Source organism: uncultured Sulfitobacter sp. (assembly GCF_947500075.1).
Taxonomy (GTDB): Bacteria; Pseudomonadota; Alphaproteobacteria; order Rhodobacterales; family Rhodobacteraceae; genus Sulfitobacter.
In genome coordinates this window covers 106,742-215,012 of the sequence record NZ_CANMQS010000003.1, presented here as the reverse complement: position 1 = coordinate 215,012, position 108,271 = coordinate 106,742, and the positions used below count along the sequence as shown (strand labels likewise).

At 61.4% G+C, this 108,271-nt stretch carries 114 protein-coding genes and 1 tRNA gene (2 of these 115 cut by a window edge); 63 read left to right on the top strand and 52 right to left on the bottom strand.

Annotated features, from left to right (window positions below):
• On the top strand, positions 1-1,076 hold the 3' portion of the coding sequence (locus tag Q1A91_RS10920) for a transglycosylase domain-containing protein (protein WP_299876688.1). The gene continues 1,150 nt to the left of window position 1, outside the view; the window shows 1,076 of its 2,226 coding nt (coding positions 1,151-2,226); the start codon falls outside the window, past its left edge; it ends in the stop codon at positions 1,074-1,076.
• Here Q1A91_RS10920 and Q1A91_RS10915 read toward each other — a convergent pair.
• Complete coding sequence (locus Q1A91_RS10915; protein ID WP_299876685.1) at positions 1,073-1,717, bottom strand: VacJ family lipoprotein; 645 nt, start codon at positions 1,715-1,717, stop codon at positions 1,073-1,075. The two genes, Q1A91_RS10920 and Q1A91_RS10915, sit on opposite strands and share 4 nt — an antisense overlap.
• A 171-nt stretch (positions 1,718-1,888) precedes the next feature.
• Here Q1A91_RS10915 and Q1A91_RS10910 point away from each other — a divergent pair, with 171 nt between their 5' ends.
• From Q1A91_RS10910 to Q1A91_RS10885, 6 genes are all read left to right on the top strand, one after another.
• Positions 1,889-3,625 (top strand): type I secretion system permease/ATPase, encoded by a 1,737-nt coding sequence (locus Q1A91_RS10910; protein WP_299876682.1) that lies wholly within the window; start codon positions 1,889-1,891, stop codon positions 3,623-3,625.
• Positions 3,622-4,932, top strand: a complete 1,311-nt coding sequence (locus Q1A91_RS10905; RefSeq protein WP_299876680.1) for an HlyD family type I secretion periplasmic adaptor subunit — start codon at positions 3,622-3,624, stop codon at positions 4,930-4,932. Before Q1A91_RS10910 ends, Q1A91_RS10905 begins: the two co-directional genes overlap by 4 nt.
• Positions 4,933-5,107: 175 nt before the next feature.
• Positions 5,108-5,566 carry a RidA family protein gene (locus tag Q1A91_RS10900; RefSeq protein WP_299876677.1) on the top strand — a complete coding sequence of 153 codons (459 nt, stop codon included), beginning with the start codon at positions 5,108-5,110 and terminating at the stop codon, positions 5,564-5,566.
• A complete protein-coding gene (locus Q1A91_RS10895; protein ID WP_299876674.1) occupies positions 5,566-6,324 on the top strand; it encodes a glycerophosphodiester phosphodiesterase family protein in 759 nt (252 codons plus the stop codon). The genes Q1A91_RS10900 and Q1A91_RS10895 overlap by 1 nt, the downstream gene beginning before the upstream one ends.
• Before the next feature lie 49 nt (positions 6,325-6,373).
• Positions 6,374-7,561 (top strand): GNAT family N-acetyltransferase, encoded by a 1,188-nt coding sequence (locus Q1A91_RS10890; RefSeq protein WP_299876671.1) that lies wholly within the window; start codon positions 6,374-6,376, stop codon positions 7,559-7,561.
• A complete protein-coding gene (locus tag Q1A91_RS10885) occupies positions 7,558-7,857 on the top strand; it encodes a 4a-hydroxytetrahydrobiopterin dehydratase (RefSeq protein ID WP_299876668.1) in 300 nt (99 codons plus the stop codon). Before Q1A91_RS10890 ends, Q1A91_RS10885 begins: the two co-directional genes overlap by 4 nt.
• Positions 7,858-8,002: 145 nt before the next feature.
• Here Q1A91_RS10885 and Q1A91_RS10880 read toward each other — a convergent pair whose 3' ends face one another.
• Positions 8,003-8,491, bottom strand: coding sequence for a peroxiredoxin (locus tag Q1A91_RS10880; protein ID WP_299876665.1), 489 nt, complete (start codon positions 8,489-8,491; stop codon positions 8,003-8,005).
• A gap of 88 nt (positions 8,492-8,579) precedes the next feature.
• Here Q1A91_RS10880 and Q1A91_RS10875 point away from each other — a divergent pair, with 88 nt between their 5' ends.
• The gene (locus Q1A91_RS10875) at positions 8,580-9,788 is read left to right on the top strand and encodes an FAD/NAD(P)-binding oxidoreductase (protein ID WP_299876662.1); all 1,209 of its coding nucleotides are present in this window, start codon (positions 8,580-8,582) and stop codon (positions 9,786-9,788) included.
• Positions 9,785-10,336 carry a 16S rRNA (guanine(966)-N(2))-methyltransferase RsmD gene (rsmD, locus tag Q1A91_RS10870; RefSeq protein ID WP_299876660.1) on the top strand — a complete coding sequence of 184 codons (552 nt, stop codon included), beginning with the start codon at positions 9,785-9,787 and terminating at the stop codon, positions 10,334-10,336. The genes Q1A91_RS10875 and rsmD overlap by 4 nt, the downstream gene beginning before the upstream one ends.
• Here the strand turns inward: rsmD and Q1A91_RS10865 are convergent.
• The 3 genes from Q1A91_RS10865 to Q1A91_RS10855 all read right to left on the bottom strand — a co-directional run bounded on the left by Q1A91_RS10865 (position 10,333) and on the right by Q1A91_RS10855 (position 12,489).
• A complete protein-coding gene (locus tag Q1A91_RS10865) occupies positions 10,333-11,541 on the bottom strand; it encodes a PLP-dependent aminotransferase family protein (RefSeq protein ID WP_299876658.1) in 1,209 nt (402 codons plus the stop codon). The two genes, rsmD and Q1A91_RS10865, sit on opposite strands and share 4 nt — an antisense overlap.
• Positions 11,542-11,644: 103 nt before the next feature.
• The gene (locus tag Q1A91_RS10860) at positions 11,645-12,160 is read right to left on the bottom strand and encodes an SRPBCC domain-containing protein (RefSeq protein WP_299876655.1); all 516 of its coding nucleotides are present in this window, start codon (positions 12,158-12,160) and stop codon (positions 11,645-11,647) included.
• Positions 12,160-12,489, bottom strand: a complete 330-nt coding sequence (locus Q1A91_RS10855; protein WP_299876652.1) for a helix-turn-helix transcriptional regulator — start codon at positions 12,487-12,489, stop codon at positions 12,160-12,162. Before Q1A91_RS10855 ends, Q1A91_RS10860 begins: the two co-directional genes overlap by 1 nt.
• A gap of 92 nt (positions 12,490-12,581) precedes the next feature.
• On the opposite strand from Q1A91_RS10855, the gene Q1A91_RS10850 reads away from it, so the two are divergent.
• On the top strand, positions 12,582-12,785 hold the full coding sequence (locus Q1A91_RS10850; RefSeq protein ID WP_299876650.1) for a hypothetical protein: 204 nt from the start codon (positions 12,582-12,584) through the stop codon (positions 12,783-12,785).
• On the opposite strand, the gene map is transcribed toward Q1A91_RS10850, so the two are convergent.
• Together map and sfsA are read right to left on the bottom strand one after the other, a co-directional pair.
• Positions 12,773-13,588: a type I methionyl aminopeptidase gene (map, locus tag Q1A91_RS10845; RefSeq protein ID WP_299876647.1), complete on the bottom strand. Its 816-nt coding sequence runs from the start codon at positions 13,586-13,588 to the stop codon at positions 12,773-12,775. The two genes, Q1A91_RS10850 and map, sit on opposite strands and share 13 nt — an antisense overlap.
• Positions 13,589-13,616: 28 nt before the next feature.
• Positions 13,617-14,330 (bottom strand): DNA/RNA nuclease SfsA, encoded by a 714-nt coding sequence (gene sfsA, locus Q1A91_RS10840; protein WP_299876645.1) that lies wholly within the window; start codon positions 14,328-14,330, stop codon positions 13,617-13,619.
• Positions 14,331-14,376: 46 nt separating this feature from the next.
• On the opposite strand from sfsA, the gene Q1A91_RS10835 reads away from it, so the two are divergent.
• Genes Q1A91_RS10835 through Q1A91_RS10820 form a run of 4 tightly spaced genes read left to right on the top strand, consistent with a single transcriptional unit; the run spans position 14,377 to position 17,315 of the window.
• Positions 14,377-15,096 (top strand): molybdopterin-binding protein, encoded by a 720-nt coding sequence (locus Q1A91_RS10835; RefSeq protein ID WP_299876644.1) that lies wholly within the window; start codon positions 14,377-14,379, stop codon positions 15,094-15,096.
• Entirely contained in the window at positions 15,093-15,809 is a 717-nt protein-coding gene (locus Q1A91_RS10830) for a GNAT family N-acetyltransferase (RefSeq protein ID WP_299876642.1), read from the top strand. Before Q1A91_RS10835 ends, Q1A91_RS10830 begins: the two co-directional genes overlap by 4 nt.
• A gap of 10 nt (positions 15,810-15,819) precedes the next feature.
• Entirely contained in the window at positions 15,820-16,389 is a 570-nt protein-coding gene (locus Q1A91_RS10825) for a peroxidase-related enzyme (protein ID WP_299876640.1), read from the top strand.
• Positions 16,386-17,315, top strand: coding sequence for an OmpA family protein (locus Q1A91_RS10820; protein ID WP_299876638.1), 930 nt, complete (start codon positions 16,386-16,388; stop codon positions 17,313-17,315). Before Q1A91_RS10825 ends, Q1A91_RS10820 begins: the two co-directional genes overlap by 4 nt.
• A gap of 76 nt (positions 17,316-17,391) precedes the next feature.
• On the opposite strand, the gene Q1A91_RS10815 is transcribed toward Q1A91_RS10820, so the two are convergent.
• On the bottom strand, positions 17,392-18,297 hold the full coding sequence (locus tag Q1A91_RS10815) for a LysR family transcriptional regulator (RefSeq protein WP_299876636.1): 906 nt from the start codon (positions 18,295-18,297) through the stop codon (positions 17,392-17,394).
• A gap of 294 nt (positions 18,298-18,591) precedes the next feature.
• Positions 18,592-20,619: an NADPH-dependent 2,4-dienoyl-CoA reductase gene (locus Q1A91_RS10810; protein WP_299876634.1), complete on the bottom strand. Its 2,028-nt coding sequence runs from the start codon at positions 20,617-20,619 to the stop codon at positions 18,592-18,594.
• A gap of 186 nt (positions 20,620-20,805) precedes the next feature.
• Here Q1A91_RS10810 and Q1A91_RS10805 point away from each other — a divergent pair, with 186 nt between their 5' ends.
• Positions 20,806-21,291, top strand: coding sequence for an RNA pyrophosphohydrolase (locus Q1A91_RS10805; RefSeq protein ID WP_299876633.1), 486 nt, complete (start codon positions 20,806-20,808; stop codon positions 21,289-21,291).
• Here the strand turns inward: Q1A91_RS10805 and Q1A91_RS10800 are convergent.
• Genes Q1A91_RS10800 through nth form a run of 3 tightly spaced genes read right to left on the bottom strand, consistent with a single transcriptional unit; the run spans position 21,288 to position 23,518 of the window.
• Positions 21,288-21,881: an N-acetyltransferase gene (locus Q1A91_RS10800; protein ID WP_299876631.1), complete on the bottom strand. Its 594-nt coding sequence runs from the start codon at positions 21,879-21,881 to the stop codon at positions 21,288-21,290. The genes Q1A91_RS10805 and Q1A91_RS10800 overlap by 4 nt on opposite strands.
• Before the next feature lie 3 nt (positions 21,882-21,884).
• Positions 21,885-22,877 (bottom strand): adenosine kinase, encoded by a 993-nt coding sequence (locus Q1A91_RS10795; protein WP_299876629.1) that lies wholly within the window; start codon positions 22,875-22,877, stop codon positions 21,885-21,887.
• Positions 22,877-23,518 carry an endonuclease III gene (nth, locus tag Q1A91_RS10790; RefSeq protein ID WP_299876627.1) on the bottom strand — a complete coding sequence of 214 codons (642 nt, stop codon included), beginning with the start codon at positions 23,516-23,518 and terminating at the stop codon, positions 22,877-22,879. The genes Q1A91_RS10795 and nth overlap by 1 nt, the downstream gene beginning before the upstream one ends.
• Positions 23,519-23,768: 250 nt before the next feature.
• On the opposite strand from nth, the gene Q1A91_RS10785 reads away from it, so the two are divergent.
• The 3 genes from Q1A91_RS10785 to Q1A91_RS10775 all read left to right on the top strand — a co-directional run bounded on the left by Q1A91_RS10785 (position 23,769) and on the right by Q1A91_RS10775 (position 26,071).
• On the top strand, positions 23,769-24,629 hold the full coding sequence (locus tag Q1A91_RS10785) for a bifunctional helix-turn-helix domain-containing protein/methylated-DNA--[protein]-cysteine S-methyltransferase (RefSeq protein WP_299876624.1): 861 nt from the start codon (positions 23,769-23,771) through the stop codon (positions 24,627-24,629).
• Between the two features lie 121 nt (positions 24,630-24,750).
• On the top strand, positions 24,751-25,422 hold the full coding sequence (locus Q1A91_RS10780) for an OmpA family protein (protein WP_299876622.1): 672 nt from the start codon (positions 24,751-24,753) through the stop codon (positions 25,420-25,422).
• Between the two features lie 112 nt (positions 25,423-25,534).
• A complete protein-coding gene (locus Q1A91_RS10775; protein WP_299876620.1) occupies positions 25,535-26,071 on the top strand; it encodes an NADPH-dependent FMN reductase in 537 nt (178 codons plus the stop codon).
• Here Q1A91_RS10775 and Q1A91_RS10770 read toward each other — a convergent pair.
• Positions 26,068-26,481: a VOC family protein gene (locus tag Q1A91_RS10770; RefSeq protein ID WP_299876618.1), complete on the bottom strand. Its 414-nt coding sequence runs from the start codon at positions 26,479-26,481 to the stop codon at positions 26,068-26,070. The genes Q1A91_RS10775 and Q1A91_RS10770 overlap by 4 nt on opposite strands.
• Positions 26,482-26,508: 27 nt before the next feature.
• On the opposite strand from Q1A91_RS10770, the gene Q1A91_RS10765 reads away from it, so the two are divergent.
• Positions 26,509-27,315 (top strand): acyl dehydratase, encoded by an 807-nt coding sequence (locus tag Q1A91_RS10765; RefSeq protein ID WP_299876616.1) that lies wholly within the window; start codon positions 26,509-26,511, stop codon positions 27,313-27,315.
• A gap of 10 nt (positions 27,316-27,325) precedes the next feature.
• Here the strand turns inward: Q1A91_RS10765 and Q1A91_RS10760 are convergent, their stop codons facing one another.
• Entirely contained in the window at positions 27,326-28,357 is a 1,032-nt protein-coding gene (locus Q1A91_RS10760) for an FAD-binding oxidoreductase (RefSeq protein ID WP_299876614.1), read from the bottom strand.
• 55 nt (positions 28,358-28,412) lie between these two features.
• On the opposite strand from Q1A91_RS10760, the gene mnmD reads away from it, so the two are divergent.
• Both mnmD and Q1A91_RS10750 read left to right on the top strand, forming a co-directional pair.
• Positions 28,413-29,087, top strand: coding sequence for a tRNA (5-methylaminomethyl-2-thiouridine)(34)-methyltransferase MnmD (gene mnmD / locus Q1A91_RS10755; RefSeq protein WP_299876612.1), 675 nt, complete (start codon positions 28,413-28,415; stop codon positions 29,085-29,087).
• Complete coding sequence (locus Q1A91_RS10750; protein ID WP_299876610.1) at positions 29,084-29,962, top strand: DMT family transporter; 879 nt, start codon at positions 29,084-29,086, stop codon at positions 29,960-29,962. The genes mnmD and Q1A91_RS10750 overlap by 4 nt, the downstream gene beginning before the upstream one ends.
• Here Q1A91_RS10750 and Q1A91_RS10745 read toward each other — a convergent pair.
• Positions 29,918-31,891 (bottom strand): transglycosylase SLT domain-containing protein, encoded by a 1,974-nt coding sequence (locus Q1A91_RS10745; protein WP_299876608.1) that lies wholly within the window; start codon positions 31,889-31,891, stop codon positions 29,918-29,920. The genes Q1A91_RS10750 and Q1A91_RS10745 overlap by 45 nt on opposite strands.
• A 125-nt stretch (positions 31,892-32,016) precedes the next feature.
• Between Q1A91_RS10745 and dapA the strand changes: the two genes are divergently transcribed.
• Positions 32,017-32,892, top strand: coding sequence for a 4-hydroxy-tetrahydrodipicolinate synthase (dapA, locus tag Q1A91_RS10740; protein ID WP_299876606.1), 876 nt, complete (start codon positions 32,017-32,019; stop codon positions 32,890-32,892).
• 77 nt (positions 32,893-32,969) lie between these two features.
• Positions 32,970-34,139, top strand: coding sequence for a M20 aminoacylase family protein (locus Q1A91_RS10735; RefSeq protein ID WP_299876604.1), 1,170 nt, complete (start codon positions 32,970-32,972; stop codon positions 34,137-34,139).
• On the opposite strand, the gene Q1A91_RS10730 is transcribed toward Q1A91_RS10735, so the two are convergent.
• The 8 genes from Q1A91_RS10730 to Q1A91_RS10695 all read right to left on the bottom strand — a co-directional run bounded on the left by Q1A91_RS10730 (position 34,128) and on the right by Q1A91_RS10695 (position 44,256).
• Positions 34,128-34,571: a GNAT family N-acetyltransferase gene (locus Q1A91_RS10730; RefSeq protein WP_299876601.1), complete on the bottom strand. Its 444-nt coding sequence runs from the start codon at positions 34,569-34,571 to the stop codon at positions 34,128-34,130. The genes Q1A91_RS10735 and Q1A91_RS10730 overlap by 12 nt on opposite strands.
• On the bottom strand, positions 34,568-35,440 hold the full coding sequence (locus Q1A91_RS10725) for a DmsC/YnfH family molybdoenzyme membrane anchor subunit (RefSeq protein ID WP_299876599.1): 873 nt from the start codon (positions 35,438-35,440) through the stop codon (positions 34,568-34,570). The genes Q1A91_RS10730 and Q1A91_RS10725 overlap by 4 nt, the downstream gene beginning before the upstream one ends.
• Positions 35,440-36,186 (bottom strand): 4Fe-4S dicluster domain-containing protein, encoded by a 747-nt coding sequence (locus Q1A91_RS10720; protein WP_299876597.1) that lies wholly within the window; start codon positions 36,184-36,186, stop codon positions 35,440-35,442. Before Q1A91_RS10720 ends, Q1A91_RS10725 begins: the two co-directional genes overlap by 1 nt.
• Before the next feature lie 76 nt (positions 36,187-36,262).
• Positions 36,263-39,097 carry a molybdopterin oxidoreductase family protein gene (locus Q1A91_RS10715; protein ID WP_299876595.1) on the bottom strand — a complete coding sequence of 945 codons (2,835 nt, stop codon included), beginning with the start codon at positions 39,095-39,097 and terminating at the stop codon, positions 36,263-36,265.
• Positions 39,098-39,123: 26 nt separating this feature from the next.
• Positions 39,124-39,888: a sulfite exporter TauE/SafE family protein gene (locus tag Q1A91_RS10710; protein WP_299876593.1), complete on the bottom strand. Its 765-nt coding sequence runs from the start codon at positions 39,886-39,888 to the stop codon at positions 39,124-39,126.
• Positions 39,881-40,876: a phosphate acetyltransferase gene (gene pta / locus Q1A91_RS10705; protein ID WP_299876591.1), complete on the bottom strand. Its 996-nt coding sequence runs from the start codon at positions 40,874-40,876 to the stop codon at positions 39,881-39,883. The genes Q1A91_RS10710 and pta overlap by 8 nt, the downstream gene beginning before the upstream one ends.
• Before the next feature lie 20 nt (positions 40,877-40,896).
• On the bottom strand, positions 40,897-42,678 hold the full coding sequence (gene xsc / locus Q1A91_RS10700; RefSeq protein WP_299876589.1) for a sulfoacetaldehyde acetyltransferase: 1,782 nt from the start codon (positions 42,676-42,678) through the stop codon (positions 40,897-40,899).
• Between the two features lie 114 nt (positions 42,679-42,792).
• Positions 42,793-44,256, bottom strand: a complete 1,464-nt coding sequence (locus Q1A91_RS10695) for a PLP-dependent aminotransferase family protein (protein WP_299876587.1) — start codon at positions 44,254-44,256, stop codon at positions 42,793-42,795.
• 256 nt (positions 44,257-44,512) lie between these two features.
• On the opposite strand from Q1A91_RS10695, the gene Q1A91_RS10690 reads away from it, so the two are divergent.
• Positions 44,513-44,881: a BrnA antitoxin family protein gene (locus Q1A91_RS10690; RefSeq protein WP_299876585.1), complete on the top strand. Its 369-nt coding sequence runs from the start codon at positions 44,513-44,515 to the stop codon at positions 44,879-44,881.
• 78 nt (positions 44,882-44,959) lie between these two features.
• The gene (locus tag Q1A91_RS10685; RefSeq protein ID WP_299876583.1) at positions 44,960-45,790 is read left to right on the top strand and encodes a GNAT family N-acetyltransferase; all 831 of its coding nucleotides are present in this window, start codon (positions 44,960-44,962) and stop codon (positions 45,788-45,790) included.
• 47 nt (positions 45,791-45,837) lie between these two features.
• On the opposite strand, the gene Q1A91_RS10680 is transcribed toward Q1A91_RS10685, so the two are convergent.
• The 3 genes from Q1A91_RS10680 to Q1A91_RS10670 all read right to left on the bottom strand — a co-directional run bounded on the left by Q1A91_RS10680 (position 45,838) and on the right by Q1A91_RS10670 (position 48,367).
• On the bottom strand, positions 45,838-46,101 hold the full coding sequence (locus Q1A91_RS10680) for a glycine zipper 2TM domain-containing protein (protein ID WP_299876581.1): 264 nt from the start codon (positions 46,099-46,101) through the stop codon (positions 45,838-45,840).
• A gap of 222 nt (positions 46,102-46,323) precedes the next feature.
• Positions 46,324-46,833, bottom strand: a complete 510-nt coding sequence (locus Q1A91_RS10675) for a GNAT family N-acetyltransferase (RefSeq protein ID WP_299876579.1) — start codon at positions 46,831-46,833, stop codon at positions 46,324-46,326.
• A 124-nt stretch (positions 46,834-46,957) separates the two neighbouring features.
• On the bottom strand, positions 46,958-48,367 hold the full coding sequence (locus tag Q1A91_RS10670; RefSeq protein WP_299877727.1) for an aminotransferase class III-fold pyridoxal phosphate-dependent enzyme: 1,410 nt from the start codon (positions 48,365-48,367) through the stop codon (positions 46,958-46,960).
• 573 nt (positions 48,368-48,940) lie between these two features.
• On the opposite strand from Q1A91_RS10670, the gene Q1A91_RS10665 reads away from it, so the two are divergent.
• The 4 genes from Q1A91_RS10665 (at position 48,941) to Q1A91_RS10650 (ending at position 52,813) form a co-directional block, all read left to right on the top strand.
• The gene (locus Q1A91_RS10665) at positions 48,941-49,942 is read left to right on the top strand and encodes an ABC transporter substrate-binding protein (protein ID WP_299876577.1); all 1,002 of its coding nucleotides are present in this window, start codon (positions 48,941-48,943) and stop codon (positions 49,940-49,942) included.
• 116 nt (positions 49,943-50,058) lie between these two features.
• On the top strand, positions 50,059-50,865 hold the full coding sequence (locus Q1A91_RS10660) for a taurine ABC transporter ATP-binding protein (RefSeq protein WP_299876575.1): 807 nt from the start codon (positions 50,059-50,061) through the stop codon (positions 50,863-50,865).
• On the top strand, positions 50,862-52,127 hold the full coding sequence (locus Q1A91_RS10655; protein ID WP_299876573.1) for an ABC transporter permease: 1,266 nt from the start codon (positions 50,862-50,864) through the stop codon (positions 52,125-52,127). Before Q1A91_RS10660 ends, Q1A91_RS10655 begins: the two co-directional genes overlap by 4 nt.
• A 155-nt stretch (positions 52,128-52,282) precedes the next feature.
• Entirely contained in the window at positions 52,283-52,813 is a 531-nt protein-coding gene (locus tag Q1A91_RS10650) for a MarR family transcriptional regulator (protein WP_299876571.1), read from the top strand.
• Positions 52,814-52,820: 7 nt separating this feature from the next.
• On the opposite strand, the gene Q1A91_RS10645 is transcribed toward Q1A91_RS10650, so the two are convergent.
• Positions 52,821-54,398 carry a gamma-glutamyltransferase gene (locus tag Q1A91_RS10645; protein ID WP_299876569.1) on the bottom strand — a complete coding sequence of 526 codons (1,578 nt, stop codon included), beginning with the start codon at positions 54,396-54,398 and terminating at the stop codon, positions 52,821-52,823.
• 124 nt (positions 54,399-54,522) lie between these two features.
• Here Q1A91_RS10645 and Q1A91_RS10640 point away from each other — a divergent pair, with 124 nt between their 5' ends.
• The 4 genes from Q1A91_RS10640 to selD all read left to right on the top strand — a co-directional run bounded on the left by Q1A91_RS10640 (position 54,523) and on the right by selD (position 62,425).
• Positions 54,523-55,251: a hypothetical protein gene (locus tag Q1A91_RS10640; RefSeq protein ID WP_299876567.1), complete on the top strand. Its 729-nt coding sequence runs from the start codon at positions 54,523-54,525 to the stop codon at positions 55,249-55,251.
• Entirely contained in the window at positions 55,139-56,686 is a 1,548-nt protein-coding gene (locus Q1A91_RS10635) for a DNA polymerase Y family protein (protein ID WP_299876565.1), read from the top strand. Before Q1A91_RS10640 ends, Q1A91_RS10635 begins: the two co-directional genes overlap by 113 nt.
• Positions 56,687-56,837: 151 nt before the next feature.
• Complete coding sequence (locus Q1A91_RS10630) at positions 56,838-60,149, top strand: error-prone DNA polymerase (RefSeq protein ID WP_299876563.1); 3,312 nt, start codon at positions 56,838-56,840, stop codon at positions 60,147-60,149.
• Positions 60,150-60,265: 116 nt separating this feature from the next.
• Positions 60,266-62,425: a selenide, water dikinase SelD gene (selD, locus tag Q1A91_RS10625; RefSeq protein ID WP_367278666.1), complete on the top strand. Its 2,160-nt coding sequence runs from the start codon at positions 60,266-60,268 to the stop codon at positions 62,423-62,425.
• On the opposite strand, the gene mnmH is transcribed toward selD, so the two are convergent.
• Positions 62,403-63,455, bottom strand: coding sequence for a tRNA 2-selenouridine(34) synthase MnmH (mnmH, locus tag Q1A91_RS10620; protein WP_299876561.1), 1,053 nt, complete (start codon positions 63,453-63,455; stop codon positions 62,403-62,405). The genes selD and mnmH overlap by 23 nt on opposite strands.
• Before the next feature lie 9 nt (positions 63,456-63,464).
• Positions 63,465-63,896, bottom strand: coding sequence for a RidA family protein (locus Q1A91_RS10615; protein ID WP_299876559.1), 432 nt, complete (start codon positions 63,894-63,896; stop codon positions 63,465-63,467).
• A 61-nt stretch (positions 63,897-63,957) separates the two neighbouring features.
• On the opposite strand from Q1A91_RS10615, the gene Q1A91_RS10610 reads away from it, so the two are divergent.
• The gene (locus Q1A91_RS10610; RefSeq protein ID WP_299876556.1) at positions 63,958-64,944 is read left to right on the top strand and encodes a GlxA family transcriptional regulator; all 987 of its coding nucleotides are present in this window, start codon (positions 63,958-63,960) and stop codon (positions 64,942-64,944) included.
• 23 nt (positions 64,945-64,967) lie between these two features.
• Here Q1A91_RS10610 and Q1A91_RS10605 read toward each other — a convergent pair whose 3' ends face one another.
• The 3 genes from Q1A91_RS10605 to Q1A91_RS10595 form a co-directional block, all read right to left on the bottom strand.
• Positions 64,968-65,528 (bottom strand): GNAT family N-acetyltransferase, encoded by a 561-nt coding sequence (locus Q1A91_RS10605; protein WP_299876555.1) that lies wholly within the window; start codon positions 65,526-65,528, stop codon positions 64,968-64,970.
• A 74-nt stretch (positions 65,529-65,602) separates the two neighbouring features.
• Positions 65,603-65,678, bottom strand: a tRNA-Ala gene (locus Q1A91_RS10600).
• A 94-nt stretch (positions 65,679-65,772) separates the two neighbouring features.
• On the bottom strand, positions 65,773-66,105 hold the full coding sequence (locus Q1A91_RS10595) for a TIGR02300 family protein (protein WP_299876553.1): 333 nt from the start codon (positions 66,103-66,105) through the stop codon (positions 65,773-65,775).
• Positions 66,106-66,217: 112 nt separating this feature from the next.
• On the opposite strand from Q1A91_RS10595, the gene Q1A91_RS10590 reads away from it, so the two are divergent.
• The 3 genes from Q1A91_RS10590 to Q1A91_RS10580 all read left to right on the top strand — a co-directional run bounded on the left by Q1A91_RS10590 (position 66,218) and on the right by Q1A91_RS10580 (position 68,237).
• Positions 66,218-66,907, top strand: a complete 690-nt coding sequence (locus tag Q1A91_RS10590; RefSeq protein ID WP_299876551.1) for a M48 family metallopeptidase — start codon at positions 66,218-66,220, stop codon at positions 66,905-66,907.
• A 44-nt stretch (positions 66,908-66,951) separates the two neighbouring features.
• On the top strand, positions 66,952-67,602 hold the full coding sequence (locus tag Q1A91_RS10585) for a GntR family transcriptional regulator (protein ID WP_299876549.1): 651 nt from the start codon (positions 66,952-66,954) through the stop codon (positions 67,600-67,602).
• A gap of 173 nt (positions 67,603-67,775) precedes the next feature.
• On the top strand, positions 67,776-68,237 hold the full coding sequence (locus tag Q1A91_RS10580; protein ID WP_299876547.1) for a GNAT family N-acetyltransferase: 462 nt from the start codon (positions 67,776-67,778) through the stop codon (positions 68,235-68,237).
• Here Q1A91_RS10580 and Q1A91_RS10575 read toward each other — a convergent pair.
• Complete coding sequence (locus Q1A91_RS10575; RefSeq protein ID WP_299877721.1) at positions 68,234-69,196, bottom strand: acetyl-CoA carboxylase carboxyltransferase subunit alpha; 963 nt, start codon at positions 69,194-69,196, stop codon at positions 68,234-68,236. The two genes, Q1A91_RS10580 and Q1A91_RS10575, sit on opposite strands and share 4 nt — an antisense overlap.
• A gap of 148 nt (positions 69,197-69,344) precedes the next feature.
• On the opposite strand from Q1A91_RS10575, the gene Q1A91_RS10570 reads away from it, so the two are divergent.
• The gene (locus Q1A91_RS10570; RefSeq protein ID WP_299876545.1) at positions 69,345-69,746 is read left to right on the top strand and encodes a hypothetical protein; all 402 of its coding nucleotides are present in this window, start codon (positions 69,345-69,347) and stop codon (positions 69,744-69,746) included.
• Here the strand turns inward: Q1A91_RS10570 and Q1A91_RS10565 are convergent.
• Positions 69,740-70,339 carry a LysE family translocator gene (locus tag Q1A91_RS10565; protein ID WP_299876543.1) on the bottom strand — a complete coding sequence of 200 codons (600 nt, stop codon included), beginning with the start codon at positions 70,337-70,339 and terminating at the stop codon, positions 69,740-69,742. The two genes, Q1A91_RS10570 and Q1A91_RS10565, sit on opposite strands and share 7 nt — an antisense overlap.
• A gap of 73 nt (positions 70,340-70,412) precedes the next feature.
• On the opposite strand from Q1A91_RS10565, the gene Q1A91_RS10560 reads away from it, so the two are divergent.
• A complete protein-coding gene (locus Q1A91_RS10560) occupies positions 70,413-70,865 on the top strand; it encodes an Lrp/AsnC family transcriptional regulator (RefSeq protein WP_299876541.1) in 453 nt (150 codons plus the stop codon).
• Between the two features lie 122 nt (positions 70,866-70,987).
• Here the strand turns inward: Q1A91_RS10560 and Q1A91_RS10555 are convergent, their stop codons facing one another.
• Entirely contained in the window at positions 70,988-71,944 is a 957-nt protein-coding gene (locus tag Q1A91_RS10555) for an L-malyl-CoA/beta-methylmalyl-CoA lyase (RefSeq protein WP_299876539.1), read from the bottom strand.
• A 249-nt stretch (positions 71,945-72,193) separates the two neighbouring features.
• Between Q1A91_RS10555 and dgcN the strand changes: the two genes are divergently transcribed.
• From dgcN to Q1A91_RS10540, 3 genes are read left to right on the top strand one after another with little or no spacing between them, the layout of a single operon-like run.
• Positions 72,194-73,195, top strand: a complete 1,002-nt coding sequence (gene dgcN / locus Q1A91_RS10550; RefSeq protein WP_299876537.1) for an N-acetyltransferase DgcN — start codon at positions 72,194-72,196, stop codon at positions 73,193-73,195.
• A 57-nt stretch (positions 73,196-73,252) separates the two neighbouring features.
• A complete protein-coding gene (dgcA, locus tag Q1A91_RS10545; protein WP_299876535.1) occupies positions 73,253-74,218 on the top strand; it encodes an N-acetyl-D-Glu racemase DgcA in 966 nt (321 codons plus the stop codon).
• A gap of 2 nt (positions 74,219-74,220) precedes the next feature.
• Positions 74,221-75,081 (top strand): D-amino-acid transaminase, encoded by an 861-nt coding sequence (locus Q1A91_RS10540; protein WP_299876533.1) that lies wholly within the window; start codon positions 74,221-74,223, stop codon positions 75,079-75,081.
• A gap of 79 nt (positions 75,082-75,160) precedes the next feature.
• On the opposite strand, the gene Q1A91_RS10535 is transcribed toward Q1A91_RS10540, so the two are convergent.
• Both Q1A91_RS10535 and Q1A91_RS10530 read right to left on the bottom strand, forming a co-directional pair.
• Positions 75,161-76,045, bottom strand: a complete 885-nt coding sequence (locus Q1A91_RS10535) for a hypothetical protein (RefSeq protein ID WP_299876531.1) — start codon at positions 76,043-76,045, stop codon at positions 75,161-75,163.
• Positions 76,046-76,200: 155 nt separating this feature from the next.
• Entirely contained in the window at positions 76,201-76,527 is a 327-nt protein-coding gene (locus tag Q1A91_RS10530) for a DUF1244 domain-containing protein (protein ID WP_299876529.1), read from the bottom strand.
• A 190-nt stretch (positions 76,528-76,717) separates the two neighbouring features.
• Here Q1A91_RS10530 and pyk point away from each other — a divergent pair, with 190 nt between their 5' ends.
• The 4 genes from pyk to rplT all read left to right on the top strand — a co-directional run bounded on the left by pyk (position 76,718) and on the right by rplT (position 79,138).
• The gene (gene pyk / locus Q1A91_RS10525; RefSeq protein ID WP_299876527.1) at positions 76,718-78,163 is read left to right on the top strand and encodes a pyruvate kinase; all 1,446 of its coding nucleotides are present in this window, start codon (positions 76,718-76,720) and stop codon (positions 78,161-78,163) included.
• A gap of 31 nt (positions 78,164-78,194) precedes the next feature.
• Positions 78,195-78,419 carry a hypothetical protein gene (locus Q1A91_RS10520; protein ID WP_299876525.1) on the top strand — a complete coding sequence of 75 codons (225 nt, stop codon included), beginning with the start codon at positions 78,195-78,197 and terminating at the stop codon, positions 78,417-78,419.
• A gap of 137 nt (positions 78,420-78,556) precedes the next feature.
• Positions 78,557-78,757 (top strand): 50S ribosomal protein L35, encoded by a 201-nt coding sequence (rpmI, locus tag Q1A91_RS10515; protein ID WP_025059312.1) that lies wholly within the window; start codon positions 78,557-78,559, stop codon positions 78,755-78,757.
• 15 nt (positions 78,758-78,772) lie between these two features.
• Positions 78,773-79,138 (top strand): 50S ribosomal protein L20, encoded by a 366-nt coding sequence (gene rplT, locus Q1A91_RS10510; protein WP_299876522.1) that lies wholly within the window; start codon positions 78,773-78,775, stop codon positions 79,136-79,138.
• 352 nt (positions 79,139-79,490) lie between these two features.
• On the opposite strand, the gene Q1A91_RS10505 is transcribed toward rplT, so the two are convergent.
• Positions 79,491-80,216, bottom strand: coding sequence for a VPLPA-CTERM sorting domain-containing protein (locus Q1A91_RS10505; protein WP_299876520.1), 726 nt, complete (start codon positions 80,214-80,216; stop codon positions 79,491-79,493).
• A gap of 340 nt (positions 80,217-80,556) precedes the next feature.
• Complete coding sequence (locus Q1A91_RS10500; protein WP_299876519.1) at positions 80,557-81,675, bottom strand: serine hydrolase; 1,119 nt, start codon at positions 81,673-81,675, stop codon at positions 80,557-80,559.
• A gap of 163 nt (positions 81,676-81,838) precedes the next feature.
• Here Q1A91_RS10500 and pheS point away from each other — a divergent pair, with 163 nt between their 5' ends.
• The 3 genes from pheS (at position 81,839) to pheT (ending at position 86,718) form a co-directional block, all read left to right on the top strand.
• Positions 81,839-82,912: a phenylalanine--tRNA ligase subunit alpha gene (gene pheS, locus Q1A91_RS10495; protein WP_299876517.1), complete on the top strand. Its 1,074-nt coding sequence runs from the start codon at positions 81,839-81,841 to the stop codon at positions 82,910-82,912.
• Positions 82,913-83,460: 548 nt separating this feature from the next.
• Positions 83,461-84,252 carry a PHB depolymerase family esterase gene (locus tag Q1A91_RS10490; RefSeq protein WP_299876515.1) on the top strand — a complete coding sequence of 264 codons (792 nt, stop codon included), beginning with the start codon at positions 83,461-83,463 and terminating at the stop codon, positions 84,250-84,252.
• A gap of 66 nt (positions 84,253-84,318) precedes the next feature.
• Positions 84,319-86,718: a phenylalanine--tRNA ligase subunit beta gene (gene pheT, locus Q1A91_RS10485; RefSeq protein WP_299876514.1), complete on the top strand. Its 2,400-nt coding sequence runs from the start codon at positions 84,319-84,321 to the stop codon at positions 86,716-86,718.
• Here the strand turns inward: pheT and Q1A91_RS10480 are convergent.
• A complete protein-coding gene (locus Q1A91_RS10480; RefSeq protein ID WP_299876512.1) occupies positions 86,715-87,599 on the bottom strand; it encodes a LysR family transcriptional regulator in 885 nt (294 codons plus the stop codon). The genes pheT and Q1A91_RS10480 overlap by 4 nt on opposite strands.
• Before the next feature lie 84 nt (positions 87,600-87,683).
• On the opposite strand from Q1A91_RS10480, the gene Q1A91_RS10475 reads away from it, so the two are divergent.
• From Q1A91_RS10475 to Q1A91_RS10465, 3 genes are all read left to right on the top strand, one after another.
• On the top strand, positions 87,684-88,319 hold the full coding sequence (locus Q1A91_RS10475; RefSeq protein ID WP_299876510.1) for a bifunctional 2-polyprenyl-6-hydroxyphenol methylase/3-demethylubiquinol 3-O-methyltransferase UbiG: 636 nt from the start codon (positions 87,684-87,686) through the stop codon (positions 88,317-88,319).
• Positions 88,320-88,493: 174 nt separating this feature from the next.
• Entirely contained in the window at positions 88,494-88,943 is a 450-nt protein-coding gene (locus tag Q1A91_RS10470) for a YtoQ family protein (RefSeq protein WP_299876508.1), read from the top strand.
• 60 nt (positions 88,944-89,003) lie between these two features.
• A complete protein-coding gene (locus tag Q1A91_RS10465; protein ID WP_299876506.1) occupies positions 89,004-90,605 on the top strand; it encodes a GMC family oxidoreductase in 1,602 nt (533 codons plus the stop codon).
• A gap of 19 nt (positions 90,606-90,624) precedes the next feature.
• On the opposite strand, the gene Q1A91_RS10460 is transcribed toward Q1A91_RS10465, so the two are convergent.
• On the bottom strand, positions 90,625-91,323 hold the full coding sequence (locus tag Q1A91_RS10460) for a glutathione S-transferase N-terminal domain-containing protein (protein ID WP_299876504.1): 699 nt from the start codon (positions 91,321-91,323) through the stop codon (positions 90,625-90,627).
• 149 nt (positions 91,324-91,472) lie between these two features.
• Here Q1A91_RS10460 and mscL point away from each other — a divergent pair, with 149 nt between their 5' ends.
• The 3 genes from mscL (at position 91,473) to Q1A91_RS10445 (ending at position 93,083) form a co-directional block, all read left to right on the top strand.
• Positions 91,473-91,904: a large conductance mechanosensitive channel protein MscL gene (gene mscL, locus Q1A91_RS10455; RefSeq protein ID WP_299876502.1), complete on the top strand. Its 432-nt coding sequence runs from the start codon at positions 91,473-91,475 to the stop codon at positions 91,902-91,904.
• A gap of 241 nt (positions 91,905-92,145) precedes the next feature.
• On the top strand, positions 92,146-92,691 hold the full coding sequence (locus Q1A91_RS10450; protein WP_299876500.1) for a DUF2087 domain-containing protein: 546 nt from the start codon (positions 92,146-92,148) through the stop codon (positions 92,689-92,691).
• Positions 92,688-93,083, top strand: a complete 396-nt coding sequence (locus Q1A91_RS10445) for a GFA family protein (protein ID WP_299876498.1) — start codon at positions 92,688-92,690, stop codon at positions 93,081-93,083. The genes Q1A91_RS10450 and Q1A91_RS10445 overlap by 4 nt, the downstream gene beginning before the upstream one ends.
• Before the next feature lie 37 nt (positions 93,084-93,120).
• On the opposite strand, the gene ald is transcribed toward Q1A91_RS10445, so the two are convergent.
• On the bottom strand, positions 93,121-94,239 hold the full coding sequence (gene ald / locus Q1A91_RS10440; protein WP_299876496.1) for an alanine dehydrogenase: 1,119 nt from the start codon (positions 94,237-94,239) through the stop codon (positions 93,121-93,123).
• Positions 94,240-94,378: 139 nt separating this feature from the next.
• Between ald and Q1A91_RS10435 the strand changes: the two genes are divergently transcribed.
• Complete coding sequence (locus Q1A91_RS10435; protein ID WP_299876495.1) at positions 94,379-94,837, top strand: Lrp/AsnC family transcriptional regulator; 459 nt, start codon at positions 94,379-94,381, stop codon at positions 94,835-94,837.
• An 85-nt stretch (positions 94,838-94,922) separates the two neighbouring features.
• On the opposite strand, the gene Q1A91_RS10430 is transcribed toward Q1A91_RS10435, so the two are convergent.
• The gene (locus Q1A91_RS10430) at positions 94,923-95,915 is read right to left on the bottom strand and encodes a CAP domain-containing protein (RefSeq protein ID WP_299877718.1); all 993 of its coding nucleotides are present in this window, start codon (positions 95,913-95,915) and stop codon (positions 94,923-94,925) included.
• A gap of 305 nt (positions 95,916-96,220) precedes the next feature.
• Entirely contained in the window at positions 96,221-96,427 is a 207-nt protein-coding gene (gene rpsU, locus Q1A91_RS10425) for a 30S ribosomal protein S21 (protein WP_007118112.1), read from the bottom strand.
• Between the two features lie 113 nt (positions 96,428-96,540).
• Between rpsU and Q1A91_RS10420 the strand changes: the two genes are divergently transcribed.
• From Q1A91_RS10420 to Q1A91_RS10405, 4 genes are all read left to right on the top strand, one after another.
• The gene (locus Q1A91_RS10420) at positions 96,541-97,227 is read left to right on the top strand and encodes a COQ9 family protein (protein WP_299876493.1); all 687 of its coding nucleotides are present in this window, start codon (positions 96,541-96,543) and stop codon (positions 97,225-97,227) included.
• A gap of 117 nt (positions 97,228-97,344) precedes the next feature.
• Positions 97,345-98,040 (top strand): energy-coupling factor ABC transporter ATP-binding protein, encoded by a 696-nt coding sequence (locus Q1A91_RS10415; protein ID WP_299876490.1) that lies wholly within the window; start codon positions 97,345-97,347, stop codon positions 98,038-98,040.
• Positions 98,015-98,611, top strand: a complete 597-nt coding sequence (locus tag Q1A91_RS10410) for an energy-coupling factor transporter transmembrane protein EcfT (RefSeq protein WP_299876488.1) — start codon at positions 98,015-98,017, stop codon at positions 98,609-98,611. Before Q1A91_RS10415 ends, Q1A91_RS10410 begins: the two co-directional genes overlap by 26 nt.
• A gap of 52 nt (positions 98,612-98,663) precedes the next feature.
• Positions 98,664-99,209: a biotin transporter BioY gene (locus Q1A91_RS10405; protein WP_299876486.1), complete on the top strand. Its 546-nt coding sequence runs from the start codon at positions 98,664-98,666 to the stop codon at positions 99,207-99,209.
• On the opposite strand, the gene Q1A91_RS10400 is transcribed toward Q1A91_RS10405, so the two are convergent.
• Both Q1A91_RS10400 and Q1A91_RS10395 read right to left on the bottom strand, forming a co-directional pair.
• A complete protein-coding gene (locus tag Q1A91_RS10400; protein WP_299876484.1) occupies positions 99,198-100,292 on the bottom strand; it encodes a thiolase family protein in 1,095 nt (364 codons plus the stop codon). The genes Q1A91_RS10405 and Q1A91_RS10400 overlap by 12 nt on opposite strands.
• On the bottom strand, positions 100,289-101,494 hold the full coding sequence (locus Q1A91_RS10395) for an AMP-binding protein (RefSeq protein WP_299876482.1): 1,206 nt from the start codon (positions 101,492-101,494) through the stop codon (positions 100,289-100,291). Before Q1A91_RS10395 ends, Q1A91_RS10400 begins: the two co-directional genes overlap by 4 nt.
• Before the next feature lie 106 nt (positions 101,495-101,600).
• On the opposite strand from Q1A91_RS10395, the gene Q1A91_RS10390 reads away from it, so the two are divergent.
• Positions 101,601-102,587 carry an NAD(P)H-quinone oxidoreductase gene (locus Q1A91_RS10390; RefSeq protein ID WP_299876480.1) on the top strand — a complete coding sequence of 329 codons (987 nt, stop codon included), beginning with the start codon at positions 101,601-101,603 and terminating at the stop codon, positions 102,585-102,587.
• Between the two features lie 312 nt (positions 102,588-102,899).
• Here Q1A91_RS10390 and Q1A91_RS10385 read toward each other — a convergent pair whose 3' ends face one another.
• Complete coding sequence (locus Q1A91_RS10385; protein ID WP_299876479.1) at positions 102,900-103,538, bottom strand: ribonuclease T2; 639 nt, start codon at positions 103,536-103,538, stop codon at positions 102,900-102,902.
• 126 nt (positions 103,539-103,664) lie between these two features.
• Here Q1A91_RS10385 and Q1A91_RS10380 point away from each other — a divergent pair, with 126 nt between their 5' ends.
• Positions 103,665-104,438 (top strand): DUF1013 domain-containing protein, encoded by a 774-nt coding sequence (locus tag Q1A91_RS10380; protein WP_299876477.1) that lies wholly within the window; start codon positions 103,665-103,667, stop codon positions 104,436-104,438.
• A gap of 135 nt (positions 104,439-104,573) precedes the next feature.
• On the opposite strand, the gene recR is transcribed toward Q1A91_RS10380, so the two are convergent.
• The 5 genes from recR to Q1A91_RS10355 form a co-directional block, all read right to left on the bottom strand.
• Complete coding sequence (gene recR, locus Q1A91_RS10375) at positions 104,574-105,167, bottom strand: recombination mediator RecR (protein WP_299876475.1); 594 nt, start codon at positions 105,165-105,167, stop codon at positions 104,574-104,576.
• 75 nt (positions 105,168-105,242) lie between these two features.
• Positions 105,243-105,587: a YbaB/EbfC family nucleoid-associated protein gene (locus tag Q1A91_RS10370; RefSeq protein WP_299876473.1), complete on the bottom strand. Its 345-nt coding sequence runs from the start codon at positions 105,585-105,587 to the stop codon at positions 105,243-105,245.
• Positions 105,588-105,602: 15 nt separating this feature from the next.
• A complete protein-coding gene (locus tag Q1A91_RS10365; RefSeq protein ID WP_299876471.1) occupies positions 105,603-105,962 on the bottom strand; it encodes a hypothetical protein in 360 nt (119 codons plus the stop codon).
• A gap of 14 nt (positions 105,963-105,976) precedes the next feature.
• Positions 105,977-107,725 carry a DNA polymerase III subunit gamma/tau gene (locus Q1A91_RS10360; protein WP_299876469.1) on the bottom strand — a complete coding sequence of 583 codons (1,749 nt, stop codon included), beginning with the start codon at positions 107,723-107,725 and terminating at the stop codon, positions 105,977-105,979.
• A gap of 65 nt (positions 107,726-107,790) precedes the next feature.
• Entirely contained in the window at positions 107,791-108,153 is a 363-nt protein-coding gene (locus tag Q1A91_RS10355; RefSeq protein ID WP_299876467.1) for a DUF202 domain-containing protein, read from the bottom strand.
• 67 nt (positions 108,154-108,220) lie between these two features.
• On the opposite strand from Q1A91_RS10355, the gene Q1A91_RS10350 reads away from it, so the two are divergent.
• Positions 108,221-108,271: the beginning of a neutral zinc metallopeptidase gene (locus Q1A91_RS10350; RefSeq protein ID WP_299876465.1), read on the top strand. Its footprint extends 804 nt past the window's final position; only the first 51 of its 855 coding nucleotides appear in the window; its start codon is at positions 108,221-108,223; its stop codon lies beyond the right edge, outside the window.

The window sequence follows — 108,271 nt, the reverse complement described above, 5'->3', positions numbered from 1 at the left end:
GGGTCTTTGACAACAAGGTCCGCGAAGGGTCAGAGGCGCAGGCGGCGATCATCGTAATGTCTGCGGACGGCGCTGTACGCGCCATGGTTGGCGGTCGCAAGACCAAGGTGGCGGGCGCGTTCAACCGCGCGACACAGGCACTGCGGCAGACGGGCTCCGCCTTCAAGCCGTTCGTCTTCGCGGCGGCACTTGAGCTGGGCTATTCGCCCAATGACCTGATCGAGGATTCGCCATACTGCCTGAACATCCCCGGATCGGGAGAGTGGTGCCCCAAGAACTACACCAACTCTTTCAAGGGGATGGTCACGCTGACAACCGCATTGGCGCAATCGCTGAACATCCCGGCGGTGAAAGTGTCTGAAAGCGTGGGGCGCGCGGCCGTTAATCAGGTGGCAACGCAGTTTGGCATCAAGAATGATCTGGCTGCGGGACCGGCGTTGGCGCTGGGCGCCTCCGAAAGCACGTTGATCGAGATGACGGGCGCCTATGCGGGCATCCTGAACGGCGGATCGTCGGTGACGCCCTACGGATTAATTGATCTGCGGCTGTTGGGCGACGATCAGCCGTTGATGGGCACCGGCGGCGGGATTGGCGAACGGGTCATTCAGGAAGGGGCCGCGCGGCAGCTTGTCTATATGATGGAGAAGGTGATCTCCGAAGGGACAGGCGCGCGGGGGCAGTTTGGCGGGCGACAGTTGGCCGGCAAGACCGGCACAACGTCAGCGGCCAAGGACGCATGGTTCATCGGGTTCTCTGCTGATTATGTGGCCGGGGTCTGGATGGGGTACGATGACAACACCCCGCTGCGTGGCGTGACGGGGGGTGGGTTGCCCACAGATATCTGGCGCGAAACCATGAGCCGCGTGCACGAAGGGTTGCCCCTGCGCGACTTGCCGATGGATGTGCCTGCACCGCCAAGCGGTTTGGGAGAGGAAAACGATCAGGGTATCCCCATTCCGGTGGACGGAGAGATCGCCAACGGCAGTGGCAATATCATTGATCAGGTGCTGAACGAGATCTTTGGTGGCGGCGGCAGTGGCGGCAGCGGTCCCGGCAACAGCGGTGGGGACCGTTAACGTCGGCGGCTGCTGACTTCGTCGCGACGGCGCTGCAGGTATTCGGCGCGGGCGGCCTCATAGGTTGCCGGTTTTACCTTTTTGCTGCCCTGCACCACGTTGTCCGCCAGACCGATGCCGGTGACCCAATACCGCTCCCGTTCGGGCAGGCGGTAGGACAGCGGATCGGTAAAGAGGTCAACAACACGACCCGCAATGTCGCGCTGGGTTGTTGGGCCGAGGAGGGGCAGCATCACAAACGCGCCTTCCCCGACACCCCAGACATGCAGGGTTTCGCCAAAGTCCGTGTCATGTTCCGGCACACCAAATTCACTGGCCGCGTCAACAAGTCCCCCGATCCCCACAACTGAATTCACGGAGAAACGGTGCAAGGCAAGCCCGGTGCCGCGCAGATCACCTTGCAGCAGGCTGTTCACGGCGACCTGGGGCATTGAGAGGTTTTCCGAAAAGTTATGCAGCAGATCCTGAAATTCGACCGGGATCGCCGAAGCCACACCGCCGCCTGAGCGGCCAGACGTCAGCTTCTGGTTCACCGCAAAGGTCTTGCGGTTCTGCGCCTCATAGGGATCATAGGCCGCTTCGGGCCCTTTCAAGGGGTGGCTTTGCTGGGCGCAGGCCCCCAGAATGCAAAGGCCAAGCATGGCAGAAATGGCGCGTAGGCGGACAGGTGCGTCAAGAAAAACAGACAATGGCAATTCCTTGTAAAACTGGCTATGGCATGATCCGAAATTGGCCCGCAGCAGGCCGGGGTCAAGCGCCTCGTTGTCAGTTGATTGCAGGGCTCTACCAAGAGGCATAGCAGAAAGAACGCCATGCGCAACGATGTGACCACCCGTGGATTTCAGGAACTGCGCGATGTGCGCAAGCGAAGCCGTGGCCTGTATTGGGCTGTGGCATTGTTCAGCCTGTTCGCCAATCTGCTGATGCTGACCGGGCCGATGTACATGCTACAGGTCTATGACCGGGTGCTGGGGTCAGGGTCAGAGGAGACGCTGATCGCGCTCTCGCTGCTGGTGGTGTTCCTTTATGCCACAATGGGCATTCTGGATTACACGCGCGGGCGGATCATGGCGCGGGTGGGCGCGCGGTTTCAGGCCGATCTGGACAGGCGTGTGTTTGATGCCGTGGTGCGCAAATCCTCCGTTCTGCCGGACACCAAGACCAATGGCAGCCTTGCCGATCTTGAGGCGGTGCAGCGGTTGATGACTTCACCGGTGCTGATGGCCGGTTTCGATATTCCCTGGACGCCAATTTTCTTTGCCGCGATCTTCCTGTTTCACCCTTGGCTGGGTTGGTTGGCGGTTGGCGGTGCAGCGGTTTTGATCGCGATCACTGTGGCGAACCAGCTGTTGTCCCGGCATGCGCAGGCCCGCGCCAGCGTCACCGGGCAGACTGCCACCGCGATCTCTGACCAGATCCGGACAGAGGCGGAGATGGTGCAGGCGATGGGCATGCGGGATGCCGCCTTTGGCCGCTGGCAGAATGCCCGCGGTGCGGCACTGACCTCGCAACTGCGCGCGACGGATGTGGGTGGCACATTCACCTCGTTGACCAAGACGCTGCGGCTGTTTTTGCAATCCGCCATGCTGGGGCTGGGCGCCTATCTGGTGCTGCAAAACCAGATGACAGCCGGTGCGATGATTGCCGGGTCGATCCTGCTGGGCCGGGCGCTGGCGCCGGTTGAGATGGCATTGAACCAGTGGCCGATCGTCCAGCGTGGCCGCACGGGCTGGGTTAATCTGGCAGAGTTGCTGGGTGCTGTGAGTGTGGAGCCACCGCATACCGCACTGCCTCAGCCTGCGGCGAAACTGGTTGCCAAGGGGCTGACTGTCGTACCTCCGGGCGACAAACAGGCAGCCCTCAAATCCGTGAATTTCGTGGTGGAGCCGGGACAGGCCGTGGGTGTGATTGGCCCGTCCGGTGCCGGTAAATCGACACTGGCGCGCACGCTGACCGGTGTCTGGCCGCCCGCAGGCGGCTCGATCCGGCTGGATGGCGCGGCATTGGAGCACTATGGCACCGAAACGCTGGGCCGGCACATCGGTTATCTGCCGCAGCGGGTGCAACTGTTTGACGGCACGATTGCAGAGAACATCGCGCGTCTCAGTCAGTCGCCGGACGACGCCAAGGTGGTGGCCGCCGCACAGAAAGCTGCCGCGCATGAGATGATTCTGGAACTGCCCGATGGCTATGACACGCGGATTTCCACCGGGCAGGTGCGCCTGTCAGGCGGGCAGATGCAGCGCATTGGTCTGGCCCGCGCGCTCTATGATGATCCGGTGATCGTGGTGCTGGATGAGCCGAATTCGAACCTCGACAATGTGGGTTCGCAAGCGCTGAACCAGGCCATCCGCAACATGAAGAGCGAGGGACGGTCAGTGATGATCATGGCGCACCGGCCCAACGCCATTCAGGAATGCGACACATTGCTGGTGCTGGATGGCGGCATGCGCATGGCCTTTGGCCCCAAGGATGAGGTGTTGGCCGGCATGGTCAAGAACGCCCGCGAAATTCAGTCAGCGCCCAGCAACTCCGGAGGTGTGACATGACACCAGACGACACCAACAAATGGTCCGCCAAACGCCCGGTGATCATTGGCTTCATCGGTCTGTTGATCCTGTTCGGCGGGTTCGGGTTCTGGGCCGTGACCAGCAATATCGCCGGCGCGGTGATCTCCTCTGGCCGGATCGAAGTCGACCGCAACCGACAGATCGTGCAGCACCAGACCGGCGGGGTGGTTGCGAAAATTCTGGTGGACGAAGGCGATACCGTTGCGGCAGGGGATCTGTTGTTTCAACTCGATCCGCGCTCGCTTGTGTCGCAATTGGCGATTGTCGAAGGGCAGCTGTTTGAACTGATGGCCCGGCGCGGCAGGCTGGAAGCGGAACGGGATGAGACAGAAGTTGCGACCTTTGAGGACGAGCTGGTTGAGATCGCGGCGCAGAACCCTGATCTGAACGAATTGATGGAAGGCCAGAAGCGTCTGTTTGAAGCGCGCCGTGCCTCGGTCGTGAAAGAGATTGAGCAGCTGACCAAGCGTCGCAACCAGATCGGTGCGCAGATCGGCGGCGTGGAGGCGCAGGAGGAGTCCCTGTCCCGGCAATTGGCGCTGATTGAGGAAGAACTGGGGAACCAGCAGTCCTTGCTGGAACGCGGCTTGGCGCAGGCCACGACGGTGCTGACGCTGCAACGCGAACAGGCGCGGTTGCAGGGGCAGATTGGCGAACTCACCGCCTCCAAAGCGCAGGCGGCAGAGCGGGTGACGGAGATTGACATCGAGATCCTGAAGCTGGGCACAGCGGGGCGGGAAGAAGCGATTACGCGGTTGCGTGACCTGCGCTACCGCGAGTTGGAACTGGCCGAACAGCGCCGTGCCCTTCGGGATGAAATGGAAAGCCTGGACATCCGCGCGCCGGTGTCGGGGATCGTCTATAACCTGCAAGTGCAAACGCCCCGATCCGTGGTGCGCCCGGCAGAGCCGCTGCTGTTCCTCATCCCGCAGGACCGCCCGCTGGTCATCGCGGCACAGGTGGAACCCATCCACATTGATCAGGTGATCGTCGGTCAGTTGGTGAACCTGCGCATGTCCGCGCTGGATCAACGCACCACGCCGGAACTGATCGGACGTGTGATGCAAATCTCTGCCGATGCGATTGAGAATGAAGCGACGGGTGCGCCGTTTTTCCGGGCAGAGATTGCCCTGAACCCCGGCGAGATGGAGAAACTGCCCGAAGGCACGATCCTGCTGCCCGGTATGCCGGTTGAGGCGTTCATCCGCACCGGGGATCGCTCTCCGATGGCGTATTTGATCAAGCCGATGGCAGATTATTTCGCCCGCGCCTTCCGCGAAAGCTAGAGCACGTTGCGTTTGATCGGAAACAGAAAAAGCTGCCTCTTGCTATGCTCTAACGCGTTTTCTGTTGCTGGATTGAATTTGATAAACGCAACATGCTGTAATGGGGGGTTTCGGCGGGCCCTGATCCCCGCTAGCGTCGCGCGCAAATGCAACAGCCGCGCAAAGGAACCGCATCATGAGCATTACCGCACGTTTGTCTGAACTGGGCGTCACCCTGCCCGACGCCCCGGCCCCGGCGGCGAATTATGTGCCCTTTGTCCAGACCGGGAACACGGTCTACGTCTCTGGTCAGGTTCCGATGAACGCGGATGGTTTCATTGTTGGCAAACTGGGTGCGGACATGGATGTGGAGGCAGGTGCGGCTGCGGCAAAGGCCTGCGCGATTGGCCTTTTGGCACAGCTGAAAGCGGCCTGTGACGGCGACATTGAGCGGCTGGTACGGGTGGTCAAGCTGGTGGGTTTCGTGAATTCAACGGCTGATTTCGCCGATCAGTCCAAGGTGATCAACGGCGCGTCCGACTTTCTGGTTGAAGCGCTGGGCGACAAGGGCCGCCACGCGCGGTCTGCTGTCTCTGCCGCGTCATTGCCGTTTGGTGTTGCGGTGGAAATCGAAGGCATCTTCGAGATCAGCTGATGCTGCCGGAGTGTTTTGCCAGCCTGCCCTTTGCCCATCGCGCCTTGCATGATGTGGCGAGGGGACTGCCCGAGAACAGCCGCGCCGCCATCGAGGCGGCAATCGCGGCAGGCTACGGTATTGAGATTGATGTACAGCTCAGCGCAGATGGCGCGGCGATGGTGTTCCATGACTATGCGCTGGACCGGTTGACCGGCGCCAAGGGCGCTGTGCGGCTGTGTGATCAGGCCACGCTGGAAGGGACGGCATTGACGGGCAGTGCGGAGGGCATTCCGGGCCTGCCGGAGGTCTTGGCCCTCGTTGCCGGCCGTGTGCCGCTGCTGGTGGAGATCAAGGATCAGGACGGTGGCATGGGGCCGCGCATCGGCCCGTTGGAAGAAGCCGTGGCGCGGGACATTGAAGGCTATGCAGGCCCGCTGGCGGTGATGTCCTTCAACCCCCATGCGGTGGCAAAAATGCAGGACCTGTGCCCCGATGTTCCGCGCGGTCTGGTGACAAGCGCGTACCGCAAGGAAGATTGGCCGCTGTCTCAGGCCACCTGCGACCATCTGCGGGGCATCCCCGATTATGACCGGGTTGGTGCCAGCTTTCTCAGCCATGAGGTCGATGATCTGGACCGTCCCCGTGTGGCAGCGCTGAAAGCGCAAGGCGCGATGATCTGCTGCTGGACGGTCCGATCTGCGCAGCAGGAAGCGCAAGCGCGCGCGATTGCCGATAATATCACCTTCGAAGGCTATATGGCCGAACTGCCGGCTTGATCCGCCCTCGCCGTGCCACACATTACCCGTAGGGCCAGACGAGCGAGTGATGAGCGAACATTCCGTTGAAATCAGAGTGGTGTCCCGGCTGGCCGACATTGGTCAGGCCGCGTGGGATGCCTGCGCGTGTCCCGAGGTGGAAGCCGACGTGCCTGCGACCGATCCGTTCACCACGTATCGTTTCATGTCCGCTCTGGAAGAGAGCGGCAGCATCGGCCCCGGCACCGGGTGGCAGCCGCAGTATCTGACGGCAACGCTGGCCGGGCAGGTGATCGCGGTGGCCCCGATGTATGCCAAATCCCATTCGCAGGGCGAATACGTGTTCGACCACAGCTGGGCCCATGCCTTGGAGCGTGCAGGCGGGCGGTACTATCCCAAATTGCAGATCGCCGTGCCGCATACACCCGCCACAGGGCGGCGGTTCCTGATCCGTCCGGGGTTTGAGGATGCCGGGTTTTCGGCACTGGTGCAGGGGGCGGTACAGCTCACGCAGAACAACCAGCTGTCGTCGCTGCACATCACCTTCTGCACCGAAGAGGAGGCAGAACGGGGACGACAGGTGGGTTTGCTGGTGCGCAAGGCGCAGCAATTTCACTGGTGCAACAATGGCTATGGCAACTTCGACGATTTCCTGGCCAGTCTGAACTCCCGCAAGCGCAAGAACCTGCGGAAGGAACGGGCCCAGGCCCAGAGCTTTGGCGGCACGATCCACACCTTCACGGGCGATGACCTGCGGCCCGAACACTGGGATGCCTTCTGGACCTTTTACCAGGACACGGGCGCGCGCAAATGGGGCACGCCCTATCTGACGCGGGCGTTTTTCGACATCGCACAGGAAACGCTGCGCGACGACATGGCGCTGGTGCTGGCCGCGCGCGATGGGCGTTGGGTGGCAGGGGCGCTGAACTTCATTGGCGCGGACGCGCTCTATGGCCGCTATTGGGGCTGTGTGGAACACCACCCCTGCCTGCATTTCGAACTGTGCTATTATCAGGCCATTGATCTGGCTATCGCGCGCGGGTTGTCCACGGTCGAGGCCGGGGCGCAGGGCGAGCACAAGCTGGCGCGCGGGTATCTGCCGACGGCGACATGGTCCCTGCATTATATGCGCGACGCCGGGTTCGCGGATGCGGTAGAGGAATACCTGAACGCCGAACGCGATGCGGTGGATCAGGAGATCGAGATTCTGACAGACTACGGACCTTTCAAACGGGTCCAGGTGGAGGAACAGGAATGAATGAGAAACTGAGCGATGAAGCCCGCAAGACCGTTCTGGCGCCGCTGTTCGACAGCGGCTGGGAAATGGTCGATGGGCGCGATGCGATCCACAAGACGTTTGTCTTTGCGGATTTCGTGGAAGCCTTCGGCTGGATGACCCGCGCGGCGATCTTTGCGGAGAAGTGGAACCATCATCCGGAGTGGGACAATGTCTACAAGACCGTGAATGTCACCCTGACGACCCATGATGTGGATGGGTTGAGCGCGCTGGATGCGAAGCTGGCGCGGAAGATGGATGGATTGTTTTCTGCGTGAGAGAGGGTCGCTTTCTTTGAAAGAGTTTCAAGGATCAGGAAAGGCCCCAGTGGGGCGTTTCCCCGCAGAAACGGTCGGAAATTTTGAAAATTTCCGAGACTAGGCTGATGGGCTGAGCCTTCGATGAAAGCTCAGCCCTATTTACTTAAAGGTTTTCCAACAGCGCTTCACCGCCGGATGTCTCACACACACCGGGGTTCTCTTCGGCCTGCAGAACAGACACCTTGCCGTCATCCACAATCATCGCATACCGCTTGGACCGCGCGACCAGACCCGCGGGCGGTGCGTCAAAATCCATGCCGATGGCCTTGGTGAACTCCGATGACGCATCTGCCAGCATGGTGATGCCCGCAGCCTCCGCCCCGGTTGCTTCGCCCCATGCTTTCATCACAAACGGGTCGTTGCAGGACACGCAGATGATCTCATCCACGCCCTTGTTCATGAACTGATCCTTGGTGCGCACGAAACTGGGTACATGGGCGGAGTGGCATGTCGGTGTGAACGCGCCGGGCACGGCGAAAACCACCACTTTGCGGCCTTTGAGCTTGTCCGCCATCTGCACGGGCGCGGGGCCTTCGGCACCCATCTGGACCAGTGTTGCGTCGGGCAGAGTGTCGCCTTGGGAAATTGTCATATCATGCGCCTTTCATGTGATTGCGTTTGCCGTTGGCCACCATATAGGGTCGCCTTCAGGTCAAGACCAGTGAATAGGGGATCGGCATATGGTGCATGTGGTTGTGATTGGCGCAGGGCAGGCGGGATCATCCTGCGTCGCGCGGTTGCGCAACACCGGATTTGAAGGCCCGGTCACGCTGATCGGCGCGGAACCGCAGCCGCCCTACCAGCGCCCCCCCCTGAGCAAAGCCTACCTTATGGGCGACATGGCGCTGGAGCGGCTCTACCTGCGGCCTGAGAGTTTTTATGCCGAGCATGATATTGATCTGCGGCTGGGCACGCAGGTGCACGCCATTGATACCGCTGCACAGACCGTTGATCTGGGGGGCGAGGTGCTGAGCTATGACGATCTGGTGCTGACCACCGGGTCGGAGCCAAACCGCTTGCCAGCCGCGATTGGCGGGGCGTTGGACGGCGTGCACGTGGTGCGTGATCTGGCGGATGTGGACGCGATGTCCCCACGCTTTACCGAAGGCGCACGGGTGCTGATTGTCGGGGGCGGCTACATCGGGCTGGAAGCGGCGGCGGTGGCGTCAAAGCTGGGGTTGAACGTGACGCTGGTGGAGATGTCAGAGCGCATCCTGCAACGTGTCGCAGCGCCGGAGACGAGCGACTTTTTCCGCGCCCTGCACAAGGCGCATGGCGTCGACATCCGCGAAGGCGTGGGGCTGGAGACGCTGTTGGGTGAGGGGGCTGTCACCGGGGCCCGGCTCAGCGACGGGTCCGAAGTGGCCGTTGATTTCGTCATCGTCGGCGTGGGCATCCGTCCCGGCACCGCACTGGCAGAGGCCGCGGGGATCACTCTGGAAAATGGCATCAGGGTCGATGCGCAGGGCCGCACCAATGCGCCGCATGTCTGGGCGGCGGGGGATTGTGCCTCTTTCCCCTATCGCGGCACGCGCATCCGGCTGGAATCCGTGCCGAATGCCATTGATCAGGCGGAATGTGTGGCGGACAATATCATGGGCGCGGGGACCGACTACGTGGCCAAGCCGTGGTTCTGGTCGGATCAATATGACGTCAAACTGCAAATCGCGGGGTTGAACACCGGGTATGACCGCGTGGTCACACGGCAGGTCGACGCAGATTCCGTTGGGTTCTGGTACTACCAGGGTGACACGCTTCTGGCTGTGGACGCGATGAACGACCCGCGCGGCTACATGGTCGGCAAACGCCTGATCGAGGGCGGTAAGTCACCGGATCCCGCGCTGATCGCCGATCCCGAAACCGACCTCAAAGCGCTGCTGCGCGGGTGAGGATCATCGCGGGCACCCACCGCGGCACGGCGCTGGCATCCGTGGGCAAAGGCGATGCCGGCGCGCATCTTCGGCCCACGTCAGATCGGGTGCGCGAGAGCCTGTTTTCGATGCTGACCCACCGTGATGTCATCGACGGGGCGCGGGTGCTTGATCTGTTTGCCGGCACCGGTGCGCTGGGGCTTGAGGCCCTGTCGCGCGGCGCGGTGGAGGCGTTGTTTGTTGAGAGCGGGCGCGTGGGCCAACGGCTGCTGGCAGAGAACATCGCCAAGCTGCGGATGGAGGACCGCGCCAAGGTGATGCGCAATGACGCAACGCGGCTGGGGGCCTGGCCGATGGCCCCCTTTGATCTGGTGTTTCTCGATCCACCTTATGGCAAGGGGATGGGGGAGAAGGCGCTCTTGGCGGCCTTGGACGGCGGCTGGATTGCGGAAGACGCGCTGATTGTCTGGGAGGAAAACGCGCCGCAACAGGCCCCTGAGGGGTTCGCCCGTGTGGATGCGCGCAAATACGGCGACACCCATGTGACGCTGCTGGAGCGGTGTTAAACCGCCCGGATCGCAGCACCCAGACGTTTGATGCCTTCGGCAATCTGTGCGTCATCTGCCAGTGAAAAACTCAACCGCAGCGCATTTGCCCCGGACCGATCCGCAAAGAACGCCTGACCGGGAACAAAGGCGACGCGCTGGTGTTTGACCGCTTGCTCCAGCAAGGTCGCGCCATCCATATCGCGCGGCAGGGTCAGCCAGATGAACATGCCCCCTTCGGGTTTTGTCCATGTCACCCCTTCGGGCATATACGTTTCAAGCGCGGCCAGCATCGCATCACGGCGCGCGGCATAAACCTCACGCAGGTTGGCGGTATGGGCATCAAAACCCTGTGCAGCGACCTCTGCCACGGCGATCTGGTTCAGCGTGGCGGTATGCAGGTCTGACGCCTGTTTCATCAGCACCAGCCGCCCGATCACGTCTTGCGCCGCACAGACCCAGCCCAACCGCAAGCCTGGCGCAAGCGTCTTGGAGAAACTGCCGCAATAGAGCGTACGGCAGTCTTCGATGCTGCCCTTGCGGGCAATCTCCAGCGCCAGCATCGGCGGGATCGGATCGCCGTCATAGCGCAACGCCTGATAGGCGGCATCTTCGATCACCGCGATGTCGAGCCTGTCGGCCAGATCAAGGATGTTCTCGCGTGCTGTCCGGTCCAGCGTGCGCCCCGTCGGGTTGGCAAAATCAACGGAGGCATAGGCGAATTTCACCCGGCCGCCGTTTGCCTTGGCGGTCTGGGCATAATCCTCAGCAGTGCGGTTGCTGCCGGGATCAAGGCGGTCAAAGTTGGGTTCATAGGCGTTGAACGCGCCAAGCGCGCCCAGATATGTCGGCCATCCCACCAAAGCTGTGTCATTGGGGGAAAGCATCAATTTACCCAGATAATCCAGCGCCTGTTGGGAGCCGGAGGTGATCAGGATGTTGTCACGGTCACAGGGCACGCCGATTTTGGCCATCTGGCCCGCGATCCAGTCCCGCAGCGGTGCGTAACCTTCGGAGACGGAATATTGCAATGCCGTCGCCTGCCGCTCCGGCGACAGCGCGTCGGACATTGCATCCCGGAACGCCTGTGCGGGAAACAACGCAGGATCTGGGATGCCGCCGGCAAAGGAAATGATATCGGGCTGCTCCAGCAGCTTCAAAAGCTCGCGAATCTCGCTCGCTTTCATCCGGTCCATGCGGGTTGCGAAAATATCGTGCCAATCCATAGGTCAACCTCCCTGACGTATTAGGGAAAACACGATTCGCAAATTATGGCAAACATTCTTACCTATTCAGGGTGAAAAAATTCAGAATGTTACAGGCGGCGCTTCAAAGTGGCCAATGCTCAATCCGCTGTTTGGACTTGGACATCAGCGCAATCACCGGCGACATCAGGGTCACCATCCGCCCGCTGAACGCAGGCTTGCCCGTCTCGGCCACCGCTTTGATGTTCTTGGCGATATAGCCCTGCGCGCCCACCATTTCCTTGTGCAACTTGCTGCCCGCAACCGCATCGCCGATGATCAGGCTGAATTCCGTGCCGCCGTCTTTCTCCACCAGTTCATAGGTCACAACGCAGGGCGGTTCATCAATGTTGGTCATCTGAAACGTATGCGCGTAGCGGTGGGGCGGTTCAAAGGTCAGGACCTCCCCCACGACCATGGCGATCTTGCCGTTGGGGTGGACCATGCGCATTTTGGCGCCGGGTTTCAGGCCATCGGTCGTATCACAGACCGCGCCAAAGAAGAACGGCAGCGGTTTGTCGGTGGCCACCAGTGTGGCCCAGACGGTTTCGATGGGAGCTTCGATAAAGGTGCGCTGGATGGATTTTGGGGCAGGTGTCATCAGGTCTTTCCGCTTTTTTGAGCGACCGCTTCCGCGGTCTGTTTGATCAGGCTCATCCGGTCGAGCCAATGGGCGGAGTAGCTGTCAATCCACCGCTCATAGATCAGCTGAAGGGGCATGGCATTGAGGTACAGCCGCCGCGTGCGCCCGTCTTTCTGGCTGGTGATCAGGCCCGCGTTTGTCAGCACCGTCAGGTGGTTCATCACTGCAATGCGCGTGACGTCAAAGCTGGCCGCCAATTCACCCACCGCCAGCCCCGGCTTGTCGCGCAACCGGTCAAGGATCGCACGCCGGGTTTCATGGGCGAGGGCCTGAAATACCGAATCCATATCTTCATTGGTAAACATGTAATTACATTATTACATAATGAACGCCTGTCAATGTGTTTTGTAAAATCGCCAGCGGGGTATATCACTTGGGCATGACCGATGCCTCTTACATCGCCATTCCGCGCATTGCGCGCAGCCGCCCCGCGCCGTCGGTGCCATTGCCCAAACCGCAGCCCTTTGGCGCGCCGGTTTTGATCTCCGACTGCGTCACCCCGTTGGGCGGTGAGACGGTCTTGTCACTGCTGATGAAACGGATGATGCAAGCGGCACCGAAAGAGGGTGATCAGCTGCCGTAGGTCGGGTGGAACTTGCCCGCGGGCGACAGCGTGAAAATCTCCACCCCGTCTTCGGTCACGCCGACGGAATGCTCATACTGGGCGGACAGGGATTTGTCGCGGGTCACGGCGGTCCAGTCGTCAGACAGGGTTTTCGTCTCAGCCCGACCAAGGTTCACCATGGGCTCAATCGTGAAAAACATCCCCGGTTCCAACACCGCGCCCACACCCGGTTTGCCGTAGTGCAGTACGTTGGGTGGTGCGTGGAACACGCGGCCCAGACCATGCCCGCAGAAGTCGGTGACGACTGACATGCGGTGGCTTTCCACAAAGCTCTGGATGGCGTGCCCGATGTCGCCAAAGGTATTGCCGGGTTTCACCGCTGCAATCCCGCGCATCAGGCTGTCGTGGGTCACCTCAATCAACCGCTCCGCCTTGCGGGCGAGCTTGCCTGCGACATACATCCGCGAGGTATCGCCGTACCAGCCATCGACGATCACGGTCACGTCGATATTCAGGATGTCCCCATCCTTGAGTTTCTTGTCGCTGGGAATGCCGTGGCAGACCACGTGGTTCACGGAAATACAGGAGGCATGTTTGTACCCCTTGTACCCGATGGTGGCCGACTTTGCGCCAGCGGCGTTCACCTGATCTTCGATCATCTGGTCAAGCGCGCCGGTGGTCACGCCGGGCACCACATGAGGCGCGACCTCATCGAGGATGGTCGCGGCAAGCCGACCGGCGGCGTGCATCCCGGCAAAATCAGCCGGGTCATAAATGCGGATACCATCCTTCGTGGTGCGGGCGGGGTGCAGATCGTTCACCGGGTTCTCCATCGTTCGTTGGCCTTCTTTACCGCGCCGGGCGCCCAAGGGCCAGTGGGGCTGCAATGCGTATCTCCTGCGGGGTGATCGTCGTGCCAAGGCACAATGTCTCCACGCCCGCTGCGGTCGCAGCGTCATGCGCGTCAGCATAGGCGGGGTCGATGTCGCGCGCCATCACCACATGGGTACAATCTGTCCGCTGTACAAGATAAAGCAGCACCGCGCGGTGCCCTGCCTGAGCCATCTGCGCCAATGCGCCCAGATGTTTCGCCCCCCGGGCCGTGACACTGTCGGGGAATTCGGCCAGACCGGGCTGGCGTGACAGCGTGACGCTTTTGACCTCAACATAGGCGTCCGGCTGGCCGTCCGCGCTCAGCAGAAAGTCGATGCGCGAGGTCTCGGCATATTTTACCTCTGCCCGCACCTGATCATAGGCGGCCAGCAAATCAATCTGCCGCGCTTCAAGCGCGGCCCGGACGGCCCGGTTCGGCAATGCCGTATCAACGCCGGTGAAATGCCCGTTCTCATGGTCCACCAACCGCCAGCCGTATTTCAGCTTTTTCTTCGGATCATCATTCGGCTCCAGCCAGATCTTGCTGCCTTCCAGAGCCAGCCCCATCATCGAACCGGGATTGGCGCAATGGGCAACCACTTCCCGGCCATCCTCCAGCGTGCAATCGGCCAGAAAGCGTTTGTAGCGGCGGATCAGGCGGGCGGGCACAAGTTCGGTTTGAAAGCGCATGGGTCCCGGCCTATACCCAAGACTGCCCGTGCTCAAGGAGAGACCCATGCCAAATCCCACTGCCGCCATGCTTGTGATCGGGGATGAGATCCTGTCAGGGCGCACGCGGGATTCCAACACCAACCATCTGGCCAAATCCCTGACGGCTGCCGGGATTGATCTGAAAGAAGCGCGTGTGGTGGGGGACGAGAAGGCGACGATCATCGCTGCGGTGCAGGCGCTGGCAAAGGCCTATGACAATGTGTTCACCAGCGGCGGCATTGGCCCGACACATGATGACATCACCGCCGATTGCATTGCTGCGGCCTTTGGGCGGTCCATTGACGTGCGCGAAGACGCCCGCGCCATTCTGGCTGCGCATTACGACAAAGCCGGGACCGAGCTGAACGCGGCGCGTCTTCGCATGGCGCGGATCCCCGATGGTGCCGCATTGATCGACAATCCGGTTTCCGCAGCACCGGGCTTCACCCTGGACAACGTGCATGTCATGGCAGGCGTGCCTGCGGTATTTGAGGCGATGGTTGCGTCCATCCTGCCGACGCTTACCGGGGGCGATCCCCTGATCAGCGACACCCTGCGCGTTGAACGCGGCGAGGGCGATCTGGCCGGACCGCTGGGCGTGGTCGCAGAGCGGTATCCGCTGCTGTCGCTGGGGTCCTATCCCTTTCAGAAAGACGGCATCTACGGCGCCAATCTGGTGGTGCGCGGTCAGGACGCGGGAATGGTCGAAGCGGCCATGGCCGATCTGCGGGCGTCATTCGCGTGACCCCAGATCGCATCCTGCGCGCGATGGAGGCAACATGGCCCCCGGCGTCGGCCCGCGATGCAGACGGTTTCCGGCTGCGCGAAGGGCAGGGCGGAGGGCAACGGGTATCCTCGGCCACCGCGCTTGGCCCGGTAACACAGGCGCAGATCGACGCGGCCGAGCAGGCGATGCGTCACATGGATCAGACGCCCTTGTTTCAGCTGCGTCCCGGTGATGATGCGTTCGACGCGATGCTGGAGGCCCGCGGCTACATCCGGCGGGATGAAACGGTGATGTATCATCTGCCGATCGCCGCATTGACGGACAAACCTATCCCCAGCGTCACGGCCTTCACCATCTGGGAGCCGCTGGCGATCATGAACGATATCTGGGCCACCGATGGGATCGGTCCAGGCCGCCACGCGGTGATGGCGCGGGCCCATATCAAGGTCGGTGTCTTTGGCCGCTGGAATGACAAGCCCGCCGGCGCCGCCTTTGCGGCTGTCGATCAGGAAGTCTGCATGGTGCATGGTCTTGTGGTCCTGCCGGATCAACGGCGGCAGGGTGTCGCGGAGTGGATCATGCGCCGCGCGGCGTTCTGGGCACAGGAACAGGGTGCCACGGTGATGACCGTTCTGTGTGTGGCGGACAACGCGCCTGCCAATGCCCTCTATCGCGCGCTGGGCTTTGCCGAAGTCGGACGGTATCATTACCGGGCGTTAACCCAAACTTGAGGAAGCCCTGATGGCCCATGACATGCCTACCGCCTTGAACTTGCCACAGGTAGATCCACTGCCTGAAGCGACGCAGAAGTATTTTGACGTCTGTCAGGACAAGCTGGGCATGATCCCCAATGTGCTGCGCGCCTATGCGTTTGATGTTGAAAAGCTGAACGCCTTCACCGCGATGTATAACGACCTGATGCTGAGCGACAGCGCGCTGACCAAGCTGGAGCGGGAGATGATCGCCGTCGCGGTGTCGTCGCACAACAAGTGTTACTACTGCCTTGTTGCCCATGGTGCGGCGGTCCGGCAACTCTCAGGCAACCCGGCGTTGGGGGAGGCGCTGGTGATGAATTACAAAGTTGCGCCCATCGACGCGCGCCAGATGGCGATGCTGGACTATGCGCTGAAGCTGACCCGCGAAAGCGCCAGCGTGGTGGAAGCGGACCGCGAAGTGTTGCGCGCGCATGGGTTCAGTGACCGTGACATCTGGGACATTGCCAGTGTGACGGGATTTTTCAACATGACCAACCGGGTGGCCAGCGGCACTGACATGCGGCCCAACCCTGAATACCACGCACAGGCGCGATGATCCGCGCGGGTGCCGCGCTTGGAGTGTTGATGGCTGCCACACCGCTGGCTGCACTTGAACTGTCGTTGCCTGCCCCGGCTCTGCTGTTGGCGGAGCGCAACACCGATCTGGACCGCTACGCCGCGCCGGTCAGCCCCTTTGCAGAAGGCGCTGTGGAGACGTTGAGCGTTGAAGGCGCAGTGCGCCGGGCCGCATGGCGGCTGGATGCGCCGGGACAAACCCCGCTGCAAGTGCTCGCCCCGCTGCGGGAGCAATTGCAGGCTGCCGGGTTCGAAGTGCTGCTGGATTGCACCGCAGACGCCTGCGGCGGGTTTGATTTTCGCTTCGCGACCGAGGTGCTGCCCGCACCGAATATGTATGTCAATATCCGCGCCTACCACGTCATCACGGCCCGGCAGGGTGTGGGGGATGTGGTCAGCATCATTGCCAGCACATCTGCCGGGGTGGCCTATGTGCAGATCATTCATGCGGGGGCTGATGGTAACGGCGCGGCCACAACGGTCACGGCCTCCCCGACCACACCTTCCGGCGCGCCACTGTCCTCAGGCAATCTGGGGCAGACGCTGCTGGCGCGGGGCCATGTGGTGCTGGAGGCGCTGGATTTCGAAACCGGTGCTGCCGCATTGGGGCAGGGACCGTTTGAGACGCTGGACCGCCTGTCTGATTTCCTCAAGTCCCGTCCGGACCTGACCGTTGCGCTGGTAGGGCACACCGACAGCGTTGGCAGTCTTGAGGGCAACATCAGCCTGTCCCGTCGACGCGCGCAGGCCGTGCGGCAGCATCTGATTGAAGTCTATGGCGTCCCGCCCGCACAGATGGAAGCCGAAGGTATGGGGTATCTTGCCCCCCTTGCCAGTAATCTGGACGCCGCAGGCCGCGATGCCAACCGCCGGGTTGAGGTCGTCATTCTCCGCACCACTGAATAAAAAGTGCCCGACATCTGGGGGGATGCCGGGCAAGCGGGTCAAGAACAATGACCCGGACCATGGGGGAATACACTCGTTACCAGTCGCTGGGTCCCTTGTCCGCAAAGGCGTGGACCAGAAAGTCGATAAAGGCGCGTACCTTGGGCTGGGTGAACCGGCCCGGTGGATAGACGGCATAGATGCCTTGGGTCTCAAGCGGCAGATCGGGGATCGCATCCTCGACAAGCCCGTTTTCCATTGCTTCGGCGTAGAGGAAGCTGGGCAGGTAAGCGATGCCAAGGCCAGAGATGGCCGCGTTCAGCAAAGATTGCCCGTCATTCACGGAAAGCCAACCGGCGGTACGGACCTGACGTTTCTCACCCGAGGGTGCCGTCAGTTTCCACACGTTGCCGCTGGATTGGTTGGAATAGTGCAGAAGTTTGTGATCGTTCAGATCGTCGATCTTCTCAGGCCGACCGTATTCTTCGAAATACTTCGGGCTGGCGATCATGCGTTTGGTTGTCTCAGTCAGCTTACGGGCGCGCAGGGTGCTGTCTTCCAGCTCCCCGATGCGCACAGCCATGTCAAACCCTTCCGAGATCAATTCAACATAGCGGTTGTTCAGGACCATGTTGACGGTGATGTCGGGGAAGTCGCTCAGGAAGTCTGACAGCGCGGGGGACAGGTGGTTGACCCCGAAATCCGTCGCCACAGAGATGCGCAGCAACCCTGACGGGGCTGATTGCATCGACGTGACCAGCGCATCGGCTTCGCCTGCGTCATTCAACACACGGCGAGCGCGGTCGTAATAGGCCAGACCAATCTCTGTCGGAGACACCCGGCGGGTGGTCCGGTTCAGCAGGCGCGCACCAAGACGGGCTTCGAGCGACGACACGTGCTTGGACACGGCAGATTTCGAGATACCCATCTTCTTGGCGGCATCCGTAAACCCACCCTGATCCACCACAGTGGCGAATGCTTCCATTTCCGTAAGGCGGTCCATACTTGGTCCCTTCACAACTTTGTTCGAGGATCGGTATCGCGGCCAAATCAGGCAGGAAGGGGGCACGTCTAAGACAGTTGCAAGGTAATTACGGGGATCGTTCATGGCATGGAAACATGGGAACGGTGTGTTTCCATGGGTTTAGCGGGCCTCACCCTTTCGGACATGCACCAACGTCCCCGGCAACGCGGTTTTGTTGCCGGGTTGAGAACACCGGTTTGCCATTACGGCAGAAAATTGCGGCAGATGGTGCGGCAAGATGCGGCCCGCCTCAGGGGCAGCCCGCAGGGTTTGTTACAGCGTTGCCGCCAGCCGTGTGCCCTGATCAATCGCGCGTTTGGCGTCCAGCTCGGCTGCCACATCGGCACCGCCGATCACATGGCAGGTCTTGCCCTTGGCTTCCAGCGCATCGGCGAGCGAACGGTCAGAGAGTTGGCCAGCGCAGAGCACAATCGTGTCCGCTTCGATCAGCGTGGGGTTCTCTTTCGTGTCCCCAAAGGAGATGTGCAGCCCCTCTGCGTCGATCTTCTCATAGTTCACGCCCGCGATCATCTTGACGTTCTTCATCGTCAGCGACGCGCGGTGAATCCAGCCGGTTGTCTTGCCCAGCCCCTTGCCGACCTTGGAGGTCTTGCGCTGCAACATCGTGATCTCACGCGCAGGCGCATGGGGTTGCGGCCCTTCGGGGGCCAGACCCGCGCGGTGTTCCTCCGGATCAGAAACGCCCCATTCCTTCATCCACTCGGGCAGGTTCAACGTGGTGCTGTCGCCGTCATGGACCAGATGTTCGGACACATCAAAACCAATGCCGCCCGCGCCGATGACCGCCACACGCTGGCCTACGTCAGCCGTGCCATTGAGCACATCAATATAGCTGACGACGTTGCCCGTGTTCTGACCGGGTATCTGCGGATCACGGGGCACAACGCCGGTGGCAATGATCACCTCGTCAAAGCCATCCAGATCATTGGCTGACACTTCGGTGTTCAGCTTCACGGTCACACCCATTTCCGCGACCATGGTGCGATACCAATCGACAAAGCCCCAGAATTCTTCCTTGCCCGCAACCTGTTTGGCGAGGTTCAGCTGACCGCCAATCTCTGACGCGCGGTCAAAGACGGTGACGGTATGGCCCCGCTCCGCAGCGGCCAAAGCCATGGACAGCCCCGCAGGGCCCGCACCGACAACCGCAATTGTTTTGGCCACTGCCACAGGCTCCAGCGTCAGCTCTGTTTCATAACAGGCACGCGGGTTCACCAGGCAACTAGAGATCTTGCCCCCAAATGTATGATCAAGACAGGCCTGATTGCAGGCAATACAGGGCGCGATCTGCTTGGACTTGCCTTCCATCGCCTTCTTGACGAAATCCGCATCCGCCAACATGGGCCGGGCAAGGCTGACCATATCGGCGCAGCCATCGGCCAATACTTCTTCTGCCACTTCGGGTGTATTGATCCGGTTCGAGGTGATCAGCGGAATGCCCACCTTGCCCATCAGCTTCTTGGTGACCCAGCTAAACGCCGCGCGCGGCACGGAAGTCGCAATCGTCGGAATGCGCGCCTCATGCCAGCCAATGCCGGTGTTGATGATCGTGGCCCCTGCCTTTTCAATCTCCACCGCCAGTTGCGCGACCTCGTCATAGGTCGACCCATTGGGCACCAGATCAATCATCGACAAACGGTAGATGATGATGAAATCTTCGCCCACGGCCGCGCGCACACGTTTGACGATCTCAATCGGCAGGCGCATCCGGTTCTCATAAGACCCGCCCCAGCGATCGGTGCGTTTGTTGGTATGGGTGACAAGGAACTGATTGATGAAATACCCTTCCGACCCCATCACCTCGACCCCGTCATAGCCCGCCTGCTTGGCGCGGCTGGCACAGGCAACGATATCCGTGATCTGCTTTTCGATGCCTTCTTCGTCCAGTTCCTTGGGGGCAAACATCGAGATGGGCGATTTGATCGCAGAGGGCGCGACGCACTCAGGCGAAAACGCATAGCGGCCCGCATGCAGGATCTGCATCGCGATCTTGCCGCCCGCTTCATGCACACGGGATGTGATGACCGCATGGTTCTCCACATCCGTGTCGCTGACCATCATCGCGGCCCCATGCGCCACCGACCCTTCCGGGTTCGGCCCGATGCCACCCGTGACCATCAAACCGACTTCGCCCCGCGCTCGGGTCGCATAAAATTCTGCCACCCGGTTCCAGTCCTGTGTTTCTTCCAGCCCGGTGTGCATCGACCCCATCAACACACGGTTCTTCAATGTGGTGAAGCCCAGATCCAGCGGGGCGAGCATATGGGGATAGGTGGACATGATGGGGTTTCCTTGTCTGCCGAAAATCAGTTGCGGGACCACACCGCAGGTCGCAGGGTAAGTCACGCGAAACGCCGCGTCACCTCGGTTCTGAGCGCCAAGATAACGCGCCCCCGGCGCACGACCACCTTTTGAGCGGCAGGCTTTCGTGCTAGGGCGCTCCAGCCGCAGCAAAGGAGCCGCCTCATGACCCCCGAAGAGATCGCCAAACTCCCCTACCGCCCCTGCGTTGGCGTGATGGTGCTGAACGCCGAAGGCGAGGTCTTTGTCGGTCAGCGGACCGATCGCAACTACGACGCCTGGCAGATGCCGCAGGGCGGTGTTGATCCCGGTGAAACGCCTGTGCAGGCCGCCCTGCGGGAGTTGGGAGAGGAAACCGGCATCAGCCCCGATCTGGTAGAAGTCGTGGCCGAGACCGAGCAATGGCTGCCCTATGATCTGCCGCATGATCTGGTGGCCAAGTTGTGGAAAGGCCGCTTCCGCGGGCAGGAGCAGAAATGGTTCCTGCTGCGCTTCAACGGGACCGACGATCAGGTCAATATCGAAACCGAGCATCAGGAGTTCTCCACCTGGCGCTGGATGCCGGTGTATGAGCTGGTTGAGAACATCGTCCCCTTCAAGCGCGACGTCTATGTCGCGGTGCTCAAGGCTTTCGAGGAAGAACTGGCCTAACCTTCAAGCAGTGGGATATGGGATCCCACATCACGGGGCAGCACGCCCGTCAGGCGCGGATCGTCTTCGATCTCAACCTGTTGTTTGTAGGGGGTGAAGCCGCTGCGGATGTAGAAGGCCAGCGCCTGCTGACTGTCGAAGGTGCAGGTGTGCACATGAAAGCGGGTGATGTCCTGCGCCCAGGCCAGCCTGATCGCGTGATCCATCAGATATCGCCCCGCGCCCGTCCCGATCAGCGCAGGGGTCAGGCCGAAATAGGCAAGCTCGCATTCACCGCTCTGGCGGAAATCAAGTTCCAGCAGCGCCTCGTCCCGCCCGTCCATGCGCAGCGTATAGAGGGCCACCCGGGGATCGGACAGGATCGCCAGCAAATCCCCGTCCGACAGCACCCGCCGCCCGAACCACATCCAGGGCCGGCCCACGCGGTCAAAAACATCGCGGTACCATGAGACATCCCGCGCCCCGTCCTCAAATGTGATCCCGTCAGGGGCGGGATGGCCGCGCGTTGGCGCCGGAGCCGTCATCTCAAGATGCGTCACGATTGTGGGCACTTTGCCTTTGGGCAGGTCATGCAGGCCGTTGGTCAGCATCGGCTAGATCAGGCCTTCGGCCTTGAACGCCGCCAGCATGTTCTTCTTTGGCCGCGGCCCGATATGGCCAATGACTTCGCCTGCGCACAGATTGCCCATCCGCCCGCAGGTCTCCAGATCCGCACCGTGCGACAAACCATAGAGGAAACCGGCGGCGAATTGATCCCCTGCGCCGGTGGCATCCACCGGCGTGACCGGGGTCACCGGCACATGAACACGTGCGCCATCGCGGATCAGGATCACCCCGTCGCCAGAGCGGGTGCAGACCACGATAGGACAGATGTCCGCCGTCCTCGACAACGCGGCCTCAAGATCGTCAGTCTCGAACAGCGATTTCACCTCCGCCTCGTTCCCGATGACATAGCCAAGGTCGTTCTTGATCAGCGACAGGAAATCATCCCGGTGCCGCTCCACACAAAATGGATCGGAAATGGCAATGCCGGCAATGCCTCCCCCCGCCGTCGCCGCCCGCGCGGCTTCCCGAAACGCGGTTTTGCCTGCGTCCTGATCAAACAGATATCCTTCAAGGAACATCAGCTTGGCATTGGAAGCCACTTCCTGCGACACATCCGCAGAGCTCAGTCCCGTCGACACCCCCAGATAGGTGTTCATCGACCGCTCCCCATCGGGAGTGACAAAGATCATACTGCGCGAAGTCGGCAAATCCGCCTCCGCGACAGGCGCGTTCGGAAAGCCAATGCCATGATCCGTCATCGCATCCGCGTAAAACCGCCCCAGTGCATCATCGCGCACCCGCCCAATGAACGCCGCTTCCATCCCCAGGGCGCCTGCCCCCGCAATGGTATTGGCCACAGCCCCGCCCGGCGTCTGCACCCGGTCGTTCATTGCGGCATAAAGCGTCTCACCCCGATCCTGCTCGATCAGCTGCATGATGCCTTTCTCGATCCCCATCAGATCCAGGAAACTGTCGTCACACTGGGTAATCACATCGACAACAGCGTTGCCGATGCCAACAAGGTCATAGGTTTTGGTCATTAGGTCTTTTCCTCAAAAGGGCAGAGATCGTTTATAATGCAAGTCTTGCACAAAGGTTTGCGCGCCTTGCAGTGATAGCGGCCGTGCAGGATCAGCCAGTGATGCGCATGCAGCTGGAAATCGGCCGGAATGTTGTCCTCAATGGCCCGCTCCACGGCGTCCACGGTCTTGCCGGGGGCAATCCCCGTCCGGTTGCCGACACGGAAGATATGCGTGTCCACCGCCTGCGCCGGCTGCTGCCACCACATGTTCAACACCACGTTGGCCGTCTTGCGCCCCACACCGGGCAGCGATTGCAAGGCCGCCCGCGAGTTGGGCACAACCCCGCCATAGTCATCCACCAGAATCTGGCTCAACTTCATCACGTTCTTGGCCTTTTGACGGAAGAGACCAATCGTCTTGATATGCTCCGTCAGCCCTTCAAGTCCCAGATCGAGCATCTTCTGTGGTGTATCGGCCACCTGAAACAACGCCCGCGTGGCCTTGTTCACCCCTGCGTCCGTCGCCTGCGCACTCAGGGCAACAGCAACAACCAGCGTATACACATTCACATGTTCCAATTCTCCCTTCGGTTCAGGGTCCGCCGCATGAAACCGGGTAAAGATCTCTCGAATGGTATGATAATCGCGTTGCTTTGCCATGATCCGGGTATGCGCAACTTGGCCCCAAGGGGCAAGACCCCCTCCGCCGCATGCCCAAACCGTCACAACAAAACACCGCCCCTCACAATCCCCTTCCAAATGGGTCTAAAAACCTCGGGAGTATGAGGGCAGACAGCCCTCATCCCGCCGCCCCCCGTGGCGGCGGCTTCGCCTGCCACACACACTAACCCAAAACAAAAGGCGCAAGTTTCGGGTCGCCTGCCCCCCCTTGGCTGCCTAGATTGCCCCCATGACACACAACGCTCCCATCCCCGAAAGCGACGGCTATCACTACGCCGTCATGCGCCGCGCGATTGACCTGCTGGACCATGCCGAAGACCCCATGACGCTGGAGGACATCGCCCGGCACATGGACATGTCGCCTGCGCATTTCCAACGCCTGTTCAGCCGCTGGGTCGGCGTTTCTCCCAAACGCTACCAGCAGTATCTGATGCTGGGGCAGGCCAAGGACATGCTGTCCAAAAGCGCCACAACGCTGGAAGCCGCCCACGAAGTGGGGCTGTCAGGCACCGGCCGCCTGCATGATCTTTTCCTGCGGTGGGAAGCGATGAGCCCCGGCAGTTACGCCCAGAAAGGCGCCGGGCTGACGATCTACTGGGGCTGGTTTGAAAGCCCCTTTGGACCTGCATTGGTGATGGGCACCGAAAAAGGCATCTGCGGCCTGGCTTTGGCCGCTGAAACGGGCGAAGACGCCGCGATGGCGGATTTGCACAATCGCTGGCCGGAGGCAGACTACGTCGAAGACCCGATGATGCTGCGCCCCTGGGTGCTGACCGCTTTTGGCGCGCAGGACGGCGCGCTGGACAAGGCACCTCTCTACCTGATTGGGGCGCCGTTCCAGATCAAGGTCTGGGAAGCGCTTTTGCGCATCCCGTCAGGGCAGGTGACCACCTATTCCGACATCGCCACCGCCATCGGCAGCCCCAAGGCCGTGCGGGCCGTGGGCACCGCTGTGGGCCGCAACCCGGTCAGCTGGCTGATCCCCTGCCACCGCGCCTTGCGCAAGTCAGGCGCTTTGGGAGGCTATCACTGGGGTCTGCCCGTCAAACGCGCGATGCTCGCGTTCGAGGCCGCCCGCGCCGAGGCCTGACAGAAACAGGCAAGATGTTGCCGATGTGATTTTCCCCGTGAAACTTCCGGACGCGTGCATATATACGTCTGTGCAGTAAGACGCCTCGCCCGAACGGGGCCACATCCATGAAGGCAGAGCTATGATTTCTTCCAAACTGACACTGGCGGTTCTGACCGCTGGCGCGCTGAGCCTCAGCGCATGCACCGATCCCGGCCAGCTGGTCGCACAGCCCGGTGATCCGAACCAGAAAACCAAGAACGGCGCGTTGATTGGCGCGGGTGCGGGTGCGCTGTTGGGCGCGCTGACCTCCAGCGATGGCGACCGGGGCGATGGCGCTTTGAAAGGTGCTGTGCTCGGGGGCGCATTGGGTGCCGGCGTTGGCTATTCGCTGGACCGGCAGGAAGCCGATCTGCGTCGCCAGCTCGACAGTGACGTCACGATCACCAACACCGGCGACCGTCTGATTGTCAGCCTGCCGCAGAACATCACCTTTGCCACCGACAGCACCACCGTGCAGCCCAGCATCCGTGACGATTTGCAGGCGCTGGCAAACAACGTGCAGGTCTACGCCAATTCCACGTTGCAGATCGTCGGCCACACCGACAGCGACGGTGATGCGGCCTATAACCAGCAGTTGTCCGAAGAGCGCGCCTTTGTCGTCTCAAATATCCTGGTTGCCAACGGCGTGCCCCAAAGCCGCCTGCAAGCCATCGGCCGCGGTGAAAGCCAGCCTGTTGCAACCAACCTGACGCCGGAAGGCAAGGCGCAGAACCGGCGTGTGGATATCGTGATCCTGCCCAACGCAGCCTGATCCGAGCCGGACAATCCCTTGAAGAAGCCCCTGCCAATCGGTGGGGGTTTCTTGCTTTTTGACCAATGCGACCGACTTTATGGGCAGATCAACCAAGGATGGACCCCCAGACATGAGCACTCCCAAACTCGTCGGTATCTCCGGCTCCCTGCGCAGCGGCGCAACCAATACGATGCTGCTGGCAGAGGCAGCGCGGCTTTTCGGTGACTGCGACTACACCCTCGCGGACATCAATTTCCCGCTCTACAACGGCGACGATGAAGCGGTCTCTGGCGTGCCTGCTGCGGTGACAGCGGCCGCGCAACTGATCGCGGATGCGGATGCGGTGATCATCTCCACCCCGGAGTACAACAAAGGCCCGTCTGGGGCTTTGAAAAACGCGCTCGACTGGATCAGCAGGGCGGATGTGAAACCCTGGGGCGGCAAGCCTGTTGCCGTAATGTCCGCCGCCGCAGGCCGGGCAGGAGGGGAGCGCGCGCAGATGGTGCTGCGCGGTTTCATGGTGCCGTTTCGCCCGGTGATCCTGCAAGGGCCCGAGATCCATCTGGCGGGCAGCGGCAGCGCCTTTGATGACAACGGCCATCTCACGGGTGAGATCTACGTCAAGGAACTTACCGCATTGATGCAGGATCTGCGAGGGCTGATCTAACCGGCGATACTGATTTCGATCAGATTCTGATCCGGGTCGCGGATGTAGAGAGACATCAGCGGTCCGGAGGCACCCGTTCGCAGAACCGGGCCTTCCTCGATGGCGACGTTGAAAGAGGCCAGCTTTTTCTCCCATTTGTTCAATGGTGACCGCGTCAGAAAACACAAATCCGCGCTGCCAGGTGTGGGATGGGCCGCCTTGGGCTCAAATTCCCGACCCTGCTGGTGCAGGTTGATCTTGGAGTGTCCAAACCGCAGGGCTTGCCGTATTTCACCCGTTGCGGTGGTGAAGGCTTCGGGCTGCAAGCCGAGGATATTCTCATAGAATTGTACGGTGGTCGGAATATCCGCCACGGTCAGTACAAAATGGTCAAGTGCGAACACCGCAGGCACAGAGATATCTTGCGGCATCTGTCTCTCCTCCGTTATCTCAACGCTATGGACAATGCCGCCCCCGTTGAAGAGTGTCAAAGCGACCCCCTTGATGTCGCCCGCGCCAATGCGCTGTTGGTCAGTCTGGGGCGCCCGCCCACCCTGACAGAGGGCAGTACGCTGCCGCCTTTCTTCCACCACCTCTTTTTCTGGACACCGCATCCGCCTGACAAACTGGGACGTGATGGCCACCCCAAGGTCGGCGGGTTGATCCCCGATCTGGGATTGCCCCGGCGCATGTGGGCAGGTGGGCGGCTTGCCTTTCATGCACCGTTGCGCGCAGGTACACCGGCGATCAAACGCAGCATTTGCGCGCGCCACATCCGCAAGGAGGGCCGCACCGGCCCGCTGGCGTTTGTCACCCTGCGCCACCACATCACGCAAGGCGACACCCTGTGCCTGACGGAGCATCAGGATCTTGTCTACCGCGCTGACCCGGACGTGGATGCGCCCCGTCCCATTGCGCCAAAGGTCACCCTCGACGCCAGAGAACGGCGCGAAATGCGGTTCAACCAGACCTTGCTGTTTCGGTATTCCGCGCTGACCTTCAATGGGCACCGCATTCATTATGATGAAGCCTACGCCCGCGATGTTGAAGGCTACAACGGGCTGATCGTGCATGGGCCGCTGCTGGCGCAATGGTTGATGATCATGGCAACCGAAAACCTCGGAACACTCAGTGCTTTCAGCTTTCGGGCGACGGCACCCGTGATGCACCATGAAACCGTCTGGCTGTGTCAGGACGGCACTGATCTGTGGGTCGAAGGGCCGGAGGAGCGGCTGTGCATGACGGCAACGGCGGAGGTGATGTAAGGCCCTGAGGCTAGACGTTGTCCTCGACCTGAAACCCATTCGGGATGGCATCGCGCCCCTCCAGCATCAGGTCTGCCATCACCTGTGCCACCTTGGGTGCCATGCCAAAGCCGATCTTGAAGCCCCCGTTGGCAATGAAATGATCGGGCCGGTCCGGCCATGCACCCAGCATCGGGGCACGGCTACGCGCGCGGGGGCGCACGCCTGCCCAGCGGGCAAGGACGGGCGCACCCCTTAGTGCGGGCACAGCGGCGCAGGCTTTCGCAATCACATCGTCAAGCTGGGCGTCGGTGGTATCTGGTGCGTCAAAGTCCCGTTCTGATGTGGAGCCGACGCCGACCGTGCCATCCAGATGCGGGATGATGTGCACGCCACCTGCAAAAATCTGCGCCGCACCGGCTGCATCAAACTGCAACAAAGCCGCTTGGCCCTTGACCCCGTTTCCCATGCTACGGTGGTGATTGGCGCTCAACGCGGTCAGACCTGCCACACCCGTTGCCCAAAGCGTCCTGCCCCGTTCAGGGGCATCCGGCACCACCTCAATACCCTGTGCAGCCAAGGCGCGCACCAGCGCGTCGCAGGCCTGACGGGGGTGGATCAACGCGCTGAGCGTATCGCGGATCAGCATCCCTGTGGGAGAGGGCGGTTGCCATGGGGAATTGTCGGCGGGAACCACTTCCCAGATCGCAGGGGCGGCCCAAAGGGCCTGCGCGGTATCTTCCCGGCCCCGCGCCAGTCCCAATGCCGCTTCATCGGCAATCGGCTGCAAACGACCGCTGCGCATGTAGCCGCTGCGCCCCCCGCCTGCGGCTTCGACATCACGCCAGAACCCTTCGGCCATCAGCAGGCTGTCCAGTTGAAAGGCCTTCTTGGCGTTCCAGTTCTCCGGCACATGCGGGGCCAGCGCGCCGACGACGCCGCCGCTGCTGCCTGCTGCTGGACCGTGTGGATCCACCACCTGCACAGCCGCCCCGCGCTGCGCGCAGGCCCAGGCGACCGACAGCCCGAATATCCCCGCCCCGCGCACTGTGATTTCGACCATTGCCAAGCGCCTTTCCATTGCGCAGTTTGTGCCAACTTCCCTACAAGGTGCGCCGGTGCAGGACCAGACAGAACAGATCGAATGGCGGGCCGGTGATGTGCCCGTCTCCACTCGGTTTGATGACCCGTTTTTCAGCCTCGATAACGGCGTGGCTGAGACGGAGCATGTGTTTCTGGCGGGCAATGACCTGCCCGCCCGGTTTGCACCGGGGTTTCACATTGCAGAGCTGGGGTTTGGCACCGGGTTGAACCTGTTGGTGGTCTGGGATGCGTGGATGCAGGCCGGGATCACGGGGCCGCTGCGCTTCACCTCGTTCGAAGCCTTTCCGCTGAGCAGGGCCGAGATGGCCCGCGCCCATCAGGCTTTTCCAGCCTTCGAAGGACGCCGGGATCTGCTGGGGGCCGCATGGAGCCCCGAAGGTGGCCGGATCAGCCTGCCGGGGGTGGAGATCGAGGTGATCATCGGCGATGCCCGTCAGACCCTTCCCGCCTGGCAGGGCGGTGCCGATGCGTGGTTTCTGGATGGATTTGCCCCGGCCAAGAACCCCGAACTGTGGTCGCCAGACCTGATGGCGCAGGTCGGCAGCCATACTGCCCCCGATGGCACCGTCGCGACCTACACGGCGGCGGGTGATGTGCGGCGCGGTCTGGCTGCTGCCGGGTTCGAGGTCACCCGCATCCCCGGCTATGGCCGCAAACGCCACATGACCCGTGCAGTGCGCACCCCATGAACCAATCCAACAACATCCCGCTGGGCATCCTGTTGATGGTGCTGACGACCTTTGTATTCGCGGTGCAGGACGGGTTGTCGCGCCATCTGGCGGGCGAATACAACGTGCTGATGGTGGTGATGATCCGCTATTGGTTCTTTGCGGCATTTGTGATCGCGCTGGCACGCAGGCATGCAGGCGGCATCCGCGCAGCGGCCCGCACCAACCAACCTGTCCTGCAAGCGTTTCGCGGATTGCTGCTGGCGGCGGAGATCTGCGTGATGGTCGCTGCATTCACCCTTCTGGGGCTGGTTGAGAGCCACGCGGTCTTTACCTGCTACCCGCTACTGGTTGCCGCCCTGTCCGGCCCGGTATTGGGCGAACGTGTCGGCTGGCGACGCTGGGCGGCGATTGGTGTGGGGTTCATCGGCGTGCTGGTGATCCTGCAACCGGGGCTTGCCGTCTTTGATCCCGCAGCGGCGATCCCGCTGTTGGCGGCCGCGATGTTTGCCGTCTATGGCCTGCTGACCCGCTTTGTCGCCCGTCAGGACACCACCGCCACCAGCTTCTTCTGGACCGGCACGATGGGCGCTGTCGCCATGACCGCAACCGGCCTGTGGTTCTGGGAGCCGATGAGCGGGGCAGACTGGATCTACATGGCCTGCCTCTGCGTGACAGGTGTCACGGGGCACTGGCTGCTGATCCGTTGTTACGAGGTGGCCGAAGCCAGCGCGGTTCAGCCCTTTGCGTATCTGCAACTGGTCTTTGCCGCGATCATCGGGATGAGCATCTTTGGCGAGACGATCCAGACCAATGTGGCGATCGGCGCTGCCATGATCGTCGCGGCGGGACTATTCACCTTTTGGCGCGAACGCCTTCAGCGTGTCGCCGACTAGCTCTTCGCTGAAGGGGATTGGCAGCGGGTCCTTGCCCAGCCGCGCGCGGTAGACGGGCAGGCTTTCGGTCACCCGCATGACGTAGTTCTGGGTCTCCCGGAAGGGGATCATCTCTATCCAGTCCACAATGTCGATGTCGCCTGCACGCGGATCGCCATAGGTTTCCATCCAGCGAATGGGGCGGCTTGGACCGGCGTTGTAGGCCGCCGCCATCATGGAAACATTGCCCCTGAACCGCGCGGCCATCTGCGACAGATACGCTGCCCCAAGCTGCGCGTTATATTCCGGGTCTGCCGTCAGCCGCGCGTCGCTGTGCAAGGGACGCACGCCCAGATCGCTGGCCATATCCCGCGCTGTGCCGGGCATGAGCTGCATCAGCCCCAATGCCCCGGCACCACTGCGCACCACCGGGTCGAATTCGCTTTCCCGCCGTGCGATGGAAAGGTTCATCTCGGGCGCCATGGGCAGATCAGCTTCCGCAAGCGGGTGCAGCGCATAGTAAGGTGCGGCAATCGTCAGCCCCCGGCGCGCGGCGCGTTTGCCGATCATCACCGCCAGATGGGGCTGGCCTGCATCAATTGCAGCCTGCCCCAGCAGGGCCAGATCGTCTGATACCAGTTGGTCGGCCAGATGAGTCCAGAACCGTTCGGCCAAAGACAGCTCACCCGAGGCCTGCAACAACATGCCCGCCTCAAACAGCGGCGCCATGGCCAAGGGGGAGAACCGCCAGTCCTGTTCCGGCACGTTCCCGGCAAGGGAGGCATCGAACGGCAGACCCGCGCGTTCAGCGGCCAGCAGACCATAGAACGACGTCTGGTATCCCGCTCCCATCGCGTAAGCCTTTGCCGCCTCGTCCTCGTTCCCCATCGCCTCCAGCGCACGGCCCTGCCAATATCCGGCGCGCCCTTGAGAGATCGGCGATTGCACCGCGCTGTCATGGTTCAAAAAGTGCTGATACGCCGCCTTGGGGTCCTTGAGAAAGCGCAGCGCGATATAGCCCGACAGCCATTCCAGATCCGCGTAATGCGACCCGCCCTCCAGAAAGTGCTGCGAAGCCATCTGATAGGCGCGTTCCTTGTTGCCGGACCGCATCTCTCCCCGTGCCAGCCCGCGCCTTCGGTTGGCCCAGGCCTCTGGTCGGCCAAGGGCTTCGGCAGACAGCGAACGGTCAAGAAGCAGGGTCTTGGCGTCAGCCACAAGGTTGCTGCGAATGCGCCATTCAAAGCGGTCATGCTGCAAGCCGGGGCTGGCGGCTTTGGCGGCGGGCAGTGCTTTGATCAGAGCGTTCACGTTGCCTGCACGGCGTTGCAGGGCGATCCGCGCCTCGGCCAGCTGGATCTCATCCTTGTCCACCAGCGCGAACATCTGCTGCGCCGCGCTGTGCGCGCGTTCCCACAACATCGCATCCAGCCGGGCGACATGATGCGGTTTCAGCAGATCACCATGTTCTGCCAGAAACAGCGCCTGCATCGTCTCGTCCATCGGCTCTGTCCGCCAGAAAAGCACGACATTCGCCTGCGCTTCACCCGCCTCACCGGCGCGGGTCAGGGCGGCGGCATGGGCCAGCACCCCGCGCGGGGTCTGCGGGTCCATCTGCGCAAAGAAGGTAAGGATGTCAGTGTCATCTTGGGTGATCACCAGCTCTTCGGCCTGTTTGCGCAGGTAGGCCTCTCCCGGCCAATCCTGTCGACGGTCCAGAAAGGCACGCACATCGGCAAATGTCCCACGGCCCGCCCGTAACCGGTGCCATTCGATCACATCGGCGGCGACCGGTCCGTCCCGCTCAGCAATGCGTGCGGCACTTGCCCAGTTTCCGGCCCGCATCGCGTCCAGCGCCCAGCCCAGCGGGCGCGGCCGTTCCGCCGACGCAGGCAGGGCCAGTGCAAAAACCACAACCAGCGCGGTCAGAATCCGTGTGATCGCTTGCATTTCCCATCCCTCAGAGGCTAGAGCCTCTCAACATACGGCGCATGGATGGGGATTCAATTCACAACTGCGCGCCGCAGTCTCACAGTCCGGCATTCCGCCGGCCAGCACAATAAAGGAGCGTGCATATGTTCAATGGCTCGATGCCTGCACTCGTCACGCCGTTTCAGGGCGGCGAGCTGGATCTGGAGACACTGAAAAAACTTGTCGAATGGCATATTGGCGAAGGCAGCAATGGCTTTGTCCCCGTGGGGACAACGGGCGAATCTCCAACCCTCACCCACCGCGAACATGAGATCGTGGTTGAGGAAGTGGTCAAGGCAGCCGCAGGCCGGGTGCCTGTTATCGCCGGTGCCGGATCCAACAACACCGTTGAGGCAATCCGCCTTGCGCGCCACGCCGAAAAAGTGGGCGCAGATGCGATTTTGGTCGTCACGCCGTATTACAACAAACCCACACAACGTGGGATGATCGCACATTTCACGGCCGTTCATGACGCCTGTGACCTGCCGATCGTCATCTACAACATCCCGCCCCGGTCCGTCGTCGACATGACGCCGGAAACCATGGGCGAACTGGCCAAACTGCCCCGGATTGTCGGTGTCAAGGATGCCACCGCTGACCTCAGCCGCGTCTCCGCACAGCGGATCACCTGTGGCAAGGACTTCATCCAACTCTCTGGCGAAGACCCGACGGCCCATGGCTTCAACGCGCAGGGGGGTGTCGGCTGTATCTCTGTCACGGCGAATGTCGCGCCGAAGCTGCTGAGCCAGATGCAGGCCCATTGTGGGGCCGGCGATTATGCCGCCGCGCTGGAGATTCAGGACCGTCTGATGCCGCTGCACCGCGCGATCTTTACCGAACCCGGTCTGGTGGGGGTCAAATACGCGATGTCCCGGCTTGACCTGTGCTCGGACGAGGTGCGGCTGCCGTTGTCGGGGCTGTCTGATGCCACCAAGGCGCTGGTGGATGATGGCCTGCGCCATGCCGGTCTGCTGAACTGATACGCTTCGGTTTCTGCTTGCGGTAAGGTGGGGTTCGCCCCACCTTACGCGCAACGCACAAAACCGGAGACCACCCCATGAACATCCTGCCCACCATCGCCGAAAGCAAAGATGAGCTTGAGGCGATCTTTCGTGATCTGCATGCCCATCCGGAGATCGGTTTCACCGAAACCCGCACCAGCGGCATCGTTGCCGAGAAGCTGCGCGAATACGGCGTGGATGAGGTCCATACAGGGCTGGGCAGAACCGGCGTTGTTGCGCTGATCAAGGGCAAGGGTCAGGGCAACCGCCGCGTGGGGCTGCGCGCCGATATGGACGCGCTGCCCATCGCTGAGGCTACGGGGCTCGACTATGCCTCCACCAATCCCGGCGTGATGCACGCCTGTGGGCATGACAGCCACACCACCATGCTGCTGGGGGCTGCGAAACATCTGGCCGCCACCCGCGATTTCGATGGCACTGCGGTGATCGTTTTCCAACCTGCCGAAGAAGGGCTGGGCGGCGCACGCCAGATGCTGGAAGACGGGTTGTTCCAGCAGTTCCCCTGTGATGAGATTTTCGGCATGCACAACATGCCCAACGGCAAACCCGGCACGGTCGCCATCTGCAAGGGACCGGCCATGGCGGGGGCGGCGTTCTTTGACATCCACGTCAAAGGGCGGGGCAGCCACGCCGCGCGCCCCTCTGACAGCAAGGATGCGCTGATCATCGCCTCATCGCTTGCGACCGAATTGCAGACGATCCTCAGCCGCAACATTCCCGCGCAGGACGTGCTGGTGCTGTCGGTGACGCAGATCCACGCCGGTTCGGCCTACAACGTGGTGCCGGAGACGGCGCATCTGGCGGGTACGGTGCGATATTTTAGTGATGACATGTACAAGCTGGCTGCTGAACGCATGCAGGCCATTTGCGATGGCATGGCGATGATGCACGGGGTGGAGGTCACGCTGGACCTGCGCAACGTCTTTGACGTGCTGGTCAATGATGATGAACTGTCGGATGCCTATATGCAGGCGGCGGGAGATATCGTCGGGCAGGAGAACCTTGATCCTGACGCACAGGCGGTCACCGGGTCAGAGGATTTTGCCGACATGCTGCGGGTTGTACCCGGTGCCTATTGCACCGTAGGACATGGGGGCACGATGCCGCTGCACAATCCTGAATACACGCTGGATCCGTCGATCCTGCCAGTCGGGGCGTCTGTGATGGCGCGGGTGGTCGAACGGCGGCTGCCGCTAGAGGGTTAGGGCCATCTGCGGCAACACCCTTCCGGGGATCGAACCGGAGGGCGCTTCGCCCACAACTTCGAACCCCATCGCGCGGTAGAATGGCACGGCTGCGGGGTCTGCCTCGAGGGTCAGACGAGCGATCCCCTCGGTCTTTGCTGTCTTCAACAGGTGCGTCCACAACAGGCGGCCAATGCCCCGGCGTTTGTGATCGGGGTGGATGAAGAAAGCCTCGATCGCTCCGGTTGAGGTCAGGCAGGCGCAGCCCCGCGGCACGCCGGGTGTGTCTTCGGCCAGCAGGAAATCGGTTTGCGCGATCCTGTCCGCCGTCACCCGAAGCTCATCCGCGCAGGCAGCCATAAAGGCATCGTCATAGCCGTTGGATTGCTTGGAGAGGTAGACAAGTGCGGTGAGCGCGGGCGCGTCTTCGCCCCGCGCGCGCCGGACGATCATCGTTTGCCGTAATAGAGGCCCACCACATGTTCTGCCTGCGCAAAGAACAGCCAGCGGGTGCAGATCACCCCGGCGATATGGGCAATCACGGCAATCACCGCGACCCAATGGGCAAAGGGCAGCATCAGCAGAATCACAGGCAGGGCGGTCATCAGACCCAGCGCGATCATGCGCAGCTTGTCGGCATGTTTGCGGCCCACCACATGGACAAATTCGCGCAGCAGATAGTTGGTCCCGGTATGGGGTGGCTCAAAGGCGCGGACCTGCCCGATGCCGCCCAATTGGGTGGCGCTGGCCATGTCTGTGCCGCTTTCCGCCAGCCGGCTGTCGCCGACTTTCCAGGTGAAGAACTGGATCACCCCGGCGATCAGCAACAGGATCACGGCAGTGCCCACCTGCCCGGCCAGCAGTGCCCCGCCCGCAATGCTGAGCGACAGGAAGTTGGCGGGCGTCAATGGCATGTTCCAGCGCGGAATGGTCTTGAGCTGGGTGTAGATCATCGAGGTGGTGAACACCGTGGCAAGGCTGAAGAGCGCGCCCAGAATGCCCAGAATGCTCCAGCGTGTTTCAAGAAACACAAGGCCCGCTCCGTAGAGCGCCATCAGGATCAAGGCGACAACCGCGCAGATCCCTTCCCGGCTGAGCCAGCTGGAACGCCATTGCCTGAACGCCTTCATCGCCCGTTCGGGATGGCCGAGGTGGAAGGTGGAGGCAATCAGCCCGCCCACCGCCATCACGTAAGCGATGGTGAAAAAGGCAAAGGCCGTCCAGCCGGTGACCGCCGGAAGGCCAAACCCGAGCCAGACCAGCAGGCCAAAACCCAGCCCACTGAAGGTTGTGAAGATGATAACAGAAGGAGCGGGATGCATCAGAGTTTCTCCAGCGCTTTGTCGAGCCAGCTGATGAAGCCTTTCGGCTCCGCCACCACGGGCTCAAGATAGGGGGCCAGCACGTCAATCTCAGGCATGGCGTCTTTGGGACGGGGCGGCAGGTATTTGTTCACCGGCTTGGTGCCCTGTTCGGGCATCAGATCGACGCCACCACGTTCAGCGGTCAGTCTGGACACATTGCTGTCGGGATCAGCGAAGTCACCAAAGTGGCGCGCACCCGCAGGACAGGTGCGCACGCAGGCGGGTTCGCGGTCTTCTTCGGGCAGGTTCTCGTTATAGATCCGGTCGACGCAGAGGGTGCATTTCTTCATCACCTTCTCTTCGGCGTCCATCTCCCGCGCGCCGTAGGGGCAGGCCCAGGCGCAGAGCCCGCAGCCGATACAGTCGCTTTCATTCACCAAGACGATGCCGTCTTCGACCCGCTTGTAGCTGGCACCTGTCGGGCAGACAGTCACACAAGGCGCGTCCTCGCAGTGCAGGCAGGATTTGGGGAAGTGGATGAGCTGGGCCGCCCCTTCGGCGGGTTGCACTTCGTAGGAGTGGACGCGGTTGAGGAAGGTGCCGGAGGGGTTCGCGCCATAGGCGTCCTGATCTGACAAAGGCGCGCCGTAGTTTTCGGTGTTCCAGCCTTTGCAGGAGATCACGCAGGCATGGCAGCCGACACAGGTGTCCAGGTCGATGACCAGGCCGAGTTTCTTTTGGGTTGATGTGGGTAGCGTAGTCATACGTTGGCGCTCCTTGTGAGTGCCGGACTGGGGCGCTGCCCCAGACCCCGGGATATTTTTGGAGAAAAGATGGGGGTCATTTGCCCACCTTCCATGCAAGGTCTTTTGGGCCCTGTGGGACAGGGGTTTTGAGGGGCGGCATGGCAGGTTGGGATTCCGCGGGGGCGGTTGCCTTTTCGATTTTGACTTTCAGGTCGAACCAAGCGGCTTGGCCGGTGATCGGATCGGAATTGGCCCAGCGCATGCCGTCGCCTTTGGGCGGCATCAATTCGTGGATGAGGTGGTTCAAGAGGAAGCCTTGCGTGGCCTCCGGCGCGTCCTTGTCCAGCGCCCATGCGCCTTTGCGTTTGCCGATGGCGTTCCATGTCCAGACCGTGTTGTGGTTCAGGGCGGCCATCTCCATCACGGGAACAGTGATTTCGCCATGGGGGGAACTGACCCGCGCCCAATTGCCGTCGCTGAGGTCATGTTCGCGCATGAGTTTCGTGGGCAGGTAAAGGGGGTTGCGCCCGTGCAATTGACGCAGCCATGCGTTCTGGCTGCCCCAGGAGTGGTACATGGCCATCGGGCGCTGGGTGAGGGCGTTGACGGTATAGCCTTCGTTGCCTTGCTGATCGGTCTCGTACCAGATCGGCAGGGGTGACATCGTGTGTTTGATCCGGTCACGCAGATGGTCTGGCGGCTGGCGGTCGCCGTGGCCTTCGGCGGCGAGTTGGAATTTGCGCATGGGTTCGACGTAGAGCGAGAACAGATAGGGTTGTGGGCTGTCGTAGAGACCCATACCCACGGCCCAATCCTGATAGGCGCGGTTCCATGGTTTGTAGTAGTTCGCACCATCGGGGATGTGCTCAACAAAGAAGCCGCCGTTGTTGATGTAGCTTTGCAGCTGCCCTTCGTTCACATCGCCGCGCCCGTGTTGCAGGCCGTTTTCCCCCATGCGCCAGCCTGCAAGTGGGCCGATGCCCGGACGGCGTTGGTGGTTGGTGATGTAATCAGCGTAGTCGGCGTATTTCTGGCTGCCGTCGTCATTGACGAAACCGGGAAGGCCAAGTTTCGCGCCCAGATCACACAGCGCGGATTGGAAGCCTTTGACGTTGCGGTCTGGTTCGACCACGGGCCAGCGGATGGCATCTGCTGCCGCGTCCGCTTCGCAGATCGGACGGTCGAGCAGGGAGATGCAATCGTGGCGTTCAAGATACGTGGTGTCGGGCAGGATCAGATCGGAATAGGCGACCATTTCAGAGCTATAGGCATCCGAGTAGATGATATGCGGGATAACGTAATCGCCGTTTTCGTCCGTATCGGTCAGCATCTCCATCACGCCGCCGGTGTTCATCGATGAATTCCACGACATGTTTGCCATATACATGAACAGCGTGTCGATCTTGTAGGGGTCCCCTGCGTGGGCGTTGGAGATGACCATGTGCATCAAGCCGTGGCTGGACATCGGGTTTTCCCATGTGAACGCCTTGTCGATGCGCGCGGGCGTGCCGTCTTCTTTCAATGCCAGATCGTCAGGGCCGTGGACGAACCCAAGATGCGGGCCGTTCAAAGGCGCGCCGGGGGTCATGCCGACATGCGGTTTGGGATGGGCGGTGGCGGGTTTGGGATAGGGTGGTTTGAAACGGAAGCCGCCGGGGACTTCGACGGTGCCGAGGATGATCTGCAAGGTGTGCAGCGCCCGGCAGGTCTGGAAGCCATTGGCATGCGCCGAAATCCCGCGCATGGCGTGGAAGGAGACTGGGCGACCGATCATCTTGTCGTGTTTCTCACCACGGAAGTCGGTCCATGCGTGGTCCAGCTCAAACGCCTCATCAAAGGCCACGCGGGCCAGTTCGGCGGCGATGGCACGGATACGCCGGGCGGGGATGCCGCAGCGGTCGGCAACGGCCTCGGGCGCGTATTCCTCGCTGAGGTACATTTCCGCCATCTTGTGGAACACAGGACGATGCGTGAACCCCTTGGCCCGGTGGCTGGCGGCGAGGTCTGGTTTGACGCCCGGTTTGTCGAAGGGCGTGAGCTTGCCCGTGACCCGGTCGATGACCAGCTGCTTGCCGTCCTCATCGCGCAGGTAGAGGCCATATTCGGGGGAGTTTTCGTCCCCGTTCACCAACACCGGCGCGTCGGTGTATTGCGCCAGATAGTTCAGGTCCATCTTGCCCGCTTTCATCAGGCAATGGATCATCGACAGGATGAACAGACCGTCCGTCCCCGGCGTGATTCCGACCCAATCGTCGGCCACGGCGTTGTAGCCTGTGCGGATGGGGTTCACGCCAATCACACGCGCGCCGCGGGCCTTGATCTTGCCGATGCCCATCTTGATCGGGTTGCTGTCGTGATCCTCGGCCACGCCGAACAGCATGAACAGCTTGGTGTGATCCCAATCGGGCTGGCCAAATTCCCAGAACGCGCCGCCCATCGTATAGATTCCAGCGGCGGCCATGTTCACCGAACAGAACCCGCCGTGTGCTGCGTAGTTGGGCGTGCCAAAGGCCTGCGCCCAGAGGGATGTGAAGGATTGCGACTGATCGCGGCCGGTGAAGAACGCCAGTTTCTCAGGGTTTTCGCGGCGGATGGGGTCCAGCCAGTCAGCGGCGATCTGGTAGGCTTCGTCCCAGCTGATCTCTTCAAACTCTCCCGACCCGCGCGGGCCCACACGTTTCAGAGGGCTGCGCAGCCGCGAGGGCGCGTTGTGCTGCATGATGCCCGCAGAGCCTTTGGCGCAGAGCACGCCCTTGTTGACCGGGTGATCCCGGTTGCCTTCGATATAGGCCACGCGCATCTCACCATCGTCGCCCTTTTTCATATGCACGTTGATGCCGCAGCGACAGGCGCACATGTAACAGGTGGTCTTTCGGATCTCGTCCGACACCTTGGGGCTGAGGTCGAGTGTGGGTTGCGAAGCGGCCATATCCTACGTTCCTTTGTTCGAAAAAGTCATCCCGCCAGCGCCAGACGCAGCAGGCCAAACGCGGCCAGACCGATCAGCAGACACAGACAAAATGGCCGATAATAAGGTTCCCATCGGGGGCTGAATGCCTGGGTGCCCAGCCAAACGCCGATTAACGTCACGGGGATCAAAAAGATCCCTCGTATCAATGCAGTCTGCGTCATAACGCCAAAGACTGCGAGATAAATCAGCGACCCGAAGGAGCCGACAAAGAGGTAAAGCACCAGCGTCCCGCGCATGGACCGTGCGGCGCCGTCCTGACTGAGCACGAAGAGCGCCACAACCATGCCGCCCACATGCGCAAGACCCGATGCGATGCCCGCCACAAATCCCGACACCAGCGTGCCCAACCGCGTGTGCAAACCCGGGATGCGCAGACGCACCAGTTGCAAGACGGCGAGGGCGAGGATGATCACAAGCGCGGTAAGGCTGGATGAGGACGTCGGCAATGCCGTGGTCAGCGCCAGCCCCACGGGCCAGCCGGTCCAGTTGCCTGCCACCAGCAATGCGGTTGTGCCCCGGTCCGCGTCCCGCCAGCCGCCGCGCGCCATCACCAGGCTGGCGGCCATTTCCTGAAACCACAGCATCGGGATCAGCTCGACGGGGGGCACCACGGTGGCAGCTGTCGCCATCACGAGCGCCGATTGCGCAAACCCCGCGAAGCCCCGCACGATCGCGGCGCAGAACATGACGAAGGTCAGCACCAAAGCCTGCGCGGGCGTGAAAGCGAGCATCTGCCATAGATCAGCCATCTCCGGCCTGAAGCACAGTGACAGCGATCATGTTCGTGACATCCTGCGCGGTGCAGCCGCGCGACAGATCGTTGGCTGGTTTGGCAAGGCCTTGCAGAACAGGGCCAATCGCGTCACAGCCGCCGATGCGCTGCGCGATCTTGTAGCCGATGTTGCCTGCATCAAGGTTGGGAAAGATCATCACATTGGCATGGCCTGCGACGGTTGAACCCGACGCCTTGGAAGCCCCGACAGAGGGCACGAAAGCGGCATCGAACTGCAATTCGCCATCCGCATCAAGGGTCGGATGGTTGGCTTTCAGCAGCGCAACCGCATCGCTCACCTTTGTGACCGCAGCATGTTTGGCGCTGCCCATGGTGGAGAACGACAGCATCGCAACCTTGGCCGCGTCCCCTGTCAGCTGCGTGTAGGATGCCGCCGATGCGACAGCGATGGCGGCCAGTTCATCCGCGTCGGGATCAATGACCAGACCGCAGTCGCCAAACACCATGGCGCTGCGGCCGGAGGGGTGATCCGCGGGCAGCGCCATCAGAAAAAAGCTGGAGACAATCGGTGCGTCCTTGGCTTTGCCAATCACCTGCAGCGCGGCGCGCACGGTGTCGGACGTGGTGGCCACTGCACCGCCCACAGTGCCATCGGCATGGCCCTGCCGGACCATCATGGCGGCAAAGACAAGCGGGTTCAGCACGGCGGAGGCGGCACCCTCAACGCTCATGCCCTTGTGCTTGCGCAAGTCATAGAACGCGTCGGCAAACGCTGCGGTCAAGGCAGAGGAGGCGGGGTCCTGAATTGAAATCCGGGGGGTCTCTGCGGCACCGGCTTCAACCAGTTGCGCAGTGACGTCGGCATGGGGGCCGACAAGCGTGACTTGGGCAAACCCTGCTGTCACGGCGTCGAGAGCGCCGGCCACGATCCTGGGATCGTGGCCTTCGCTCATCACGATATGGGCAGGCCGGGCCGCTGCGCGGGTGCGTAACTCTTGCAGCATGATCGGCCTGCTCCTCTTACTTAGGCTGTTATCTGCTCGCGCATGTCGTCGCGGTTGATGCCAGCCACAGAGACGGGCTTTTTCATCGCGTCGCGACGGAAAGGTTCACCCAACTCTTGGTTCAGCACCACTTCGATGAAGGTGGTCACGCCATCATTCATCTGCTCTTTGACGGCAGTGTCGAGTGCGGCTGTCAGCTCTTCCATGCCCATGCACTGCACACCTTTCAGGCCGCAGCCCTTGGCGATTTCCGCATAGTTCACCCCTTCGTTCAATTCGGTACCGACAAAGTTGTCTTCGAACCACAGCGTGGTGTTCCGCTTCTCAGCGCCCCACTGGTAGTTGCGGAAGATGATCATGGTGATCGCAGGCCAGTCACCCCGGCCACAGGCTGTCATCTCGTTCATGGAGATGCCGAAGGCGCCGTCACCGGCAAAGCCAACCACAGGCACATCGGGGCAACCGATCTTGGCACCGAGGATCGCAGGCAGGCCGTAACCGCAGGGACCAAAGAGACCCGGCGCGAGGTATTTGCGGCCCTTGTCGAATGACGGGTAGGCGTTGCCGATGGCGCAGTTGTTGCCGATGTCGGACGAAATGATCGCGTCCTTTGGCAGCGCGGACATGATTGCACGCCATGCCTGACGCGGCGCCATGTGATCGGGCTTGGCTTTGCGCGCCCGCTCGTTCCAGTCGATGCCCTCGTCCGTATCGTCCTCGTGATCCATGGAGGACAGCTCTTGCGCCCAGCGGGATTTCGTCAGCGCGATCAGGTCTTTACGCTCCTGACGGCCCTTGTCGCCAGCACCTGCGCCCAAGTTCTCAAGCAGCTGCTCTGCCACGCGCTTGGCATCGCCTTGAATGGCCACGTCAACTTTCTTGGTCAGGCCGATACGGTCGGAGTTGATGTCGACCTGAATGATCTTCGCATCTGTTGGCCAGTAGTTGATGCCATAGCCGGGCAGGGTCGAGAAGGGGTTCAGACGGTTGCCGAGAGCCAGAACAACGTCGGCTTTCTGGATGATCTCCATCGCGGCTTTGGAGCCGTTGTAGCCCAGCGGACCAACGCCCAGCGGATGGGAGCCGGGGAACGCATCGTTGTGCTGGTAGTTACATGCAACAGGCGCATCCAGCGCTTCGGCCAGCTTGGCGGAGGCGTCGATGGCGCCGGACAGAACCACGCCAGCACCGTTCAGGATGACGGGGAATTCCGCTTCAGACAGCAGCTTGGCTGCGCCTTTGACGGCCTGTTCACCCCCCTGCGGGCGCTCCAGCCGGATGATCTGCGGCAGCTCGATGTCGATGACCTGCGTCCAGTAGTCACGTGGGATGTTGATCTGTGCGGGCGCGGAGCCACGGTGCGCTTTTTCGATCACGCGGTTGAGGACTTCGGCCATGCGCGAAGGATCGCGGACCTCTTCCTGATAGCAGACCATGTCTTCGAACAGTTTCATCTGTTCGATTTCCTGGAAACCACCCTGACCGATGGTCTTGTTTGCCGCCTGCGGTGTGACCAGCAGCAGCGGGGTGTGGTTCCAGTACGCCGTCTTGATCGGCGTCACGAAGTTGGTGATGCCGGGACCGTTTTGCGCGATGGCCATGGACATCTTGCCTGTCGCACGGGTGTAGCCGTCCGCGATCATGCCGCCGGACGTCTCATGCGCGCAGTCCCAGAATTTGATCCCTGCCTGCGGGAACAAGTCAGAGATCGGCATCATGGCAGAACCGATGATCCCGAAGGCGTTGTCGATGCCGTGCATCTGCAGGACTTTTACAAAGGCCTCTTCGGTCGTCATTTTCATAGCAGGGTATCCTTGAATAGGTGAAGAATTTGCGAATCTAGCGTGCGTTGCGCGGAACCTAGGGGGTGAATTCGGGTAGGGTTAGGGCCAAAAGGGAAAACCGCTTAGTGCCAGTCATGCGGCAACCGCGAGTTCGTCGGCGATCAGGCCCACGCCGTCGGCGATGCGGCTGGTGGGAATGGAGGAATAGGCGAGGCGGTAGTAATTTGCGGCCCGCGCGTCATCGGCGAAGAACGCGCGGCCGGGTTCGATGAGCACGCCGCGGCTTTGCAAGCGGCGGGCCAGATCGTCGGTGTCCACGGACGCGGGCGCGCGCATCCAGAAGGACGAACCGCCGAAAGTGCCGCGTCCGGACACGGTCAGCGCGTGGTCCGCCAGCGCGGCCTCCATCACCTCGCGACGGTCCTGCAAGGCGGTGCCCATGCGGCGGATCAGGGCGTCATAATGGCCAAGGGACAGAAAATACGCCGCCGTGCGCTGGATGTGACCGGGCGGATGGCGCAGGACGGAGGCGCGCAGCGCGCGGGCCTCCCGAATGAAAGGTTCGGAGCCGACCAGATACCCCAACCGCAGGCCGGGGAAGAGCGATTTGGAGAAGCTGCCCACATAGATCACCCGCCCCTCTGCATCGAGAGACTTGAGCGCGGGCGAGGGCGATTTGAGGAACGACATCTCGAACTCGTAATCGTCTTCGACGATCAGCATATCCATCTCCCGCGCGCGGTCCAGCAGGGCGCGGCGGCGGTTCATGGGCATGGTGGCATTGGTCGGGCACTGATGGCTGGGCGTGGTGAAGACCACGTCGGTGCCGGGGGGGATCGCTTCGGGTGGCAGGCCGTCCGCGTCAACGCGCACAGGGGTTACGTGACACCGCGACTGCGAAAGAATGTCACGCAGCGCAGGATAGCAGGGGTCTTCCAAGGCGGCACTCCGGCGTTGGGTCAGCAGCACCTGCGTGGTCAGCCACAGCGCATTCTGCGCGCCCAGTGTGATCAGGATCTGCTCTGGCCGGGCGGAGATGCCACGGCGCGGCAGCGTGTGCCGCGCGATGAATTCCACCAGCTGCGGATCGTCCTGATCGAAGTAATCGGTGGTCAGCGCGGTAAAGTCCCGCTGCCCCAATGCCTGTAGCGCGCAAAGCCGCCAGTTGGCGTGATCAAAGAGCGTCTGATCTGCCTGACCATAGATAAACGGATAGCGAAAACGCGCCCAGTCATGCGGCTTGTGAAACGCCGCGCCGCCACTGAAGCGCTGCCCGATGGCGCGGTTCCAATCGACACAATCCTGTTCCTCATGCGCGGGGGTAAAGCTGGGCGGCGCGGGTGCATTTTCGGAGACGTAATAGCCCGAGCGGCCCTTGGAGATCAGGTAATCATTGGCCAGCAATTCGGTATAGGCGATGGTCACCGTGATCCGGCTGACGCCGAGGTGCATCGCGAGTTTGCGGGTGGAGGGAAGTTTCTCCCCCTGCTGGAACCGCCCGGACAGAATGCCCTGGGCAATCATCTGCTGGATCTGCTGTTGCAGGGTGCCCTGCGCCTCCGGATGGAGGAAGAAGGTTTCGACAGGAAGGGCCATCCCTACTCCATATACTGGACTTAGGTGGATATCAAACTGGATTTATAGAATGCTGAAATGGCGATTTCCAACAAGATTAACATGCCCGAGATTCGGCAAGATGTAAACAAAAATGAGACCGCCGGTATCAAAAATGCGCAGTTTCCCAAAACCGAAATGGCACAGCCTGTACACACCCTGTACACCGCACGGTGCCATTTCAGGATGTTAACCCCTTTGGAGCACTCTTAACGTTCTCGCAATAAAGGAGGCTGAGATGCGCCAGAAAGAGGCTCAGACCCGTATGATGGTCGAACTGGAACGGCTGCAACAGGAAATTGAAGACAAGTGGATCGATCAAAGTCTGCCGGAAGGGTGGCAGGGGTTGGACTATGACGACCCGGTCAGACCGGCAACCACACGCGTGACCCTGCGGCTGGATGCCGATCTGGTGAAATGGTTCAGGAAAATGGGGCCGGGGTATTCCACCCGGATCAACAAGGTGCTGCGGGTCTATTATCATGCGCTGCTGGCGGGCCAGATCCATGGCTATCCGAATGACAACCCGTTGCCCCGGATCCGCATCGAGGCTCTGGACCTGATCGAACGGATTGAGCAACGCCGCCGTGACCGCGAAGGCGGGTAAGCGCGGCCTTGCCTTGAACGGGCCGGTTTGAAACACAGGCAGGTGCGCGCAGTTCCAGCGGCACATAAGGAGACGCCGATGTTTGAAATCACCACTGCACAGGAGGCCACAAACGCCGCTTTGTCCTCCGCCATGGCCGATGCGTTTTCGGATTATGCCATCCCGATGCAACTGGATGAGGCGACGTTTGCCTTCATGATGCAGCAGCGGGGGCTGGACAGGGCAGCCTCCCGCATTGCCGTGATTGACGGGGAGATCGCAGCGATCTGGCTGGTGTCGATCCGGGACACTTTTGGCTATCTGATTTCAAGCGGCACACGGCCACCGTTTCGGTCCCGTGGGATGGCGCGGGCCATGGCGGTATCCTGTCTGGAGGGCCTGCGGGCGCAGGGGGTGACCGGGTTTCAGACCGAGGTCCTGCGCACAAACGAGACAGCAGCGGGGTTGTACCGGTCGCTGGGCATGACGGTTGCACGGGAACTGGATTGTTACGTGTTGAGCGATGCTGTGGAGGCGGGCGCGGCAGCGGTGGAGGGTGTGCCGTGGTCCCGCATTGCGGCGCAGGTGCCTGCGCTGCGCGATTGGCGGCCCTCCTGGCAGAACGATGATCCGTCGCTCGCGGCGATTGCCGAGGATGTGCTGTGTCTGGCGTTCTTTGATGACGCGGGATTGGCGGGCTATGGCGCTGCGAACCCGGCAACGGCGACGTTCTATCAGGTGGCGGTGCGCAAGGATCTGCGGCGGCAGGGCGTGGGGCGGGCGCTGTTGAGCGGGATGCAGTCAGAACTGTCGGGCAGGCCATTGCGGTTCATCAACATCGCGCAGGAGGATGCCGGGTTTCGGGCGTTCATGCGCGCCTGTGGTGCGCAGGACATCGCAGGACAACATGAGCTTGCCATGGAGCTGTAACGGAAAAGGCCCCCGTCCGGGGGCCTTTCCATCTTGTCATGTCCCGATCAGGGGCAGGCGGCGCGATAGCGCTGTCCAGCTGAATTCTGATAGATACACTGGCCGGACTGCGTGCGCCCGAGGTAGTTGCCCGCAGCGGCACCCGCGGCCCCGCCGATCAGGGCTCCTGCAACGCGGTCGTCGCCACCCGACACAGCGGCACCGGCAGCAGCACCCAGAGCGGCACCGGTCAGTGCGCTCTGATTTGGGCCGCCTTCAGTGCAGGCGGCAAGGGCGGCAATCAGTGGAACGGCAATCAATAGCTTTTTCATAGTGGTCTTCCCTTCTTGTCTTGGGTGAAAACGTCGGAGCCTGTGGTTTGTTCCGATGGTTTTCAGCCGTAGGCGGCCCTTTGCCGATGGCAGTGGGCGTGAAGTGTCATGTTCGGGCAAGACGGGAACAGGGGACGCGCAATCGGACCAAGTGTCAAGGTGCGGGGGCGTTTGTGTGAGGGGGGCGCTTTGCGTGGAAGTGCGGGCGGTGGATGCGGAAGCTCAGCGCAACGCAAGCCGATAGACGTTGTTCAGGTAGCCTTTGTCGTCAATGCGAAAGTCTGTTTCGCCCACGTGCTCAAATCCCTTTGCAAGATAGAACGCAATTGCGGGATCGTTTTCTGCGTTCGTTGTGAGCCAGACAGAAGCAGCCCCAGCTTCACGGCAATGGTCAATCGCCGCAGACAGGAGGCGTTTCCCAATGCCCTTTCCATGATGGCGGGGCTGTACGTAGAACGTGGCAATCTCCATATCAGAACAGCCATCAACGGGCGCGGGGCTTTTGGCGGAAACCTGGATGAAGCCATCGATCCCCTCAGCGTTTTCTGAGACCATTATGAACTGGTCGGGGTCGGCAATGGTGGTTGCGGTCTTCTCGGCTGTGAACGCTTGCAGGGCATACTCTGCGAAGAATGCGGTGACGCCCTTCTTGAGGTATGTGCCGATCCACACTTCGATAGATATGGCCGCGATGCTTGATGCGTCCGAGAGATGTGCTGCGCGCAGTACCATGTCTGTTCGGATGCCAGTTTTTCCAGATCAGCGAAAGCGGTTTTCTTCTGTTGGATCGTGCGGACAACGAAAAAGGGCGGACCCGCAGGCCCGCCCCTTTTTGTCATTGGTTTGTGTCGGCGTGTTAACCGAACACACGCCCCAGTGCCCCGTCCACCGCCGCGACGATCTGATTGATGTCGTCTTTGGTGGCGATCAGCGCGGGCGAGAAGCACAGCGTGTTGTTCTTGCCGGGTACGGAGCGGTTGGTGGCCCCGATGATCACGCCCTGGCTCATGCAGTCGGCAACGACCTGACCGACGATTTTCTCGTGGACCGGTTCCTTGGTCGCGCGGTCTGTCACCAGTTCGGCACCCAGGAACAGGCCCTTGCCCCGGACCTGCCCGATGACGGCGTGTTTGTCCTGAAGGGCGGCCAGCTGGTCGAGCATGTAGTCGCCCATGGCGACGGTGTTTGCCAGCAGGTCTTCTTCCTCGATGATGCGCATGTTTTCGATCGCGGCCGCCGGCCCTGCCGTGCAACCCCCGAAGGTGGAGATGTCACGGAAGTAGTTCAGGTGGTCGGAGGCGTCGTCCTTGAACATGTCGAAGACCTTTTCGGTCGTCACACAGCAGGAGATCGCCGCATAGCCGGAGGCGACGCCTTTGGCCATGGTCACGATGTCGGGCTGGATGCCGTAGTGCTGGTAGCCGAACCACGTGCCGGTGCGCCCCACGCCGCAGACGACTTCGTCGATGTGCAGCAGGATGTCGTACTGATCGCAAATCTCGCGGATGCGCTCCCAATAGCCCGTCGGCGGGGTGATGACGCCGCCGCCTGCCGTCACCGGCTCAAGGCAGAGCGATCCGATGGTGTCGGGGCCTTCGCGCAGGATCACTTCCTCGATCTGGTTGGCGGCCCAGACGCCGTAGTTTTCGTCCGGCGCGCCGTCCTGCTCGTGCTTGCGGTACTCAAGGCAATGGGGGACGCGCACGAAGCCTTCGGGGAAGGGGCCGTATTGCACGTTGCGCTCATCCTGGCCACCTGCTGCCATGGTGGCGATGGTGCCGCCGTGGTAATCGCGGTCGCGGTAGAGGACCTTGTTCTTCTTGCCGCCGTAGCGCTTGTGCGCGATCTGGCGGACCATCTTGAAGCCCTTCTCGTTCGCTTCAGATCCGGAGGAAGCATAATAGACGCGGGACATCCCGGGCATCTTGTCGATCAGCATCTCGGAGAAGATCGAACCGGGGATGGAGCCTGCGGTGCCGCCGAAAAAGTTCAGCTTGACCAATTGGTCGCGCACAGCGTTGGCGATGCGTTCGCGGCCGTAGCCCACGTTAACGGTCCAGACGCCACCGGCGACGGCGTCGATGTGTTCCTTGCCCTTCTGGTCCCAGACACGCAGGCCCTTGCCTTCGACGATGATGCGGGGATCGACCTGGGCGTCCTTGTCATCGTTCATGTATTGCTTGTGCTGGCTCAGGTGGTGCCAGACGTGCGCGCGGTCTGCTTCGACAACGCGGGAGAGATCGTTTTCATTGAAATTGCCGTCCATCATGTCAGACCTTTCGTCGCTGCGTGTTGAGTGAAATCGAGGTGCTTTTTATACCGTTATCGCCAACATCTGCTGGTAATTCGCAGAATCAAGTAGGGCCAGAGCTTGATCATCGGTAGCGCCAGAATCAAGACCTCTTGCCGCGCATCCCGACTTTATGCGGTCGTCTGTGGGACTCATGATGCCACAAAAAGCGGCATTTGTGCGCAACATCGCGCCAAAGCCACGGCACAGGGCACCCAAAGCCGATCACCCGATCCGCCATTGGCCCACCGGCGGCAGACGAACAACAGCGGCTTTTTGCCAAACTGGACTCACGGGCGCAGCCAAATTGGACGTTTATTCTTTGCAGGCTTGGCCCTCACTTTGCGCCACTGCGCAGCGCTGTGACCGATTTCAATTTCGTGAAACAGAGTTGTACAAACACCGTTGAAATAAGCTGCAAAATGGCCGCTTGAGGCCTTCTGACGCATCTGCCAGTCTACGGTGGTACGAATGACCGACAACAAGTGTCGGCGGAGTATCTTAATACCGGGCCGCAGGTCCGGCATAATGATCAACAGGGAGAATGTTATGATCAAGAAAACAGCAACAGGTTTTGTCGCCGGTGTCGTTATGGCGATGTCCAGCCAAGCTGCAATGGCTGACGGCCATGGTGAAATCACCGTTGGTTACTTCCTCGAATGGCCCATGCCATTCTTGGCCGCTAAAGCCTCCGGTGCCTACGACGAAGCGCTGGGCATGAAAGTGAACTGGGTGTCCTTCGAGACCGGCACAGCAATGTCCGCCGCGATGGCATCCGGCGACGTGCAGATTTCCGTCTCTCAGGGTGTGCCCCCCTTCGTTGTGGCGGCATCCGGTGGTCAGGACATCCAGGTCGTTGACGTGGCCGTGTCCTATTCCGAGAACGACAACTGCGTTGTGAAAGCAGATCTGGAGATCGACAAGAGCTCCGCAGGCGAACTGGCCGGCAAGAAAGTGGCCGTGCCACTGGGCACAGCCGCGCACTACGGCTTCCTGCGTCAGATGGACCACTTCGGCGTGGACGTCGCATCCTTGCAGATCGTTGACATGGCGCCACCAGAAGGTGCGGCGGCCCTGTCTCAGGGTGCGGTTGACTTTGCCTGCGGTTGGGGCGGTGGCCTTGCGCGTATGAAAGAATACGGCAACATCCTTCTGACCGGTGCTGAAAAGCAGGAACTGGGCATTCTGGTGTTTGACGTGACATCCGCGCCTGCGGCCTTCATCGCAGAGAACGGCGACACGATGGCGAAGTTCGTCAAGGTGACGGCGGACGCAAACGCGGAGTGGGCAGCCAACCAGAGCGATGAGATGCTCGCGGTGATCGCACAGGAATCCGGCATGGACGTTGACGCGACCAAAGCGTCCATCTCCACCTTCGAATTCCCCACCATCGAAGAGCAGCTGTCTTCCGCATGGTTCGGCGGCAACGCAGCACCCTTCATGAAGGGCGTGGCGGACGTGTTCGTGGAATCCGGTTCCATCGACAGCGCGCTGGACAGCTATGAAGGCACTGTGAACACAGGCCCACTGGAAGCTGCCAAAGGCATGTAAACCATTACGGCGGCGCGGCTGTTACAGGCCGCGCCGTTTGTGCCCTCGGGTTTCAAGATCACAGAGGCGGGGATAACCCGGCCCAGTTTCTCCTGACAGGGAGAGGAAGTAGCCAAATGACCGGACTTTCCATTGACAATCTATCCATGCGTTTTGACCTGCCCGATGGGGGGCATGTTCAGGCGTTGCAGGATGTTTCGCTTGACCTGAAGGCGGGCGAATTGCTGAGCGTGCTGGGCCCGTCGGGCTGCGGCAAGACGACACTTTTGAACATCGTGGCAGGCTTTCTGGCCCCCACGGGCGGCGTGATGACACTGAACGGACACCAGATCACCGGACCCGATGCCGAACGCGGCATGGTGTTCCAGCAAGGTGCGCTGTTTGAGTGGATGTCCGTGCGTGAGAATGTGGGCTTTGGCCCTTCGATGAAGGGCATGCCCAAGAACGACAAGGCAGAGATCGTGGATCATCTGCTGGATGTTGTGGGCTTGCAGGACTTCAAGGAAAAGGCCGTCTACGAATTGTCCGGCGGGATGCAGCAGCGTGTGGCACTGGCCCGCTGTCTGGCCAATGACCCGGATGTTATTCTGATGGACGAACCGCTGGGCGCGCTGGACGCGCTGACGCGCGAGAAGATGCAGAGCCTTGTGCTGAAGCTGTGGAAAGAGACGGGCAAGACGATCATTCTGATCACCCACTCCGTTGAAGAGGCGTTGCTGTTGGGGGAGCGTCTGATCGTGATGGCGCCGCGACCGGGACGCATACACAAGGAGTACCGGCTGCCGTTTGCAGAACTGGGCGTGAACGCGGATCTGCGTGAAGTGAAAAAGCACGAGGATTTCGGGCCCAAGCGTGAAGAGATCCTGAACATGATCTGGGACATGGAAGAAGAGATTATGGGCACCAAGGAGGACGCGGCATGATCCCTCTTTTGATGTACATCCTGATCTTCGTTGCGGCGTTCTTTATCGTGACCAAGGTGGTACGGGGCGCAGGCATTTCTGATTACACGTCCCTTAAGACGGTGACGTTTGGGGATGAAAGCGCGGTACGGCCCAACCGGGCTGCTGGTATCATCTCCATTCTGACGATCTTTTTGATGTGGGGTGTCTTTACCGGGTCCACGCTGCTGCCGGGGTTCCTGCATGCACCGGGACCGTTCAAGGGCGACACGACCTTTACCTATACTGCGCAGGCAGATGGGGCGACGGATGACGCGACCGTGTCGATTGTCGTCTTCCCCCGCGAAGAGCCGACCGAAGCGCCGGAAGTTGATCCCGGCGATGGGTTTGCCAAGAACGATTCAGTTGCGATTGCCCAGTGGCGCAGCGGTCTGGTGCGCGTTGATGGCAACGATGACATCAAGAAGTCCGAAGGTGCGCAGGTGATTGCGATCAACGGGCAGCGCATTGCACCCGGTGAGACTGTTTCGGTTGAGAACGGAACGGTGACATTGTCGGACAAGGGCACGCCGAACTTTGCGCCGACACGCGGGTGGCAGATGGAGCCGCTGTATCTGCCCGCGCCGGAAGAGGTTTTCACCCGGACCCTTCAGATTGCAAGTGAGGGTTTCCGCAACTTCACGCTGCTGGAGCATTTGGGGTTCTCCCTGTTCCGGGTTGTGCTGGGTTTCCTTCTGGGCGCTCTGGTGGGGATCCCGCTGGGCTATGCCATGGGGCTGAGCGATTGGTTCCGCGGCTGGTTTGATCCCATCGTGGAGTTCATGCGCCCGGTGCCACCGCTGGCCCTGATCCCGCTGGTGATCATCTGGGCGGGTATTGGCGAGGCAGGCAAGATCATCCTGCTGTTCCTTGCGGCCCTGTGGATCATGGCGATTGCGGCCAGGTCGGGTGTGTCGGGGGTCAAGATCTCCAAGGTGCACGCGGCCTATTCGCTGGGTGCCAGCAAGTGGCAGATCATGCGTCACGTCATTGTACCCAACTCCCTGCCGGAGATTTTCACCGGTGCGCGGGTTGCGATGGGTGTGTGCTGGGGCACGGTTGTGGCTGCTGAACTGGTGGCGGCGGAGCAGGGGGCGGGCATGATGATCATGACGGCCTCCAAGTTCCAGAACACCGATATCGTGATCATGGGTATCATCCTGATCGGCGTCATCGGCTTTGGCATCGACATGCTGATGCGCTGGGCGGAGCGGATTCTGGTGCCCTGGAAGGGCAAAGGCTGACGGCAGCCGCAGGCCGATACGGATTGGAAAAGCGCTGGCTCTGTCCGGCGCTTTTTTTTGGCTTTTGCGCAGCCGGATTGCCGCGCGTGCAGGGGGGATCGAAAACTATGGATGTCATAAACTGAAACGGGTATTCTTCGCGTAAAGGTATTTTGATGACGAATGAGAAGATAGACATGATCGACGCGGCGCCGGTGACGTCCAGGCATCCTGAAGTGACGTCCATCGAAGATGTGATCACATTTCGGTTGCAGCGGCTGGTGAGTATTAATGAGCGTGCCGGCCATCAATGGTCCGAGCGGATGTTTGATGTCAGCCTGAACGAGTGGCGGCTGTTGGCGCTGATCGTGGCGCGCGCGCCCACCCGCGCCGGTGACATGTCGGACGCGCTGTTGATGGACAAATCGCAGCTGAGCCGGGTCATCAAATCGCTGCTGAAGAAAGCCCTTATCCGCAACATGACGGACCCGAACGACGGACGCGCCATTGCTTTGCAGCCGACCTCCAAGGGCATTGCCCTGCATGAGAAGATGATGGTTGAGGTACTGCGCAGCAACGAACGGGTTCTTGCCCCGCTCGACCCCAAGGAGGTCGAGGCGCTGACCACGATCCTCGACAAGCTGCTGGACCATACGCAAGAACTGCTGAGCGCCCGGCTTGAGCGCGAAAGACGCGGACTGGCGTAGGCCGTTTCTACCTTTCGGCAGCGACAGCGTCGGCCCAGGGCGTCATGATTTCTGTTGCACCCGCATTGATCCCGGCCAGCCGCGACACGGCGGAGGGGCAGGCGAAATGCAGCGGGAAGATCGTGCGCGGCGCAGGGATCACCGGATGCGGCAAGGCGGCCTCCAGCGCGGAGAGCACCTCCGGCGCGAGGCTGTCGTCGGCGATGGTTTGCTCCGCCAGGCTCATGTCCAGACGCGGGGTGTGCAGGGCGGTGTCCAGATCCATGCCATAATCCAGCACCATGGAGATCAACTGCGCCACGGACGGCATGATCTTGCGCCCACCCGAGGCACCAAGTGCAAACACCGCCCCATCGCTGCGCTCCACCACGGTGGGGCACATGTTCGCCAGACAGCGTTTGTCAGGCCCCAGAGAGTTCGGCTTGCCGGGTTCGGGATCGAACCACATGATGCCGTTGTTCATCAAGATGCCACTGCCCGGCAGCATCAGGCGGGAGCCGAAGATCGACAGCAGGGTTTGGGTGACAGCCACCATGGTGCCCTCGGCATCGACCACGCTGAAGTGGCTGGTGCAACTGGGGTCTGGCTCGTTCTCAATGTCGCCCATGGTCTCATACCGTTCGATATTGGCCTGCCGGATCGCGGCGTCATAGGCGGCATAGGCGGTCGCATCGGGGGTGGTGCCACGTGGGTGCCAATTGGCCGCCATCAGATCCAGCGCACGGGCAAGGGTGGGCCCTGCGGTCAGCGTGGGTGTGCCCAGCACGGTATGGCCGCGGTAGGCATCTGCGGAGGCATCCACCAGCGTGGCACGGTAGGTGGAGAGGTCTTCCAGCCTGTGCCGCCCACCTGCGGCGCGCAGATCAGCGATGATGCTGTCGGCCAGCGGGCCGGTGTAGAACCCCGGCGCGCCTTGGGCCGCGACAACGCGCAGGGAGGCGGCCAGGCGGCTGAGGCCGCAACGGGTTTCGCCCAAGGCGGTCCAGCCGGAGGATTTGGGAAAGCCCGCATCGTCAAGGAAGGTTTCTCGCGAGGCGTCAAAGGGATGTAGATCGCGGGCGGAGCCGCCGATGATCAGCTGTGCAAACCAATCCACGGGGAGGCCATCATCGGCCAATGAGATGGCTGGCGCTAGCAGATCAGCCCAGGGTTTGGTGGCAAAGGTCTTATGCGCAAGCGCCATGCCTGCGACCTGTCCGGGGATGGCCACGGCGGTGGCGCCGAACACGTTGCGATCGTCCTGCACGGCGGGCCATGGGAAGAGGTCATTCGCCTTGCCACCGACGATTGGATAATCCTCCGTGCGCAGCCCTTTGGGCGCGCGCATGCCGAATTCGACCACTTTCGCAGGCCCATTTGCGGGGCGCACCACCATGTAGCCGCCGCCGCCCATGCCGCTCATCCATGGCTCAGCCGCCCCCAGAGCGAATGACGTGGCAATCGCGGCATCCACCGCATTGCCGCCCTCCGCCATGATCTTCGCCCCGACGGTGGCTGCCACACGGGACTGGCTGGCGACGATGCCATGGCGGCTGGTGACGGCGGGTTTGGTGATCTGCCACGAGGCGTTTTGCTGGCGTGTCATGGGGGGCTCCTGTTGTTGGGGCCATCCAAGCCTGTTGCCACGGGTTTTGCAAATCATTGCAGGAAGGGGGTCGATTCTGGTGCTCTTTTCAAATAGAACAAAAAGTGAACAAATGGAGAGATGCATGAATGCCGATTCGCCAATCGGACAGGTGATATCCCTGTCTGCCAAACGTCTGGTTCAGGATGTGCCCGCGCCGCAGCACGGCGATGCGGTGCTGCGCGACGTGTTGTCGGGCGGGCCATTCGATGCGGCGGTGACGGGATTTGTGCTGGCCTGTTTGCCCGAAGGGGACAAGCCCGTGCTCTGGGTCAGCGACCGTATGTCGCGGCGGGAGAACGGGCGTTTGTATGGCGCGGCTTTGGGGCATTTCGGCTTTGCTGGCAAGGTCTTGCGGGTGGAGGTGAGCAACCCGCGCGATGTGCTTTGGGCGATGGAAGAGGGCGCGGCCTGTGCCGGGTTGGCAGCGGTGGTGGGGGAGATCCACGGCGCGCCGGAGGTGTTGAGCTTTACCGCGACCAAGCGGCTGGCGCTGCGCGCGGAGGCGGCGAAAGTGCCGGTGTGGCTTATTCGGTCGGGGGACCATGGGGCGTTGTCAGCCGCCCGCGAACGCTGGCGGTTAAGCTCTCTGCCGTCGCGCAGGCATCCCTACAATCCGGCCGCCCCCGGTCCGCCCCTGTGGGAGGCGGAATTGTTCCGCGCACGCGGGCGCAGCCCGGGTGTCTGGCAGGCGGCTTATGATGGAGCAGGTCAGCCCAAACGCAGCAAGGATCGTCTCCGCCTGCTTTCCCGATCTGGCGATGGACCGCTGGCGGCGGATCACCGCACAGCAGCGGACCTTGCCGGGGGATGACGTGCCGGTGGTGCTGTCGGTGCAGGGCACCCATGGGCCGGTGATCCACGCGGTGAGTGCTGCGGCGCGCAAACGGGGAATCCTGACGGGGGCCCGCGTCGTGGATGTGCAGGCGATCCACCCCGATCTGCACGTGGAACCGGGGGAGCCTGCGCGCGAGGTGAAGCTGCTGGATCAGATCGCCCTCTGGGCGCGGCGGTGGTGCCCGTGGACGGTGCGCGATGGGGTGGATGGCATTGTGCTGGATATCAGCGGCGCGGCGCATCTGTTTGGTGGCGAAGCGGCGCTGTTGCGCGATATGGCCACGCGGTTTCGCATGCAGGGATTAGGCGCACGTCTGGCGGTGGCACCCACGCGCGGTGCGGCGCATATGCTGGCGCGGTATGGGCCTGCGGGGTGTATCTGCGGGCCAGAGGATATGGAGGTGGCGCTGGCTCCGTTGCCGGTGGCGGCACTGGGGGTCGAGGACAAGACCGTGCAGCTGTTGCAGCGCTTGGGGCTGAAGACGCTGGGCGCGCTGATGCAGGTGCCGCGCGTCGCGCTGATGCGGCGGTTTGACCGGGTGGCGGCAGAGTTGAACCCGCTGGTGTTGCTGGATCGGGCGCTGGGGCGCGAAGGGGCGCCGCTGGATGCGCCGCCTGAGCCCCCGCGCTGGCTGGCCCGCGCGCGGCTGGCAGAGCCGGTGATTGATCCGGTGCCGCATCTGGAAGGGTTGGCGCGGGATCTGTCGGGGCAATTGGCCAAGGCGGAACAGGGCGCGCGGCGGTTGCGGTTGACGATCTACCGGGTGGACGGGGAATGGCGGTCGCGCGATGTGGCGCTGGCGCAACCAAGCCGGGAGCCTGCGCATTTGCTGCGGTTGATGGAAGGCAAGCTGGAGGGGATTGATCCGGGGTTTGGCTTTGATTTGCTGACGCTGGAGGCTTTGGTGGCCGAGCCGCTGGCGCTGCATCAGGACCATCTGGACGGGGCGCGGGATGCCGGGCGCGATGTGGCGGCTTTGCTGGACCGGCTGACGGCGCGGTTGGGGCCTCAGAAGGTGACATGGTCGGCCTGGGTCGAGAGCCACCTGCCCGAACGGGTGGAGCGTCGGCAGCCTGCGTTGCGGGGCGAAGGTGAAGCGGTGCCGGTGCTGGTGCGGGAGCGGCCTTTGCGGTTGCTGGAACCTGCGGAGGAGGTGGCGGTTTTATATGCCGTGCCTGAAGGGCCACCTGCGCAGTTTCGCTGGCGGCGCGTGGCGTTTCGGATGGTGCGGCATGAGGGGCCCGAGCGGATCGCGCCCGAATGGTGGCGCGACAAGGCGGGCACAAGGTTGCGGGATTATTACAAGGTGGAGGTTGTCGATGGGCGGCGGTTCTGGCTGTTTCGCGAAGGGATTTTGGGCGACGGACGCGGCGGCGATCCGCGCTGGTTTGTGCACGGGATTTTTGCGTGAGCCGGTCGGCGCGCGCGTGCCGCGACGCCCCGCCCGCCCTCCCGTTTGCGTTTTAACGCCAGTGGTGTGTGGGGGGAGAGGGCAGCTCTGGGATACTTATGGCCAAAAAGAGGGGGGACCTGCGTTCATGGATCAGGTGTCGTCTGTGTAGATGCCGCAGCAGGAGGGGTTCAAGCGGCGCACGTTGGAGGGGGATGATCCGTTTCAGTGGCATCCGCCCAGTGCTTATGTGGAGCTGGGGCTGGCGAGTTGTTTTTCGTTTTTGCGCGCGGCGTCGGATGCGGTTGATCTGACGGCGACGGCCAATGTGCTGGGCTATGACGCGATGGGGGTGGCGGATCACAACACGCTGGCGGGTGTGGTGCGGGTGCATGTGGAAGCGGGCAAGGCCTGTGTGCGACCGGTGATCGGCGCGCGGTTGGTGTTGCTGTGCGGGACGCAGGTGCTGGCCTATCCGAGGGACAGGGAGGCCTATGCACGGCTGTCGGTATTGCTGAGCAAGGGCAAGATGGCGGATGTGGACGGGGGCTGGCAGGAGAAGGGGGAGACCCATCTGACGCTGGAGATGCTGGCGGCGCAGGCGGACGGGCTGGAGTTGATCGTGATGCCGCCCGCGCGGCTGGAGGTGTTTGAGGCGGGGTTGCCGAGGTTGGTGAAGGCGCTGCCGGGGATGCGGTATGTGGGGGCGGCGTATCTCTATCGCGGGGATGATGTGGCGCGGATCGCGCGGCTGGATGCGTTGGCACGGGCGCAGGGGTTGTCGATTTTGGCGACGAATGATGTGCTTTATCACGCGCCGGAGCGACGGCCCTTGCAGGATGTGATGACCTGTATTCGGGAGGGCTGCACCATTGAGAACGCGGGCTTTGCCTTGGAGGCGAATGCGGAGCGGTATCTGAAATCGCCGGCGGAGATGTGCCGCTTGTTCAGTGCGTGGCCGCATGCGATTGCGGCGACACGGGTGGTGGCAGATCGGTGTCGGTTTTCATTGGCGGATCTGAAGTATGAATATCCGCATGAGATCGAACCGGAGGGGCGCACGGCACAGGAGGAATTGGAGCGGCTGACCTGGGCGGGGGCGGCGTGGCGCTATCCGGATGGCGTGTCGGAGCGGATCAGGGGGATCATCGAGAAGGAATTTGCGCTCATTCGTTCCAAGAAGATCGCGCGGTATTTTCTGACGATCAACGACATCGTGCGGTTCGCGCGTCAGGACGCCAGCCCGCCCATCTTATGTCAGGGGCGGGGGTCGGCGGCGAATTCAGCGGTGTGTTTCTGTCTTGGGATCACCGCGGTGGATCCGGAAGAGCATGACGTGTTGTTTGAGCGGTTCTTATCCGAGGAACGGGATGAGCCACCGGATATCGACGTGGATTTCGAGCATGAGCGGCGCGAGGAAGTCATCCAGTACATGTATGAAAAATACGGCCGGGAGCGGGCCGGGCTCTGTGCAACGGTCATTCATTATCGGCCCCGGTCGGCCATCCGGGAGGTGGGCAAGGCGATGGGGCTGAGTGAGGATGTGACCTCGAAACTCGCCGGGACGGTTTGGGGCAGCTTTGAAGGGGAGATGAAGGAGAAGCGCGTCAGTGAAGCGGGGTTGGATTTGAGCGATCCTTATCTGCGGCGGGTGTTAAAATTGGCGCAGCAGATGACCGGGATGCCGCGTCATCTGAGCCAGCATGTGGGCGGGTTTATCCTGACGGAGCGGCCTTTGACGGAGATTGTGCCCATCGGCAATGGTGCCATGCCGGAGCGGTCGTTTATCGAGTGGGACAAGGACGACATCGACGCGCTGGGGATTTTCAAGGTGGATATTCTGGCGCTGGGGATGCTGACCTGTATCGCCAAGGGGTTTGACCTGATGCGGGCGCATTACGGGGCGGATTTTGATCTGGCAACGGTGCCTGCGGAGGATGCGGCGACCTATGACATGCTCTGTGCGGGGGATTCGCTGGGGGTGTTTCAGGTGGAAAGCCGTGCGCAGATGGCAATGTTGCCCAAGCTCAGGCCGCGCACGTTTTATGATCTGGTGATCGAAGTGGCGATTGTGCGGCCCGGACCCATTCAGGGGGACATGGTGCATCCGTTTTTGCGGCGGCGGCAGGGGATTGAGGGGGTCAGCTACCCGGCACCGGGGGCGGAACATCCGCAGGATGAGTTGCTCAAGATACTGGGGAGAACGCTGGGCGTGCCGATCTTTCAGGAGCAGGCGATGAAGATTGCCATTGATGCGGCGAAGTTTTCGCCTGCGGAGGCCAATGAGTTGCGCAAGGCGATGGCGACCTTTCGGTCCCGTGGGACGATCGAGACCTTGCAACAGAAGATGGTCGGGCGGATGACAGAGCGCGGCTATGACGCCGATTTTGCGCAACGGTGTTTTGATCAGATCAAGGGGTTCGGGGAATATGGTTTCCCTGAGAGCCATGCGGCGAGCTTTGCCAAGCTGGTCTATGTGTCGTCGTGGATGAAGTGTCATTACCCGGCGGTTTTTGCCTGCGCGCTGCTCAATTCCCAGCCCATGGGGTTCTATGCGCCTGCGCAGATTGTGCGGGATGCGCGCGAGCATGGGGTGGAGGTACGCGGGGTGGATGTGGATTTCTCCGATTGGGATTGCACCCTGGAGCCTTGCGGCGAAGGTTTCGCGCTGCGCCTTGGGTTCCGGCAGGTGGATGGGATGCGGGAGGATGCAGGACGGCGGATCATGGCAGCGCGGGATGCGCCGTTTGCCGATGTGGCGGATTTGAAGGTCCGTGCAAAGCTGGATCGTGGATCAGTGCGCAGGCTGGCGGCGGCGGATGCGATGCGGGGGATGGGGCTCGATCGGCGCGCCGCGCTCTGGCAGGCGCAGGGGCTGAAGGATGCGCCGGATCTGCCGATTTTTTCCTATGTGGCGGCGAAGGATGAGGGGGCGGAGCCTTTTGTTGCGCTTCCGGCCATGCCCAAGGCGGAACATGTGGTGGCGGATTATCAGACGCTGCGGTTGTCCCTGAAGGCGCATCCGATGTCGTTCTACCGGCAAAGTCTGCGGGGGCAGGGGTTTGATTGCACCGATGCGCTGCCGGGGATGCGGCATGGGCAGCGGGTGTCGCTGGCGGGGCTGGTGTTGGTGCGGCAGAAACCGGGGAGTGCCAAAGGCGTGTGTTTCATCACGCTGGAGGACGAGGTCGGGGTGGCCAATCTGGTGATCTGGCCTACGCTGTTTGAGCAGTTTCGGCCCATCATCATGTCGGCGCGCCTGTTGGTGGTGCATGGGCGCATCCAGAGCGATGGCAAGGTCATTCATGTGGTGGCGGACCGGTTGGAAAACCGGACGGACAGGCTCGATGCGCTGTCTCATGAGAGGGTGCCGGAGACCTATGCGCGCGGGGATGAGGTGAAACACCCTGTGCCGGGGCAGGTTGGCGGGCGCACACATCCGCGCGATGTGCGGGTGATCCCGAAGTCGCGGGATTTTCATTAGCGGGTGTCTGGCTGGGCTGTTAGGAAAAGGAGCGGGCAGAGCCCGCATTCGATTTTATTCTTATTGAGGCTCTGCCTCAAACTCCGGGATATTTAGGGAGAAAAGAGGGTGGAGCGGTGCTGAGTGATGTGCCCCTGACGCGGGATCTGGTGATGGTAGGGGGCGGGCATGCCCATGCTTTGGTGTTGCGCGCCTGGGGGATGAAACCGCTGCCCGGCGCACGGCTGACGGTGATCAATCCCGGCCCGACAGCGCCTTATACGGGCATGTTGCCGGGCTATGTTGCGGGACATTATGGGCGGGACGATCTGGAGATCGATCTGGTGCGGCTGTGCCGGCATGCGGGGGCGGCGCTGATCCTGGGAGAAGTGGATGCGATAGATCGAGAGGCGCGGAGCGTGCATGTCGCGGGGCGCGGTGATGTGGGATATGACGTGGCCTCGATCGATATCGGGATCACGGCGGCGATGGATCTGCCGGGGTTTGCCGCGCATGGGATCGGGGCGAAGCCGCTGGCGGCCTATGCGGCACGCTGGTCGGCGTTTCTGGATCAGGTGGCGGCGGGAGAGGTTGCACCGGAGGTTGCCGTGATTGGTGGTGGCGTGGCGGGCTGTGAGCTGGCGATGGCGATGGCGCATGCGATGGCCATGACGGGTGTGGTGCCGCAGGTGACGGTGATCGAGGCGGGGCCGGGTATATCGGGCATGGGCGACGGGGCACGGCGCAGGGTGGACGCGGCGATGGCGGGTCTTGGGGTGACTGTGCGCTGCGGCGTGACGGTGGCGGAGGTTGCGCCGGGTGCTGTGCGGCTGGAGCGGGGTGGCGAGGTGCCAGCGCAGCTGTGTGTCGGGGCTGCGGGGGCGTTTCCCCATGGGTGGCTGGCGCAGACGGATCTGCCTTTGGTGGCGGGGTTCATTGACGTGCGGCCCGATTTGCGGGTGCGCGGGGATGATGCGCTGTTTGCGGTAGGCGATTGTGCGCATATGTCCCATGCGCCGAGGCCCAAGGCGGGGGTGTTTGCGGTACGGGCGGCCCCTGTGTTGAAACACAATCTGCGGGTGGCTTTGGCAGGCGGGGCGATGCGGCATTTCAAGCCGCAGAAGCATTACCTCAAGCTGGTGTCACTGGGTGGCAAACGCGCTTTGGCGGAGAAGTTTGGTGTGGCTGTTGAAGGGGCCGCGCTGTGGCAGTGGAAGGACCGGATTGACCGGGCGTTCATGGATCGGTTGTCGGATCTGCCGGTGATGCAGGTACCGCAGCCCAAGGGGCAGGTGGCGAAGGGGTATGACGTAGAGGCCAAGCCGATGTGTGCGGGATGTGGGGCGAAGGTGGGGTCCGGCGTCTTGAGGGACGCGCTGGGCGGGCTGGGGCCTGCGACCGGCGATGTGCTGACCACGGCGGGGGATGATGCGGCGGTGCTGCGCCAGACAGGCGGCGGGTTTCAGGTGATCTCCACCGATCATCTGCGGGGCTTTGTCGCCGATCCTGTGGTGATGACGCGGATTGCGGCGGTGCATGCGCTGGGCGATGTCTGGGCGATGGGCGCGCAGCCGCAGGTGGCATTGGCGTCTGTTGTGTTGCCGCAGATGTCGCCCGCTTTACAGGCGCGGCAGATGGCGGAAATCACGCAGGCTGCCACGGAGGTGTTGGGTGATGCGGGCGCGCAACTGGTCGGCGGGCATACCACCATGGGTGCGGAGATGACGATCGGGTTTACCGTGACCGGGACCAGGGACACCGCGCCGATCACGGTGGCAGGCGCGCAGGCGGGCGATGTGCTGGTGCTGACGCGGCCCATTGGCAGTGGTGTGATCCTGGCGGGAGAGATGCAGGGCAAAGCCGCAGGGCGGGACGTGACCGGCCTGTTGGCGCAGATGGCGGCGCCGCAGGGGGAAACCGCAGGGGCGCTGGCAAAGGCCCGTGCGATGACGGATGTGACGGGCTTTGGGCTGGCCGGGCATGTGGCCGCGATCGCGCGGGCCTCAGCGATGGAGGCGGTGCTGTGGCAGGATCAGATCCCGGTCTATGCAGGGGCGCGGGCGCTTTCGGCGGCGGGCGTGGCGTCCTCCCTGATGCGGGCCAACCGGGCGGATGCGCCGGTTGCGGGGGTGGAGGATCCGCTGCTCCATGACCCGCAGACGGCAGGGGGCCTACTGGCAGCGATGTCGGCGCAGGATGCGGCGGCGGCGCTGGCCGAGATCGGGCCTGCTGCGCGGATCATCGGGACATTGCGTGCCGGAATGCCGGGGCAGATCACGCTTGAGGCGTCTCGCTGATCAGGCGGCGGGCCGTAGCGGCAAGCGTTTCGTCTTCCAGATCGTCAAGCGACAGAGGCGTGACAGGCACGTCGGACCGCGCAGCGGATTTCGCGTAGCGGGGGTCATAATGCGCGGTGATCAGGCCTGCGGCCAGAGCCTCCCACGCGCCGTCTGTGGCCTGCTGGTGCCAGCCTTCCACCACATCGGCGGGGTGATAGGGTCTGAGCTGGTTGATCTGTTCCCCCAGACGCACGGCATCCGTGGTCAGGTCACTGTAGGCGCGGGTCAAAAAGCGCGCGCGGGCGGCAACGGGCGCCTGCAACCGCAGGCGCGGGGCGGTTTGCATCAAGGCCCACAAGGCAGGCGGGACAAGGCGTTCACCGATCTTGCTGCTTTCCGCCTCTACCCAGGTGATGTGCGAAGGGTCGAGGGCACAAAGCCCCTCCGCCAGCCGGGATTCAAACATCTTCTGACCAGGCTGCGGCCCTGCGGTGCCTCCAAAGAGCGAGCCGCGGTGATTGGCGAGGTCTTCGAGGTCGAGCACCTGACCACCCGCTTCGCGGAGATGGTCCAGCAGACGTGTCTTTGCCGTGCCCGTGCCACCGTCGATGAGCCGGATGCGATGTGGCAGTGTCTGTTCATACAAGAGTTGCACCACCAGCCGACGGTAGCTGCGGTAACCGCCTTTGAGCAGATGTACCCGCCAGCCAACCTGATCGAGGATCGTCGCGAAGGCACCGGAGCGTTGCCCCCCGCGCCAGCAATAGACCAGCGGTTGCCAGCTGCCTTCGTGCTGCGCCAGCGGGCCCTGCAAATGCTGTGCGGTGTTCTGCGCCACGAGGGCACCACCGATCTTGCGGGCGTTGAAGGGGCTGTCCTGAACATAGATCGTGCCAACCTCGGCCCGCTGTGCATCGGTAAGCACGGGCATGTTGAGCGCGCCGGGAATGTGGTCTTCTGCAAATTCCGACGGCGCGCGCACGTCGATGATGCTGTCCACGGACAGGGTCTTGAGGTCGTGCAGGGTGGTGAGGGTCAAGGGGGTCACCTGCCCCTTCTACAGGCTGGGCCGTTGGGGTCCAGTGGGGCCGGGGGCGCGGCGGTCCTGGTTGTCCTTCATCGCGATGGCCTGAACCTTGACCTTTGCACCGAAGGGAAGTTTTGCGGCCTCATAGACGGTACGCGCGGGATAGTCCAAAAAACGCCGGACGCAGACCGCGTTCACCGCAGCCAGATCGTGTTCAATGTCCGCAAAGGCGATGTCGATATAGACGATCTCATCGGACGTGAACCCTGCGGCATCGGCCACTTTGAACACCAGATCAAAAGCGCGCTCTGCCTCCTCTTCGGCAGTGCCGGGGCGGTAGCCGTCTTCGTAAACGGCAAGCTGGCCGGAGATGTGACAGGTCTGCCCAACCACCACCGCGTTGGAGATCGGTGAGGGCGAGGCAGGCACGCCGGGGACGTCGGTGATGAAGGTACGTGGCATGTCAGCGGGCTTTCCTTGGGACCGGTTGACAGCAGCTTATGGGACATGCGCATTGTCTGATATGTCCACAAACAATCAAAATCAGACAAAGCGCCCTCATCGCGTAACCATCTTGGGCTTTGATGATGTCCTGCTGATGGATGTCGCGGGCCCGGCACAGGTGTTTGGCTCTGCCAACAAGGTTTTGGGATGGGCCGCCTATGGTCTGGAGACGGTGACCCAAGACGGTTGTGATTTCCGAACCGACACTGGGCTGATCCTGCGGTCCAACACCTCATTTGGTCATTGGGCCGGTGCGGAGGATATGATCGTTCCGGGCGGGCCGGGGGTGGATGACCGTCTGGAGAATCCGGCGCTACTGCGTTTCCTGCGTCGGGCAGAACCTGATGTGCGGCGGTTTGTGTCCATCTGCTCTGGCAGTTTGCTGACGGCGGCGGCCGGGTTGCTGGGCGGCAGGGTCGCAACGACCCATTGGGAACGCCATGATCTTGCGCTTGGCCGGTTTGGAGAGGTCGCATGGCACATGGATGAGATTTTCACGCAAGATGGCAAATTCCACTGCTCCGCCGGGGTCACAACTGGTATCGATCTTGCCCTGTCGCTGGTTGAGGCGGATCACGGGCGGCGCGTAGCCTTGAGTGTGGCGCGTGAAATGGTTGTGTTCATGCAGCGGGACGGCGGACAGTCGCAGTATTCCGCGCCGCTCAGGGCGCAGGCCGTTTCGAGCAAGCGTCTTGCTGATCTTTACACGCGCATCGAAGAAGACCCGGCAGCCGGGTGGAGTGTGCAGATGATGGCCCGGCATGCAGGTACGACAGAACGCACGCTGCTCCGCGAGTTCATGCGCGATTTCGGTCAGAGCCCATCGCGGTTCCTTGAAGAGCGAAGGTTGGTGATGGCGCGGCGCTATCTGGAGCGGAGCCGGAAGCCCATGAAGGAGATTGCGGCACTGTCCGGGTTCGGATCTGAACAAAAGATGCGGCGGAGTTTTGTGAAGCGGGTTGGAATTTTGCCCACCGCATATCGGGAGCGGTTCGGGGAGGTATGAGGACCATGGCACGCTCAAACCGTTCATGCGGGGGCAAGCGCAACCCTGAACTGCATGGTCTGATGCCCGCCGAGCGCCTTGTCGGCGGTATAGGTTTTCACCAGCACGCCGCCCGCCTTTTCGATGACCCGGACAGACGCCGGATTGTCCGGGCTGGTTGTGATTTCGACATATCTTAATCCAAGCGCTGCTGCCTCTGGCAGGAGGGCGATCAACGCCGCGGTAGCCCGCCCCTCCCCCTGCCGCCACGGCACAACGGCATAGCCGATGTGGCCGGAACAGGTTGGTGGCAGGGCTTCGGTGCCGGGTTGCCATCGCAGGCTGATGTGGCCGCAGAAGTCGCTATCCCAGATCCAGCGGCGAATGCTTGGCAGGCGCGGCACCATGGAGCCGTCGGGCAGCTTGACAGGGCCTGCCCTGGCCGTCGGGTCATCAAGGTTTGAAACGAAGGTGATTGGGTCTTTTGACATACGGACCAGATGCTCTTGCGCGGCTTCGGGGCGCAGGTTGTCTGGTGACCATCCTTTTTGCAGGGCGTCACGATAGGCGGGGAGGTGGTCGAGGCTTGGCTTGAGCAATTGCATTTTGGGTCCCCTCGGCGCGGACGGGCGCCCGTCAGCCGTGCAAAGAACCTAATGTCATGGAGATGGGAAGGGAATGGTGGAGCATAGCGGGATCGAACCGCTGACCTCCTGCATGCCATGCAGGCGCTCTCCCAGCTGAGCTAATGCCCCAAATCGGCGTGTGGCCGTTGGTTCCGCGTGATTAGTGCCAAGCGGGGGCGGGATCAAGAGGAAAATCCGACCCGCCCCGATGCCTGGGTTCTAATCAGCTGTCGTCGTCCTCGGATGCGACATCGGCGATGTCTTCCAGTGGTACAGTGTCATCATCGGCGTCGTCGTCGTCCAGGATATCGTCATCCAGATCGACATCAACGTCGTCCTCATCGTCCAGAATATCTTCTTCTTCCGCGACCTCGGCCTTTTTGGCTTTTGTGGTCGCCGCATCTTCGGCGTCCGCCGCGATCATGCGGGACTTGGAAGCGTCTACTTCCAGAACTTCGCCCGTGTAGGGGCTGACGATGGGATCCTTGTTGAGGTCATAGAAACGCTTGCCCGTTGTCGGGCACAGGCGTTTGGTTCCCCATTCTTCATTGGGCATGAAATACCCCCTTGGTCATTTGCGGTTGCGTGTAGATGATTGCGGGCAAGTGCCATATGAGGGAGGGACTGTCAAAGGCTTTAGCCCCAAGGTCCCGAGAAGAGCCTGATCCATGCCCGACCACGTCCTGCCCGGCGATCCGCCGATCCCTCTGATCCTGCGCCGTTCTGCCCGCGCCAAGCGGATATCGCTGCGCATCAGCCAACTGGATGGCAGGGTGACGCTGACCCTGCCCAAGCGGCTGGCAGAGCGGGAAGCGCTGGCTTTTGCCCGGCAGAAAGAGCCATGGATTCGCGGCCATCTTGAGGCGCGCCAGGAGGATGTTTTTGTGGGGCACGGGGCGCAATTGCCCATTGGGGGCAAGATGTTGCAGGTCGTGCCGGGTGCCGGACGCCGGATTGAGATTGCCGTCAACCACATCGTAGTGCCCGGCCCGCCAGAGCGCGCGGGGCGGCGGCTGGGCGCATGGCTGAAGGAAATGGCGCGCGACAGGCTTGCCGGTGCCTGTGACGACTATGCGGCGGTGTTGGGCAAACCCTATGCCCGAATCACCTTGCGCGATACCCGGTCGCGCTGGGGATCCTGCACGTCTGACGCAGGCCTGATGTTTTCCTGGCGGCTGATCATGGCACCACCTGAAGTGCTTGATTACGTCGCGGCGCATGAGGTCGCGCATCTGGCGCAGATGAACCACTCACCCGCCTTCTGGGCCGAGGTGACGCGGCTTTATGGCGCATACGATTCGCCCCGCCGCTGGCTGCGCCGGGAAGGCAATGCGCTGCATCGCTACAAGTTCACCTGAGCGGCGGTCTTGACCTGTGGCATGGATGTGATCACAAAAGACCCATGAACCTGTCCCCCCGCCCGATCGAAGCCACCCCACTGGCCCATGACCGCGTCTACCGCCGGTTGCGCAGCCGGGTGATGTATGGCGATCTGCCGCCGGGCAAGGCGCTGACGCTGCGGGGGATCGGGAAGGAATACGAAGTCTCCATGACGCCCGCGCGCGAAGCGGTGCGGCGGTTGGTGGCGGAAGGCGCATTCACGATGTCGGCCTCCGGCCGGATCAGCACACCGGAGCTGAGCAACGAACGGATCGAGGAACTGGCGGCCCTGCGCGCCCTGATCGAAGTGGAACTGGCCAGCCGTGCCTTGCCACGTGCGCATCTTGCGCTGATTGAACGGCTGCAAACGATCAACAACGCCGTGGCCGAAGCCGTCAGCCAGCGGGACGCGGTCAACTACATCCGGACCAATCTGGAGTTCCACCGCACGCTTTATCTGCGCGCACAGGCCCCTGCGATGCTGGCGATGGCCGAAACGGTCTGGTTGCAGATGGGGCCCACGATGCGCGCGCTTTACGGACGGCTCAGACGGACAGAACCGCCGCAGTTTCACCGGCTGATCATTGCGGCGCTGCGCGCAGGCGATGAACCGGGCCTGCGGTTGGCCGTGCGGTCAGATGTGACCCAGGGCCTGCGGATGCTGGCGGGATAAGACGCTTGACCGATGGCAGTGCAGCGGTCACAAGCAAAGGCATGATGACGTTGCTCAACAATACCGTCTATTATCGCCGCTTCCTCTGAACGCGGCCCGTTTCCCCTTTTTCAAACCCACCGGCCGCCAGTTGTGCGGCCTATCCTCATGCTGGCGGATCAAAGGAGACTGACATGTCCCGGATCACCACTCGTCCCGCTGTTTCAGATGACCTTCCCGCTGTTGTGGAGATGGCCCACGGCCTTGCGGCCTTTCATGGCGACGCCGCCACGCTGACCGTTGAAACGCTGACCCGTGATGCGCTGGGCGCACCGCCGTGGATCACGTTGCTGGTGGCAGAGGCTAAGGGGGGCTTGATTGGCTATGCCGCGCTGTGCCCTTTGGTTCAGGTGCAATACGGCGTGCGGGGGATGGACATGCACCACCTGTTCGTGCGCGCAGAGGCGCGGGGCACCGGTGCAGGTCATGCCTTGATCGCGGCCAGTGCGCAGGTGTCAAAAGCGCAGGGGTGCCGTTACCTTGCGGTGGGCACACATCCCGACAACACCGCCGCGCAAGAGTTCTATGAACGCGCAGGTTTCAGCCGCACCACTGGCGGTCCACGTTTTCGTCTCAAGCTCGACGAGGCGAATTAGGCAGCCAGCCCCTTGCCGCCCATATCCAGATACTTGCGCCGCCGGTCCGCGATAAGCGCCTTGGCGGACTTGCCACTCAGCTCTTCCAGCATGCCGGCGATGTTCAGGCGCACGGCGGCAAGGGTCTTGGCCGGGTCGCGGTGCGCGCCGCCCATGGGTTCCAGAATGATCCGGTCGGTCACCCCCAGACGCCGCAGATCATCCGCCGTGAGCCGCATCGCTTCTGCCGCCTCCCGCATCTTTTCGGAGTCTTTCCACAGGATCGACGCGCAGCCTTCCGGCGTGATCACGGAATAGACCGAATGTTCCAGCATCGCCACGCGGTTCGCCGTCGCAAAAGCAACCGCACCGCCGGACCCGCCTTCACCAATGATGACGGAAATCAGCGGCACACCGATTTGCAGGCACTTCTCGGTCGAACGGGCGATGGCCTCTGACTGGCCACGCTCTTCTGCTCCCTTGCCGGGATAGGCACCAGGGGTATCAACGAGGGTGATCACCGGCAGGTTGAACCGGCCCGCAAGATCCATCAACCGAACGGCCTTGCGATAGCCTTCGGGACGGGCCATGCCGAAATTACGCTCAATCCGGGATTTGGTGTCGGTGCCTTTTTCATGGCCGATGACCATGACCGGCTTGTCATCAAACCGCGCCAGACCGCCCATGACGGCCATATCGTCTGCAAAGTTCCGGTCGCCGGCAAGCGGCGTGTAATCGGTGAACAAGGCTTCGATGTAGTCCTTGCAATGCGGCCGCTCGGGATGACGCGCGACCTGACACTTTCGCCATGGCGTGAGGCTGCCATAAAGCTCTTTCAGCATCGCCTCGGCCTTGACATCAAGGGCGGCTGCCTCATCGGAGATGTCCATCTCCTCGTTCGCCCGAGCCAGCGCGCGCAACTCTTCCGCCTTGCCTTCAATCTCTGCCAGGGGTTTTTCGAAATCGAGGTACTGGGTCATCGGATCCTCCGCGGTCATTTATCGTTATATGGCTTGCAATTGAATGGTTTGCAACGCGCGGGAATAAAGGTAGCGTGCCGGTGGGGGCTGTCTCGGAACAAAGGGAAGAGCCATGAATTCACGGTGGAGCGTCGTAGCAGTGTTGTACATGCTACCCCTCTGTCTGTCCGCGCAGGAGATCAACTTCGGCGATGACGCCAGTGAATGGGCGTTGGACGGGGCCTGTGATGACCGCCGTTTTCGGGGATCCGCCATGGCAGCAGGACTGGACCGTGAGGATCTGGGCCATGATGCCAGCGATTGCCGGACAGGTTTCGCCAATGGGGATCTACAGCTTTTTGATCTGGATGCCGCATTGGAATCGACCCAATGCGAGGCCGTTGATTTTGGCGTCGATGCGTCGGAATGGATGAACGACGGGCTGTGCGATGACTACCGGTTTGAAGGGCCGGGGTCTGATTTCGTGCTGCTGCGCGAGGATACGGGAAAAGACGCCACGGATTGCCGCCGCCTGTGTGAACGTGGCGACATCGCGTTGCGCGACTACTGAAACCCCTTGAGAACGGGGTAGAGCGAGACCACCAGCAGGGCGGCCATGCTCCAGTTGAACAGGCGCAAGCGCACGGGATTGGTCAGAAAACGCGCCATTTGCTGACCCATGACCGTCCACATCGAGACGGACGGCAGGTTCACAAGCGCAAACACGAGGGCGGCGAGGGCAAGCATGGCCGTCCCCCCATCCGCCACATGCACCGTGATTGCCGTAAGCGCCATGGTCCAGGCTTTTGGATTGACCCATTGAAACGCGGCTGCTTGCAGGAAGGTCATCGGATTGCCCCTGGCCGCCTGTGCCTGCGCGGGCACCGCATTGGCGATCTTCCAGGCGAGCCACAGCAGGTAAGCCACACTGGCCACCAGCAACAGGGTGTAGACCACCGGAAAGCGGTCGAAGATCTGCACAAGCCCGATGCCTGCGCCCAGCATCAACACCAGAAAACCGACAGAAATCCCCAGCATATGAGGCACGGTGCGGCGAAAGCCGAAATTCGCGCCGGAGGCCATCAGCATCAGGTTGTTGGGCCCCGGCGTGGCGGAACTGACAAAAGCGAACAGAGCGAGGGCGGCAAAGGTATCCAGGGTCATGACACAAGGATTGACATGAATGCGCCGGCGATAAATTGTGAATATGCGAAATTCGCAGGAGTATGCACAACAAATGACTGAATTTGACCGCATATCGGAGCAAATATTGCAAGAGCTCTCCCGCGACGGCCGGATCAGCAACATAGAACTTGCCGAACGTGTCGGGCTGTCCCCCTCGGCCTGCCTGCGGCGCGTGCAGGAACTGGAGCGGCGCGGCATCATCAAAGGATACCGCGCGGTGCTTGATCGATCCGCCTTGGGAAGTGGATTTGCCGCCTACGTTGGTGTTGGCCTGTCAGACCATTCCAAAGCAAGCCAGGAAGCCTTTGAGAAAGCCATCAGCCGCGCGCCCGAGGTTGTGGAGTGCCACAATATCACCGGGACCATCGAATACCTGCTGCGCGTCGAATGCGCCGACCTGCGCGCCTATAAGCACTTCCACACGGACATGCTGGGCGCCTTGCCCCAGGTCAACAGCATTACATCCTATGTGGTAATGGGGTCGCCAAAAGATGAGCGGGCCTGATATCTGAACCCTGTCTTCCAAATGGTTCAAAAAACCCTGCCAGAGGCCTGAAATCTCTTCTGGAGCTCCAGAAGAGATTTTAGCGCTCCGCGGGGGTTTTTTAGACCATTTGGAAGGGGCGTTTAGCCGTTGATCATTTCGGATTGGCGCACAATCACTTCGGCCTGTTTGATGCTGGCGATGTCCACCAGACGGCCTTTGTAGACAGTGGCGCCTTCCCCGTTCGCCTTGGCCTCTTCCATCGCGGCGAGGATTTCGCGGGCCTCTGTCACGGCTTCTTCAGAGGGGGTGAACACCTCGTTCGAGAGGACGACCTGCTTGGGGTGGATGGCCCATTTGCCCACCATGCCCAGCGTTGCGGAGCGGCGGGCCTGCGCGCGGAAACCTTCGTCATCGGAAAAGTCTCCGAAGGGGCCGTCGACGGGCAACACGCCATGGGTGCGGCAGGCAGCGACGATGGCGGCTTGCGCCCAGTGCCAGGGGTCGGACCAGTGTTTCTGGCCCTCGTGCATCATGTAATAGTTTTCCTGGGTGCCGCCGATGCCGGTGGTCTGCATGCCCATGGAGGCCGCGAAGTCTGCGGCACCCAGGCTCATCGCTTCAAGGCGCGGGGAGGCGGCGGCGATTTCTTCGACATGGGCGATGCCCGCCGCGCTTTCGATGATCACCTCGAATGCGATCTTCTTGGTGCGGCCCTTTGCGGCTTCGATGGAGGTCACCAGCGCATCCACTGCGTAGATGTCTGCGGCACAGCCCACTTTCGGGATCATGATCTGATCGAGCCGCTCGGGAGCTTGTTCCAGCAGGTCCACCACATCGCGATACCAATAGGGGCTGTCGAGGCCGTTGATTCGCACGGACAGTGTCTTGCTGCCCCAATCCACATCGCCGATGGCTTTGATCACGTTTTCGCGTGCGCTGTCCTTGTCCGAGGGGGCCACGCTGTCTTCAAGGTCAAGGTTGATCACGTCCGCAGCCGAGCTCGCCATTTTCTCGAAAATTGCCGGACGCGAGCCAGGGCCAAACAGCTGGCAGCGGTTGGGGCGGGCAGGCGGTGTGGGTTGCAGGCGGAAAGACATGGGCAGGTTCCTTGAATAGGCGTAATTTTATTGCGGATACTCTGCCGCAAGCTGGTATTAAATTGCGCAAAGCGGTGCAAGCGGCATTTCGCAGGTGCAGCATGCGCCCAATGTGACGCAAGAATTTTGCGCGATTGCCCTAAACGGCGGGAAAATATCGACGCCCAATGCGATCTGCCACTGGAAAAGCAATAGGTTTGCGGGATAGATCGCGCAAGATGCGCCAAACATTCTGCCGGAGATTCTGCCATGATCGAGACCCCCTATCTGCTGTTCCTGGGCGATGCGCCTGACCAACTTGCCGCAAAGGTGGCTCAGGGCATCAAGGATTGGCGCCCGGATAATGCCGTCGGCCAGTACCGGATGCCCGGATGTGGGGCGGATGTCGGTCTGCAAGACATGACGCTGGAGCAGGCGAAGGCCGCCGGAGCCAAGACGCTGGTGATTGGCGTGGCCAACCGGGGCGGCGTGATCTCTCAGGCGTGGAAGGATATTTTGATCGAAGCGCTGGGCATGGGCTATGACCTTGCCTCTGGCCTGCACAACCTGCTGGCAAACGAAGGTGATCTGGTTGCGGCCTCTCAGGTCAATGGTGGCACCTTGCATGATGTGCGGGTGCCGAATGTGGAATACCCCATTGCCAACGGTGTGAAGCGTTCCGGCAAGCGGGTGCTGGCCGTCGGCACGGATTGCTCTGTTGGCAAGATGTACACCGCATTGGCGCTGGATGAGGCGATGCGCGAGAAGGGCATGAAGAGCACCTTCCGCGCGACGGGCCAGACCGGCATTCTGATCACCGGCTCCGGCGTGCCGCTGGATGCGGTGATTGCAGATTTCATGGCCGGTGCAGTGGAGTATCTTACGCCCGACAATGACGAAGATCACTGGGACATCATCGAGGGGCAGGGCAGCCTGTTCCACGTGTCCTACTCCGGGGTGACGCTGGCGTTGATCCATGGCGGGCAGCCTGATGCGCTAATCATCTGTCATGAACCCACACGCCCGCATATGCGCGGGTTGCCCGACTACACCCCGCCGTCCATGCAGGCGGTGAGCGATATGGCACTGGCGCTGGCCAAGGTCGCGAACCCGGCATGCAAGGTCATTGGCGTTTCGGTCAACACGCAGCATCTATCGCAGGAAGAAGCGGAGGCCTATCTGGCCAAGGTCGAAGCGGAGATGGGTCTGCCTGCGGTCGACCCCTTCCGTCAGGGCGCGGAGCGGTTGGCCGAGGCCATCAAAAACATCTGACCGTCGCACCGGGTGCGGGCGCGGAATTGAGTTTTGAGGCCAAATGAAGGTGGGACGATGCGTATTGAAGTGACAGCGGACGTCTTTCGTCTGGCGCAGGTGTTTACCATTTCGCGCGGGTCGCGGACGGAAGCCAAGGTGCTGACCGTGCGGCTGAGCGAAGGGGGAGTCACGGGCTGGGGCGAATGTGTGCCCTATGCGCGGTATGATGAGACACTGGAATCTGTCACGGCGCAGATTGAGGGGCTTGAGGGGGAGATCACCCACGACAGCCTTTATGATCTGTTGCCTGCGGGGGCGGCCCGCAATGCGGTGGATTGCGCGCTGTGGGATCTGGAAGCCAAACGTGCGGGAAAGCGGGTTTGGGACCTGATCGGCTTGCCCGCGCCCAAGCCGCAGATCACAGCATATACCTTGTCCCTGGATGACCCTGAGAAGATGCAGGCGCAGGCGGCAGAGAATGCCTTTCGCCCGCTTTTGAAAATCAAGCTGGGCACGCCGGATGACATGCCCCGGCTGGAAGCGGTGCGTGCAGGTGCGCCGCAATCGACCATCATCATTGACGCAAACGAAGGCTGGTCGGCTGAGGTCTATTCCGATCTGGCGCCGCATCTGCTGCGGCTGGGCGTCAAACTGGTGGAGCAGCCACTACCTGCGGGGGATGATGAAGCACTCGTCGGGATGGACCGGCCCGTGCCCGTCTGCGCGGACGAAAGCGCCCATGACACCGCGAGCCTGCCCGACCTCAAAGGCAAGTACGACATGGTCAATATCAAGATCGACAAGACCGGTGGTCTGACCGAAGCGCTGCGCCTGCGACAAGCGGCGCTGGCGAAGGGGTATGATGTGTTTGTCGGCTGCATGGTGGGGTCATCGCTGGCCATGGCCCCTGCGACACTTGTGGCGCAAGGTGTCTCTTTTGTTGATCTGGATGGCCCCCTTTTGTTAGGCGAGGATCGAAAGACACCTTTGGTCTTTGATGAAAACGGGGTGCATCCGCCTGCACCGGAACTATGGGGATAGACATGCGAACAGTTTACGTGAACGGCGACTACATGCCGGAGAATGAAGCGACCATTTCGATCTTTGATCGGGGGTTTCTGATGGCGGATGGGGTGTATGAAGTGACCTCTGTACTGGATGGCAAATTGATTGACTTTGATGGCCATGCGGTGCGCCTGTCCCGGTCATTGAACGAGCTGGAAATGCGCAATCCGATCAGCAAGGACGATCTGTTGGAAGTGCACCGTGAGTTGGTGCGCGCCAATGAGATTGAAGAAGGGCTGATTTACCTGCAGATCACCCGTGGATCCGACGGCGACCGGGATTTTGCTTTCCCCGACCCCGAAACAACCGAGCCCTCCATCGTGCTGTTCACCCAGAATAAACCCGGAATGGCGAACAGCCCTGCGGCCAAGAAGGGTGCCAAGATCATATCAATCGAAGACATCCGCTGGGGGCGGCGCGACATCAAGACGGTGCAGCTGCTCTATCCGTCGATGGGCAAGATGATGGCCAAGAAGGCAGGGTGCGATGATGCCTGGATGGTCGAGGACGGGTTTGTCACGGAAGGGACGTCCAACAACGCCTATATCGTGAAGGGCAACAAGATCATCACCCGCGCGCTGAGCAATGACATCCTGCACGGGATCACCCGCGCCGCCGTGCTGCGGCTGGCGAAAGAGGCGCAGATGGTGGTGGAAGAACGCAACTTTACCATTGATGAGGCGATGCAGGCGGATGAGGCCTTCACCACCTCGGCCAGTGCGTTTGTCATGCCAGTGGTGGAGATTGACGGCGCGCAACTGGGCGATGGCACACCCGGCAGCGTGGCGACACGGCTGCGGGAGATTTATCTGGACGAGATGCGCAAGAAAGCCGTTTGAGCCGCCAGACTGGTGCAAGACAAGAAAAAGCAGCCCGCGTCATGCGTGGGCTGTTTTTTCGTTTCGGCCTCTGAAAGGGTCAGACCCGTACCAGAGGCTCATCCGGCGCAGTGATCGCGGCAGAGAGGGAGGGCAGCGTGTCTTCGTCCAACCCACGCAGGATCGCGACTGTCCGCCCTTCATAGATCGCGTTGACCGCCCCTTCGTCCTCATCAAATTCGAACAGCACCTCGCTGTCTTCATCCGCAGGTTCAGTGATCAGGATGTTCAACACGTCCTCTTCGGGGTCGAAGTCGGTGATCACGACCGCGTCTTGTGTCGGTCTGCTGAGATCATTGATGGAAATGAACTCATCCGCGCCGGCACCGCCGGTCATCACGTCCCCATCATCGCCCGCCAGCGTGTCATCGCCAAAACCACCCGACAGGGTGTCGGTGGTGCCGAATTCCGCAGGTTCGGTGAAGTCTTCATCCCCAAGACCATCCGCCGCCAGCAACACGTCATTCCCCAGATCACCAAACAGGGTGTTAGATCCGCGCACGTCGGAAATCAGATCGTCTCCGGCGCCGCCGCGCACCAGATCGTCACCTGCGTCATAGCGGTCTTCGTCATCGGAGGCGTAGGCATCATCGCCATCGCCCAGAAACACGCTGTCCTCGCCAGCACCGCCGACGGCGAAATCACTGCCATTCCCGCCATAAACCGTGTCATTGCCTGCGCCGCCATCAATGGCGTCCCCGCCACCAAGGCCGAGCAGGATGTCGTCGCCGCCTTCGCCCAGCATTTCATTTGCCAAAGCATTGCCAATGGCGCGTTCCGGCGCGTCGGTGCCTTCGAAGGTTTCGTCGTCTTCGTCCAGTTCGACGGTCTGACGTTCTTCAGACTCCGCATCATCATCGTCATCAATCAGCAACGCGAGCAGCCCAATACCCAACAGCACCGGAATGGCATAAACAGCAAGCATGGTGGTCCCCCTGACCTAATTGGATACCCAAGGGCTAAGGGACGTGGCATTTTCTTGTCAAATTTTGCCTAAATTTGTCATTTAGGCGTCGTCAGTTGCGATATGCGACCGGGTATTGTTCCTGTTTCAAGAACAGAATTGCCCCATTTCGGGGGCTATTCCTTGTTTCCGACATTCTCTGCAAAGGCGGTTTTAAAGGCATCCTGCTGTGCTGGGGACGCATCTGCCTGATAGTTTGCCTTCCAGTCTGCCATAGTCATGCCATAGAATAACGCGCGGGCTTCTTCTTTCCCCATTTCGATGCCGCGTGCGTTTGCGGCTTCCTGATACCAGCGGCTGAGGCAATTGCGGCAGAACCCGGTAAGGTTCATCATATCGATGTTCTGCACGTCGGTGCGATCCTGCATCAAATGCTGCTGCAAACGGCGGAAGGCAGCGGCCTGAAGCTCAATCTCGGTCTGGGTGGGGCTTTGATCTGACATGGTCTCTCCTTTGCCTCAGGAGGTGGGGGTTTCAGGGCAACTGTCAAGGAGCCGGATCAGATCAGCGGTGGTCGTGTTGTCACAATTATGAAACTGTCTGACGCGATAGAGGGGACGCGAGGCTGGCGGTGACGCATTGTTATCGCTAACATGCGCGGAAGCCCAGATACCTAGATACGAAGGAACACAGATGAGACGCTCGCGGAATGTGAAGATCGTGGCGACCCTTGGTCCGGCATCCGAAACCTATGAGATGATCGAGGCACTGCACACCACAGGCGCTGACGTGTTCCGGCTGAACATGAGCCACGGCACCCATGACGAGATTCGCCAGAAACACCGCGTCATCCGTGAGGTTGAAGAGAACCTCGGCAGTACCATCGGCATTCTGGCAGACCTTCAGGGGCCAAAACTGCGGGTCGGCGTCTTTGCGCAAGAAAGCGAGGAACTGACCGAAGGTGCGCAGTTCCGGCTCGACCTTGATCCGACGGAAGGGGACGCATCGCGTGTCTGCTTGCCCCATCCGGAGATTTTTGCCGCCCTTGAGCCGGGTGCATCCCTGTTGGTCAATGACGGCAAGATCAGGTTGAAGGTTCTTGAGTGCAGCGCGGAACACGCAAATTGCGAAGTTGTCATTGGCGGCACGATCTCCAACCGCAAAGGCGTGAACGTGCCGGATGTGGTGCTGCCGCTGGCGGCGCTGTCGGACAAGGACCGCGCCGATCTGGAGTTTGCTTGCGAGCTGGGTGTGGATTGGCTGGCGCTGAGCTTTGTGCAGCGTCCCGAAGACGTGGAAGAGGCGCGCAGGCTGGCCAAAGGCCGCGCGGCCCTTTTGTCGAAGATCGAGAAGCCCTCCGCCGTCGAGCGCTTTGATGACATTTTGGCTGTCAGTGACGGGATCATGGTCGCGCGTGGGGATCTGGGTGTGGAACTGCCCGTGCAAAACGTGCCGCCTATTCAGAAACGTCTGGTGCGCAAGTGCCGGGCAGCAGGCAAGCCGGTGATCGTGGCCACGCAAATGCTGGAAAGCATGATCGAAAGCCCAATGCCGACCCGTGCTGAGGTTTCTGACGTGGCGACGGCAATCTATGAAGGCGCCGATGCCGTGATGCTCAGTGCGGAATCAGCGGCTGGCAGCTATCCGCTGGAAGCGGTCAAGACGATGGACCGTGTTGCCACGGAGGTGGAGCAGGACCCGACCTATACCCAGATCATCGAAGCTTCACGGTCTGCGGACAGGACCACTGTGGCGGACGGTATCGTTGCCGCCGCCCGAGAGATTGCGGAAACCACAGAGATCAAGGCGATTGCCTGCTACACCCAGAGCGGCGCCACAGCCCTGCTGACGGCGCGGGAGCGCCCGCGCGTGCCGATCATTGCCATGACATCGACGAAGAAGACTGCGGGGCGTCTGGCGCTCAGCTGGGGCACCACCTGTGTGGTGACCGAGGCTTTGACCCGCTTCAAGATGGCGGTCGTCAATGCCGTCCGCGCTGCGCGGTCCGAGGGGTTTGCAGGACCTGAGGATCTGATCGTGGTCACAGCCGGTGTGCCCTTCAACGTGCCTGGCACCACCAATATCCTGCGCGTCGCCCCCTGCGACGAACGTTTGATTTATCCCGCTGATCCGGAGTAGGTTCCTTTACGTCAAAATAAAGGAGAGCGGCATGGAGCCTGATCTGGCCCTTGTTCTTGGTCTGGTGATTGCGGCCTTTTCGGTGCCGTCGATTCTATCCGCGCTGGCGGATAGCCGGGCACCCCGCGCTTCTGCCCTGACCGTTTTGATCGGTGGGGGATTGATCCTCTATGCCCTGCAACAGAACCCGAACGGATATACGATGCAGGGCATTCCGGATGTTTTCGTGCGTGTGTTTGCCAGATTCCTGCCCTGACCATGAATTGCGCCGCAGCGGGCGCGTAATTCTCTTGCACCCGACGTCGCCGCGTCCTATACGCCAGCTTCATTCCGCGCGTCCGGCCCAAGTGGCATGCCGAGTCGTGCGTACACCGTAGAAGACAGGAGACGGAAATGCCCAAGATGAAGACGAAGTCGAGCGCGAAGAAGCGCTTCAAGATCTCGGCGACCGGCAAGGTCATCGGCAGCCAGGCTGGCAAGCAGCACGGCATGATCAAGCGGAGCAAGAAATTCATCCGTAACGCACGTGGCACGACAGCTCTGTCGGAGCCCGATGCAAAGATCATCAAGGGCTTCATGCCCTACGACCGCTGATAGAGGAGAGCTGAGATGTCCCGTACAAAAGGTGGAACAGTCACCCACGCCCGTCACAAGAAGATCGTCAAAGCGGCCAAAGGCTATTACGGCCGCCGCAAGAACGTTTTCAAGGTAGCAACACAGGCCGTCGACAAGGCCAACCAGTATGCGACCCGTGACCGTAAGAATCGCAAGCGGAACTTCCGCGCGCTGTGGATCCAGCGGATCAACGCCGCTGTTCGCTCCCATGATGAGGCGCTGACATACAGCCGCTTCATCAACGGTCTGACACTGGCCGGAATCGAAGTGGACCGGAAGGTTCTCGCCGATCTGGCCGTGCATGAGCCCGAGGCCTTTGGCGCGATTGTTGCGCAGGCACAGAAGGCACTGGCTGCGTAAGTCAGACGATACTGTAGAGATTGAGAGGCCGCGCCGGAGTGATCTGGCGCGGCCTTTTTCGTTTTGCAGGTGATGTGTCTGGCTGGATGTCGGACATCTTGGTGATGCTGTGTCGGCATCCGGCCAATCTGGTTTGCCTGTTCCGCTGAGGGAGAAGTGTCATTCCGATTGTTCAGAACGCCCGCGCAAGATCAAAGGCGTTTCAGTATGATCGGCGAAGGCCGCGCGGTTCAAAATCGCAGGTACGCAAAGGTCCGTAGGCGCAGCACAACGAAAAAGGGGGAAAGCAATGCTCTCCCCCTTCTCAATTCTTTGGTTCAGCGGACCACAGCCCGCTGAGACATTCCCGATATCAGGACTTGCGACGGCGGCGCAGTGCGCCAAAGCCTGCAAGACCGGACAGCAGCAGAAGACCTGCGGCCGGAACGGGGATCGCTGCAACGGTTTCTTCAGCCGTGACGAGGTCCTGGCTCCTACCGCTGTTCCAGATTGTCAGCTCGTAGTCGGTTGTATCGGCGGCTTGGTCGAGGCGTGACAGGTAGAAGCTTGCGTTACCGATAACACCTTCTTCTGTGTTGCCGTCGCCGTCGATGACAACGAATTCACCATCTTCAAGGTCCAGACCGGATGCATCTTCGGAGTCAGTGATGATTTCCCAGATCGCCAGCTGGAAACCAGCGGCTTTCTTTTCTTTCTTCACGCCAACCTGTTCGTCCAGGATCATGTCATAGGACTGATTGAACAGCTTGTTCAGGTTCGCCATCGTCGCGGCACCCGGAATAGTCTGGTTCATGCGGAACTCACCCGGCAGGACGAGGTCCTGAAGCAGTTCTACACACCAGGCCAAGATGCCCTCACCGCTGTCGCGGTCCTCTAGACGGAACAGACCTGCAATGCTGCGCTCTGTGTCGCCATTGATTGTATATGCAACTTCACGCGCCCAAGCAGGCGTGCCGAAAGGTGACGACTCACCGGTTGCATTCTGAAGGTTAATCGTACCGGCGGACGCGCCACCCGTAAAAACCGCACCAGAAAAAGCCACCGCCAATGCCGCTGCACCAACCTTTGCTTTCATCATTTTACCAAACACTTTGTATAACCCCCAAAGTCTGTTTCCACGTAACTGTCCTAATTGTTAACAGATCGGAACCAACTAGCCCATGGGAAAAAACACATTTGCGCCGCAATTTTTCCGCATTTTCTCTTTGTTCTGTCACAATCTGGGCATAATCCATTGATTGTTTCTTCTGGGTGTCCAATGACCCGGTGAAACAGGCTTTGTGTTTCCCGTGCAGCGTGTAGATTTCCGCCGAAACGCCAATCCATGCTGTATTCGCACAATTTGTAGGCATTTGGAGGTGCTGAGCGCCCTGTGTGGCAGATGAACCACACAGGGTGCCGTTGGAAGCGATTCTCTCTTACAAGCTGGCGTACACAGCCCGTTCGTAGCTGTCATAGGTCTTCATGAAACGTTCTTCCACAAAGGGCAGGGATTGGGTCATGATCACTGCGGCCACATCGCGCTTGGGATCGATCCAGTAGTGGGAATTCAGCACGCCCGCCCAGGACTGAGAGCCAGCACTGCGCTTGCCGGGGATGTCTTCCTCATTCCGCATGAAGCCCACCGAATGCACAACTCTGGTGCCCGTGAACGGATCGAAATCAGCAGTCACGGGCGGTGCCATTGTTACCATCTTTGTCAGGGTCAGGCCGTTCATCTGGTCCGCCGTCATCTCTGCCACCGCTTCGGGGGAGAGGATCTGTGCCCCATCAAGCGTTCCTTTGTTCAGGATCATGCGCAAGAACCGCATGTAGTCCGGCGCGGTCGAATAGAGTGCATGCCCCATGCCATAGAATTCCGGCTTGGAGGGCGGTGCGAGTTCAAAAGGAGCAAATGCGCCGTCCTCTCCACGCGCCTTGACGTCCGCAAGCCGCGCGGCCATGTCGCCTTCGACTTCGAACGCGGTGGAATTCATGCCGAGAGGATCGAAAATCTCGGTCTGGCAAAACTCTACGATGCTTTGCCCGCTGACGGCTTCCACGGCTTTGCCCAGCCAGTCAATTGAAGGCCCGTAGCCCCAGCGGGTGCCCGGATCAGACATCAGGGGCGCTTGTTCCAGCGCCATGTTCATCCCGCTCAACACCGTCGGGTGACCGGTCGCCTCCATGTAGCGCGGCATGTCCGCGTTCCAGAACTCATATTCCGCGCCGCTGGTATGGGTGGCCAGATGCCGTATCGTGGCCTGGGTCTTGGGCGCGCGGAGACGCGGGGTCTCTCCGTCAAACCCATCCAGAACCTGCATTTTTCCCCATGCGGGCAACACGTCCGCAACAGGCGTGTCGAGGCTGAGCTTCCCGCGGTCAATCAGGATCATCGCCGCCAATGCGCCAATCCCCTTGGTCATTGAGAAGATCCGAAAAACTGTATTGATGTCCGCGGCGCGCCCGGCGGCCGCATTGCCGGCAACCCCTTCAAACGTGATGCCTTCGCTGTTGCCGACCATGCCAACGGCAAAGGGCACGTCGTGCTGGGCCACAGCGGTGTCTAGAACGGATTGCTAATCGGTCATTGTTTCCTCCCTTGGGTCAATTGATCTTCTGACGTTAGGGAACGCGCGACAGACTGTCCAACGCCGCGGGCATCTTGCCTTCTGGCGGCACTGTGGTAGCAGAGCAGCCAAATAAGACGGAAGATGCCTCATGGACGATCTCAAGCAGAAATACCTTGGCCAGATTGCGGATGCCGCAGATGAAGCAGCCCTGGAAGACATCCGCCTTGCCGCCGTTGGCAAGAAGGGTGAAGTGGCTTTGAAAATGCGCGAACTGGGCAAAATGACCCCGGAAGAGCGGCAGGTGGCCGGCCCTGCGCTGAATGCGTTGAAAGACGAGATCAATTCGGCGCTCGCCGCCAAGAAGGCGGGTCTGGCAGATGCCGCATTGGATGAGCGGCTGCGTGCGGAATGGCTGGATGTCACGCTGCCCGGTCGCAACCGGTCGGCGGGGACCCTGCACCCGGTCAGCCAGGTGACCGAAGAACTGACCGCGATCTTTGCAGAGATCGGGTTTTCCGTGGCCGAGGGCCCGCGCATTGATACGGACTGGTACAACTTCGACGCGCTCAACATCCCCGGCCACCATCCCGCACGGGCGGAGATGGACACCTTCTATATGCACCGCGCGGAGGGTGATAACCGTCCGCCCCACGTGCTGCGCACCCATACGTCGCCCGTGCAGATCCGCACGATGGAGAAAGAGGGCGCACCGCTGCGCATCATCTGTCCCGGTGGTGTGTACCGTGCGGATTACGACCAGACCCACACGCCGATGTTCCATCAGGTCGAGGGGCTGGCAATTGATAAAGACATCTCCATGGCGAACCTCAAATGGGTGCTGGAGGAATTCTTTGCCGCGTTCTTCGAGATTGACGGCATCAAGACCCGCTTTCGCGCGTCTCACTTCCCCTTCACGGAGCCATCGGCTGAGGTGGACATCCAATGTTCATGGGTCGACGGGCAGCTTCGGATCGGTGAGGGCGATGGCTGGCTGGAGGTTCTGGGCAGCGGCATGGTGCATCCCAAGGTGTTGCAGGCCGGCGGGATAGATCCGGCGGAATGGCAGGGTTTTGCCTTTGGGATGGGGATCGACCGGATTGCGATGCTGAAGTATGGCGTGCCGGATCTGCGGGCGTTTTTCGACAGTGATCTGCGGTGGTTGCGGCACTATGGGTTCGCGGCGCTGGACCAGCCGAACTTGCATGGTGGGTTGAGTAGGTAATCGATGGGGTTGGTCGCGGACTTTTTGGTAAGTCCTTGGACCTTCCCTCTGTTCATTGCCGTCTGGGTTAACCTCTGCATTCTGTTTGTATGTCTCTCAATCACTCAGGACTGGCGTCTGCGCGCGTATTTTGCGCGCGGGACAGCAGGTCTTTCGGAAGAGCAACTGGAAGTGGCCTATGTGCGCAATCTGGCTGTTGTTGCAAGCTACCTTGAAGGACGCCCGCGCGTAAGGGCAAGCAGCCGCAGCGCTGATCGTTCGTTGATCATGTGCACAGTCTTGCAGGAACATCTGGCGCGGGTACGCGGAGAACCTTTGCCGCGCAGTTATCTCCGGGCAAGGAAGATGTGCTTGCGGGCAGCACAGCAGTTCGAACCGTCAGAGGATCATCCTACACACACGCCGCAGGCTTAGCGAAACGCTGCAAGCATGATGCCCGGCACGGCGCGTGTTTGCTTTTGTGATGAAGGTTGCGCTTCAGCAAGACGTGAACCGGAGCGGCGTCCTTCCGACGTGACATCACCGCTTCTTTCGCTAACCTCCCACCCATGAAGTACATCCTCGTGACCGCTCTCCTTTTTCTTCTGCCAACCCTCACCCTCGCCCAATCCTGCGAAGGACAAACCCCCTGCACCCTCGGCGACCGCGCCTATCACGTCCTGCCCCCTGACAACTGGGACGGCACCTCACCACTCCCCGTCCTTGTCCACTTCCACGGCTGGCAACGGACCGGCGCGCTGCCGGTGAACCACGCGCGTATCTCTGGCCACGCCCGCCGTCGCGGTGTGCTGTTGCTGGCGCCGAATGGCCGCAACAAGACCTGGGATTTCTGGCAGGGCCGCAGTGCCGATGTGGATTTCGCCGCAGCGGTGATCGAGGATGCGGCAAAGCGCTATCCCATTGATCGTGAACGCATCTATATCTCCGGCTACTCCTTCGGATCCGCGATGGCGTGGCGCTACGCTTGCGAAAACGGCAACGACGTCGCGGCGCTTCTGGCCATCTCCGGCACGCTCAGACAGACCGAAGATTGCCCCGAAGCCCCCGCGCAGGTGCGTCACGTGCATGGCCTTGACGACGCGGTGATGGACTTCCCCTTCGGACCAAACGGCGACACGACATACCCGGTGAGGCTCTGGCGAGACCTCTATGGCTGCGCGGAGGGCCAGCCGCAAGGCACCTGGCAGGCGGTGGATTGGCTGACCTTGGAACGCACCACATGGGAGTGCGACGGCGGCACCGTTACGCTCGACATCCATCCGGGCGGGCATTTCATCCCCCATGGCTGGATCGGCTGGCAGTTGGATCAACTCATGGGCCGCACCCCGCGTTACCCTTGAAGCGGTTGAAACCGGGCGCTTAACAGGCTACCGCCTTCCCCAACACGCCGCTTGAGGAAGACCGCGATGAAATTCACCCTGTCCTGGCTCAAATCCCATCTTGAGACCACTGCCACGCTTGACGACATCACCGAGACGCTGACCGATCTCGGCCTCGAAGTGGAGGGCGTGGAGGACCGCGCCACGCGGCTTGCGGCGTTTACGCTGGGCTATGTGAAATCGGCGGAAAAACACCCCGATGCGGACCGTTTGCGCGTCTGTCAGGTGGAGACGGACGAAGGCACCCAGCAGATCATCTGCGGCGCACCCAATGCGCGCGAAGGCATCACCGTGGTCATCGCCAAGCCCGGCGTCTATGTCCCCGGCATCGACACAACGATTGGCGTGGGCAAGATCCGCGGGATCGAGAGTTTCGGCATGATGGCCTCTGAGCGGGAGCTGGAGCTTTCGGACGAACATGACGGCATCATCGAACTGCCCTCCGGCAAGGTCGGTGACCGGTTCATCGACTGGCTGGCAGAAAATGACCCGTCCAAAGTCGACCCGGTGATCGAGATTGCCATCACCCCGAACCGACCCGATGCGCTGGGTGTGCGTGGCATCGCGTGCGATCTGGCCGCACGCGGGCTGGGCAAGTTGATCGACCGCGACACCGACCCGGTTCCCGGCACCTATCCTTGTCCCGTGTCGGTCAGCATTGACGACGACACTTTGGAGCAATGCCCGGTTTTCTATGGCCGCGTGATCAGGGGTGTGAAGAACGGCCCGTCGCCAGCATGGTTGCAAGACGCCCTGCGCGCCATCGGGTTGCGTCCGATTTCTTTCCTCGTGGATGTGACCAACTTCTTCACCTACGACCGCAACCGTCCCCTGCACGTCTTTGACGCGGACAAGATCGCGGGCAACGCCCTGCGCGTCCATCGCGCCAAGGGGGGTGAGACGCTGATGGGTCTGGATGAGAAGGCATACACCTTCGACGAAGGCATGACCCTGATTTCAGACGCAAACGGTGTGGAGAGCATCGGCGGCGTCATGGGCGGTCTGCCGTCTGGCTGTACCGAGGAGACGGTGAATGTCTTCATCGAGGCCGCGTATTTTGACCCGATCCGAACCGCCTACACGGGCCGCGCCCTGAAGATCAACTCTGACGCGCGCTACCGGTTCGAGCGGGGCATTGATCCCGCGTGGACGCCGCATGGCATCGAGCACGCGACCCGGATGATCATGGATCATGCGGGCGGTGAGGCGTCAGAGGTGGTGGTTGCAGGGGCAATTCCAGACACCGCACGCGCCTACAAGCTGGATACGGACCGGGTCCAGTCGCTGGTCGGCATGACGATCCCGGCGGACACCCAGCGCGAAACACTCACCGCACTTGGCTTCACCATGGAAGGTGACATGGCCCATGTGCCCAGCTGGCGTCCCGATGTGCAGGGCGAAGCTGATCTGGTCGAAGAAGTCGCCCGCATCGCGTCCCTGACCAAGCTGGAAGGCCGCCCCTTGCCGCGCCTAACGGATGGCGTACCGCGCCCGATCCTGTCTCCGAAACAGCGCCGCGAAACCGCTGCCCGCCGGGCCTGTGCGGCACTGGGCTATCATGAATGCGTGACCTACAGCTTCATCGATCAGGCTGCCGCCAGTCTCTTCGGCGGGGGGGATGACGCAACGATGCTCGAAAACCCGATCAGCAGCGACATGAGCCACATGCGCCCCGCGTTGCTGCCCGGTCTGTTGCAGGCCGCTGCCCGCAATCAGGCGCGTGGGTTTGCCGATGTGATGTTGTTCGAGGTTGGCCCTGCTTTTGTTGGCGGGGAGCCGGGGGAGCAGCAGAACATGGTCACCGGCCTTATGGTCGGGCGCACCGGACCCAAGGACGTACACGGCACATCGCGCGCCGCAGACGTCTATGATGTGAAAGCCGATGCCGAAGCCGTGCTGGCCGCCATGGGCGCACCCGCCAAGGTGCAGATCCTGCGCGGTGCCGACGACAGCTGGCATCCGGGGCGACATGGCAAAATCTGCCTTGGCCCCAAAAAGGTGCTGGGCATCTTTGGTGAAGTGCACCCCAAGATACTGAAGGCGCTGGATGTGAAAGGCCCTGCGATGGCTTTCACCCTATGGCCAGATGAGATCCCGATGCCGCGCAAATCCGGTGCCACCCGTCCCGCGCTCACGCTGAGCGATTTGCAGGCGGTGGAGCGGGACTTTGCCTTTGTTGTGGATGCGGACGTTGATGCGCTCACGCTGGTTAACGCCGCTCAGGGCGCGGACAAGGCGCTGATCACGGATGTGCGCGTGTTTGATGAGTTCATTGGTGGCAGCCTTGGCGAAGGCAAGAAATCCCTCGCCATCACCGTGCGCCTGCAACCGACCGAGGCGACGCTGAAGGACAAGGACATCGAAGCCGTTGCCGCCAAGGTGGTGGAGAAGGTGACCAAAGCCACCGGTGGCACGCTGCGCGGCTAACCCAGCCCGTCGGCCAGAAGATCATACACCAGCCTGATGCGCGGGCTGGTGTGAATTTCTCGGTGCGTCACCAGCCAGACCGGAAACGTGACCTGCAACGCCTGCGGCAAGACCCGCTCCAATCCGGGGCTGAGACCGGCGATCTCATCATCCATCGGCCCAATGCCCATCCCGGCTTTGACCATCTCCCACGCAACAAGGGAGTTTTCGGAATTCAGGCGAAATACCTCGGCGGGCAGGGGCACGCCCATGCCGTCCATATAGGCGCGCATGCGGTCAACGTCCCCCATGGCGACCCAGTCATGTTGCACCAGATCGCTGATGTCAGCGGGCCGCCCGCGCGCCTCAAGGTAGCTTGAGGCGGCATAGAAATGGCCTGACTTCTCTGACAGCAGGCGGGCAACAAGATTGGGTTGTTCGGGCCGCACATGGCGCACCGCAATATCGGCATCGCGCAGCATCAGGTCCTGAATGCTGTCGGTCGCGACAATCTCAACCGAAATTTGCGGCGCTTGCACCCTGAGTTTGCGGATCACATCCGGCAACAGATAGGCAGAGGTCACATCGCTTGCGGTGATCCGCACCAGCCCGCGCAGCCCGGACCGCTGTCCACTTGCGGTGAGCGACAACCGCTCTGCCGCGCGGCCCATGTCCTTTGCGCTGTTCACCAGTTCGCGGCCTGCGTCGGTCAAAGTCAGACGCTTGCCGTTGCGTTCAAACAGCATCAAAGACAACGATTCCTCAAGCGCACTGACTTGCCGGCTGAGGGTAGGTTGGGTCAGCCCGAGGCTGCGTGCCGCCGCGGACAAAGACCCTTGTTCCACAGTGACCAGAAAGGCATGCAGGTGGTTCCAGTCTGGTTGGTCAGCCTCTCTATCCATACGAAAACGTATATATAGGTTGCAAATTTGGTCAATTCAGAAGTTTTCCATACGGGTTTAGAGGGTTTGGCGAAGGAGAACGATATGACACATGCAGCAAAATTCTGGGACAAGGTCGCGCCCAAATACGCCAAATCACCGATCAAGGATATGGAAGCCTACGAATACACGCTGGGCCGGACCCGCAGTTATCTGACCGCGCAGGACCGGGTGTTGGAAGTCGGTTGCGGCACCGGATCGACAGCGCTGCTGCTGGCTACTGATGTGGGCAGGATCACAGGCACGGACATCTCTCCGGCTATGGTCGGCATCGCGGCGGGGAAAGCAGAAGCGGAAGGCGCGCAGAACGCCAGTTTTGACGTCGCAACAGCCCGACAGTCAGCGCAGAGCGCAGCAGGATACGACGCGGTGCTGGGGTTCAACATCTTTCACCTGACGGAGGATTTCGACGGCATCCTCACAGACCTGCAAAGGAATCTGGCACCGGGTGCGTTGCTTATCTCCAAGACGCCCTGTCTGGGGGAGCCGTCCATCGGCATCAAACGGTTCGTTTTCCGCGCCATGATCCCCGTGATGCGGCTGTTCGGTTTCGCGCCCTTTGTGCGGTTCTTCAGCTTTGCGGAACTGGAACAGAAAATCGAAGCGGCAGGATTTGACCTTGTTGAAGTCAGCAGCTTCCCCGCGATAAGCCGCTACATTGTCGCCCGCAGACGGGATTGATGGACCTGCTCAAATGCGCCTCTGCTGTAAAATGGGGTCCACTTGTGCAGAGCCTTGCTTTGTCCAGTCTTGCAGCGAAAGGGCAGCCGCTTTTCTGGACAATGGCGTTCTGATCAGGCCTTGTCAGCCGCGCGGGCTGCCCCACCTCAGTCACAGCAATAAATGGAGAACACGATGACCCTCAATGTCTACTTGTCCGGTGAAATACACACCGATTGGCGCGAACAGATCACTGAAGGAGCACAGGGGCTGGGCATCACTTTCAACAGCCCGGTGACAGATCATGCCGCCAGCGACGACTGCGGCGTGGCGATCCTGGGGGCAGAGCCGGACAAGTTCTGGCATGACCGCAAAGGCGCGCAGGTCAATGCGATCCGGACCCGCAAGGGCATTGAAAAGGCCGACGTCGTCGTTGTGCGTTTCGGGGAGCAATACAAACAGTGGAATGCTGCGTTTGATGCAGGTTATGCTGCGGCGCTTGGCAAATCGCTGATCATTCTGCATGGCCCCGATCATGCGCATGCCTTGAAAGAAGTCGATGCGGCCGCGCTTGCCGTTGCCTCGGAGCCGGGGCAGGTGGTGCAGATTTTGCGCTATGTCCTGACTGGTAAACTGCCGGCCTGAAACACCGCTTTGCAAAGATGAAGGCGGCAGCGTACCTTTGTGAAAACGGGGGAGCGCGCCATGAAATTCGATTTTGTAATCGTCGGAGGGGGATCAGCTGGCTGTGTGATGGCTGCACGGCTGAGCGAGGATCCAAACACCTCCGTCTGTCTGATCGAAGCAGGCGGCAATGGCCGTGACATCTTCATCCGCGCGCCTGCACTGGTGGCGGCGATGGTTTCCGGCCGACCCAAGATCAACAACTGGGCATTTCAGACCGAACCGCAGCCGGGTCTGAACGGGCGGCGCGGGTTCCAGCCACGCGGCAAGGCCCTGGGGGGATCGTCGGCGATCAATGCGATGCTCTATGTGCGGGGGCACAGACAGGACTATGACGAATGGGCCGACATGGGCTGTGACGGCTGGGATTGGCAGTCTGTCCTGCCGTATTTCAAGAAATCCGAAGGCAATGTGCGCGGTGTGAACGATCTGCACGGCGGTGATGGACCGCTGCAAGTGGCCGACCAATCCGCCCCCCGCGCGATTACCCGCGCTTTCATCGACGCCGCAGGGGAACAACAGGTCCGCGAGACCGCCGATTTCAATGGGCCGACGCAGGAAGGCGCGGGTTACTATCAGGTCACACAGTTCCACAATGGCGCCGCCAAGGGGGAGCGCTGCTCTGCCGCTGCGGCCTACCTCAACCGCGATGTGCGCCACCGTCCGAACCTGACGATCCTCACCAAGGCACAGGCGCAGCGCATCGTGATGCAGGACGGTCGTGCCACGGGCGTGGAGGTGCGCCGCATCGGGCGGGTGCAGGTGATCGAAGCCGCGCAGGAAGTGATCCTGAGCGCGGGCGCCTTTGGTTCGCCCCAGTTACTGATGCTCAGCGGGATTGGCCCAGCTGACGAAATCAGCGGGCATGGCCTGCCGGTCCATCACGAGTTGCCGGGTGTTGGGCAAAACCTGCAGGACCACCTTGATTACGTGATGAGCTATCATTCCAAGCGGCAGGATGTCGTGGGTCTGACACCCAAGGGTCTTGGACAGCTATTCAAGGCGGGGATGCAGTGGCGCAAGGATGGCACCGGCCACTTTGCCACGCCGTTTGCGGAAGGTGGCGCTTTCTTCAAATCTGATCCGTCATTGGATCGCCCGGACCTGCAACTGCATTTTGTGGTGGGCATCGTGGATGACCACATGCGCAAGATCCACCTGCCATTTGGCTTTTCCTGCCATGTCTGCGTGTTGCGTCCCCACACACGCGGCACGGTCGGGCTGACGTCGGCAAAGCCGGGTGCGGCACCTCGAATTGATCCACAGTACCTGTCTGACAAACGGGATCTGGCGTTGTTGATGAAAGGCGCGCGGCAGATGGAGAATATCCTGACCGCGCCGCCGCTTGATCCCTGGCGGGGCAAACAGCTTTATGCCCATGACGGCAGCGACAGCGCGCTGGAAGCGGACATTCGCAAACGGGCTGACACGATCTATCACCCGGTGGGGACCTGCAAGATGGGCAAGGACGACATGGCTGTTGTGGACAGTCAGGCGCGGGTGCATGGCGTGGACGGATTGCGGGTTGTCGATGCCAGCGTGATGCCACGTCTGGTGGGCGGCAATACCAATGCGCCCACCATCATGATCGCGGAAAAGATTGCCGCCGGGATGCGCAGCTAGCCTCCCGGCGCCGGGCGGCTTATTCCCTTGGCGGTGTGACCAGGCCAATCTGGACAGCAGGGCGCGCGACAAAGCGGTCAACATAGGCCACCAGATTGGGGTGCTGATCCCAGCCCAGGATTTCTTTCGCGCCGTAGAAGTCCAGCGCACGCAGCCAGGGCGCAATCGCGATGTCCGCAATGGAATAGGCACCCGCGATCCATTCCTTGTCAGCCATCTCCTTTTCCAGCACGGCCAACAGGCGTTCCCCTTCGTCGATGTAGCGCTGCTGGGGGCGTTTGTCCTCCCATTCGCTGCCTGCAAACTTGTAAAAGAAGCCAAGCTGTCCAAACATCGGACCAAGCCCACCCATCTGGAACATCACCCACTGGATCACTTTCGCTTTCTCTCCGGGGGTCGCGCCGATCAGCTTGCCGGACTTCTCGGCCAGATAAATCAGGATCGCACCGGATTCAAACAAACCGATTGGCGTGCCATCTGGCCCGTTCGGATCAATGATGGCGGGGATCTTGTTGTTGGGGTTGAGGGACAGAAACGCGGGGCTTTTTACATCTGCATCGGCAAGGGTGACAAGATGGGCCTCATAGGGGATCCCCATTTCCTCCAGCGCGATAGAGGCTTTAACCCCGTTCGGTGTTGGAAAGGAATACAACTGCAATTTCGTGGGGTCGCTCGCGGGCCATTTGCCCGTAATCGGAAAATCAGAGAGATCGGCCATTATTCGCCTCCTTTGGAATAGGGGTCCATTTTAGTGGACTTTCCCCCCAAGTTCACGTGTTCAAACTGTGCTTTCATATGTTAACGGTTGCGCGTAGGCGCACGGATTGTTTCCAAAGATCCAGCGAACTTCCAACAAGGGACAGAAATATGATTAACGAATTCAAGGACTTCATCGCCAAGGGCAATGTCATGGACATGGCTGTTGGTATCATCATCGGTGCGGCGTTCACGGCCATTGTGACATCGCTTGTCGGTGACCTGATCAACCCGATCATCGGCCTTTTCTCAGGCGGTATCGACTTCACCAACAACTACGCTGTTCTGGCGGGCGACGTGCCAGAGGGGGCTTCATTGGAAGCGGCCCGCGAAACCGGCGCGTCTGTCTTCGCTTATGGTGCATTCATCATGGCAATCATCAACTTCCTGATCATCGCATGGGTGGTGTTCATGTTGGTAAAGATGGTCAACCGCGTGAAGGAAGCCGCCGAAACGCCCGAAGAGGCAGCCCCGGAAGAACCCGCAGGCCCCACGCAGGAAGAGCTGCTGGCAGACATCCTTGCCGCGCTGAAAAAAGCCTGATCCACAGGCAACCCGCAGACAGAAAGGCCCGCCAAATGGCGGGCCTTTTTCGTTTCGGTTGCACGGGGCGGCAAGTCGCGGTACTCAAAGGGCGGTTCGCAGGACCAAGGCGTCGCTGTCCCCGGCTCAAGGGGGTGCTAAACCTGCGTGAAACGTCTTTGACCTGTCTCTGAACCCTTGTTTGGTGCCGCGTCGTAAGTCAGCGACCACGACCTCTCTGACGGCACGATGAGGACAAGACATGTCAAAACAACCTATCCCGCTGCACACGGGGGATATCTCTGCGTTTGCCCGCAATCTGAGCCGCCAGTTGGCCAGCCTTGATGTATCTCCGGGCCATGTGGAGATGCTGAACCATCTGGCCCGCGCGGGTGGCTTTCGAAACTACCAACACCTGCGCGCAGACCATGCGGCCAAGGGGCGGATGGCAGCCGCGCCGGAAGCCGTTGCCGATTTCAGATTGATCGAAAAGGCCCTGCACCAATTCGATGCGCAGGGCCGGTTGATCCGCTGGCCGGGTAAACGTCAGGTGCAGGAACTGGCGCTCTGGGCGCTGTGGGCGGCTTTGCCCGCTGAAGCCGTGATGGAGGAGCGTGAGGTGAACGGTGCGCTGAACCAAGTGCACCTCTTTGAGGACGCCGCGCTCCTGCGCCGGAGCCTGATCGGAATGAAACTGCTGACCCGCAACGCCGATGGATCAGACTACCGCCGCACAGAACAGCGCCCGCCCCCGGAGGCACAGGCGTTGATCAGGGAGGTCAGCCAACGACGAAAGGAAACCCCATGACGCGCGCTGAGCGGCACCGGGGGTCGTGCCTGTGTGGTGCGGTTGTCTTTGAGGTATCAGGCCCGCTGCCTGCGCCCATTGCCTGCCATTGCAGTATGTGCCGCAAGGTATCGGGCCACTTTGGGGTTGCGTCCGAAGTTCCGGATGCTGCGATCCGACTGATCTCGGAAAAAAGCCTGCGCTGGTTTGCATCCTCGCCCAAGGTGCGACGCGGGTTTTGCGGGGTCTGCGGGTCATCCTTGTTGTTTGATGCGGTGTTCAAAGACTGGACTGGGATCAGCATGGGGGCGTTTGACGGGGCCACCCGCACCCATTTGGCGCAACATATCTTTGTGGCCGACAAAGGTGACTACTACCGGATCACCGATGGGCTGCCGCAGAACGCACAATAAACGCTGGGCCTGCGCATGTCGCGGGCCCAGCGCTGTCTCAGTTCTTCAGCGCAAGGCTGGGAGAGATCACATCCATCCCCAGCGCCTTGCCAACCGCGTAGTAGGTCAGCTTGCCCGCGTGCACGTTCAACCCGTTCAGCAGATGCTCGTCATCCGCGCAGGCCTGACGCCAGCCCTTGTTGGCCAGATCAAGCATAAACGGCATCGTCGCATTCCCCAGCGCGATGGTAGAGGTTCGCGCAACGGCGCCCGGCATGTTCGCCACGCAATAGTGCATGATCCCGTCAACGTCATAGACCGGGTCCTGGTGCGTGGTGGCTTTGGACGTCTCGAAACAGCCGCCCTGATCAATCGCCACGTCCACAAGGGCCGCACCGGGTTTCAGCTCAGCCAATTGCGCGCGGCTGATCAGCTTGGGGGCTGCGGCACCGGGGATCAGCACCGCACCGATGATCATATCCGCAGCGCGCGCCAGTTCGATGGTGTTCTGGGCAGAAGCATAGGAAGTCTTGAACTGACCGCCAAAGACGTCATCCAAGTAGCGCATCCGGGGGAGGGAACGGTCAAGCACGGTCACATCCGCGCCCATACCCGCTGCAATCCGCGCCGCATGGGTGCCGACAACACCGCCGCCAATCACCATCACACGTGCAGGGCCGACACCGGGCACACCGCCCATCAGCACGCCGCGTCCGCCGTTGGCCTTTTGCAGCGTCCAGGCGCCCACCTGCGGGGCAAGACGCCCAGCCACTTCGGACATAGGTGCGAGCAGAGGCAGGCCACCGTTGCGGTCCGTGACGGTTTCATAAGCGATGGCGGTGCAGCCTGATGCCAGCAAATCCTTGGTCTGCTCAGGATCGGGGGCAAGGTGCAGATAGGTGAACAGCAACTGCCCTTCGCGCAGCATCTTGCGCTCCCCGGCCTGCGGTTCCTTGACCTTCACGATCATGTCGGCGGTGGCAAAGATCTCCTCCGCCGTGTCGATGATCGCAGCCCCTGCGGCAGTGTAATCCGCATCTGTAAAGCCCGCGCCGTTGCCAGCCCCGGCTTGTATGATGACCTCATGGCCCGCATTCACGGCCTCAAGGGCGGCACTTGGCGTCATGCCGACACGAAACTCCTGTGGTTTGATCTCTGTTGGGCAGCCGATTCTCATGGGAGCGTTCCTTTGTTCACACATTGCTGCATATTTAGGCAAAGCGCTGCGCAAAAAGGCACGAATTAGGCTGGCCGCGACGGGGCGCAGTGGGATACAAATGCGCAATACTGCAACTGGACGCGAAAGTTTTGCGCAAATGAGCCTGGATGAGATTGATCGACGTATCCTGAGGGCATTGCAGCGCAACGGGCGCATGTCCAACGCAGAACTGTCCGACGTTGTGCATCTTTCCCCCTCCGCCTGCCATCGTCGCGTCCAGCGGATGGAGAAAGAAGGCTATATCCGCGATTACGTCGCGCTTCTGGACGCGCGCAAATTGCAGGTTCCAACGACTGTTTTCGTGGAAATCACGTTGCAGGGGCAGGCAGATGAGGTTTTGGACGCGTTTGAGCGTTCTGTCGCCCGGATCCCGGATGTGTTGGAATGCCATCTCATGGCCGGTTCCGCTGACTATCTGTTGAAAGTTGTCGCGGAGGACACCGAGGATTTCGCACGCATTCACCGACAGTATCTGGCGCGTTTGCCGGGTGTTGGGCAGATGCAGTCCAGCTTTGCGCTCCGCACGGTCTGCAAAACCACGGCGCTGCCTGTCTGAACCGGAATGTCATGAGCGGAGGGGCTGCACGAAAGGCAGTGGGTCCGGCGCCACTCTCACAGGCGGCACCGAACAGAATTCTGGATCAGAAGACGAAGTCGCCTGAATCAAGTTCTTCCAGACCAACGTCCTGAATGAACATGCGGTTGCCTGCGGCATCGCGGATGATGACGTCTCCGTCACGTTCCCACATGTGGTTCGCCACAAGATCGCTGAAGCTGGAGATGCCAACGGCAGATCCAAGATCGATCCGCTCTCCGTCACGCGTGACTTCGTAGTCCTTGACCGAATCGCTGCCCTGGCTGAACACGAAGGTGTCGCTGCCGCCGGAGCCGGTGAGGACGTCATTGCCTGTGCCGCCGTCAACAGTATCACGGCCGCCACCACCAATCACGCGGTCTGCACCGGCGCCACCTTGCACCAGATCAGCACCCGCGCCGCCAACCACTTTGTCAGCGCCGTCGTTGCCGATCACGGTGTCAGCGCCACGTCCACCAGCAACGGTATCGTTGCCGCCAGAGCCGTTGAGCAGATCGCGCCCGGCACCACCGTCGACTTCGCCTGAGGAGGTCAGCGTCAGCGTATCATTGCCGCTCGTGCCTTCGGGCAGATCAGGAGTCGTCGGCGGTGGTGTTGTACCGCCGCCTCCGCCATCAAGCACCACGCTGGCGCTTGTACTTGCGAAGTTCTGCGTGACCATGACGGCATTCCAGCCCTTATAGTTGCCCACCTCAACGCCGATCCCGATGTATTCGAGGGTCGGGTTGAGAATATTGGCACGGTGACCGGGGCTGTTCATCAGGCTCTGATGCAGGTTCGCGACATCATCGGAGATGCCGGAAGAGCCGCGCTCGCTCTGCCAGGCAATGTTCTCAGCCCAGCGCCACTGGCCGGAAAACTGGAATCCTGAATCCTGCATCCGGTCTCCCGCGCTCGAACCACCTTGGCCCGTGTGGGAGAACACGTCAGCGTTCAACATCCATTCGCTGTGGGTTTCAGCGGAATCATTCAATCTTTGTTCTAGCTGGAGAGGATTGAGGCCACGGGAAGTGCGCTCCTCATTGATCAGCTCCAGCATCTCGCGTTCGACAATACTTGCCTGCGACATTCGGGGTGTCTCCTATTACCGTTCTTGTCCCGTTGCAGATCACGACATATCCCCCGAAATGTGTCGTTGAAATGGCCAATGGGTGGCATTGTGTTTACAATCGCGAAACCCCGCCCAAATGGGCGTGATGTAAGCGGATACCCGCACAATTTACGGAACAATTTAGGTAACAACTACGGCAGCGAGCGCCGCGAATATGCCTTGCCTGTGCCCAAAGAAAAACCCCCGAAAGCAAGGCTTGCGGAGGTTTCTATCTCAGGTAGCAGAAGGGTGATTTACATCATACCTTCGCGCTGCGCTTTTTTGCGAGCCAGCTTACGGGCCCGGCGGATCGCTTCAGCTTTTTCGCGCGCTTTTTTCTCGGAGGGTTTCTCGAAATGTTGCTTGAGCTTCATTTCCCGAAACACGCCTTCGCGCTGGAGCTTCTTCTTCAGAGCCCGAAGGGCCTGATCGACGTTGTTGTCGCGAACACTAACCTGCATGTGGTTGTCACCACCTTTCTAGGATAAAGTTGCAAGGATTTGCAGGAAACCGCCCTATATCAACGTCAAAGCGAGATGTCGAGTCTGCATCGTTGTGTTTGAAGGAGTGAAAGATGACCGATCCGAAAGAACAATTGCTGGATGCAGCACTGGTACACGTGCCTTTCGATGGCTGGACCCGGTCCACGTTCCAGGCTGCCGTGAAGGACACAGGTATGGATCCCACGGTTGCCCGCGCCATTTGCCCGCGCGGCGGGGCGGATCTGGCGGTGGCCTACCACAAACGGGGCGATGATCAGATGATCGAGGCGCTGAAGACCGAAGACATGTCCGACCTGCGCTTTCGCGACAAGATTGCCCGCGCGGTCCAATTGCGGCTGGAAGGGATCACCGACAAGGAAGCCGTGCGGCGGGGCAGCACGCTGTTTTCGCTGCCGCAATACGCGCCTGACGGGGCCAAGCTGATCTGGGGCACGGCGGATGCGATCTGGGACGCGCTGGGCGATACCTCCACGGATGTGAACTGGTACACCAAGCGGGCGACCTTGAGCGGCGTGTATTCGTCAACTGTGTTGTTCTGGCTGGGGGACAGCAGCGAAAACCACGAAGCGACCTGGGCGTTTCTGGACCGGCGCATCGACAACGTGATGCAGATCGAAAAGGTAAAGGCGCAGGTGAAGAAGAGCCCGACCCTGTCCAAGCTCTTTGCAGGACCAAGCTGGATGCTCAGCCAGATCAAGGCGCCGCCCCGGTTCCCCAAGGGCGATTTGCCTGGCGCCTGGATGTCCCCCCGCGACTGAGACCGCAGGATTGGGTCATCTTTGACACCGGCGTATGACCTGCTAGGCAGGCGTTCGACCCTATGGTGACGCCTGTTTATGCCTTCAACAAACATCCCCCTGATTGATCTAAGCAATGTGCAGTATACCCCCGGCGGGGCAGAGGTGCTGCGCGGGATCACATTGCGCGCCGATGAGCGCCGGATTGGTGTGATCGGGCGCAACGGTTCTGGCAAGACTTCACTGGCGCGGATCATGGCGGGGCTGGTTGCAGGGGACGGCGGGCAGGTCCGGATCGCCGGGGTGGACGTGGCCAGGGACCGCAAGGCTGCTTTGGGCGTCATCGGCATCCTGTTCCAGAACCCCGATCACCAGATCATTTTTCCCACCGTTGAAGAGGAAATCGCCTTTGGCCTGACGCATATGGGCCGCTCCAAAACGCAGGCGGCGGCAGGCGTTGGGGCAATCCTTGCTCAATTTGACCGGACCCATTGGGCACAGACCGCCATCCACCAATTGTCACAGGGGCAACGGCAGTTGGTCTGTTTGATGTCTGTTCTGGCGATGGCGCCGAAAGTGATCGTGTTGGACGAGCCCTTTGCCGGTCTCGACATTCCCACGACCCGCAGGTTGGCGCGTGTGTTGGCGGGGCTTGATGTCACGCTGGTGCAGATCACCCACGATCCGGCAGGTATTGCCGCCTATGACCGGGTGATCTGGCTGGATCAGGGGCAGGTCGTCAAAGACGGCCCGCCTGCGCAGGTGGTGCCGCAGTTCGTGGCACGTATGGAAGCGTTGGGAGACGAAGATGATCTCGCTCACCTCTCCGGTTGAAACGCGGGCCCATGGATGGCGCGCTGGTGTCAAGATCGGGCTCTTGTGCATCGCGACGGTGGTGCTCTTCCGGTTGGATGCGGTTTTTTGGCAGGGCGCGGCGCTTGTCGGCACGCTGGTGCTTTATGCGCTGCCGGGGTGGGTGTTCTTGCGCGCTGGGCTGGGGCGGCTGTGGGTGTTGTGGCCGTTTGTGGCGGTGATCGCGGTCTATCATGTGGTAACAGGAGATGCGCTCAATGGTGCTGGAATCGTGCTGCGCATGGTGACGGCGGTCGCGCTGGCAAATCTGGTCACGATGACCACGCGGCTCACGGATATGATGGCATTGGTGGACTGGGCGATGACGCCGCTGCGCGCTTTGGGGGTGAACACCAGACCTGTCGGGATCGCAATGGCGCTGGTGATCCGGTTTACCCCGGAACTGGCCCGCAAGGGGCAGATGCTGTCGCTGGCGTGGCAGGCGCGGGCACCGCGCAAACCCGGCTGGCGGCTGGTGCCGGCGTTCACCGCGCTGGCGCTGGATGAGGCGGAGCATGTCGCAGAGGCCCTGCGCGCCCGTGGCGGTGCTTGACCTTACAGGGTGCCGCGCCTAGGACATCCGCCGACCCCTCAAAGGATACGCCATGGAACGCTCTATTGCCCTGATTGCCCTGTTCGCGGCGCTGATTGCTGCACTTGGTCTGATCCCCCAGCTGACGCTGGCCTTTGGCGTGCCGATCACCGCGCAGAGCCTTGGTGTCATGCTGTGTGGTACGGTGTTGGGGTCCGTCCGTGGCGGTTTGGCGGCCTTGCTGTTTGTTGCCCTCGTGGCGCTTGGCATGCCCTTGCTGGCTGGCGGGCGCGGTGGCTTGGGTGTTTTTGCGGCACCCAGCGTGGGCTTCATCGTGGGCTTTCCGATTGCGGCGTTTACCACCGGGTTCGTGATGGAGCAGATGCAGCGCCTGTCGATCGCCTGGGCCGCTGGCATCGCGTCCGTTCTGGGCGGTGTGGTTGTGCTCTATGCCTTTGGTATTCCGGGGCTGATGGTGATGCTGAACAAAGGGTTTGGTGAGGCGCTGGCGCTTGTCGCCGCATTCATTCCGGGTGACATCATCAAGGCGGTTCTGGCCGGGTTGATCACATCGGGCATCGCACGGGCGCGGCCTGCCAGCCTGTTGTCACGCTCCTAGAATCAGCGCTGTTCCGATCCCGCCTGCCGCGGCAATGGTGGCCAGCCCCGTGCCACCTGTCCGGCGCAGTTCGTGGAAAAGACGCACGGTATTGATCGCCCCCGACGCGCCAATGGGATGCCCCCGCGCCAGCGCGCCCCCGCCGACGTTCACCTGCTCAGGGTCCAGCCCGGCTTCGCGGATACAGGCAATAGCTTGAACGGCGTAGGCTTCCATGACCTCACTCACCGCCATGTCTTTGGCGCTGAGGCCCGTTTGCGCGAACGCCGCCTGAAGTGCGGCAAGCGGTGCGAGACCGGGGCAGGTCGGGTCGGCCCCTTTGGTGGCGCCAGACAGAATGCGCATGGCCTGTTTCCCCTTGATCAACCTGTCCGACACCACCACGCAAAACGCTGCTGCATCTGCGGCAACGGCGGCATTGGCATGGGTGATGGTCCGGGTGATGACCTTCGCACGGGCGCAAAGTCTTGGTGTGAGGGTGCGGGTAAAGGGGTCCTTGTCGAGTGTTTCCAATGGGGTCAGCTCTTCCGCGCCGGGCGTCATCGCACGGGCTTTGGCGTGGCTTTCCACCGCCCATGCGTCCTGCTCCGCGCGGGAGATACCCAGGCGACGGGCCAGGGCATCCGCCGCCTCTGCCATATCCGGGTCACGGTCGGGCCACGGGGTGAACGGGGCTTGGTCATAGCGCTGCGGCGGACGCCCGTCCGCAAAGGTCTGCTGGCGGATCGGTGCGCGGGAGTAACTCTCCACGCCCCCTGCGATGACAACCTGTGCTGCGCCACTTTCAACAAGCGCGCGGGCCAGCAACAGGGCATCCATCCCCCCTGCACATTGGCGGTCAATGCTCAGCCCTGCGACATGTTCCGGCAGACCCGCCGCCAGCGCGATGCTGCGCGCCGGGTTGCCGCCCGGACCAAGTGCTGTGCTGACAATGACTTCATCCACCTGCGCAGGGGCGACCCCCGCCTGTGCCAATGCCGCCCGCACCACCGGCGCGCCGAGCTGCGGCAGGCCAAGGGCATGAAGCGGCCCACCACGGGGCGCCACGGGGGAGCGGCACGCGGCAAGAATATGTGCCGTCATGGCTGGTCCTCCAGCCAGTGCATCAGGGCAACCAGATCGGGTTTGCCGGAGGGGAGCAGCGGAAAGTCGGGGTGGGTCAGAACCCGTTTCGGTGTCATGGCCGGACCTAGCCTGTGCCGACAGATGTCGCGGATCTGCAGCGCGTCAGAGTGAACATCCGTACGAATGACCGCGACCAGATGGTGGCCACGGTGTGGGTCCGGTTGCGGCAGCACAGCGCAGTTTTGCACCTCCGGGATGGCGGCAATGGTGGCTTCGACGGTTTCAGGAAACACATTCACGTCCCCGATGGTCACCATCCGGTCATGGCGGCCCTTGAGCCAGAGAAACCCATCTCTATCCAACTGGCCAATTTCACCCGCGCTGATGTAGCCGTCTTCCAGACGCAACGGTCGCCCGTCCGCGTATCCATCGCAAAGGTAGGGCGACCGCGCCCAAACCGTGCCGACATCCTTGGCTGGTTGGCCTGATTGATCCAGAATCCGGATGCTGACCCCCGGATATACCCGCCCAACGGAGCCTTGCGGTGTGTCCGGCCCCGCAAGTGTAATGAAGCTGGTTTCCGCCGCGCCGTAAAAGCCGTGAAAGGCAGCGTTGGGGAAATGTGCCTGTGCGGCGTCTTGCGTGTCGGTGTCCAGCAGGCCCCCGCCGCACAGGATCAGCCGAAGAAGGGAAAGAGGGGCACCAGACGCCATCAACATTCTGATCTGGGTCGGCGTGGCATAGAGCACAGTGATTTTGCGCTCCGCCATCGCCTGCATCTGCCGGGACGGGGAAAGCCGCGCCAGAACATGTGCGTCAACACCCAGATGCAGCGCCTCCAACACCCCGTAGAGCGCCAGAGAATGCGCCGGTGTGCCCAACACGGCAACGCGGTCGCGGGGTGTCATATCAAACTGCACCGCATTGACTTCGAAAGACTTGATCCAGGAGAGCTGGCTGCGGCGGATCAGTTTTGGCGTGCCGGAACTGCCGCCGCTCTGGGTCAGGAACAGGCCATCAGCGAGGGGGATGTCGGGAGGAGCCGCGGCGTCACTCAGGCAAAACGGGCGGCGATCCAACACCGCCGCACCAAGCATATCGAGCGCTGTGCTGCTGCCCCACATAAAACCGGTGCCACCGCGCCGCCTGCGCGCCACTTCCGCCGTGGCATCAAAAAGCCGGGCTTCGGGATGCCACTGGAAGGAGGGGAGATCGGTCATCCCCGTGCTCTAGCAAATCCGCCAGCCTGTCCCAAGCGGCAAAACAAGCTCGCACCGGCGGTGGCAGCGTTCTATGGTGCGGTTCAAACAGGCGGGAGAGACCGGAATGACCAAGACCATGCGCGCAGTTGAAATCACCAAACCCGGCGGGCCGGAGGTGTTGCAGGTGACCGAACGCCCCATGCCCACCCCTGCCCACGGGCAGGTGGTGATCAAGGTGGCTTATGCCGGTGTGAACCGTCCTGACGCGCTGCAACGTGCGGGCATGTATGCGCCGCCTCCCACTGCGAGCGATCTGCCGGGGCTGGAGGCGTCTGGCGAAGTTGTCGCTGTCGGGGAAGGTGTCGCGGGGATTGCCGAGGGCGATCAGGTGTGTGCCTTGCTGCCCGGTGGGGGCTATGCGGAATATGTGGCAACCCCCGCCGCGCATTGCCTGGCCGTGCCCGAGGGGATGGGGATGAAAGAAGCCGCCTGCCTGCCCGAGACGTTCTTTACCGTCTGGTCCAATGTCTTCATGCGCGGTGGGTTGAAAGCCGGAGAGCGGATGCTGGTCCACGGCGGGTCATCCGGTATCGGCACAACCGCGATCCAGCTTGGCCGCGCGTTTGGTGCACGGGTGTTTGTGACTGCGGGGTCTGATGAGAAATGCAAGGCCTGCGTCGATCTGGGGGCTGAAGTGGCGATCAACTACCGCGACGATGACTACGTCGATGTCCTGAAGGCCGAAGGGGGCGCGGATCTCATCCTCGATATGGTCGGGGGAGACTACATCCCCCGGAACTTCAAGGCGCTCGCCGAAGATGGGCGGTTGGTTCAGATCGCGTTTCTGCAAGGCCCGAAGGTCGAAGTGAACTTCGCCATGCTGATGACCCGGCGCTTGACGATGACCGGATCAACGCTGCGGCCACAAAGCGATCTTGCGAAAGCCAGGATTGCGCAGGAGTTGCGGGAGGCAGTGTGGCCCATGCTTTCTGCCGGGCAGATCGCGCCGGTGATGGACAGCACATTTGATCTTGAAGCCGCCTCAGACGCCCATGCGCGGATGGAGAGCAGCGGCCACATCGGGAAGATCGTGCTTGAGGTCGGCGGCTGATCCAAAGGACGCGCCAAGGCGCGACACCATGTTTTGGAGGGTGCGTTTGGCGCATGTTGTGATGCGCCAACGATGGGCGCGCGTCGGGCGGGCCGCGTGTAGGGATATTTTTGGCCAAAAAGAGGGGCAAGGTAGGAATTTGTTAACTACGTTGCGTTTTGATTGGACCTGCGGAACAGGCGGGGACGCCGATGGCCGCGCCAAGAAGAGAGCCTTGCGTTCTTTTGAAAGGGAAGAAAGGGTGCGCTCTTTCTTCTCTTTTTGGCCTTAAATATCTTCCGCGCTTTCAATCAAACCTTGCGGGTGCGGTGTTCAACGCAACGGTGTGAACAGAGCGTCCTTCATCTTGCAATCACGCACAACGTCCCTTCCGCAGGGCACGGGATCAAGGCTTTTTGACAGGCACACGCGCACTTCCTGGATATGACCATCCCGGCAGGTCACGGTGATGCCGTCCCGTTCCATATCCGGATTGTCCTTGAGGAAGGCCTCCTCGACCACCGACGCGGGCAGGGCGATGTCGCGGTCCAGCTTGCGGAAGACTGCCGGGCGGGTGATGCGGCCATAGGCCTCGCGGGAGAGGGCGTAGTAGGCGGGAGCCGAAAGTCCCGTGCAACTGCCGTGTTTGCGCCACTGGTGCCAGGCCAGCCCGCTGGTGCCCATGATGTCCGCCATGTCGCGGGTCATGGTGCGGGACGGCGGGCGTTCAGCGGTTTGGCAAAAGTCCGGGTAGCCACGATGGTATTGCGGCCAGAGGCCATGCAGGATCCAGCCATGTCCGCTGCCGGTGTCACATTGCGGGGAATCGCGCGCATCGCCTTCGATGGCGCACCAGTTTGGAGACCAGCTGAGCGAGACAACATAGTAGTCAAATACGCCAGTTCTGTCGTCATCCGCCTGTGCTGGCAGGCCGTACATGGTGACAAACAGGGCGAAGAGCAGGCGGCGCATTCAGGTCTTTCCTTATTCGGTGCAGGTCACTATATACGGGTCAAGTTCCCCCACAATGGAAACATCCCGGCCCCCGGGAAAGCCCTTTCAGGCGGCGGGAGAGTTGCGACTTCAGGAGTTAAGAAAATGGCAAAACCGATCATGGCAAAGGCCACCGCAGTCTGGCTGGTGGACAACACAACGCTGAGCTTCAAGCAGATTGCCGACTTTGTCGAAATGCATGAGCTGGAAGTGCAGGGCATTGCCGATGGCGATGTGGCACAGGGCGTCAAAGGGTTTGATCCGATTGCCAACAACCAGCTGGATCAGGAAGAGATCGACAAGGCAGAGGCCGATCCGCTGCACAAGCTGAAGCTGAAGTTCAACGCTGCCGCCCAAGGGGAAGAGAAGCGCCGTGGCCCGCGGTACACGCCGCTGTCCAAACGCCAGGACCGTCCTGCGTCGATTCTGTGGCTGGTCAAGTTCCACCCTGAACTGGCCGACAGCCAGATCAGCAAACTGGTGGGCACCACCAAGCCGACCATTCAGGCGATCCGCGAGCGCACCCATTGGAACATCTCCAACATCCAGCCGATTGATCCGGTGGCACTTGGCCTGTGCAAACAATCCGAACTTGATGCAGCAGTGCAGAAAGCCGCGGCGAAGAAAGCCGCCGCAGGCGAAGTGATGAGCGATGATGAGCGCCGCAAGCTGGTCAGCACCGAGCAGAGCCTGGGCATGGAAGCCGAGCCCAAGATCCCGACAGCGATTGAGGGGCTTGAAACCTTCACCCTGTCCGGCGAAGAAGCAGAAGAAGAAACACAGGCGGGGGATTACTCTGACGCTGACAGCTTCTTCTCCCTGCCTGAAAGCAGCGAAGAAGCCGACGCTGACGACGAAGAATCTGACGCGAAGGCCTAAAGTTTCCGCCGCTGGATTTGATGGTTCTTCGAACCTCTGGTCGCGGCGGACGGGTCACCTGATTTGGGAGGAGAGGGTGGCCCGCCTATTCAGGCGGTTGGGGAGCAGGCGCTCACCAGCCGCTTTTTTTGAGTCCTACAGCGTTTTGCGTGCGTTCAGCGCGGCGGTGATCGTCCCATCATCAAGGTAATCGAGCTCTCCGCCGATGGGCACGCCCTGGGCCAGCGATGTCAGACGGACCTGCCCGTCGAGTTGGTCGGCGATGTAATGGGCGGTTGTCTGTCCGTCGATCGTGGCATTCAGCGCGAGGATCACCTCTGTCACGCCTTCTGTTGCGACCCGGTCTATCAGCCGGGGGATGCGCAGTTCCTGCGGGCCGATCGCATCGAGGGCCGAAAGCGTGCCGCCCAGCACATGGTAGCGGCCCTTGAAGACGCCCGCCCGTTCCATCGCCCAGAGATCCGCCACGTCCTCGACCACGCAGAGCTCTCCGTTGGCGCGTTTTTCGGACGTACAGATGTCGCAGACATCGGTGGTGCCTACATTGCCGCAGTTCAGGCATTCACGGGCCGTGGCCGCAACCGTCTGCATCAGGTCTGCCAGCGGGGTCAGCAGCAGGCCGCGTTTGCGGATCATGTGCAGCACCGCCCGGCGGGCCGAGCGGGGGCCGAGACCGGGGAGTTTGGCCATCATCTCGATCAAGTTGTCGATGTCGCGGGTGCTGCTCAAACCGGGTGCCTGTTGCGAGGGGGCGCCGGAAGAGATTTCATGCCTCCGGCGGGGTTTTTTGAACCATTTGGAAGATCAGAAGGGGAGTTTCATGTCCGCCGGCAGGCCGAGGCCTTCGGTGAGTTTCTGCATTTCTTCCTGGCTGCGTTCGGACGCTTTGGTTTGCGCGTCCTTGATGGCGGCGAGGATCAGGTCCTCGACCACTTCCTTGTCATCGCCGTTGAAGATCGAGGGGTCGATATCCAGCGCCTTGAGCTCGCCCTTGGCGGTGGCGGTGGCTTTGACCAGACCCGCGCCGCTTTCGCCCGTGACCATGATATTGGTCATGTCGTCTTGCAACTGGGCCATTTTGCCCTGCATTTCCTGCGCTTTTTTCATCATCCCGGCCATATCGCCGAGCCCGCCTAGTCCTTTGAACATTGCTGTCTCCGATTATCAAAGCCGCGCGGCGCGGCGTGTGGTGTAGAGGATCATCCCAACACATATCGCAGCGACAGCCGCGATGAACAAGGTGGGGCTGCCGATACAGCCTTCGGCAACCTCAAATTCCTTCAGGCCGGTCGGATCTCCCATGGCAATAAGGCTGACCAGAAGTGTCCACAAGATGACTGTGATCAGCGCACCCCATTGGTGGCGGAAACGGATCGCCAGCAAAGATGCCAGTATCAACACCAGGGAAGCCGGGGTCGAGAATAGAAACACCGCTTCCTGCAACACGGATACCGGTGCGCCGTCCCAATCCGGGCGGGATTTGTCGCAGACTTCTGCGCTTACCGGTGTCGCGGCAACGAACATCAGAACAGCAACACCTAGCTGTCTTCGAAAGGATCCCATTCGTCTTCTACCTCTGGCAGGGCCTCCTCAACAGCCTGAGCGGCGATGTCTTCGGGGGTGCGGATGGCGGTGATTTTGGCTTTGGGAAACTGCGCCAGCACCGCCTGCATCAGAGGATGTGCCTCCGCATCTGCGCGCAGGGCGTTGTCCTTGGCGTTGCGCACCTCGGCGATGGTATCAGCCTCTGCGCCGTTGACGATGCTGACGGCCCAGCGGTTGCCGGTCCAGAGTTGCAGTTTGCCGCCCAGGCGCTGTGCGAGGTCGGCGGGGGCCTTGTCCGTTGGCGTGAATTCGATGCGGCCGGGTTGATAGGCGGCAAGACGCAGGGTGGTTTCCACTTCCACCAGCAGTTTCACATCCCGGTTGGCGCGGATCAGTTCAACCACGTGGTCGAAGCTGGGGAACCGGGCAAGTGCCGCATCAAGGTCTTGTGCCAGAGCGGTAGTCTGGCCACTGGGACCGGGGTTTGCGGCCATCCGGGTTTGGGCGGCCGCAACGGCTTGGGCGCCAGACGCACCCGCAGCGCCGCCGCCAGCAGGCGGTACGGCAGACGGCGCAGGCGGCGTGCTGTTTTGCAGCTTGCGCACCAGTTCTTCGGGGCTGGGCAGATCGGCCACATGGGTCAGGCGGATGATCGCCATTTCGGCAGCCATCATCGCATTCGGCGCCGATCCGACTTCATCCAGCGCCTTGAGCAGCATTTGCCAGAGCCGGGTCAACACGCGCATTGGCAAAGCCTCTGCCATCTGGGTGCCTCGGCTGCGCTCCTCGGGAGAGACGGTGGGGTCTTCGGCGGCATCTGGTGTGATTTTCACCACTGATACCCAATGGGTAATCTCTGCCAGATCGCGCAGGACGGCCATTGGGTCAGCGCCATCGGCATATTGGGCGGAAAGCTCTGTCAGGGCGGCACCGGCATCGCCGCGCAGCACCATGTCGAATAGGTCCAGCACGCGGCCGCGATCCGCCAGACCCAGCATCGCGCGGACCTGTAGCGCGGTGGTCTCCCCCGCCCCGTGGCTGATGGCCTGATCCAGCAAAGATGTGGCGTCGCGTGCCGAGCCTTCGGCGGCGCGGGTGATCAGCGCCAGTGCGTCATCGGCGATCTGCGCGCCTTCGCTGTCAGCAATCCGGCGCAGCATGGCGATCATCACTTCGGGTTCAATCCGGCGCAGGTCGAAGCGTTGGCAACGGGAGAGAACCGTCACGGGGACCTTGCGGATTTCGGTCGTGGCGAAGATGAATTTGACGTGCTCGGGGGGTTCTTCAAGCGTCTTCAAGAGCGCGTTGAAGGCACCGGTGGACAGCATGTGCACTTCGTCGATGATATAGACTTTGTACCGGGCGGATGCCGCACGGTAGTGCACGCTGTCGATAATCTCACGGATGTTGGCCACGCCGGTGTTGGAGGCCGCGTCCATCTCCATCACATCGACATGGCGGCCTTCCATGATCGCCACACAATGTTCGCATATGCCGCAGGGTTCGGTTGTGGGGGTGCCGGTGCCATCCGGTCCGATACAGTTCATCCCCTTGGCGATGATCCGCGCGGTGGTGGTTTTACCGGTGCCGCGGATGCCCGTCATCACAAAGGCCTGCGCGATCCGGTCCGCCTCAAACGCATTTTTCAGCGTGCGCACCATGGCGTCTTGCCCGACAAGATCTGCAAAGGTCTCTGGCCGGTATTTGCGGGCGAGGACTTGGTAGGCGGGGGTGTCGGACATGAAAGCTCCGGAGGATTCGCTTGAGAGGCTAAACTATGCGGCGCAGGCGGGGGCGTAAACCGCTCTCAAAGCGACCAGAGGACAGCGCCAACGGCAAGCGTGGCAAAAGTCATCACGCCGGCAAGCAGGCGGTAGTTGCGCACGGGCATGGCTTCGGCATCGTTATCACGCAGCCGCTGGAGCGTCTTGCAGGCCTGATTATGCGCCATCCAGTAGATCAGAATCGCAATGGCCAGAAACAGGCTGGCGGCCAGCTTCGCGACCCAGGTGGGATCGGCCGCGCCAAAGACGGCTTTCAGGCCAATCGCAACACCGACGGCCCCGAGGCCCATGCCCATCCAGGCAGAAAACGTGCGTTCATTGGCCAGGATGGTCCGGTCTTCGGCCCAGCGGGTACGCATCTTGGAATCGTCGATCTGCTCGGGCATGATGGCTCCACAAGGCTGGGCGTGTGGTAGAGTAGTCTTGGTTGTGCGGATTTAAAAGGACGTCATCATGCGGTTACGGGGCATCCGGCGAAGCAAGAATGTAGAAGTGCGCGGCAGC

What these genes read in the sequence shown, in the direction of transcription:
- rpsU (WP_007118112.1), bottom strand. Translation starts at nt 96,427, where the DNA reads ATGCAGGTTAGTGTTCGCGACAACAACGTCGATCAGGCCCTTCGGGCT.
- Q1A91_RS10480 (WP_299876512.1), bottom strand. Translation starts at nt 87,599, where the DNA reads ATGGATAGAGAGGCTGACCAACCAGACTGGAACCACCTGCATGCCTTT.
- Q1A91_RS10560 (WP_299876541.1), top strand. Translation starts at nt 70,413, where the DNA reads ATGACTGAATTTGACCGCATATCGGAGCAAATATTGCAAGAGCTCTCC.
- Q1A91_RS10605 (WP_299876555.1), bottom strand. Translation starts at nt 65,528, where the DNA reads ATGCAATTGCTCAAGCCAAGCCTCGACCACCTCCCCGCCTATCGTGAC.
- Q1A91_RS10555 (WP_299876539.1), bottom strand. Translation starts at nt 71,944, where the DNA reads ATGTCTTTCCGCCTGCAACCCACACCGCCTGCCCGCCCCAACCGCTGC.
- rplT (WP_299876522.1), top strand. Translation starts at nt 78,773, where the DNA reads ATGTCCCGTACAAAAGGTGGAACAGTCACCCACGCCCGTCACAAGAAG.
- Q1A91_RS10670 (WP_299877727.1), bottom strand. Translation starts at nt 48,367, where the DNA reads ATGGACGGCAATTTCAATGAAAACGATCTCTCCCGCGTTGTCGAAGCA.
- Q1A91_RS10395 (WP_299876482.1), bottom strand. Translation starts at nt 101,494, where the DNA reads ATGACCGATCTCCCCTCCTTCCAGTGGCATCCCGAAGCCCGGCTTTTT.
- Q1A91_RS10565 (WP_299876543.1), bottom strand. Translation starts at nt 70,339, where the DNA reads ATGACCCTGGATACCTTTGCCGCCCTCGCTCTGTTCGCTTTTGTCAGT.
- Q1A91_RS10800 (WP_299876631.1), bottom strand. Translation starts at nt 21,881, where the DNA reads ATGCTGACCAACGGCCTGCATGACCTGCCCAAAGGCAAAGTGCCCACA.
- Q1A91_RS10435 (WP_299876495.1), top strand. Translation starts at nt 94,379, where the DNA reads ATGAGCCTGGATGAGATTGATCGACGTATCCTGAGGGCATTGCAGCGC.
- Q1A91_RS10505 (WP_299876520.1), bottom strand. Translation starts at nt 80,216, where the DNA reads ATGATGAAAGCAAAGGTTGGTGCAGCGGCATTGGCGGTGGCTTTTTCT.
- Q1A91_RS10685 (WP_299876583.1), top strand. Translation starts at nt 44,960, where the DNA reads ATGTTTGAAATCACCACTGCACAGGAGGCCACAAACGCCGCTTTGTCC.
- Q1A91_RS10765 (WP_299876616.1), top strand. Translation starts at nt 26,509, where the DNA reads ATGGACAATGCCGCCCCCGTTGAAGAGTGTCAAAGCGACCCCCTTGAT.
- Q1A91_RS10540 (WP_299876533.1), top strand. Translation starts at nt 74,221, where the DNA reads ATGCGAACAGTTTACGTGAACGGCGACTACATGCCGGAGAATGAAGCG.
- Q1A91_RS10390 (WP_299876480.1), top strand. Translation starts at nt 101,601, where the DNA reads ATGACCAAGACCATGCGCGCAGTTGAAATCACCAAACCCGGCGGGCCG.
- xsc (WP_299876589.1), bottom strand. Translation starts at nt 42,678, where the DNA reads ATGAAAATGACGACCGAAGAGGCCTTTGTAAAAGTCCTGCAGATGCAC.
- Q1A91_RS10385 (WP_299876479.1), bottom strand. Translation starts at nt 103,538, where the DNA reads ATGCGCCGCCTGCTCTTCGCCCTGTTTGTCACCATGTACGGCCTGCCA.
- Q1A91_RS10770 (WP_299876618.1), bottom strand. Translation starts at nt 26,481, where the DNA reads ATGCCGCAAGATATCTCTGTGCCTGCGGTGTTCGCACTTGACCATTTT.
- Q1A91_RS10450 (WP_299876500.1), top strand. Translation starts at nt 92,146, where the DNA reads ATGTCAAAACAACCTATCCCGCTGCACACGGGGGATATCTCTGCGTTT.
- Q1A91_RS10835 (WP_299876644.1), top strand. Translation starts at nt 14,377, where the DNA reads ATGCCAAATCCCACTGCCGCCATGCTTGTGATCGGGGATGAGATCCTG.
- Q1A91_RS10885 (WP_299876668.1), top strand. Translation starts at nt 7,558, where the DNA reads ATGAATGAGAAACTGAGCGATGAAGCCCGCAAGACCGTTCTGGCGCCG.
- Q1A91_RS10815 (WP_299876636.1), bottom strand. Translation starts at nt 18,297, where the DNA reads ATGGACCGCCTTACGGAAATGGAAGCATTCGCCACTGTGGTGGATCAG.
- Q1A91_RS10675 (WP_299876579.1), bottom strand. Translation starts at nt 46,833, where the DNA reads ATGGTACTGCGCGCAGCACATCTCTCGGACGCATCAAGCATCGCGGCC.
- Q1A91_RS10735 (WP_299876604.1), top strand. Translation starts at nt 32,970, where the DNA reads ATGAACATCCTGCCCACCATCGCCGAAAGCAAAGATGAGCTTGAGGCG.
- Q1A91_RS10475 (WP_299876510.1), top strand. Translation starts at nt 87,684, where the DNA reads ATGACACATGCAGCAAAATTCTGGGACAAGGTCGCGCCCAAATACGCC.
- Q1A91_RS10405 (WP_299876486.1), top strand. Translation starts at nt 98,664, where the DNA reads ATGGAACGCTCTATTGCCCTGATTGCCCTGTTCGCGGCGCTGATTGCT.
- Q1A91_RS10880 (WP_299876665.1), bottom strand. Translation starts at nt 8,491, where the DNA reads ATGACAATTTCCCAAGGCGACACTCTGCCCGACGCAACACTGGTCCAG.
- Q1A91_RS10380 (WP_299876477.1), top strand. Translation starts at nt 103,665, where the DNA reads ATGGCAAAACCGATCATGGCAAAGGCCACCGCAGTCTGGCTGGTGGAC.
- Q1A91_RS10610 (WP_299876556.1), top strand. Translation starts at nt 63,958, where the DNA reads ATGTCCACAAACAATCAAAATCAGACAAAGCGCCCTCATCGCGTAACC.
- dapA (WP_299876606.1), top strand. Translation starts at nt 32,017, where the DNA reads ATGTTCAATGGCTCGATGCCTGCACTCGTCACGCCGTTTCAGGGCGGC.
- Q1A91_RS10520 (WP_299876525.1), top strand. Translation starts at nt 78,195, where the DNA reads ATGGAGCCTGATCTGGCCCTTGTTCTTGGTCTGGTGATTGCGGCCTTT.
- Q1A91_RS10595 (WP_299876553.1), bottom strand. Translation starts at nt 66,105, where the DNA reads ATGCCCAATGAAGAATGGGGAACCAAACGCCTGTGCCCGACAACGGGC.
- Q1A91_RS10615 (WP_299876559.1), bottom strand. Translation starts at nt 63,896, where the DNA reads ATGCCACGTACCTTCATCACCGACGTCCCCGGCGTGCCTGCCTCGCCC.
- Q1A91_RS10465 (WP_299876506.1), top strand. Translation starts at nt 89,004, where the DNA reads ATGAAATTCGATTTTGTAATCGTCGGAGGGGGATCAGCTGGCTGTGTG.
- Q1A91_RS10370 (WP_299876473.1), bottom strand. Translation starts at nt 105,587, where the DNA reads ATGTTCAAAGGACTAGGCGGGCTCGGCGATATGGCCGGGATGATGAAA.
- Q1A91_RS10640 (WP_299876567.1), top strand. Translation starts at nt 54,523, where the DNA reads ATGAATGCCGATTCGCCAATCGGACAGGTGATATCCCTGTCTGCCAAA.
- pheS (WP_299876517.1), top strand. Translation starts at nt 81,839, where the DNA reads ATGGACGATCTCAAGCAGAAATACCTTGGCCAGATTGCGGATGCCGCA.
- Q1A91_RS10660 (WP_299876575.1), top strand. Translation starts at nt 50,059, where the DNA reads ATGACCGGACTTTCCATTGACAATCTATCCATGCGTTTTGACCTGCCC.
- Q1A91_RS10730 (WP_299876601.1), bottom strand. Translation starts at nt 34,571, where the DNA reads ATGATCGTCCGGCGCGCGCGGGGCGAAGACGCGCCCGCGCTCACCGCA.
- Q1A91_RS10745 (WP_299876608.1), bottom strand. Translation starts at nt 31,891, where the DNA reads ATGCAAGCGATCACACGGATTCTGACCGCGCTGGTTGTGGTTTTTGCA.
- Q1A91_RS10655 (WP_299876573.1), top strand. Translation starts at nt 50,862, where the DNA reads ATGATCCCTCTTTTGATGTACATCCTGATCTTCGTTGCGGCGTTCTTT.
- Q1A91_RS10535 (WP_299876531.1), bottom strand. Translation starts at nt 76,045, where the DNA reads ATGCTTGCTGTTTATGCCATTCCGGTGCTGTTGGGTATTGGGCTGCTC.
- Q1A91_RS10905 (WP_299876680.1), top strand. Translation starts at nt 3,622, where the DNA reads ATGACACCAGACGACACCAACAAATGGTCCGCCAAACGCCCGGTGATC.
- Q1A91_RS10825 (WP_299876640.1), top strand. Translation starts at nt 15,820, where the DNA reads ATGGCCCATGACATGCCTACCGCCTTGAACTTGCCACAGGTAGATCCA.
- Q1A91_RS10650 (WP_299876571.1), top strand. Translation starts at nt 52,283, where the DNA reads ATGACGAATGAGAAGATAGACATGATCGACGCGGCGCCGGTGACGTCC.
- Q1A91_RS10570 (WP_299876545.1), top strand. Translation starts at nt 69,345, where the DNA reads ATGCTACCCCTCTGTCTGTCCGCGCAGGAGATCAACTTCGGCGATGAC.
- Q1A91_RS10900 (WP_299876677.1), top strand. Translation starts at nt 5,108, where the DNA reads ATGAGCATTACCGCACGTTTGTCTGAACTGGGCGTCACCCTGCCCGAC.
- Q1A91_RS10360 (WP_299876469.1), bottom strand. Translation starts at nt 107,725, where the DNA reads ATGTCCGACACCCCCGCCTACCAAGTCCTCGCCCGCAAATACCGGCCA.
- Q1A91_RS10575 (WP_299877721.1), bottom strand. Translation starts at nt 69,196, where the DNA reads ATGACCCAGTACCTCGATTTCGAAAAACCCCTGGCAGAGATTGAAGGC.
- Q1A91_RS10860 (WP_299876655.1), bottom strand. Translation starts at nt 12,160, where the DNA reads ATGACACCTGCCCCAAAATCCATCCAGCGCACCTTTATCGAAGCTCCC.
- Q1A91_RS10690 (WP_299876585.1), top strand. Translation starts at nt 44,513, where the DNA reads ATGCGCCAGAAAGAGGCTCAGACCCGTATGATGGTCGAACTGGAACGG.
- dgcN (WP_299876537.1), top strand. Translation starts at nt 72,194, where the DNA reads ATGATCGAGACCCCCTATCTGCTGTTCCTGGGCGATGCGCCTGACCAA.
- Q1A91_RS10725 (WP_299876599.1), bottom strand. Translation starts at nt 35,440, where the DNA reads ATGCATCCCGCTCCTTCTGTTATCATCTTCACAACCTTCAGTGGGCTG.
- Q1A91_RS10720 (WP_299876597.1), bottom strand. Translation starts at nt 36,186, where the DNA reads ATGACTACGCTACCCACATCAACCCAAAAGAAACTCGGCCTGGTCATC.
- ald (WP_299876496.1), bottom strand. Translation starts at nt 94,239, where the DNA reads ATGAGAATCGGCTGCCCAACAGAGATCAAACCACAGGAGTTTCGTGTC.
- Q1A91_RS10915 (WP_299876685.1), bottom strand. Translation starts at nt 1,717, where the DNA reads ATGCTTGGCCTTTGCATTCTGGGGGCCTGCGCCCAGCAAAGCCACCCC.
- Q1A91_RS10490 (WP_299876515.1), top strand. Translation starts at nt 83,461, where the DNA reads ATGAAGTACATCCTCGTGACCGCTCTCCTTTTTCTTCTGCCAACCCTC.
- Q1A91_RS10680 (WP_299876581.1), bottom strand. Translation starts at nt 46,101, where the DNA reads ATGAAAAAGCTATTGATTGCCGTTCCACTGATTGCCGCCCTTGCCGCC.
- Q1A91_RS10775 (WP_299876620.1), top strand. Translation starts at nt 25,535, where the DNA reads ATGAGCACTCCCAAACTCGTCGGTATCTCCGGCTCCCTGCGCAGCGGC.
- pta (WP_299876591.1), bottom strand. Translation starts at nt 40,876, where the DNA reads ATGCTGCAAGAGTTACGCACCCGCGCAGCGGCCCGGCCTGCCCATATC.
- Q1A91_RS10875 (WP_299876662.1), top strand. Translation starts at nt 8,580, where the DNA reads ATGGTGCATGTGGTTGTGATTGGCGCAGGGCAGGCGGGATCATCCTGC.
- Q1A91_RS10635 (WP_299876565.1), top strand. Translation starts at nt 55,139, where the DNA reads ATGGAGCAGGTCAGCCCAAACGCAGCAAGGATCGTCTCCGCCTGCTTT.
- Q1A91_RS10710 (WP_299876593.1), bottom strand. Translation starts at nt 39,888, where the DNA reads ATGGCTGATCTATGGCAGATGCTCGCTTTCACGCCCGCGCAGGCTTTG.
- Q1A91_RS10855 (WP_299876652.1), bottom strand. Translation starts at nt 12,489, where the DNA reads ATGGATTCGGTATTTCAGGCCCTCGCCCATGAAACCCGGCGTGCGATC.
- Q1A91_RS10810 (WP_299876634.1), bottom strand. Translation starts at nt 20,619, where the DNA reads ATGTCCACCTATCCCCATATGCTCGCCCCGCTGGATCTGGGCTTCACC.
- Q1A91_RS10850 (WP_299876650.1), top strand. Translation starts at nt 12,582, where the DNA reads ATGACCGATGCCTCTTACATCGCCATTCCGCGCATTGCGCGCAGCCGC.
- Q1A91_RS10355 (WP_299876467.1), bottom strand. Translation starts at nt 108,153, where the DNA reads ATGCCCGAGCAGATCGACGATTCCAAGATGCGTACCCGCTGGGCCGAA.
- Q1A91_RS10630 (WP_299876563.1), top strand. Translation starts at nt 56,838, where the DNA reads ATGCCGCAGCAGGAGGGGTTCAAGCGGCGCACGTTGGAGGGGGATGAT.
- Q1A91_RS10695 (WP_299876587.1), bottom strand. Translation starts at nt 44,256, where the DNA reads ATGGCCCTTCCTGTCGAAACCTTCTTCCTCCATCCGGAGGCGCAGGGC.
- Q1A91_RS10795 (WP_299876629.1), bottom strand. Translation starts at nt 22,877, where the DNA reads ATGACCAAAACCTATGACCTTGTTGGCATCGGCAACGCTGTTGTCGAT.
- Q1A91_RS10780 (WP_299876622.1), top strand. Translation starts at nt 24,751, where the DNA reads ATGATTTCTTCCAAACTGACACTGGCGGTTCTGACCGCTGGCGCGCTG.
- Q1A91_RS10805 (WP_299876633.1), top strand. Translation starts at nt 20,806, where the DNA reads ATGACCCCCGAAGAGATCGCCAAACTCCCCTACCGCCCCTGCGTTGGC.
- Q1A91_RS10785 (WP_299876624.1), top strand. Translation starts at nt 23,769, where the DNA reads ATGACACACAACGCTCCCATCCCCGAAAGCGACGGCTATCACTACGCC.
- Q1A91_RS10665 (WP_299876577.1), top strand. Translation starts at nt 48,941, where the DNA reads ATGATCAAGAAAACAGCAACAGGTTTTGTCGCCGGTGTCGTTATGGCG.
- Q1A91_RS10365 (WP_299876471.1), bottom strand. Translation starts at nt 105,962, where the DNA reads ATGTTCGTTGCCGCGACACCGGTAAGCGCAGAAGTCTGCGACAAATCC.
- Q1A91_RS10715 (WP_299876595.1), bottom strand. Translation starts at nt 39,097, where the DNA reads ATGGCCGCTTCGCAACCCACACTCGACCTCAGCCCCAAGGTGTCGGAC.
- Q1A91_RS10530 (WP_299876529.1), bottom strand. Translation starts at nt 76,527, where the DNA reads ATGTCAGATCAAAGCCCCACCCAGACCGAGATTGAGCTTCAGGCCGCT.
- Q1A91_RS10430 (WP_299877718.1), bottom strand. Translation starts at nt 95,915, where the DNA reads ATGCTGGAGCTGATCAATGAGGAGCGCACTTCCCGTGGCCTCAATCCT.
- sfsA (WP_299876645.1), bottom strand. Translation starts at nt 14,330, where the DNA reads ATGCGCTTTCAAACCGAACTTGTGCCCGCCCGCCTGATCCGCCGCTAC.
- rpmI (WP_025059312.1), top strand. Translation starts at nt 78,557, where the DNA reads ATGCCCAAGATGAAGACGAAGTCGAGCGCGAAGAAGCGCTTCAAGATC.
- Q1A91_RS10750 (WP_299876610.1), top strand. Translation starts at nt 29,084, where the DNA reads ATGAACCAATCCAACAACATCCCGCTGGGCATCCTGTTGATGGTGCTG.
- pyk (WP_299876527.1), top strand. Translation starts at nt 76,718, where the DNA reads ATGAGACGCTCGCGGAATGTGAAGATCGTGGCGACCCTTGGTCCGGCA.
- Q1A91_RS10445 (WP_299876498.1), top strand. Translation starts at nt 92,688, where the DNA reads ATGACGCGCGCTGAGCGGCACCGGGGGTCGTGCCTGTGTGGTGCGGTT.
- Q1A91_RS10645 (WP_299876569.1), bottom strand. Translation starts at nt 54,398, where the DNA reads ATGACACGCCAGCAAAACGCCTCGTGGCAGATCACCAAACCCGCCGTC.
- Q1A91_RS10910 (WP_299876682.1), top strand. Translation starts at nt 1,889, where the DNA reads ATGCGCAACGATGTGACCACCCGTGGATTTCAGGAACTGCGCGATGTG.
- Q1A91_RS10400 (WP_299876484.1), bottom strand. Translation starts at nt 100,292, where the DNA reads ATGACGGCACATATTCTTGCCGCGTGCCGCTCCCCCGTGGCGCCCCGT.
- dgcA (WP_299876535.1), top strand. Translation starts at nt 73,253, where the DNA reads ATGCGTATTGAAGTGACAGCGGACGTCTTTCGTCTGGCGCAGGTGTTT.
- Q1A91_RS10410 (WP_299876488.1), top strand. Translation starts at nt 98,015, where the DNA reads ATGATCTCGCTCACCTCTCCGGTTGAAACGCGGGCCCATGGATGGCGC.
- Q1A91_RS10590 (WP_299876551.1), top strand. Translation starts at nt 66,218, where the DNA reads ATGCCCGACCACGTCCTGCCCGGCGATCCGCCGATCCCTCTGATCCTG.
- Q1A91_RS10585 (WP_299876549.1), top strand. Translation starts at nt 66,952, where the DNA reads ATGAACCTGTCCCCCCGCCCGATCGAAGCCACCCCACTGGCCCATGAC.
- Q1A91_RS10460 (WP_299876504.1), bottom strand. Translation starts at nt 91,323, where the DNA reads ATGGCCGATCTCTCTGATTTTCCGATTACGGGCAAATGGCCCGCGAGC.
- Q1A91_RS10580 (WP_299876547.1), top strand. Translation starts at nt 67,776, where the DNA reads ATGTCCCGGATCACCACTCGTCCCGCTGTTTCAGATGACCTTCCCGCT.
- Q1A91_RS10760 (WP_299876614.1), bottom strand. Translation starts at nt 28,357, where the DNA reads ATGGTCGAAATCACAGTGCGCGGGGCGGGGATATTCGGGCTGTCGGTC.
- Q1A91_RS10865 (WP_299876658.1), bottom strand. Translation starts at nt 11,541, where the DNA reads ATGGATTGGCACGATATTTTCGCAACCCGCATGGACCGGATGAAAGCG.
- Q1A91_RS10420 (WP_299876493.1), top strand. Translation starts at nt 96,541, where the DNA reads ATGACCGATCCGAAAGAACAATTGCTGGATGCAGCACTGGTACACGTG.
- mscL (WP_299876502.1), top strand. Translation starts at nt 91,473, where the DNA reads ATGATTAACGAATTCAAGGACTTCATCGCCAAGGGCAATGTCATGGAC.
- pheT (WP_299876514.1), top strand. Translation starts at nt 84,319, where the DNA reads ATGAAATTCACCCTGTCCTGGCTCAAATCCCATCTTGAGACCACTGCC.
- Q1A91_RS10890 (WP_299876671.1), top strand. Translation starts at nt 6,374, where the DNA reads ATGAGCGAACATTCCGTTGAAATCAGAGTGGTGTCCCGGCTGGCCGAC.
- Q1A91_RS10470 (WP_299876508.1), top strand. Translation starts at nt 88,494, where the DNA reads ATGACCCTCAATGTCTACTTGTCCGGTGAAATACACACCGATTGGCGC.
- Q1A91_RS10820 (WP_299876638.1), top strand. Translation starts at nt 16,386, where the DNA reads ATGATCCGCGCGGGTGCCGCGCTTGGAGTGTTGATGGCTGCCACACCG.
- Q1A91_RS10895 (WP_299876674.1), top strand. Translation starts at nt 5,566, where the DNA reads ATGCTGCCGGAGTGTTTTGCCAGCCTGCCCTTTGCCCATCGCGCCTTG.
- nth (WP_299876627.1), bottom strand. Translation starts at nt 23,518, where the DNA reads ATGGCAAAGCAACGCGATTATCATACCATTCGAGAGATCTTTACCCGG.